This is a genomic window from Candidatus Laterigemmans baculatus (genome assembly GCF_010367455.1).
Classification (GTDB): Bacteria; Planctomycetota; Planctomycetia; order Pirellulales; family Pirellulaceae; genus Laterigemmans; species Laterigemmans baculatus.
The window spans coordinates 115,343-219,381 of sequence record NZ_WRPR01000077.1 but is presented as its reverse complement, the minus strand read 5'-3'; the positions used below and the strand labels follow the sequence as shown (position 1 = coordinate 219,381).

At 64.9% G+C, this 104,039-nt stretch carries 54 protein-coding genes (1 of these 54 cut by a window edge); 26 read left to right on the top strand and 28 right to left on the bottom strand.

Annotated features, from left to right (window positions below; genetic code table 11):
• Nucleotides 1-140: 140 nt before the first annotated feature.
• The 3 genes from GNK13_RS15785 to GNK13_RS15775 form a co-directional block, all read right to left on the bottom strand.
• The gene (locus GNK13_RS15785; protein ID WP_164103513.1) at nucleotides 141-3,845 is read right to left on the bottom strand and encodes an efflux RND transporter permease subunit; all 3,705 of its coding nucleotides are present in this window, start codon (nucleotides 3,843-3,845) and stop codon (nucleotides 141-143) included.
• A 41-nt stretch (nucleotides 3,846-3,886) separates the two neighbouring features.
• Nucleotides 3,887-4,615 carry a hypothetical protein gene (locus GNK13_RS15780; RefSeq protein WP_164103512.1) on the bottom strand — a complete coding sequence of 243 codons (729 nt, stop codon included), beginning with the start codon at nucleotides 4,613-4,615 and terminating at the stop codon, nucleotides 3,887-3,889.
• Between the two features lie 112 nt (nucleotides 4,616-4,727).
• Nucleotides 4,728-6,167 carry a RecQ family ATP-dependent DNA helicase gene (locus tag GNK13_RS15775; RefSeq protein ID WP_235935237.1) on the bottom strand — a complete coding sequence of 480 codons (1,440 nt, stop codon included), beginning with the start codon at nucleotides 6,165-6,167 and terminating at the stop codon, nucleotides 4,728-4,730.
• 305 nt (nucleotides 6,168-6,472) lie between these two features.
• On the opposite strand from GNK13_RS15775, the gene GNK13_RS15770 reads away from it, so the two are divergent.
• Nucleotides 6,473-7,222: a lecithin retinol acyltransferase family protein gene (locus GNK13_RS15770; RefSeq protein ID WP_164103511.1), complete on the top strand. Its 750-nt coding sequence runs from the start codon at nucleotides 6,473-6,475 to the stop codon at nucleotides 7,220-7,222.
• Nucleotides 7,223-7,440: 218 nt separating this feature from the next.
• On the opposite strand, the gene GNK13_RS15765 is transcribed toward GNK13_RS15770, so the two are convergent.
• The 5 genes from GNK13_RS15765 to GNK13_RS15745 form a co-directional block, all read right to left on the bottom strand.
• Nucleotides 7,441-7,731: a hypothetical protein gene (locus GNK13_RS15765; RefSeq protein ID WP_164103510.1), complete on the bottom strand. Its 291-nt coding sequence runs from the start codon at nucleotides 7,729-7,731 to the stop codon at nucleotides 7,441-7,443.
• Between the two features lie 6 nt (nucleotides 7,732-7,737).
• Nucleotides 7,738-9,603 carry an Hsp70 family protein gene (locus GNK13_RS15760; RefSeq protein ID WP_164103509.1) on the bottom strand — a complete coding sequence of 622 codons (1,866 nt, stop codon included), beginning with the start codon at nucleotides 9,601-9,603 and terminating at the stop codon, nucleotides 7,738-7,740.
• A 97-nt stretch (nucleotides 9,604-9,700) separates the two neighbouring features.
• The gene (gene grpE, locus GNK13_RS15755; RefSeq protein WP_164103508.1) at nucleotides 9,701-10,537 is read right to left on the bottom strand and encodes a nucleotide exchange factor GrpE; all 837 of its coding nucleotides are present in this window, start codon (nucleotides 10,535-10,537) and stop codon (nucleotides 9,701-9,703) included.
• Nucleotides 10,538-10,557: 20 nt separating this feature from the next.
• Entirely contained in the window at nucleotides 10,558-10,902 is a 345-nt protein-coding gene (locus GNK13_RS15750) for a J domain-containing protein (protein WP_164103507.1), read from the bottom strand.
• A 55-nt stretch (nucleotides 10,903-10,957) separates the two neighbouring features.
• Nucleotides 10,958-13,474, bottom strand: coding sequence for a tetratricopeptide repeat protein (locus GNK13_RS15745; protein WP_164103506.1), 2,517 nt, complete (start codon nucleotides 13,472-13,474; stop codon nucleotides 10,958-10,960).
• 182 nt (nucleotides 13,475-13,656) lie between these two features.
• On the opposite strand from GNK13_RS15745, the gene GNK13_RS15740 reads away from it, so the two are divergent.
• Nucleotides 13,657-14,667 (top strand): eCIS core domain-containing protein, encoded by a 1,011-nt coding sequence (locus GNK13_RS15740; protein ID WP_164103505.1) that lies wholly within the window; start codon nucleotides 13,657-13,659, stop codon nucleotides 14,665-14,667.
• 160 nt (nucleotides 14,668-14,827) lie between these two features.
• Here the strand turns inward: GNK13_RS15740 and GNK13_RS15735 are convergent, their stop codons facing one another.
• Complete coding sequence (locus tag GNK13_RS15735) at nucleotides 14,828-16,234, bottom strand: SHD1 domain-containing protein (protein ID WP_164103504.1); 1,407 nt, start codon at nucleotides 16,232-16,234, stop codon at nucleotides 14,828-14,830.
• Between the two features lie 156 nt (nucleotides 16,235-16,390).
• On the opposite strand from GNK13_RS15735, the gene GNK13_RS15730 reads away from it, so the two are divergent.
• Nucleotides 16,391-17,155, top strand: a complete 765-nt coding sequence (locus tag GNK13_RS15730; protein ID WP_164103503.1) for a CDP-alcohol phosphatidyltransferase family protein — start codon at nucleotides 16,391-16,393, stop codon at nucleotides 17,153-17,155.
• A 6-nt stretch (nucleotides 17,156-17,161) separates the two neighbouring features.
• Here GNK13_RS15730 and GNK13_RS15725 read toward each other — a convergent pair whose 3' ends face one another.
• The 3 genes from GNK13_RS15725 to GNK13_RS15715 are packed head-to-tail and all read right to left on the bottom strand — an operon-like array spanning nucleotide 17,162 to nucleotide 20,252.
• Complete coding sequence (locus GNK13_RS15725) at nucleotides 17,162-18,034, bottom strand: prolipoprotein diacylglyceryl transferase (RefSeq protein WP_235935236.1); 873 nt, start codon at nucleotides 18,032-18,034, stop codon at nucleotides 17,162-17,164.
• The gene (locus tag GNK13_RS15720; protein ID WP_235935230.1) at nucleotides 18,031-19,596 is read right to left on the bottom strand and encodes a radical SAM protein; all 1,566 of its coding nucleotides are present in this window, start codon (nucleotides 19,594-19,596) and stop codon (nucleotides 18,031-18,033) included. Before GNK13_RS15720 ends, GNK13_RS15725 begins: the two co-directional genes overlap by 4 nt.
• Complete coding sequence (locus GNK13_RS15715) at nucleotides 19,593-20,252, bottom strand: hypothetical protein (protein WP_203329091.1); 660 nt, start codon at nucleotides 20,250-20,252, stop codon at nucleotides 19,593-19,595. The genes GNK13_RS15720 and GNK13_RS15715 overlap by 4 nt, the downstream gene beginning before the upstream one ends.
• A 385-nt stretch (nucleotides 20,253-20,637) precedes the next feature.
• On the opposite strand from GNK13_RS15715, the gene GNK13_RS15710 reads away from it, so the two are divergent.
• Together GNK13_RS15710 and GNK13_RS15705 are read left to right on the top strand one after the other, a co-directional pair.
• Nucleotides 20,638-23,826, top strand: a complete 3,189-nt coding sequence (locus GNK13_RS15710; RefSeq protein WP_164103501.1) for a PSD1 and planctomycete cytochrome C domain-containing protein — start codon at nucleotides 20,638-20,640, stop codon at nucleotides 23,824-23,826.
• A 12-nt stretch (nucleotides 23,827-23,838) separates the two neighbouring features.
• Nucleotides 23,839-25,308: a DUF1501 domain-containing protein gene (locus GNK13_RS15705; protein WP_164103500.1), complete on the top strand. Its 1,470-nt coding sequence runs from the start codon at nucleotides 23,839-23,841 to the stop codon at nucleotides 25,306-25,308.
• Nucleotides 25,309-25,407: 99 nt separating this feature from the next.
• Here the strand turns inward: GNK13_RS15705 and GNK13_RS15700 are convergent, their stop codons facing one another.
• The gene (locus GNK13_RS15700) at nucleotides 25,408-26,406 is read right to left on the bottom strand and encodes a DUF1559 domain-containing protein (RefSeq protein WP_235935224.1); all 999 of its coding nucleotides are present in this window, start codon (nucleotides 26,404-26,406) and stop codon (nucleotides 25,408-25,410) included.
• 311 nt (nucleotides 26,407-26,717) lie between these two features.
• Between GNK13_RS15700 and GNK13_RS15695 the strand changes: the two genes are divergently transcribed.
• The 7 genes from GNK13_RS15695 (at nucleotide 26,718) to GNK13_RS15665 (ending at nucleotide 39,152) form a co-directional block, all read left to right on the top strand.
• Nucleotides 26,718-29,006 (top strand): PSD1 and planctomycete cytochrome C domain-containing protein, encoded by a 2,289-nt coding sequence (locus GNK13_RS15695; RefSeq protein WP_164103499.1) that lies wholly within the window; start codon nucleotides 26,718-26,720, stop codon nucleotides 29,004-29,006.
• 4 nt (nucleotides 29,007-29,010) lie between these two features.
• Nucleotides 29,011-30,462 (top strand): DUF1501 domain-containing protein, encoded by a 1,452-nt coding sequence (locus GNK13_RS15690; protein WP_164103498.1) that lies wholly within the window; start codon nucleotides 29,011-29,013, stop codon nucleotides 30,460-30,462.
• Nucleotides 30,463-30,715: 253 nt separating this feature from the next.
• Nucleotides 30,716-33,178, top strand: a complete 2,463-nt coding sequence (locus tag GNK13_RS15685) for a PSD1 and planctomycete cytochrome C domain-containing protein (RefSeq protein ID WP_164103497.1) — start codon at nucleotides 30,716-30,718, stop codon at nucleotides 33,176-33,178.
• 11 nt (nucleotides 33,179-33,189) lie between these two features.
• Complete coding sequence (locus tag GNK13_RS15680) at nucleotides 33,190-34,728, top strand: DUF1501 domain-containing protein (protein ID WP_164103496.1); 1,539 nt, start codon at nucleotides 33,190-33,192, stop codon at nucleotides 34,726-34,728.
• A 192-nt stretch (nucleotides 34,729-34,920) separates the two neighbouring features.
• On the top strand, nucleotides 34,921-36,180 hold the full coding sequence (locus GNK13_RS15675; protein WP_203329090.1) for a sialidase family protein: 1,260 nt from the start codon (nucleotides 34,921-34,923) through the stop codon (nucleotides 36,178-36,180).
• 60 nt (nucleotides 36,181-36,240) lie between these two features.
• A complete protein-coding gene (locus GNK13_RS15670) occupies nucleotides 36,241-37,935 on the top strand; it encodes a cation:proton antiporter domain-containing protein (RefSeq protein ID WP_164103495.1) in 1,695 nt (564 codons plus the stop codon).
• Between the two features lie 269 nt (nucleotides 37,936-38,204).
• Entirely contained in the window at nucleotides 38,205-39,152 is a 948-nt protein-coding gene (locus GNK13_RS15665; protein ID WP_164103494.1) for an ornithine cyclodeaminase family protein, read from the top strand.
• A gap of 120 nt (nucleotides 39,153-39,272) precedes the next feature.
• On the opposite strand, the gene GNK13_RS15660 is transcribed toward GNK13_RS15665, so the two are convergent.
• Both GNK13_RS15660 and GNK13_RS15655 read right to left on the bottom strand, forming a co-directional pair.
• A complete protein-coding gene (locus GNK13_RS15660; protein WP_164103493.1) occupies nucleotides 39,273-44,627 on the bottom strand; it encodes a DUF11 domain-containing protein in 5,355 nt (1,784 codons plus the stop codon).
• 136 nt (nucleotides 44,628-44,763) lie between these two features.
• A complete protein-coding gene (locus tag GNK13_RS15655) occupies nucleotides 44,764-46,059 on the bottom strand; it encodes a BBP7 family outer membrane beta-barrel protein (protein WP_164103492.1) in 1,296 nt (431 codons plus the stop codon).
• Nucleotides 46,060-46,433: 374 nt separating this feature from the next.
• Between GNK13_RS15655 and GNK13_RS15650 the strand changes: the two genes are divergently transcribed.
• Entirely contained in the window at nucleotides 46,434-49,562 is a 3,129-nt protein-coding gene (locus GNK13_RS15650) for a GAF domain-containing protein (protein WP_164103491.1), read from the top strand.
• 121 nt (nucleotides 49,563-49,683) lie between these two features.
• On the opposite strand, the gene GNK13_RS15645 is transcribed toward GNK13_RS15650, so the two are convergent.
• Complete coding sequence (locus GNK13_RS15645; protein ID WP_164103490.1) at nucleotides 49,684-51,045, bottom strand: trypsin-like peptidase domain-containing protein; 1,362 nt, start codon at nucleotides 51,043-51,045, stop codon at nucleotides 49,684-49,686.
• Nucleotides 51,046-51,416: 371 nt separating this feature from the next.
• Between GNK13_RS15645 and metG the strand changes: the two genes are divergently transcribed.
• The 5 genes from metG (at nucleotide 51,417) to GNK13_RS15620 (ending at nucleotide 60,112) form a co-directional block, all read left to right on the top strand.
• Nucleotides 51,417-53,477 carry a methionine--tRNA ligase gene (gene metG, locus GNK13_RS15640; protein ID WP_164103489.1) on the top strand — a complete coding sequence of 687 codons (2,061 nt, stop codon included), beginning with the start codon at nucleotides 51,417-51,419 and terminating at the stop codon, nucleotides 53,475-53,477.
• Nucleotides 53,478-53,479: 2 nt separating this feature from the next.
• On the top strand, nucleotides 53,480-54,358 hold the full coding sequence (locus tag GNK13_RS15635) for an alpha/beta hydrolase (RefSeq protein WP_164103488.1): 879 nt from the start codon (nucleotides 53,480-53,482) through the stop codon (nucleotides 54,356-54,358).
• 99 nt (nucleotides 54,359-54,457) lie between these two features.
• Nucleotides 54,458-56,830 carry a DUF1549 and DUF1553 domain-containing protein gene (locus tag GNK13_RS15630; RefSeq protein ID WP_164103487.1) on the top strand — a complete coding sequence of 791 codons (2,373 nt, stop codon included), beginning with the start codon at nucleotides 54,458-54,460 and terminating at the stop codon, nucleotides 56,828-56,830.
• A gap of 37 nt (nucleotides 56,831-56,867) precedes the next feature.
• Complete coding sequence (locus tag GNK13_RS15625) at nucleotides 56,868-58,211, top strand: DUF1501 domain-containing protein (protein WP_164103486.1); 1,344 nt, start codon at nucleotides 56,868-56,870, stop codon at nucleotides 58,209-58,211.
• A gap of 128 nt (nucleotides 58,212-58,339) precedes the next feature.
• Nucleotides 58,340-60,112 (top strand): hypothetical protein, encoded by a 1,773-nt coding sequence (locus GNK13_RS15620; protein WP_164103485.1) that lies wholly within the window; start codon nucleotides 58,340-58,342, stop codon nucleotides 60,110-60,112.
• A gap of 65 nt (nucleotides 60,113-60,177) precedes the next feature.
• Here GNK13_RS15620 and GNK13_RS15615 read toward each other — a convergent pair whose 3' ends face one another.
• The 4 genes from GNK13_RS15615 to GNK13_RS15600 all read right to left on the bottom strand — a co-directional run bounded on the left by GNK13_RS15615 (nucleotide 60,178) and on the right by GNK13_RS15600 (nucleotide 80,339).
• On the bottom strand, nucleotides 60,178-61,272 hold the full coding sequence (locus GNK13_RS15615; RefSeq protein WP_164103484.1) for an AI-2E family transporter: 1,095 nt from the start codon (nucleotides 61,270-61,272) through the stop codon (nucleotides 60,178-60,180).
• Nucleotides 61,273-61,581: 309 nt separating this feature from the next.
• Nucleotides 61,582-62,349, bottom strand: a complete 768-nt coding sequence (locus GNK13_RS15610; RefSeq protein ID WP_164103483.1) for an ankyrin repeat domain-containing protein — start codon at nucleotides 62,347-62,349, stop codon at nucleotides 61,582-61,584.
• Complete coding sequence (locus tag GNK13_RS15605; protein WP_164103482.1) at nucleotides 62,334-79,091, bottom strand: putative Ig domain-containing protein; 16,758 nt, start codon at nucleotides 79,089-79,091, stop codon at nucleotides 62,334-62,336. Before GNK13_RS15605 ends, GNK13_RS15610 begins: the two co-directional genes overlap by 16 nt.
• Nucleotides 79,092-79,160: 69 nt before the next feature.
• Complete coding sequence (locus GNK13_RS15600) at nucleotides 79,161-80,339, bottom strand: dockerin type I domain-containing protein (RefSeq protein WP_164103481.1); 1,179 nt, start codon at nucleotides 80,337-80,339, stop codon at nucleotides 79,161-79,163.
• A gap of 623 nt (nucleotides 80,340-80,962) precedes the next feature.
• On the opposite strand from GNK13_RS15600, the gene GNK13_RS15595 reads away from it, so the two are divergent.
• Complete coding sequence (locus tag GNK13_RS15595) at nucleotides 80,963-82,030, top strand: hypothetical protein (RefSeq protein ID WP_164103480.1); 1,068 nt, start codon at nucleotides 80,963-80,965, stop codon at nucleotides 82,028-82,030.
• Nucleotides 82,031-82,429: 399 nt separating this feature from the next.
• Nucleotides 82,430-83,689, top strand: a complete 1,260-nt coding sequence (locus GNK13_RS15590) for a hypothetical protein (RefSeq protein WP_164103479.1) — start codon at nucleotides 82,430-82,432, stop codon at nucleotides 83,687-83,689.
• Nucleotides 83,690-83,981: 292 nt separating this feature from the next.
• Here GNK13_RS15590 and recA read toward each other — a convergent pair whose 3' ends face one another.
• Nucleotides 83,982-85,043, bottom strand: coding sequence for a recombinase RecA (gene recA, locus GNK13_RS15585; protein WP_235935243.1), 1,062 nt, complete (start codon nucleotides 85,041-85,043; stop codon nucleotides 83,982-83,984).
• Between the two features lie 563 nt (nucleotides 85,044-85,606).
• Here recA and thrC point away from each other — a divergent pair.
• From thrC to GNK13_RS15570, 3 genes are read left to right on the top strand one after another with little or no spacing between them, the layout of a single operon-like run.
• Nucleotides 85,607-87,040 (top strand): threonine synthase, encoded by a 1,434-nt coding sequence (thrC, locus tag GNK13_RS15580; protein ID WP_164103477.1) that lies wholly within the window; start codon nucleotides 85,607-85,609, stop codon nucleotides 87,038-87,040.
• The gene (dapB, locus tag GNK13_RS15575; protein ID WP_164103476.1) at nucleotides 87,040-87,840 is read left to right on the top strand and encodes a 4-hydroxy-tetrahydrodipicolinate reductase; all 801 of its coding nucleotides are present in this window, start codon (nucleotides 87,040-87,042) and stop codon (nucleotides 87,838-87,840) included. Before thrC ends, dapB begins: the two co-directional genes overlap by 1 nt.
• 9 nt (nucleotides 87,841-87,849) lie before the next feature.
• Nucleotides 87,850-88,215, top strand: coding sequence for a hypothetical protein (locus GNK13_RS15570; protein WP_164103475.1), 366 nt, complete (start codon nucleotides 87,850-87,852; stop codon nucleotides 88,213-88,215).
• A gap of 271 nt (nucleotides 88,216-88,486) precedes the next feature.
• On the opposite strand, the gene GNK13_RS15565 is transcribed toward GNK13_RS15570, so the two are convergent.
• The 4 genes from GNK13_RS15565 to GNK13_RS15550 all read right to left on the bottom strand — a co-directional run bounded on the left by GNK13_RS15565 (nucleotide 88,487) and on the right by GNK13_RS15550 (nucleotide 94,912).
• Nucleotides 88,487-89,821 carry an MFS transporter gene (locus GNK13_RS15565; protein ID WP_164103474.1) on the bottom strand — a complete coding sequence of 445 codons (1,335 nt, stop codon included), beginning with the start codon at nucleotides 89,819-89,821 and terminating at the stop codon, nucleotides 88,487-88,489.
• A 343-nt stretch (nucleotides 89,822-90,164) separates the two neighbouring features.
• Nucleotides 90,165-91,523 (bottom strand): phosphomethylpyrimidine synthase ThiC, encoded by a 1,359-nt coding sequence (gene thiC, locus GNK13_RS15560; protein WP_164103473.1) that lies wholly within the window; start codon nucleotides 91,521-91,523, stop codon nucleotides 90,165-90,167.
• A gap of 107 nt (nucleotides 91,524-91,630) precedes the next feature.
• The gene (locus GNK13_RS15555) at nucleotides 91,631-93,064 is read right to left on the bottom strand and encodes a c-type cytochrome (protein ID WP_164103472.1); all 1,434 of its coding nucleotides are present in this window, start codon (nucleotides 93,062-93,064) and stop codon (nucleotides 91,631-91,633) included.
• A gap of 117 nt (nucleotides 93,065-93,181) precedes the next feature.
• Nucleotides 93,182-94,912 (bottom strand): hypothetical protein, encoded by a 1,731-nt coding sequence (locus tag GNK13_RS15550; protein ID WP_164103471.1) that lies wholly within the window; start codon nucleotides 94,910-94,912, stop codon nucleotides 93,182-93,184.
• Nucleotides 94,913-95,113: 201 nt separating this feature from the next.
• On the opposite strand from GNK13_RS15550, the gene hisD reads away from it, so the two are divergent.
• The 3 genes from hisD (at nucleotide 95,114) to hisB (ending at nucleotide 98,561) form a co-directional block, all read left to right on the top strand.
• Nucleotides 95,114-96,481, top strand: coding sequence for a histidinol dehydrogenase (gene hisD, locus GNK13_RS15545; protein WP_164103470.1), 1,368 nt, complete (start codon nucleotides 95,114-95,116; stop codon nucleotides 96,479-96,481).
• A 39-nt stretch (nucleotides 96,482-96,520) separates the two neighbouring features.
• Nucleotides 96,521-97,609 carry a histidinol-phosphate transaminase gene (gene hisC, locus GNK13_RS15540; protein WP_164103469.1) on the top strand — a complete coding sequence of 363 codons (1,089 nt, stop codon included), beginning with the start codon at nucleotides 96,521-96,523 and terminating at the stop codon, nucleotides 97,607-97,609.
• Nucleotides 97,610-97,973: 364 nt separating this feature from the next.
• Nucleotides 97,974-98,561: an imidazoleglycerol-phosphate dehydratase HisB gene (hisB, locus tag GNK13_RS15535; protein WP_164103468.1), complete on the top strand. Its 588-nt coding sequence runs from the start codon at nucleotides 97,974-97,976 to the stop codon at nucleotides 98,559-98,561.
• 15 nt (nucleotides 98,562-98,576) lie between these two features.
• Here hisB and GNK13_RS15530 read toward each other — a convergent pair whose 3' ends face one another.
• The 3 genes from GNK13_RS15530 to GNK13_RS15520 all read right to left on the bottom strand — a co-directional run.
• Entirely contained in the window at nucleotides 98,577-100,046 is a 1,470-nt protein-coding gene (locus GNK13_RS15530) for a hypothetical protein (RefSeq protein WP_164103467.1), read from the bottom strand.
• 146 nt (nucleotides 100,047-100,192) lie between these two features.
• Nucleotides 100,193-102,814, bottom strand: coding sequence for a VWA domain-containing protein (locus GNK13_RS15525; RefSeq protein WP_164103466.1), 2,622 nt, complete (start codon nucleotides 102,812-102,814; stop codon nucleotides 100,193-100,195).
• Nucleotides 102,815-102,829: 15 nt separating this feature from the next.
• Nucleotides 102,830-104,039, bottom strand: partial view of a vWA domain-containing protein gene (locus GNK13_RS15520; RefSeq protein ID WP_164103465.1) — the 3' portion only. 806 nt of this gene lie beyond the right edge of the window; the window shows 1,210 of its 2,016 coding nt (coding positions 807-2,016); the start codon falls outside the window, past its right edge — the gene reads right to left on this strand; its stop codon occupies nucleotides 102,830-102,832.

The window sequence follows — 104,039 nt, the reverse complement described above, 5'->3', positions numbered from 1 at the left end:
CCGCCCGCCTCTTCTCGTAAAATCCAACCGCATCAGCCGCCCCGAGCCTAAAATCCATCAGCGGATGAAATATCCGGGCTAGCGTCCGGTTTTCCCAGCGTTTTCGGAAACCGGGGGCTAGCGCCCGGCGGCTGATTTCGTTACCCAACCTCGGCCGGTTTTGGCGTCGGCGCCGGCTCGGGCAGCGGCTCGGCAGTTCGTGGGGCGGGGGTCGGTTTCGGAATCGCGCTGCGGCGGAACAGCCCCATCAGCTTCTCCTGCGCCGCCAGCGTGAGGCTGAGCAGCGTGGGAACGAGGAACAGCGTAAAGATCGTCGAGACCAGCAGCCCGCCGAGCAGGACGCTGCCCAGCCCTCGATACAATTCGCTCCCCGCTCCAGGGAACAGGACCAGCGGCAAGAGCCCAAACAGCGTCGTGACGGTGGTCATGAAGATCGGCCGAATGCGGCTGCGAGTGCTTTCCAAAATCGCTCGCTGGCGAGTCATCCCATCGTCGCGGATGTGCTGGATCGATTGGTGCACGATCAGAATTGGGTTGTTCACGACCGTCCCGATCAGGATCACGAAGCCGAGCATCGTCAGCACGTCGAGCTGCTGCACCTGGCCGCTGCCGATGCCCCACGAGTCGAGCGCCCCGAGGTACAGGTTCAGCGCCCGCAGCCCGAGCACTCCACCGACCGCTCCGAGCGGCACGCTGAGGATGATCACTAGCGGATAGAGCCATGATTCGAACAGCCCGGCCATCAGCAGGTACGTGATCAGCAGGGCCAGCACGAGATTGAAGCGGAGTGCCTCCCAGGCCTGGCGGAGCTTGTCGGCCGTGCCTCCCAGATCGATCCGGTAGGGACCATTCAGCTGCCCGCTGGCCTCCAGCGGCGCGATGATTCCTAGCTCGATCTTCCGCATCGCGTCTTGCAGAGCGATCGACTGCGGCGGCGTCACATCGACCGTGATCGCCCGCATTCCCTCGCGGTGATCGATCTGCTCGGGGCCCGCGGTCATCTCCACGGTCGCGACCGCACCGAGCGGAACGACCTCGGCCGAAGGCGTCGCGATGACCGCATCACGCAGCGCCTCGGCGCTCTCGGCATAGCGGTCTTCGCCGCGGATCATCAGGTCGATCTTATCGCCATCAAGGAAATAGTCGGCGGCGTACGCTCCGTCGACCATGGCATCGATCGTGTACCCCAGCTCGGTTGTGCTGAGGTCGTTCTGCCGCGTCCGGAACGATCGTGGGCGGACGTGGATCTCCGGAGAGGTCGCACCCAATTCGGGGTTCGCCCGCGTCTGAGTTCCCGGGATCAGCGGTTGCATCCCGGGCGTCTCCGGTTCGGCGTCGGCCAGCGTATCAAGCACTTGCTGGCCCATCGATTCGAGCTTTTCCAAATCGGGGCCGCTGATCTCCAGCTCGATCGTTCGCCCGCCCGAGCGGCCTTGCTCGAACAAACTCGTCTGCTGCGAGGTGATCGTCGTCCCCGGCAGATCGGCCCCAGCGTCGCGGATCAGCGGAAGCAACTCCACCGCTCGCTCCGGGTCGCGTGCCCGCACGCTGATGAACACTCGAAACGTGTCGACCACATAGAAGAAGTCGTCGATCGCCGGCGGGGCGTCTTCATCTTCGACCTCCCCGGCGGCTACGTCCCAGTAGGGGCGGAGATTCTCCTCGAGCTGTTGCCCGAGCCGCATCATCTCGTCGTAGTTGTAACCCTGCGGCGGGCGAATCGTCCCAATGATTTGGTTGCGGTTGCCCGTCGGCAGGTATTCCGCTTCCGGCCAGAGAAGATAGCTGAGCCCGATCGCCGCTCCGACCAGCGCCCCGACTAGCGCCAGCTGGCGAAGCACCCCCGCCTGCAACCAGCGATTCAGCCCGACCACCAGCGCCACCCAGCCGCGCCCAAAGCTCTGGATCCCGCGGACGATTCCTCCGGCGGGTCCGGCCGGCGGCGGTCCACTCTCGAAATCGCTCGTCACAGCCTCGCCATTGACAGCCTCACCATTGACAGCCTCGCCATTCCCCGCACCAAGGGCCTGCTCCCCGCGGCGATGGGCTGGGGGATTATGGGCTGCGGGATTATGGGCTGCGGGGGTGTGGAACAAGCGGATCGTGGCGGTGGGGATGACGGTCGTCGAGACGATCAGCGAGAGGACCAGGGCCGCGCTGATCGCCAGGGCGATGTCGCGGAACAGCTGTCCCGCCTCCTGCTCGACAAACACCACTGGCAAAAAGATCGCCACGCTGGTCAGTGAGGAGGCCAGCACCGCTCCCCAGACTTCGCGCGTCCCCCGCACCGCAGCGGTCAGCGGCGGCTCGCCGAGTTCGTGCTGGCGGCGATAGATGCTCTCCATCACGACGATCGCGTTGTCGACCAACATCCCCACGGCGAACGCGATTCCCGCCAAGCTGATCACATTCAGGCTGCGGCCGAAGAGGTTCATCATCAAGAACGTTCCGATGATGCTGGTCGGAATCACCAGCCCGGCAACCAACGTGGCGCGAGCGAACCAGACGCCGGCGACGACGACCAGCACTAGCGTGAGCACGAACATCCAGGGCGTGAGGTACGTCGCCGCGGCGGCCGAGCCGAGGATCAACGGAATCGCCAGCAGCGTCCGGCCGCTGAGGTGCAGGAACGCCATCAGGACGATCATCGTCAGCGCGCCGCCGATGAAAATGTTCGACTGCACGAGATCGAGCGACGCGTAGATGTACTCGGTCTCGTCGTAGATCTGCGTCAGGTACAGCCCCTGCTGGTCGAGCGGCCCGGCGTTCAGCTTCTCGGTGACCTCCCGCAGCCCTTCCATCACGTCGAGCACGTTCGCGCCGGTCTCCCGGATCACGCTCACGCCGATCGCCGACTCCCCAAACCGCCGCACCAGCCCGGCCGGATCTTTCAGTCCCAACCGGACTTCGGCCACGTCGCCAACGTACAGCGGAGCGCCGCCATCGCCCACGTCGAGCAGCGCTTGCTCGACCTGCTCGGGCGTCTCGAACTGCCCCAGCGTGCGGACGAACCATCGCCGCTTGCCCTCGTCAAAGTAGCCCGCTGGGAGGTTTTCATTGAGCCCGCGAATCGCGTCGCGGACATCGAAAATCGTCACGTCGCGAGCCGCTAACTTGTAGGGATCGACGATCACCTGCAGCTCGTCTTCCAGTCCTCCGTGGACGTCCGACCGAGCCACCCCTTCGACCCGTTCGAACGCCGCCTCGATGCTGTCCTCGACGAACCGCCGCAGGGCGATGATGTTCTGCTGTTTTGGGAGCAGCGACTCGTAGGTCGGATTCTGCTCGACCAGCTCCCGCAACCGCATCATCGCCAGCCCCGAGTTGTGGGCCGTGCGGACGCTCTCGAGCGGTTCGGCCAGCTCGGGATGTTCCGCTGCGAAGGCCGCAAACTCCTCCTCGCTCGGCGGCCGAGGTCCGAGCGTGAACCAGGCGATCGGCTCGTCGGCGAAGTTGGAGGTCGTGATGACCGGCTCGTCGACCGTCTCCGGATAATCGGGGACCTGCTGCAGCTGGCTGTTCACCTTCAGCAGGGCCTCGTTCATGTTCGTCCCAATCGCGAACTCGAGCGAGATTCGACCCTGCGGCCCATAGCTGCTCGAGGACATCTTCGTCAGCCCCTCGACGCTGCGAAGATATTCCTCCTGCTGCTCGATGATCTCCTGCTCGAACTCCTGAGGACTCGCCCCAGGCCACCGCGTGCGAATGCTGATCGTAGGCGTCTGCACCTCGGGGATCAGCTGGATCGGCATCCGGTCGAGCGAAATCAGCCCGAACAGGATCACCAACAGCACGCCCACGGCAACCTTGACTGGATTACGGACGAGAACCTCGAGCAGTTTCATCACGATCCCTCTGCGTAGTCCGGTGCCGCCGGCGCGAGCTTTCAGCGAGTGAGGCTGACGTTGCGGATCCGAGCGATCAGCTCGACGACCTGCCGAGCCCGCTCAAGGCTTCCAGCCTGTTCGATGAAACTTAGCCCGGCTTCAATCTCGGCCATCGCGATCTCGTCGGCCCGAGCCGAACGATCCGAGCCCGATCGAGCGGAGGCTGATGCGGACGCCGGTTCGCTCGGTTTCGCGCGGCGGTGGGTTCTCCGCCCCCCGCTGGCTCCCTGCCCCGCGCTGGCTCCCTGTCCCGCACCGGCTCCCTGCGGCGGAGTGGACGGACTGGCCGAGCCTTCGACCCGAGCCTTTGCCCTCTGCTGCTTCTCAGCTTTCTTCCGCAGCTGCGTGCGGACGTTGGAGACGTCGGCCGCCGTCACGCCGTGCTCGCCGAGCGCGTCGACGATGTCTCGGTTGCGAACCTCCGGATGCGCGTCCATGAACTCGCGGATCCGCTGCGATTTGCTCTTCTGCGGTGCCGCTGCGGCCGGCCGCACAACCTGCGACTGGGATCCTTCTGGCTGGGAAACTCTGGATTGCGCGACTTCCGGCTGCGAGCCCGCGGTTGGAGGCACATCGCCGTCCGGCGGCGAGTCGTGGCTCGCGGTTTCGCCTGGGGAAGATTCGTCATCGGCCGACGACGAGTCGATCGCCAGCGAAGGTTGCGAGGGCTCTTCGGAGCTCGATGTGGAATCGATTCGCGACCAGAAGTCGGTATCGGTGGTGCTCATAGCAGGTCGGGCGCGGAGGGAATCGCGGGTGGAACGGGGAAGGAGTGGAGGATTGGGCGGGACAGTACACTCCCCAGTGTAACTTCTCCACGGGACCGACCGGACCCCCCATTTATCGCCAGCCGAAATAGTGTTCGAGGAACGGCTTTCGCTCCTCGGCGTCGACCGCAGCGTACTGCACGAGCGCGTACAGTCGCTGCTGATCCCGCCGCAGTTTTTCCGCGAACCGCTCCGGGTCGGTCAGCTCCGGCGGCAGCGGACCGAGCACCTCAAAACATTCGGGCGGCCGCGGCCCGGCGACGACCCCGTGCCGATCGAGCAGAGCCAGCACCGTGTCGAGCCGGTGATCGTGACGGCTGACCCGCTGCAATCGCTCGTTGAGCCACTCCAGCCCCAGCCCGCGAACCTCTTCGCCGCGTTCGCTCAAAAAGTGGTAGACGCGGGCAAAGAACTCCGCGTCGGGATTTCGCCAGCCGATGAACTGCATCTGGATCATCAAGTCGTTTTGGTCGTACAGCAGCACGCAGCGACTCGGCTGGCCATCGCGGCCGGCGCGGCCCACCTCCTGGTAGTAAGCCTCGATCGAAGCGGGCGTTTCGGCGTGCACGACAAAGCGGATGTCGTCCTTGTCGACTCCCATCCCAAACGCTCCGGTCGCCAGCACCAGCGGGCACGAGCCCCCCATGAACGCGTCTTGGATTTCGCGGCGGCGATTGCGCGGCAGTCCGCCGTGGTAACCCACATGCTCGATCCCCCGCCGCCGCAACGCTTCGCTCAGTCGCTCAAGCGTCTTGATCAACGTCACGTACACGATCCCGCTTCCCTGCCGACGGACCGAGGCGACGATTTCAGCGATCTGCTCCAGCTTCTCGTCCTCGTCCCAGACCGGCACGACTTCCAGCTCGAGATTCGGGCGGTCGATCCCTTCGTGAAACACGCCCACCTCCTGCCCATCGAGCCCCAATTGATGGACGATGTCATCGCGGACTTCGCGGGTCGCAGTGGCCGTGAGGGCGATCGTCGTGGGGTTGCCGAGCCGCTCGCGGATCTCGGCCAGCCGCGAGTAGTCGGGCCGAAAATCATGCCCCCATTCGCTCACGCAGTGCGCCTCGTCGACTGCCAACAGCCGCACGCGTCGCTCCCCCAGGACGCTGCGAAAGGCGGCTTTGCGAAACCGCTCGGGCGTCACGTACAGCAGTCGATAGTGCCCGGCGGCAATCCGCCGATAACGCTGCTCCCGCTCCTCACGGCCCAGCGACGAATTGACGAACGTCGCATCGACGCCGCGGGCCACCAGCCCGTCGACCTGGTCCTTCATCAGCGCAATCAGCGGCGAGAGGACGACGGTCAGCTCGGGACGCGCCCCATCGGAAGGTGTCGCCGCATCGACCAAGGCGGGGATCTGGTAGCACAGCGACTTGCCCCCGCCAGTCGGCATCACCACCAGCGCATGGCGGCCCGACGCCACATGCTCGATGACCGCTTCTTGGCAGCCTCGGAAGGTGTCGTAGCCAAACACTTGGCGTAGAATGTCGCGGTGCTGCGGAGCCACAGGGCGTCTGGGGTAAGAGGCAGTTGAGTGGAGGCTTTTTGTCGGCGGACTGGAGGTTTCTATCGGAAACCGGCCGGTAGCGAAAACCGGCCCACCCGCTCAAAGCTAGTTGCGAGAAAATGCGGCCGTAAACGTTCTCTCAGACACCCTCCCCCCGGGAGGGTCGCGAGGAACGAGCGGGGAGGGTCTTCTCGGCTTGGCCCCACGAGACGGCACGATCGCAGGGCGCTGCCCCTCCCCGGGCCTGAGAGCCCGACCCTCCCCGAGAGGAGGGTGCTGTTGTTTTGAATCACAGGAATCCAGCTTTGAACGACCCCAACCATGTCTTCGTGTGGCGGACCTACCGAGGCGTTCCGTTTCAGCACCACGGGGTCGAGCTAGGTGACGGATCAGTAGTCCACTTCACCGATGGCCGCGGCGGGATCGCGCGGCCGGGTCGAGGGGCGGAACATTTTCGCGTCTGCCAGACTCCTTGGGAACAGTTCTCGCCCGAGGGGATGGCGATGGTCCATCGCGTCAGACATTCCGCTCCGCTGGCTCCGGAGAAGATCCGCCGCCGGGCGCTGCGGATGGTCGGCCGCAGCGGTTATGACTTGGTCAGTTACAACTGCGAGCACTTTGCCCTGTGGTGCGTGACCGGGCATTTTCACAGCCGCCAAGTGGGGATCGCGATGGAGCGGGTCGCGGCGGCCGCTGCCAAAGCAACGATGAGCGCAGCGGCGCGGGCGGGCCTCCGTTCGGCGCTGAAGCTGACCCAAGCGGCCGTCACGGTCCGCCGCGTGGCCCATCCGGCGATGCTCGTTCCCGACGCAGCCCAGTGGGCGACCGAAGCGGTCGGCCACCACGTCGGGCTGCGCGATCCGCAGAAGCGCCGCGCCGCCGGAAGGACCGTGGGAGCGACGACCGCGGCGCTCGTGGGTCTCCCCGGCGGCCCGCTCGGAGTGCTAGCCACGACGACCCTCTGGGCAATCGGCGAATCGGCCGCCCACCTCGCCGAACACGCCACCACCCGCAAACCCAAACGCACCCCCCGCACGCCAGCCGTTCCAGGCTGAGCAGACGTACGTCAGCCTTTCCAGGCTGACCAGACGACACCCTCCCCCCGGGAGGGTCGCGAGGAACGAGCGGGGAGGGCTGTGCGCGAACTAGGAGCGTGAGCGCGCCCTCAATTCGGCTCGCCCTCCCCGGGCCTAAGAGCCCGACCCTCCCGGGGGGAGGGTAATGGGGAAGAGCTGTGTTCTGACAGAGCCTACCTGAACCGCCCTCGTCGGCTTTACTCCCGCGGCGAGTCCTCTCCGGCGACTCGCCCCAGAGCGGCGGCGGACGGATCGAGCCACTCGAGCCGCGCCGCATGGTCTGCCGCGGTGAGCCGATCGCCGCGGCGGCTGGCCGCGAACAGCCCGATCGCCAGCGCCGCGACGCTCCGCCTTGTCTCGATCAAGGCATGCAGATCGGCACGGCAGCGTCGACAGGCATACCGCTCTTCCGCACCGGGAGTCGTTTGGCTTGCACCGCAGACGGGACATTCGAGACGTCCGCCCACCGAGGGATTCTCGCCGGACATGCTCGGTCAAGCCTCATCCAGATAGAACAGCAGATCGTCGAGTTGAGCGGCGAGGTTCTTAAACTCTTCCTCGTGCTCGGCGTCGGCGGCCTCGCGGAGTTTTGTGAGCAGCAAATCCATTTCCTGCACATCCGCCTCGCTCGCTTGCCCGCGGACCCGCTCCACCTTCGCGCGGAGCGTCCGTAACTCGCCGATCGCCGGCCGCTCATCCGGCTCGCCTCCCTCCTGCTGATTGACATCCGCTTGATTCGCAGCCTGCGCGAGCTCACTCGGCTCGCTCTGAGCCTGTCCCTCGGTGGCGGACACCCCGGCGGCAGCGAGGAGGCTTTCGCCGAGCAGATTGCCAAGCCGTTCTTGGGAGGCGCGATGCTGCGCGGCCGGGTCGGAATCGGCCGCCGTTTCGGTTCCCCGCTGCAGCCTCGCGGCCGCCTGCTGGCCGGTCACGCGATCGACCGCGCGGACTTCGACGATCCCGTTGAGGTTGACTGTAAAGCGAACTGAAATCGGGCTTCCTTCGGGGGCGTGGGGGCTCAGATCCTCGAGCATCAAAGAGCCGATGCGCTGATTCCGCTCCACCTCTCGCGATTCCCCCTGAAAGACTTCGACCTCGACCGCTTCCTGGCCGTCGTAGGCGGTTTGAAATGTCTCGGAACGGATGGCTGGCAGCGGCGTGCGGCGGGGGATGATGGGGGCGAAGATGGTGGTCGAGCGCATCGGATCATGGCTGTCGAGAACGCGGATGCCGAGCGTATGCGGGGTGATATCGACCAGCACCCGTCCGACCTGCTCGCCGGCGATCAATCCCCCCTGCACCGCCGCTCCGAGGGCGACGCACAAGTCGGGATCGATCTCGGCCGACGGCTGTTGCTCGAGCCGCGCAGCCAGCAGTTGGCTAACCGCTGGAATTCGCGTGCTCCCCCCGACGAGGATCACTCGATCGAGTTGACCGGCGTGCATTCGGGCGTCTTCGAGCGCGCGGTCGACGCACTGGATGGTCCGCTCGAGCGAGGGCTCGATAAGCTCTTCGAAGTCGCTGCGTTCGAGCTCGGTTTCCAGGTGGAGGTCGCGATCTCCGCTTTTCAGGAACTCCTCGCGGACCGCGGTGAAGGTTTCAAAGCTGAGTCGCTTTTTCGCCTCCTCCGCCGCTCGCAGCAACCGGGCGGCCGTCGCCACGTCGCCTCGCAAGTCGAGCGGCGCGGCTCCCCTGCCCGACTCGCTCCCTTCGAGGCGGTCGACCAACTCACTCCGCAGGAGCTGATCGAAGTCATCGCCGCCGAGATGCGTGTCACCATGGCTGGCCAGCACCTCCACGACTCCACCCTCGAGCGAAACGATGGACACATCAAACGTGCCGCCGCCGAGGTCGTAGACCAGAATCCGCTGCTGCTGCTCGCAGTTCGGTTCATACACCAGGGAAGCGGCGGTCGGCTCGTTGACGATCCGGACCACGTCGAGCCCCGCCAAGCGACCGGCCTGCCGCGTGGCCTCCCGCTGTGAATCGTTGAAAAACGCGGGAACCGTAATCACCGCTTTGGTTACCGGCCGCCCCAGATCGGCCTCTGCCCAGCGGGCCAGAGTCCGCAGGATGATGGCCGAGACCTCCGGAGGCGAGAGCCGCGATTCGCCCAAAGGGACTTCGATCTCGCGTCCCATCTGCCGCTTGATCGAGCGAATCGTCCGCTCCGGATAGAGCACCGCCTGATTGAGCGCTGCGGTGCCCACCAACAGCTCGCCCGCAGGGTCGATCCCCACGACGCTCGGCAAAATCCGCTCCCCGTTCTCGGGATTGGCGATCACTCGCGGCTTTCCATTCTCCAGCACCGCGACAACCGAGTTGGTGGTCCCCAGGTCGATGCCCAAGATCGGTTCCATCATCTTTTCTCGCTTTGGAAACCGGACGCAAGAAGCGTGGCGGTCAATTGAAACACTGTCCAACGAAAACGCAATCAAAAATCAAGCCGATCCCCAGCTATTCGCCAGCCGCCTGAGCGGCGACCTGAGCGGAGCGGAGCACGCGCTCGCCGCGGCGGTACCCGGGCCGCAGCACCTGGGCGACCGTGCCCGCGGCCACCGGCTGGTCGGTGACCACTTCCAAGACCTGCATGCAGTGCGGATCAACCGGTTCGCCCACTTGCCCGATCCGTTCAATTTGGTGTTCGCTGAGGTGGTTCTCCAACCGGCTGGCGAGCAACCGCACCCCTTGGGCCAGTCCGGCAAGCCGTCGATGCCGAGCCTCCCAGGTTTCAGCGAGCGAATCCCGAGCGGCCGCCAGCGATCTGCGGCTCCACCAGGAACTCCGCGGCGGCGGTGGCGGCGCAGCGGGCCAACTGACCGCCAGTGCCTCGATCGCTTCGTGGAATCGTCCCACCGCTTCGTCGACGTCGATCAGGCTCTCGATGAGTGAAGCGGCGAGCCGTTCGGCATCGAGCTGTTGCACGATCCGATCGGCAGTGGCGACCAACCGATCCGCATCCGCTCCCACTCGCTCGATCAACACGCGGCTGCTCTTGGTCTGCAGCTTCAGCTCGTGCCGCAGCGCCGTCAGGCTGGCCACGACCTCGAGCAGCCCGGCGAGCGGAGCCCCTGATTCACGCCGCGCCTCACCCGCTGCCGCATCAGAGGATAACTCCGCCGGCTCGAGGCTCCGCAGCTGTTCGCGGCCCGCTTCGGTCTCCCCGAGCGTGTCCACCCAGCCGCTGAAACGCTCGATCCACTGCTGGCGGGTTTGCTCCCAGGAGGGCTCGGCGGCGGGGGACGGTTCTGGGGAAAAGGCCTCGTCGGATCGGTTCGATTCGTCGCTTGCCATCGGCTAACTCAAAGTCCTCGCTAGGGCTCGCCTGCGGAGAGCAGCAGGTCGGTGGGGATCCGCCGCGGCTTTCGCGGTTGTTGGTTGACCAGTCCGAGAAAATCGACAGCCCGCTGGTCGAGCAAACGCTGCGACCACATCCGATGTGGATCGCTAGCCGCGTCGTAGGCCTGGCGAATTTCGGCAAACCGTTCGGGTTCGCGGTCGGGCGGAAATTGGCGGACCAGCTCCAGGTATCGGGTGCGGAGTTGTTCGGGAGTGCTCGTCGCGAGGACGCCGAGAACTTCGAACGGGTCGCGGTCAACAGGTTCGCTGGGTTCGCTGGGTTCGCTGGGTTCGCTGGCGAAAGGTTCACTGGGGTCCATCGACGGGTTCCTGCTCGAATCTCGGAAAAGGCGGACGTCTCTCCTGCGGGGCCACTCACCGCAGGCCCAAGACTTCGATCGCCTCGGGGCCCAACTGCTGAATCATCATTCTGATCATGATGCTCCGCACCGGTGGCGGCATTGCGTCCATGGAGGCCTTGATGATCCGCGTCCTTTCCTCCGGCGATTTCGCTTTCTGAATGTCGATCTCGAATTGATCAATGATCCGGGTGAAGTGCATCTGCAGCCCCGCCAGATCATCAAGCCCAACATCATCGAAGTCGTCTAAATCATCGTCCTCGTCGAATTCATCCGAGTCATTGTCAAAATTGAACGGGTCGTCCTCGATTCGCCGCCGGCACAAATCCAGAAGTTCCTCGGGCAACGCCACCTCGGGGTGGCGTTCACTCTCATCGATCGCCCGCTGCAGCGCGAACCGCTGATCGTATACCGACCCGAAGAACCCGGCGAGAAAGAGAATGCTCGGCTGATGCCGCATCGAGGTTCGAAATTTTTTGTAGATCGCTTCCGCCAACTTCCCGTCGTCGTCCAAAGAGTAATGGCAGACCACAAAATCGCGGACGTCTTGGGGAGTCCAGTCGGCGAGTCGAACCGTCAGGCAACGCCGCAGGTACTTGAGCACTTCGCGGCGGTGGGTGACCGCGCCGGAGTAGTTCTTCGGATGCACGAGGAGAGGGGTCATCAAGCGGGCAAGTTCGGCAGCACGGGCCGGGACTTTCTCCTTGACAGCCGTTTCGCGAAGCTGCCGGAAGTTCCGCTTCACCTCGGCGGGCAGTTTCATCCGCGTCGCATGGACTTCCATCAGCATCGCCAGGCTCGCCTCTCCAATCCCTTTGCCGCGGGCTCGGTCGAGGCATTGTTCGGCGGCGCCCGAATCCTTGCGTTTGTACTCCACGGCCGCGGCGAGCAGATCCAACACGTAGGCAGGCATCGACTCGGGCCGGAGCGTTTCCAGCTCACGGATCGTCGCGAAGGCTGCGGGGAAGTCGCCTTGCACGGCGAGGCTTCGCACGCGGTCCATCCGCATCTGCCAACCCGCTCGGCGAACCCAAGCGTCGCGAGGGGCCACACGTTCGAGTTTTTCCACCACTCGGGCGAACTCCTGAGTCTCGCCGGTCAGCTCCAGCACTCCGCCATACCGCCGCAGCGCCTCGGCCTGATCGGGATGCGCGTCGGCGTGCCGCCGCAGTACCGCGACCAACGCGGAGTCGGGGGCTTCGTCAGAAGAGTCGATGATTTTCTCGGCCAACTTCACCGGAGCCTCCCATTCCGGTGAGGCTTCGCTGGTCCGCTGCAGCAACCGCAGCGTGAATTCCCAGGCTAGTTCCACCAGCTTCGCACGCTCGCCGCGGCGCTTCGAACGACGCCGACTCGATGCCGAAGCCGCTTTATGGAAATCGAAGTAGAACTTGGCCAATTCGAGCGAAACGACGGAGCGAATTGCCGCCCGGTCCTGCGGGCTGAGCGACTCGTAGCTGTCGAGTTCCGCAAAGTACTCCTCGAGCTGCGTCGCCGCATCGCGGAGCTTTGCGGCAGTGTTCGACTGCGGATCTAACAGGATCGCCAGCGCCGCCGCCAATTTGTAATCCCGGTCCCATCGCGGCGGAGGAAGCTGACGCTTCATCTCCGCGACTGCGCGGGGATGGCGCGACTCGGCAATGCAACTCCAGGCCCGGTCGCAGAGCTGCTGCAGCCACTCCGCGGCATACTGGCCGCTCCGCACGAGCCTTCCCAATTCGCTGACGACCCGCAGCGAATCCTCATCCACCCAAGCTCGCCGCAGTCCCGCGACGGAATCGCGAGACGGTTCATCGACAGCCGATTGCAACCGCCGCAGGGCGGCTGCCGTCGGCGGCGGATCATCCCCCAAGGTGCGGGACTCGAGGGCCAGCAGCACGCCGGCGATCCGCCGCGGCGGACGCTCCGGCGGCAGCCGCTTCCAGACCTCCTCGGCCGCTTCAAAGCCGCCGTCGTAGTAATGCGTCAGCCCCCGGATCAACAACCGCCAAGGAGCCAATGGAGAACGAAAGCCAATCCCGTTGACTGCGGCGAGTCCCGCTTCGTGGTCCCCCGACTCGACAGCCCGCAAACCCCTGCCGACCGCGTCGACTTCCGCGGCCAATCCCTCCGAGAGGCGGTCCCGAAAACTGGCGTTGCGGATCGCCATGTCGACGACCGAGGCGAGCAACTGCGGATCGGCTTCCGGCGTCAACCGCTCGCCGAGCAACAGCGAGCGAAATCGACCGGCGCGGCTCGCCCACGATTCGCGCGACGGCAACTCTGAATCCGCCGACAACTCCTCCAAGCGGCCGACGAGACGGGCGGCCAGTTCCGCGTCCCCGCGCCCAGAAACCATCGCCTCGAGGCGCATCGCAATTGCCTGGGCGAGCAACTCGCGATGCTCGGGCGTGGGCCGACTCGCCACCAATTGCTCGGCAAGCACCAAGGCTTCAGCAGCAAGCCTTCGCCCCAGCGACTCGCGGACCGCATGAGCGGTCGCGCCTTTCGCCGCCGGTTTGCCACGCCCCTTTCGCTTCTTCGATTTTGACAACGTTTCTCTCCCCCACCTGCGGCTGGCGTCACCGGGACGGCCTCCGCGTCAATCTCACCCCGCCCGATTCTAACCCTGCCTCGCAGGTTCGTAACCCGAGGGAAAGCGGACGCAGTGGTCAGCCCGGGACGGCTCGCGTACGTTAGGCAATGCTCCACTTCCTCCTCCTGCGGCGATCCACCATGACTTCTCTCCTGCGTTTGCTCGCCACGCGTGGCGGTGGAGCGATCCTCCTGACACTGGGGCTCTTCGCGACAGCCCACGGCGCGGAGCCCGATTCGCTGCGGGTAGCCCGTCTCGAGGTCGCCGAGATCGAGTTCGTGTTCGCGACGCCTGAGCAGGGACGGGCCATCCTCTCGCGACGCGACGCGTACCTCGAGCGGCTCAGCCCGTTCGACCGCCAATCGCGGCGTCAGAGCCGAGAACCGGTCGACGAGGCGGAGTACCTGGAGTTCGTCCGCGGCGAAGTCCGTCCCTGGGAACCGGCCGAGCAGGCGAGGGTTGCCGAGCTGCTCAAGTCCCTCGACACCCCGCTCGCGAACCTTTCGCTCCCGCCGCTCAACACCGTCCACCTAATCCACACCAGCGGGCGAGAAGAATCGGGAGCAGCCTACACCCGCGGGTCCGCGATCGTGCTCCCAGCCACCCGCCTGCAAAGGGCCGACCAGGACCAGTTGAAAACGCTCCTCGCCCACGAGCTGTTCCATGTGCTCTCGCGGCAGAACCCCGAGCTTCGCGACCAACTGTATGCGCTGATCGGGTTCGCTCCGAGCAATGAAATTGAGCTGCCCGAATCCTTGGCAGCGAAGCGGATCACGAACCCCGATGCGCCGGCGATTGCGCATGTGCTGCAGCTCAAACTCGCCGACGACTCGATCGTCTCGGTCGCTCCGGTCCTGTTCGCCAACGCCGACTACGATCCCGCTAGCCGGGCCTCGATGTTCGCCTACCTCACGTTTCAGCTGATGCAGGTGCAGCCGGACGCCGAGGGCCAGTTCCAAGCGGTGCTCGAATCCGGAGCGCCAGTCTTCCACAGCCCCAGCGAACCCGATTACCGACGCCAGATCGGCCGCAACACGGGCTACATCATCCATCCCGAAGAAGTGCTCGCCGACAATTTCGCCATGCTCGTGACCGGCAACACCGACGTCCCCGACCCCTGGCTCCTCGACGCCCTCCGCAAAGCCCTCTGACGTCAGTCTTTCCAGGTCAGACACCTGCTGATTCTGTCAGAAAACCTGGAGCCGACGGCGATAGCCGCGGGTTCTGCAGCAGAAGGCCCGAGGCCGCGAGTCGCGAAGCTAGCGTCTACGGCTTGAACCGTCCGAACTCATCGCGATTTCTGCCAGAGGTCTAATTCTGTCTTGAGAGGCGGAGGACCAGCTTCCGGTCCGCCTCGCTCAACTTTTGGATTGGCACTGAGATTTCCTCGCCATCGGACTTCCGGAGCTTGACGAATCCCTGTTCGAATCCGATATAAGTTGCCGTGACCTTGAACTTCCCGCTCACGTCGGACCACTCGCGCTCGCTCGGTTCACTCCGTTGCTGCGGGCCCTGCACTTCCGCGAGAACGGCTTCCGTGATGATGAGGTCGTCGCGGCTCATGTCGTAGGTAAAAGCGGGCCAATCGTCCCAGTTGCAGCGGACCGTGCCGTCCTCATGGACCGCCACCACGGTGACCACCTCCCATCGCCTCGCGTAGCAGGCCCCGAGTTTCATTCCAGGCTCGAGCGGTGTCTGAGCGTCGACCGCAGCCGCATCCTCCGGAAGCGGGATGGTGATCGGATAGCGTTTGATGTTCCTGGAATTCGAGTCGCGTAAGCCTGCTGCCGCAGCACTCATCCGCTCGCGGATCGCGGCAGCCCTCGATTCGGCCGGCGGCGACATCGATGATGCGTCGGGACTCCCGGCCGGGTTCGGTCCTTCCGTACCCACGATCAGATCGTCGCGGCTCCTGTCGTAGGTGAACGCTTCATTCGCTCCAGAGGGCTCACGTTCCCCGAACGGCTCATCGACCGCCTTCAGCCAACCCGGCTCACTCCGCCCCCTCGGCTCTGTTGGTGATGCCTGGGCTACGGCCCGCGCCGAGGCCACCTCGGTGCCAGCCATTCCAGGGGTCCGCCCATCACCTGAACGAAATGCGTGGTAGGCCCTGAGCAATTCGTCGTAGGCGGCCCGCTCTTTGGGTCCCATTTCGATGCGTTGCGCGGAGCCATCTCGGTAGTGGATCACAAGGTCTTCCGCAGGCCTCCGCTTCCGAACGATCGGTTTCTCCTCGCGTGTGATATCGGCTATCGTCTCAAACGGAACCTCTCGATCCTCGGTAGCGAACCAGATCACCGAATCGCGGAGCACCACGCGGTCCGGGTAGATGGTAATGTGAGCCATCCATGAACTCGGCACGCCCAGCAAGAGAATGAGTCCGCCCCCCATCATCAAACCGCAGCCTCCGAGCAGGGAGAGCACATTCTGCAGCTTCCACCGGGATCGGGGTGGCTGGTGATAGCCGCCATAAACATCTGCAACGGCCGACTCTCTCGCAAAGAGGCCGACGAGACAGAACGCGACTCCAAACCCGAATACAACACAGCCAACGGCAGCCAGGAGCAGCGTATTGAGCGGAGAATTGCTGTAAATCGTCGCGTCTCCCTGCGTCACCGTATTGACCATGCAACCGGTGAGGCTGGTCGCCCCGAGAGCCAGCAGTCCCAAGGCGACCCGGCGACGCGGGGATCGGCGCCCGGCGATAGAGGCTGACATCAAATTACTTCCCCCAAAAATAATCCTGAACTTCAAAGCCAGCAGCGATTTCCATCCACGCAGACGTCGCCCCCGATCGAGATGGGGGTTCGACGCGGCCAGCAGAGTAAAGTTCCCGAGCCTCCTTCCGCGGCCCCTGTCCCCGACGATCGATTGATGGCGGAATACGACCACCCTTTGGAGCCGACCGATCCGCCGACCACCGCGCAGCGGATCGCCGCCTATGCGGTGCATGCTTACACGGCCAGCGGGATCGTGTTCGTCTTTCTGGCCACCGCCGAGCTGTTCTCCGAGCCGCCCGACCCGCGGCGATGTTTTCTGTGGCTGCTAGCCGCGGTCGCGGTCGACGCCACCGATGGACCGCTCGCCCGGCGGTGCCACGTTCAAACGCGAGCCCCAAAAACATCGGGCCGCAAGATCGACGACATCGTCGATTACCTCAGCTTCACTTTCGTCCCGTTGCTGCTGGTCTGGCGAATGGACTGGCTGCCGCTCGCGACCAACGCGTCGTGGATCTGGGTCGCCCCGCCGCTCATCGCCAGCTTGTTCGGGTTCGCCAGCACCGAAGCCAAACATGAGGAGGAAGGTTTCTTTGGCGGCTTTCCCTCCTACTGGAATATCGTCGCCTTCTACGCCGGGCTGTGGTTCTACCGCGTCGGCCCCTGGCCGCTGGTGATCCTGCTCCTAATCCTAGCGCTGGCGACCGTGCTGCCGTTCCGGTTCATCTACCCGAACTTGGCTCCTCGACCCTGGCGAACGCCGCTGCTCGTCGGTGCCGCGATCTGGACGCTGCTGCTGATCGCAATGCTGCCGAGCTATCCTCACCCGCCGGCTTGGATGGTCTGGCTGTCGCTCCTCTACCCGCTGTTCTACACCGGCCTCTCGTTCTACTTGGACGTCCAGGTCCGCCGCAGACGCTAGGCTCTGTCAGGGAACCCGGCGATTTCTATCTTTTGAGCCGTAGGCGCTAGCCTCGGGCCTTCGCGAGCCCAGAGTATCCGCCGCAGCACCCGCGGCTAGCGCCGTCGGCTCACCCGCGGCTAGCGCCGTCGGCTCACCCGCGGCTAGCGCCGTCGGCTCAAATGCTTCCTCGCGGAGCCGGCCCGCCAACACCACGAACATCGCGGCGGCGATGCCGACGGCCGAAAGCTGATAAAAGGTCAGCCCCGCGTAGAGGATCGGCTCGGGGCGGAGGAACTCGCTGAAAAAGCGAAACACCGCGTAGCCGATGATGTACAGCGGCATCAGGTTTCCCGCCCACCACCGCGGGCGACTCGCCGCGGACTTGCCTAGCGCAGCCACGGCAAGGATCGCGGCGCCCAGGTGAAAGAAACTCTCATAGATCTGCGTCGGGTGCCGCAGCAGTTCGCCGCCGTCGGGCGCGGTCGCAAAGGGGAGCCCCCATGGCAGCTCGGTCGGTTTGCCAAAACAGCATCCAAACCCCAAGCACCCCAAGCGACCGATCGCGATCGCCACGGCGACCGGCACCACAAACGTGTCCCCGGTGCGAACCCGCACCTGCAACGACCACTTTGCGACTTCGACGCCCAGATACCCGCCGGCCAAAGCCCAGAGAATCGTCTTCCCGTCGGCCAACCAGGACACCAAGCCGAGTTCGGCATGCTCGATGACGAACGGGATCTTCGCGGCGACGGTCGCTCCCACCAGTCCTCCGGCGGCGATTCCCAAACGCTGCAGACGCGGGAGCGCGAGCGGCTGCTGGAACCGGCGGAGCAGCAGCGAAGCGGCGACCGCTGCGACCACCATCGCCGCCGTGTAGAGCCAACGTTCGCCGGTCACACCCCAAACTCCCGGGTGTCGCGAGAACCACTCGCATCGGTTGCCCGAGTAGCGCTGGCTTCGCCGGCCAACTCGGGCAGCGGGAGATGCCCCGGACGGTACAGCGTGTTGTAGGCGCAGAACGGCACCACATGGCCGCTCGGCAAGACATGGTGCGTGCAGCACTTCATCAACTGCCGCGTGTCAAAGTTGTAAGCGTCCAGAAACGAGGTGATCGTAATCCGCAGCAGATTGCTCGCCCCAGCCTCGCCTGCGAGGACTTTGGCAAAGAACCGCTGCAGCACGGGATCGACCGAGTTCCAGTCGGGAGTGGACACGGGAGCGGACGGAGCGTTGCCGAGCGAGACCAGCGGCGTCGCCGGCGGACCGCAGCCGCAGTCGCTGCCACAGTGGCTCGCGCGGGACAAAAAGATCTCGATCAGCTGCCGCGATTTCTCCCGCGTGAAACTGATTCCGCCAGCGAGCAAGTCGAGATTGTCGATCGCTGCGGCGTACCGCGTCAGCGGGACCAGCCGATCCGCCTCACGCGCCGCGAGCAAAATCTGGTGACAGTTGGGATGGGCGCAAGGCAGCGGCGAAAAGTCCTCGGCCGCAAGCATCCCGCGCGAGGCCGCGGCGAGTCCTTTGATGCAGTCGGGGAAGGTGATCCGGTCTTCGAGATCTTCCGCCGCCAGGTGACGACCGCTGTAGGTGGCCGGCTGCAGGGAGAGGCCCGTGACGTTCGGCCGAGCGAGCGCGGTCTCGAGCAGCTCGCGGTAAAAGCCCTCGGGCAGCGGAGCGACCAACGTCGCCACTAGCGTGACGTGCAGACCGGCCGCTTGCAGGTTGTCAAGGGAGCGCTGCTTGAGTTCGGCCAACTCCGCCCCACGCAGCCGCTCCAGATAGCCGGCGTCGCTCCCGTCGTACTGCAGATAGATCTCGACTCGCTGGCGGCGTTCCGCCAGAAACTCAACCAGCTCGGGATCGCGGGCCAGCCGAATGCCGTTGGTGTTGATCATCACGTAATCGATCGGCCGTGCCAGCGCCTCGTCGACGATCCGGCGAAACTCGGGATGCAGCGTCGGCTCGCCGCCGGACAACTGACAGACCTCCGCTCGTCCTTCGACGGCGACCAACCGATCGAGGCTGGCCAACACCGCCTCGAATGAATGGTGCTGCTGGCCCGGTCCGCTCCCCGCAAAGCACATCGGGCAACTCAGATTGCAGCCATCGGTCAACTCGACCAACCCGATGCAGGTGTGCTGCTCATGGTCGGGGCACAGCCCACAATCGTACGGACAGCCCCGGCGGGTGGACGTCGATCGCTCACGCGGCATGACGCTCGGCGTGTGCCCCTCGGGGCGATCCCACCAGCCGACGTCGCTGCAGACGAAATCGTCGCGCTGGCCATGCGTCGGACACCGCTTCCGCAAATAGACGCGGCGGCCCCGGACGATGATTTTTGCCGGGACCACCTCCATGCACTCCGGGCAGAGCGAATCGGTCAGCCCGATCATCGTGTGCTCGGCCCGCGGACGGCGATCCGGATGAGCGGCATTGGGATAGCGGGGCACTGCGTTCATGGCGTGCGATCCCGCGGGGTGGCGAAGGGATCGCCCGGCCCGATTTGCTCGCTGGCCGGCGGGGGTGACGAGGCCGCCAGCTCGGCAAACCACTGCTTTCGGTAGCGATGCTTCAGGTACAGCCGCAACAAGCCGGTGAAAATCAACGTGCAGCCGAACACGACGGCGAAGAACACCACCGTCGCTCCAATCGTTCCCCGAGCCTCGACTTGCTCCAACACGATCGCCACGGGAATGGCCACGACGAGGCAGACGGGAATGAAGGCGACGTACGCAACGACACCGAAGGCGGCGGAGATCAGCAGATAAATCGGCCACTCCACGTCGACGCTGGAGTGCAAGAAGCGGACGAGGACCGCGATCAGGGCGAGCCCGAGGACGGGGAGAAGCAAGCCGCCGATGGCCGCGCTTTCAGACTCGATGGCCAGCGCCACCCCGACCCCACAGATCAGCCCGAGAACCAGTGTCATCAATCCCCAGCCGCCGCTCCAGGGTGCCACCGGAGCTCGCAACTCTGAACCGGCGATCGTGCCCCGCGCCGTCTCCTCGATCCATTTTCCCTCGAGCGGCACGGCGTAAGGATTCTCCTCCCCACGGCCGGCAGGTCGATCGGGTTGCGGCTCGGGCGGTTGATCGGAGGGGTCCATGGAGTTCACCGAAGCTTCGCCATGACAGAAGGATGTGGTTGAGGGGGGCAGAGATCTTCTCCTTGTTATACCGGCGTTCTACCGGCAAACAGCGAGCCTGCAGCGAATTCGGTTCGGGAGGCGTGGGACGCGTGTAGAATCGGAAAGACCGCGTCGGTCCCGGCGTGCTCCAGTTCCCCGGATCCCACGGATCTTCGTTTTCGAACTTCCCGTTCCATCCGCGTTCTCCATGCTATCCGCGGTCCTCCCCCCTTTTTCGTGCATTTCCCTGTCCTTCCGTGGCCTTCCGTGTCCTTCCGTGGCCCCCATTCGTCTAATTCGCGTCATTCGTGGTTGTTTCCCCGGCCGTGCGTTTCGTGTTGCGTGCCACCCGCGCCTCCCGGTTGATTGAAGAATGTTTGGTCTCCGCCCTGCTCTGCCGGTCGCTGCCCCTCTGCCGGTCGCTGCCCCTCGGCTCGTCATCGCGCTGCTTGCTTCGCTGCTCGTGCGGAGCGCCGTCGCCGCCGAGCCCACGCCTTCAGCGTCCGATGCCTCGACCCCACCCGCATTCAACACCGACGTCCGTCCGCTGCTGGCGGCCAAGTGTTTTGCCTGCCACGGACCGGACGAGGAGAGTCGCGCCTCGGGGCTGCGGCTCGACACCTTTGCCGGGGCCAGCGAAGACCTCGGCGGCTACCGCGCTCTGGAGGCGGGCGATGCCGAGGCGAGTGAGCTGATCGCCCGCGTCAGCAGCGACGATCCCGACATGCGGATGCCGCCGGCCGAGGCAGGCGAACCGCTTACGGCCGCAGAGATCGAGACGCTGCGACGCTGGATCGACGCGGGCGGAAACTACGACGTCCACTGGTCGTTCACCCCGCCGGTGCGTGCGGAGGTTCCCCAGGTGTCGGACTCGCAGCAGCCCGCCCCCTGGCCCGCTAATGCGATCGACGCGTTCGTCCTCGACCGCCTCGATACCGAAGGACTCGTTGCCGAAGGGCTCGCCCCAGCGGCCGAAGCCGATCGGCTGACGCTGGTCCGCCGCCTCTACCTCGACTTGATCGGCCTCCCCCCGACCCCCGAAGAAGTCGATGCGTTCCTCCGCGACACGCGTCCCGACGCCTACTCGCGATTGGTCGACCGGCTGCTCAGCTCGCACCACTACGGCGAGCGCTGGGCTCGCGTGTGGCTCGACGTCGCCCGCTACGCCGACACCAACGGCTACGAAAAGGATCGCCCGCGTTCGATCTGGCCTTATCGCGATTGGGTGATTCGGGCGATGAACGAGGACATGCCGTTCGACGAGTTCAGCATCGCTCAGCTGGCCGGCGACATGCTGCCGGGCGCTGACACCGACGACCGGATCGCCACCGGATTCCATCGCAACACGATGCTCAACGAAGAAGGAGGCATCGACCCGCTCGAGTTCCGGTTCTACGCGATGGTCGATCGCGTCGCGACGACGGGGCTGGTGTGGATGGGGCTGACGACCGGCTGCGCCCAGTGCCACAGCCATAAATACGATCCGCTCAGCCACACCGATTACTACCGCTTGATGGCGCTGCTGAACAATGCGGACGAGCCCGACCTGGTCGTCCCCGAGCCGAGGATTCAAGCCCGGCGCGAGGCGATGCTGGAGGAAATCGCGGAGCTCGAAGCAGCCCTGGCCGAGCAGTTCCCGGTGGCGGAGGGGACCCCGGCAGCGGACAAGACTCTCGAGGCGGACAAGACTCTCGCAGCGGCACTCGACGCCTGGATTGCCGACCAGCAATCGCGGGCCGAGCCCTGGAGCGTGCTTCGCCCGGAACGGATGGAGACGAATCTGCCGCGTTTGGAGCTCCGCCCCGACGGCTCGATTTTCTCCAGCGGCGACATCACCAAGCGAGATCTGTTCGAGCTGACGATTCCGCTCGACTCGATTCGCTCGCCCAGCGGCGAAGTTTTGCGAGGCCCGATCACCGCCCTGCGGCTGGAAGTTTTGCCCGATGATTCGCTCCCGGCGGGCGGCCCGGGGCGCGGCTATTACGAAGGGCGGCGGGGCGACTTCTTCTTGAGCGAAATCACCGCCCGCGTCGGCGACACGCCGCTCGAGTTCGCCGCCGCCTCGCACAGCTACGGCAAGATCTCGGTGGGCAGCGGCAGCGCCGACGCGGCAAACGTGATCGATGGCAATGGCTCGACCGGCTGGTCGACGGCCGAGCGCGAGGGGGAGCCGCATCAGTTGGTGCTGCGGCTGAGCGAACCGCTGGCGATCGAGCAAGCCGAGCTGCATCTGACGATGCTGTTTGAGCGGCACTTTGCCGCCAGCCTGGGCCGCTTTCGCTGGTCCGCCACCGATGCTGCGGGCGAGGTCACCGCGAGCGACTTGCCGACCGAATTGGAAGCCGCTCTCGCCGCCGATCCAGACCAGTGGACCGCCGAAGTCCGCGACCAACTGCAACGGCACTTCCTGCGGACCACTCCCGAGCTGGCTGAGGCTCGCAAGCCGATCGAGCGGCTGCGCGAGCAGCTGCCCGAGCTGCCGACGACGCTCGTCCTCAGCGAACGCCCGGCCGACAACCCGCGGCCGACGCACCTTCACCATCGGGGCGAATACCTCAGTCCCCGCGAAAGAGTCCAGCCAGGCGTGCCGGAAATTTTTCCGCCGCTGGCCGAAGGGGAACCGGCCAACCGCCTCGGGCTGGCCCGGTGGCTCGTCAGCGACCGCAATCCGCTCGTGGCTCGCGTCACGGTGAACCGTTCGTGGCAAGCGATCTTCGGCCAGGGGCTGGTTCCTGGCAGCGGCGATTTCGGCACCCAGACGCCCCCACCGACGCACCGCGAGCTGCTCGATTTCCTGGCTGTCGAGCTGATCGAATCGGACTGGTCGCTCAAACACCTGCACCGCTTGATCGTGACCAGCCGCACCTATCGTCAGCAGTCCGCGGCGGAGGAGGAACTGTGGCGCCGCGATCCGGAGAATCGTCTGCTCGCGCGCGGACCGCGACACCGTCTCGACGCGGAGATGATCCGCGATGCGGCGCTCGTCGCCAGCGGACGGTTCAGTCGCGAGTTGGGGGGCCCGAGCGTCTATCCGCCGCAGCCACCGAGCGTCACGGCGCTGGCGTACGGCAACACCCCGTGGCCCGTCTCACCAGGAGGTGATCGCTACCGGCGTTCGCTCTACACGTTCGCCAAACGGACCGCGCCGTTCGCCGCCTATGCGACGTTCGACGCGCCCACCGGCGAGAACTGTACGGTTGTCCGCGACCGCAGCAACACGCCGCTGCAAGCACTGACCCAGCTGAACGACGCAATGTTCCTGGAGCTCTCGCAAGGCCTGGCCGAGCAAGCGGTCGCCGCGGCCGACGCCCCGGATCAACGACTCGAGTGGATCTTCCGCCGCTGCCTCTCGCGGTCCCCCACCGACGCCGAGGGCGAGGCGATTCTTGCTTTTCGCGAAGAACAATTGAAGCGTCTTCAAGAGGAACAACTCGATCCGCGAGCCGTCGCTGGACTGCCGGCCGCTGAACCAGCAACCGAGCCGGCGGCAGCCGAGCTCGCTTCGTGGGCCATGGTGGCTCGCGCGATTATGAACCTCGACGAAATGATTACCAACGAGTAGGCGGACGCAGCGATGAGGCACGAGATAGCACCGCAAGCCCGACGGCACTTCTTCCGCGACTGCGGAGTGGGAATCGGCAAGATGGCGCTGGCGACGTTGCTCGGCGGCGCCGCGGCCCGCTCAGCCCGCTCGGCTCGAGCCTCCGAAGCACCGCCGGCGACCGGTGCTCCTTTGGCGACCGATTCCCCGCCGGGAGTTCATTTTCCGCCCCGCGCCCGACGGGTGATCTATCTGTTCATGGCCGGCGCGCCGAGCCAACTCGATCTGTTCGACTACAAACCAAGGCTGGTGGAATTCGAGGGCCAGTCGATCCCGCCCTCCGTCATCGAAGGCCAGCGGTATGCGTTCATCCAGCCCGATGCCGCGGTCCTCGCTCCACGGTTCAAGTTTGCCCGCCACGGCCAAAGCGGTGTGGAGCTGTCCGAGATGCTGCCGCACACCGCGGGGATCGTCGACGATTTGGCATTCATCCGCACCGTCCACACCGACCAGTTCAACCACGCGCCGGCGCAAATTTTCGTGAACACCGGGAACGCGATCCCCGGGCACCCGAGCATGGGAGCGTGGCTGAGCTACGGCCTCGGCAGCGAAGCGGATGACCTGCCCGCCTTCGTCGTGCTCGAGAGCGGCGGCAGCCTCAGCGGTGGCGCGGCGATGTGGAGCGACGGGTTCCTCTCCGGCAAACACCAAGGCGTTCCCTTCCGCAGTTCGGGCGACCCGATCCTGCACGTCGCCAATCCCCCCGGCTACGACACCCGCGCTCAGCGTGATTCGCTCGACCTGATCGGCCAACTCAATCGCCAGCGGTTTGCCGAAGTCCACGATCCGGAAATCGAAACCCGGATCAGCGCTTACGAGATGGCGTTTCGGATGCAGATGCGAGCGCCGGAGCTGATGGACTTCTCCCAGGAGACCCCGAGCACGCTCGAGGCGTACGGTGCGGAGCCGGCGCGGGGCAAAGCGAGCTTTGCGAACAACTGCTTGCTGGCGCGGCGGTTGGCCGAGCGGGGCGTCCGCTTCATCCAGCTCTACCACAGCGGCTGGGACCACCACTCGAACGTCGAAGGGGGGCTGCGAAAGCAGTGCGCCGAGACCGATCAAGCGTGCGCGGCGCTGATCCGCGACCTCAAACAGCGGGGCATGCTCGACGACACGCTCGTCGTCTGGGGAGGTGAATTCGGGCGGACGCCGATGGTCGAAGCGAGCGCCGCCCTCGGTCGCAGCATGGGTCGCGACCACCACCCGCAAGCGTTCACCGTCTGGATGGCTGGAGGTGGAATTCGCCCCGGAGTCTCCGTCGGACAGACCGACGAGTTCGGCTTCCATCCGGTCGAGTCGCCCGTCCACGTCCATGACCTGCAAGCGACGATCCTGCACTGCCTGGGGATCGATCACCGCCGCCTGAGCTTCAACCACCAGGGGCTGAACGTGCGGCTGACCGGCGTCGAAGAACACCACCCCGTCGAGCCAGTCCTGGCGTAGCGTTACGCCAGGCCCCGTCGGAAAACCAAGACATCACCCTCCCAGGGCTGGGCTCTCAGGTGCGGGAAGGCGAGGAAGAGCCGTGAGAATCGGTTGGGATTACGGCAGCTCAAAAACTTCGCGGCCAGCACGGGTCGAGAGCGCCTGCCAGACGCTCCGCTCGAGCGTCTCGGCGACGAACCGCGTCGAGCCGTCCATCAACGTGACGCTGACGCCGCCCGGGTGATAGCTCCGCGCGGTCACGACCGCGTAAGTCTTAGACGTCGTCGACTTCCCTTCCTGCATGTTGTTCCAGTCGACGTCGTACGTCACGCCGCCACTCGCGTAGGGAACGATCGTGTTGGGCGTGAAAGTCGTGGTGAAGCCGGTCTGGTGCACGCGACCGTCGACCCACTCGGTGTGCCCTGAGTTGCTCTTGAAGTCCCCGCCGAGGCTGGCGACAGCGGCCGGATCGGTCGGCATCGTCGGCGCGTCGAGCGCAGCGTTGCGGAAGTAGGGGTTGTAGGCTTTGACTTCGGCGAAGGCCAAAGTCTGGCTCAAGCCGTCGGTGCAGTCGCGGAAGCGAAGCTGCTTTCCCGAACCAAACGCGCCCTCGCCCGTGGTCCGCGTGGCCGGATCGTAGACGAACCAGCGGCCCGCGTTGTAGGCGTAATTCAGCGGATAGTGGTACGGCGCTCCGTCCTTGAGCCGCAACGTGTCCTGAGTCTCCGAGGGGCAGAGATAGGTCGGCACGCGGAACGACTGCAGCGGCAGCGTCCCTTCGGCGGTCACGATCACCGCTTGGCTGTAATCGTTCTCGAAGTCGATCTCATTGGCCAAGTTGACCTGCTCGAGGAAGGGGAGCAAAAACGCCTGGGCCGACCAGCCGTCGGTCGCGACCGGCGGCTTCTGCCAGCCGTACGGCAATTTTTTGTAAGTGCTCTCGAAGTTGTGGGTCGCCAAGCCGATCTGCTTGAGATTGTTCTGGCAACTCATCCGGCGGGCCGCCTCCCGGGCCGCTTGGACCGCCGGCAGCAGCAGCCCCACCAGAACGCCAATGATCGCGATCACGACCAGCAACTCGACCAAGGTAAACCCACGTCGCTCCAGGTGTCGCACCACGTTTCGACTCGCCTAGCGAAGTTAAATGAGACTCAGTTTCAACAGCAGGCGGTGTAGTCTAACCGCCGCTCGGTGGGAGTCAATCCAATTTCGGGGCTTCCCTCCGGCTTGGGTGGCGGGTCCCCGTCGGAGCCGAGGTGCCCGATGGGCCCGATGGGCCCGATGGGCCCGATGGGCCCGATGGGCCCGCAAAACTGGACCAGCCGCTGGGAGAAGGACTATAGTTGCCCGATGAGGCCCTGCCCGGCTCCGCTGCCCTGCCCGCCCGCCTTTGCCCCACCCCGGCTCTGTTTGCTGAGACCCGCTTGATGTTGCTGCGACTCGATTCGTCCCTGGCAGCCATCGCTTTGACGCTGGCCTCGCTCGCAGTCTCCGCTGGCTCGCCGACCCACGCAGAGGAACCGGCGGCCGATCCTCAGGCAGCCGCCGCTGCAGCAGAGTTTTTTGAGCGCGAAGTCCGTCCGGTGCTGATGGTCAGCTGCCTCGAATGCCACGGCCCCGAGACGCAGGAAGCCGACGTGCGAGTCGACGCGCTGCAGCATCTGCTGAGCGGCAATGAAAACGGCCCGCTCGTCGTCCCCGGCGACGTGGCCGCCAGCCGGCTGCTCGCGGCGATCCGCTACGACGGGGACATCCAGATGCCTCCCGACGCCCAGCTCCCCGAGAAAGCCATCGAGGCTCTCTCGCGGTGGGTCGAAATGGGCGCTCCCTGGCCCGAATCCTCCGCACCGCTCTCCAAAGAAGCGACCGCCGAAGCGCACTGGGCTTACCAGGCGATCGGCGACCCGCAGGTCCCCGACGTTAACGACCGGACCTGGGCGGCGACCCCCATCGACTGCTTCGTGCTCTCGCAGCTGGAAGCCGAAGGGCTCGAGCCGAGTCGCCCGGCCGACCGGGCGACGCTGATCCGCCGCCTGTCGCTCGATCTCGTCGGGCTCCCCCCCGAACCCGAAGCGGTCGCGGCGTTCGTCAATGATCCCTCCCCCGCAGCGGTCGAGCGGTTGGTCGATCGCTTGCTCGAATCGCCTCGGTTCGGCGAACGTTGGGGCCGCTACTGGCTCGACTTGGCCCGCTACGCCGACACCAAAGGCTACGTCTTCACCGACGACCGCAGCTACAAGTACGCCTACCTGTTCCGCGACTGGGTCGTCGACGCACTCAATCGCGACCTGCCCTACGATCGCTTCCTGATGTACCAGCTGGCCGCCGATCAAATGCCGCCAGCGGAGTCGGCCGAGCCGGCGGGGATCGGCCGGGAGGGGCTAGCGGCGATGGGTTTCCTGACCGTCGGCCGCCGGTTTTTGAACAACCCTCACGACATCATCGACGATCGCATCGATGTGGTGACCCGCGGGATGATGGGAGTGACGGTCGCCTGTGCCCGTTGCCACGATCACAAATACGACCCGATTCCCACGGCCGATTACTATTCGCTCTACGGCGTCTTCGCAGCTTCGGAGGAAGTTTCGTTGCCGCTGGAGGATCCGAGCGAGGCGTACCTGCAGGAATTGCAGAAGCGTGAAGCGGCGCTGGCGGAGTTCAATCAGAGCGAGCAGAAGGACGATCCCAACAAGCGTCGCGAGTTCAGGCAGGCGATCGCCGACTGGAAGAACTCCGACAAAGCCCCGCTGCAGGCGATGGTGCTGCAGGACAAACCGGCTCCGCAAGGCAACCCGCAGATCTTCGTGCGGGGAAATCCGGGCAACCGAGGCGAAGCGGTTCCGCGGCAGTTCTTGCGGCTGCTCGAAGGGGAGGATCGCCAGCCGTTCACCGAGGGGAGCGGCCGCTTGGAGCTGGCGCGGAGAATCGTCGACCCGGCCAACCCGCTCACCCCACGCGTGTGGGTCAATCGCGTCTGGGAACATCTGATCGGCCAAGGGTTCGTCGATACCTCGAGCGACTTCGGTGTCCGCAGCGATCGGCCCTCCCATCCCGAGCTGCTCGACTTCTTGGCAAAGCGGCTCGTGGAGGAGGGCTGGTCGACCAAACGCCTGATCCGCCAGATCGTCCTCTCTTCGGCCTATCAGCAATCGAGCGAACATCGCGAGGCGCCAGCCGCGATCGATCCCGAGAACCGACTCCTCTGGCGGATGAACCGTCGGCGGCTCGACTTCGAGGGAATGCGAGATAGCCTGCTCGTCGTCTCGGCGAGCCTCGATCACACGATTCGTGGGCCTTCGGTGGACATCACCACAAGCCCCTTCCCGACGCGACGGACCGTCTACAGTTACATCGACCGCCAAAATTTGCCGGGCTTGTTTCGGACTTTCGACTTCGCCTCGCCCGACGCCCACACGCCCCGCCGCTATCACACCACGGTGCCCCAGCAGGCGCTGTATCTGATGAACCATCCGTTTGCGATCGAGCAGGCTCAGCAGCTCATCGCTCGGGCCGATCGGCAAGCACCACCCGACGCCGCGGGTCGCATCGGCTGGCTCTATCAAACCCTCTACGCCCGCCCGGCGAGCGACGAGGAGGTCGCCATCGGCCGCCTGTTCCTGGAACACTCACCCACCTCCGCAGCCGACAAGCTGGACCCCTGGGCTCGCTACGCCCAGGTGCTGCTGATGTCCAACGAATTTCTTTTTATCGATTGAGCCCATGTCGATTTATTCACACCGCCCCCAGGCGATGATCTCGCGGCGGGAGCTGCTCCGCCGAACCGGCCTGGGGCTCGGCGCGGTTGCCGCCACCGAGCTCCTCGGCAACACCGGAGCGGCACTCTCGGCAGCCCCAGCCCCAGCCGCCGCCCCGCTGATGCCACTGGCTCCTCGCCAGCCGCATTTTCCGGGTAAAGCCAAACACGTCATCCATATTTTTCTCAATGGTGGCTGCTCCCACATCGACACGTTTGACCCCAAGCCGGCGCTCGAGAAGTACGCCGGCCGCGAGATCCCCAACACGCTCAAGACCGAACGCAAAACCGGAGCCGCTCTCCCCTCCCCTTATAAGTTCCAAAAGTATGGCCAGAGCGGGATCGAAGTCAGCGAGATCTTTGCCAACGTCGGAGAAGTGATCGACGAGTTCACGGTGCTCCGCTCGCTGCACGCCGACGTTCCCAACCATGAACCGTCGCTGATGCTCATGAACTGCGGCGATGCACGACTCGTTCGCCCCAGCCTCGGGTCGTGGGTCACCTATGGGCTCGGGACCGAGAATCAAAATCTCCCTGCCTTCATCGCCATGTGCCCCGGCGGATACCCAATCCAGGAATCTCAAAACTGGCAATCGGGATTTTTGCCAGGAGTCTATCAAGGAACGTATATCGATTCGCAACACACCGATATCGAAAAACTGGTCGCAAACGTTCGAAATCATCACGTCAGCCAGTCGGAGCAGCGTCGCCAATTGGACCTGCTCCAACAGCTCAACCAACGCCATCTCGAGCAGCGCGTCGTCGATCCGCAACTCGAAGCTCGGGTCCATTCTTTTGAACTCGCCTATCGGATGCAGCAGGAAGCCGCCGAGGCGTTCGACGTCAGCGGCGAGCCTAAGCATGTGTTGGAAGCGTACGGCGAAGGGCATCAAGCTCGACAAATCCTCATCGCGCGGCGGTTGGTCGAACGGGGCGTGCGGTTCGTCCAACTCTGGCACGGCAACGGACAACCATGGGACAACCACGACGATCTGGAAGTCAATCACCGCCGACTGGCCGGACAGATCGACAAAGCCATCGCCGCTCTGATTCGCGATCTTAAAAGCAGTGGTCTGCTGGAAGAAACGTTGGTGATGATCGCGGGCGAATTCGGCCGCACCCCAACGGTCGAGCTAGCCGCCGCCAATAACGCTGGCAAAGTCAACGGCCGCGACCACAATCACTATGGCTTTACGATGCTCCTGGCCGGCGGCGGAGTGAAGCAGGGCTTCGTGCATGGAGCGACCGACGAATTTGGATTCCAAGCAGTCGAAAACAAAGTCCATATCCACGACCTGCACGCCACGATTCTGCACTTGCTCGGATTTGATCACGAACAATTCACCTATCGATACGCCGGCCGCGATTTCCGACTGACCGACGTCCACGGCAACATCGTCCGCGACATTATCGCGTGAGGAACGTCGCCTTTCGCTCCGCGAAAGTAGCGTTCGCATAGTCGCCTTTCGCTCCGCGAAAGTTGCGGGCGTATAGTCGCCTTTCGCTCCGCGAAAGTAGCGGGCGTATAGTCGCCTTTCGCTCCGCGAAAGTAGCGTCAGGGCGCTACTTTCGCGGAGCGAAAGGCGACTATGGCGGAGCGAAAGGCGACTATGGCGGAGCGAAAGGCGACTATGCTTAAGACGGGGGCAGAACGCGAGGAGACTCAAGCGAATGCATTTCCTGGCTCTCGCAAACCGCATCCTCCGCTGGGGAACCACGCTCGCCGCGCTGCTCCTCCCCGTCCCGCGTCTTCACGCGCAAGCCGCGGAGGCCCCCGCCAGCGACGCGGCTTTCTTTCGCGACTCCGTCGCTCCGATTCTCCAGCAGCATTGCCTGAGCTGCCACAACGAGGCCGAGCGGCGTGGCGGTCTATCGCTCTCGACCGCGACAGATCTCCGCGCCGGTGGTGACAGTGGGATGGTCGTCACCGCGGGAGATCCCGAGGCCAGTTACTTGCTGGATCTGATCACGCCGATCGATGATGAAGCGGAAATGCCACAGGCCGCCCCGCCGCTTGCGGCGGAGGATGTCGCCACGATTCGCCGCTGGATCGCCGCCGGGGCGGCGTGGCCGGAAGACCACCGTCTGCGGCCACCGGCGTGGTGGTCGCTCACACCGCTTGAGTCCCCGACTCTACCCGAGATTACTGGCCCACCCGAAATTACTGGCCCGCCCTCGCTTTCGGAATCGACATCGGCTGCCGCCAATCCGATCGATCGCTTCATCGCCGCGGCGCTCGACGAACGAGGCTTGGCCCGCGCCCCCGAGGCGGACCGCCGGACGCTGATCCGCCGACTCTCGTTCGATTTGCTCGGGCTGCCGCCATCGGACCAAGAGATCGAGGCATTCGTCGCCGACTCGCATCCGCTCGCCTACGAGCGGCTGGTCGACCGGATGCTGGCCTCGCCCCATTACGGTGAGCGTTGGGCGCGGCACTGGTTGGACGTGGTGCACTATGGCGAGACTCACGGGTACGACAAAGACAAACCGCGGAACCATGCTTGGCCCTATCGCGATTATGTGATTCGCGCGCTGAACGAGGACAAACCCTACGCGCGTTTTATTGAGGAGCAGATCGCAGGCGACCTGCTCTATCCCCACACTCGCGACGGCATCGAAGCTCTCGGATTCATCGCCGCCGGGCCGTGGGATTTCATCGGTCACGTGGAAGTCCCCGAGACGAAGATCGATGGCAAGATTGCGCGGCATCTCGACAGGGACGACATGGTGCAGAATACGGTGGAGACCTTTTTGAGCCTGACCGTCGGCTGCGCGCAGTGCCACGACCACCGCTTCGATCCGATCCCGCAGGCCGATTACTACGCGTTGCAAGCGATGTTCTCGGCGCTCGACCGCGTCGACCGGCCCTACGATGTCGATCCTCAAATCGCCCGCCGCCGCCACGTACTGACCGAGCGCCAGCAGGAACTCGATCGAGAGCACGAGCAGCTGACCAGCCAGATCGCCGCGGCGATGTGCGATGCGGAGCGGCGGGAGGTGCGGGAGCAGATCGAGCGGCTTCCCGCTCCAGCTCTCGTTTATGCCGGCGGGATCCATCACGGCAGCGGCTCGTTCCGCGGAACCGGCCCCGAGGGTGGCCAGCCGCGACCAATCTTTTTCCTCGCCCGCGGCGATGTCACCAGCCCGCAGCAGGAGGTCGCGCCGGGAGTACTGTCATGTCTTGGCGACCATCTCGCCCCGCCCCAACTGGCTCCTGCGGCGAACGATGGCGAACGACGGGCAGCGCTCGCCGCGTGGCTCTCCGATCGCCGCAATCCGCTCACCTGGCGTTCGATCGCCAATCGGCTCTGGCTGTACCACTTTGGCCGAGGTTTGGTGGAAACGCCCAACGACTTTGGCCGGATGGGAGAGCCACCGACGCATCCCGAGTTGCTCGATTGGCTGGCCTGCCAGATCCGCGACGCGGGCGAGATGCGGGAGGCGGGCAGCCACATCGATTCGGGCAGCTCGCTCAAGCGGGTCCAGCGGATGATCGTGACCAGCGCGACCTATCGCCAGCGATCCGCGGTGGTGCCGTCGGCGGTGGCGCTCGAAGCGGATCCGGACAACCGGTTCTACTGGCGGATGAATCGTCGTCGACTGGAAGCCGAAGCGGTCCGCGACGCGATGCTGGTCGCGGCCGGCCGACTCGATCGACGGATGGGAGGCCCGAGCTATCGGGACTTCGTGATCGAGAAACCCGAGCACTCGCCCCACTACCAGTACCACTTACACGATCCGGACGATCCTCGGGCGCAGCGGCGTTCGGTCTACCGCTTCCTCGTCCGCTCGCAGACCCAGCCGCTGATGACCGCGCTCGACTGCGCCGACCCGTCGATGCAAGTCGCTCGGCGGAACCAAGCCAACACGCCGCTGCAAGCTTTGGCGATGCTGAACAATCAACTTCCGCTGGCCGTCAGCCGGCACTTTGCCGAGAGCGTCACGCGAGCGACCGGGGGAGAGGGTTCGAGCGGCGAGATCGAAGCGGCGGTCGCCCTCGCCTTCCGCCGGGCGATCGGCCGCGATGCAACCGCCGACGAGCAAGCCGCGCTGGTCGCCTACGCCCGCCGCCACGGCTTGGCCGCGACCTGCCGCGTGATCCTGAATCTGAACGAATTCCTCTTCGTTGACTGAGCAGTTCCGCCATGTCCCCTGCACCTTTCTCCCACCAGCGCTTGCCCGGGCAGCCTGCCTCGCGGCCGACGCTCTCGCGCCGCGAACTGCTCTGGCAATCCGGGGGTGGGCTCGGCGGGATCGCGCTGGCCAGCCTGTTGGCCGAAGAGCAGGCCCGGGGTGGCCAAGCGGCTGCGGAGCCATCGCCCGGAGCAGGTGCAGCGGTGGCTCGCCTCCATCACCCGCCGCGAGCCAAACGGGTCATCCAGCTGTTCATGGCGGGAGCGGCCAGCCATCTCGATCTGTTCGATTACAAGCCCGAGTTGATTCGGCTGCACGGCCAGGAGTCGGACTTCGGCGAACCGGTCGAGGCGTTTCAGAACGGGCTCGGACCCTGGCTGCGTCCGATCTGGAAATTCAAGCCGTATGGCGAGTGCGGCAAGCCGCTCAGCGAAGTCGTCGCTCCGCTCGGCGAAGTGGTCGACGAGATCGCTTTCGTCCACAACATGACGGGCAAGACGGGCGTCCACAGCCAAGCGACGCTGCTGCAGACCACGGGCTTCGATCGGCCGGGCTTTCCCTCAGCCGGGGCTTGGACCAGCTACGGGCTCGGCAGCCTCAACGAGAACCTGCCCGCCTTCGTCGTCCTCCCCGACCACCGCGGCTTGGCCAGCAACGGGACTAAGAATTGGGATGCTGCTTTCCTTCCCTCGCAGCATCAAGGGGTGACGGTTTATCCCGATCGCGAAGCCCCGATCGCCGATCTGTTTCCTGCCGCGGAAGGCGATTTTGTGACTGCCGCGAGCGACGCCGACGCCCAATCGCTGCTCGCCCAATTGAATGGCCGGCACGCGGCGGCGCGAGCCGACGATGGCCGCTTGGAAGCGAGGATCCGCAGCTACGAGTTGGCCGCCCGAATGCAGCTGGCCGCTCCCGACGCACTCGATCTGAGCGGCGAGCCGCAGCACATCCTCAAGCTCTACGGGCTCGACGCGGTTCCCTCGCAGTATCCCGACCAAATCAATCCGCTCGAAGAGACGGTCGCGTTTTCGCAAAAGTGTTTGGTCGCTCGCCGGCTGCTCGAGCGAGGCGTTCGCTTCGTGCAGATCTGGTCGGGCAACGACAACGGCTTTCCCCGGCGCAACTGGGATTCGCACGAAGACGTCGAGCGTGATCACGGTCCGCTGGCGATCGGAATGGCTCGCGGAGCAGCGGCGCTGATCCAGGACCTGCGGCAGCGGGGGATGCTCGACGACACGTTGATTCTGTGGACGACCGAGTTTGGCCGCATGCCGTCGTCCCAAGGGGGCCGCGGGCGAGACCATAACCCCTACGCCTTTACCAACTGGCTGGCCGGCGGCGGGATCCGCGGTGGCACGACCTATGGGCCGTCGGACGCGTGGGGCTACAAGCCGCTCGACCGCAACCGGCCGACTCGCGTGTACGACATCCACGCCACGGTGCTGCATCTGCTCGGGATCGATCACGAGCGGCTGACCGTCCGCCGCGGCGGGATCGACCGCCGGCTGACCGACGTCCACGGCCACGTTCTCAGCGAGTTGATCGGTTGAGCTCGGTCTTGAGCCGCAGGACTAGTGCGGAAACTGCATCAGCCGCCGGGCGCTAGCCCCCGGTTCTCGAATACACCGCAAGAACCGGACGCTAGCGCGTGGCGGCTGATGAACGATCCAGGCACGCCGCGGGTTCCGCCGCGTCGGGCTACACTGGGGGGCCAACTCAATTCGACTTCTGGAGATCTAGTGATGACAGCGCGGCAATCCATTCCTTTCTGGCTCGCCAGCACTCTGCTGGCCATCGCAGTGCCACTGAGCAGCCGCGCAGCCGCCGAGTCCCCTGCTCCGCTGATCGATTCGATCACTAAAGTGACGCTGGAGCGGAACCGCGATGGCCAGGGCACGACGTGGTTCCATCCGCGAGCCTGTCTGATTCCGAGCGAGGGTGAAAATCCGCTGGTCCTGATGACGCTGCAAGACATCGGCGGCTCGGACTACTTTGGGCCGGTCCACTGGCGCGAGTCGCGCGACCTGGGCAAAACGTGGAGCTCGCCCGAGGCGATTCCCGCTCTCGGTCGAGTGCCGGTTGAAGGGCATCCGGGCCTGCAGGCAGGGGTCTGCGACGTGGTCCCCGAGTACCATCCGCAGACCGGCACGGTGCTGGCGATGGGGCATGTGGTCTTCTATCGCGGCCCGCGTTTCGCCAGGGGAGATCAGCTCGCCCGCTATCCTGTCTACTCGGTCCGCCGCAAGGATGGCTCGTGGTCGCCGCGAAAGATTCTCGAGTGGGACGACCCCCGCGGCTCGGCGATCTACTCGAACGGTTGCGGCCAGCGGGTCGTGATGCCGGACGGGGACATCCTGATGTCCTTCACTTTCGGATCGGGGGCCGAGCCGCGGATGGTCGCCGGCGTCCGCTGCTCGTTTGACGGCGAGACGCTGAAGGTCGAGGAGGTGGGGCCGCCGCTGGAGAACCCGGCGGGGCGGGGTCTGCTGGAGCCTTCGGTAACCCGGTTCCAGGACCGCTTCTATCTGACGATCCGCGCCGAAGACGACCGGGGCTACGTGGCGGTCAGCGACGATGGACTCGACTATCAGCGGAAAACGGCCTGGACCTGGGACGATGGCGAGCCGATAGAGATGTCGACGACTCAGCAGCACTGGCTGACTCACTCCGATGGCCTGTTCTTGGTCTACACCCGCAAAGACAGCACGAATACGAACGTGATGCGGTGGCGAAGCCCGCTGTGGGTGGCCCAAGTCGACCCCCAGCGGCTGTGCCTGATTCGCAGCAGCGAGCAAGTCGTCCTGCCGCTGGTCGGCGACGGGATCAACGCACCGGACGACGTGGCCCTGATGGGGAACTTTCACGTGAACCCCGTGACTCCTGAGGAATCGTGGGTCACCGTCGGCGAATGGATGCCCCGCCGCGACGCGCGTGGAGACATGTTGATGGCCCGCATCCGCTGGACTCGCCCCAATGCCCTGGCACTGCCCAAACAGGACTGAGCGGCGACTCCACTGGCGAGAGCGGCTCCACCGGGGAGAGGATGGCGAACGGGCGGTGCGATGAACGGCCTCTCCCACCACGACATTGCGACGTTCCTACTCGGTGTGGGCGTCTTGCTGGGGATCGCCCGCTTGCTCGGCGAGCTCGCCCTGCGGCTGCACCAGCCTGCCGTGTTGGGCGAGCTGCTAGCCGGGATCCTGCTCGGGCCAACCCTGCTCGGCGCCGTCGCTCCGGAGTGGACCGCCGCGCTGTTCCCTCCCGAAGGCCCGGTCGCCTCTTCCTTGAGCGCGCTGACGACGCTCGCGATCACGCTGTTCTTATTGGTCGCCGGGATGGAGGTCGATCTGTCGACCGTCTGGCGACAGGGACGCTCGGCCCTCTGGATCGGGGTCGCCGGGATGGCGTTGCCCTTTGCCGCCGGCTTTTTTCCAGCCTACTTCGCTCCGGGGGTGCTCGGCGCGGATCGCGGGGCGAGCCCGCTGATCTTCGCCCTCTTCTTTGCCACCGCGCTGTCGATCTCCGCGCTCCCGGTGATCGCCAAGACGCTGATGGATCTGAATCTGTACCGCACCGACTTTGGGATGGTCGTGATGGCGGCGGCGATCTTCAACGACCTGGTCGGCTGGATCATCTTCGCAATGATCCTCAGCATGATCGGTCACGAGGCATCCCCGCTGCCGATCGGCTCCATGGTCGGGATGACCGTGCTGTTCGTGCTGCTGATGCTGACCGCCGGCCGCTATCTGATCGATCGCGTGCTGCCGTGGATCCAGGCCCATACGAGTTGGCCCGGGGGAATCCTCGGCTTTGCGCTGACCTTGGCCCTGTTGAGCGCGGCGCTCGCCGAGTGGATCGGAATCCACGCGATTTTTGGGGCTTTCATTTTCGGCGTGGCGCTCGGCGACTCGCGGCATTTGCGGGAACGGACTCGAACCGTGATCGACCAGTTCGTGTCGTTCATTTTCGCGCCGCTGTTCTTCGCCAGCATCGGGCTGCACGTCAACTTCCTGGCCGCGTTCGATCTGATGATGGTCCTCAGCGTGCTGCTGATCGCGACCTTCGGCAAAGTCGTCGGCTGCACCGCCGGAGCTTGGCTTGTCGGCTTCCCCCGCCGCGAAGGGCTCGCCGTCGGGTTTGCCATGAATTCTCGCGGAGCGATGGAGATCATCCTCGGCTTGCTCGCCCTGCAAGCCGGAGTGATCCGCGAGCGGATGTTCGTGGCTCTGGTGGTCATGGCACTGGTGACTTCGATGACCAGCGGGATCGCCATCCAGACGTTGCTGGGGCACAAGAAAGCGAAACGCTTCAGCCAGTTCCTGCAAGCACGGAACTTCATCAGCAAGCTCACCGGCAAGACGCGGCGGGAAGTGATTCACGAACTGGTGGTGAGCGTCTGCGAGGGGCAGCCGCTCGATCCGGTCGAGCTGGAACAAACCGTCTGGGTTCGCGAGCGTTTTGGAGCGACTGGCTTTCGCAATGGAATCGCCATCCCTCAGGGACGCATCGAAGGGCTCACGCAAGCGATCGTGGCCGTCGGGATCTCTAAACGCGGGATCGACTTCGACTCGCCCGACGGGCTGCCCGCCCACATCATCTTGCTCCTCCTGACACCCGATGACGATCGCCAGATCCACTTCCAATTGCTCTCCGACATGGCCGACCTGTTCAGCGATCCACGGACGGTCGAGAAAGCGGTCGAGTCGGAAAACTACACCCAGTTCCTGGCCTGCCTCAAAAGCGAGCGGGCGAGCTGAACTGGACATTGTAGAACAATCGTTTAACGGCAAGCCGCAGGCGACTGTGTTTTCGATGTCCGGATTTGGCCGGGACGACAACCACGAATGACACGAATCAAACGAATCGATGCGTGGAGGGGGGAAGGACCGCAGATCACACGGAGCACGCGGATGAAAAGGCGAAGCCGAAAGTTAAAAATTCGTGCTATTCGTGTTATCCGTGGTTCAACTCCCCATCTTTCCTTCGTGCTCTTCGCGTCCTTTTTCCACACCAAAAGGTATTCTCAATGACGCGCTGGATTTCCGAGGCGGAGGTCGCTTCGCTGGTGGGCGTTGCGGACGCGGTGGCCGTGGTGGAAGAGCTGTTGCGAGCCACTGCCGAAGGGCTGGCCGAGTGTCGGCCGCGGCAGCGGGTTCGCGTGCCGGGAGCGATGCTGCACGGGCTGATCGGGGGCTGCGCGTATTTGAATCGCGTCGGCTGGAAGCAGTATCTCACCACGCGGCAGGGAGCCCAGTTTCTCGTCGGCTTGTACGACACCGAGGATCCCCAGCTGCTGGCGCTCATCGAAGCCGACCGGCTGGGTCAGCTCCGCACCGGAGCGATCACTGGTCTGGCCGTCCGACAGCTCTACGGCCAGCCGATCTCGCGGCTCGCGCTGTTCGGCTGCGGCTGGCAGGCGGAAAGTCAGCTCGAGGCGATCTGCCACGCCAACCGCGTCGCGGAAGCGTCGGTCTACTGCCGAAACCCCGAACGGCGGCAGCGATTCGCGGCGGCCATGCAACCGCGGATCGGCTGCAAGATCGAAGCCGCTCCCGACGCTCGCTCGGCTGCCACTGGCGCCGACGTGGTCGTCTGCATCACCACCTCCTCCGAGCCGGTCGTCGAGAACGCGTGGCTCGAGGAGTGCCGGCTGCTGGTCGCCGCTGGCTCGAACGCCGAAAACCGGATCGAGTTTCCGCCATCGCTGGTCGCTCGGGCCAGCCAGGTCGTGTGCGACGACATCCCCTCGTGCCGCATCGAAGCGGGTGAACTGATTGCCGCCGAGCGGGAGGGGATCTTTCGCTTCGAGCAAGCCGTTCGGCTCGCCGATTACTTCGCTCCTCAACAAATCGCTGCGGCCGAAGGGCTGCGGATCTTCAAATCGGTCGGGATCGCCTCGGCCGACGTGGCGATGGCCGATCGGATCTATCACCGAGCGACCGAGAATTCCGATTCATCAACCGCCGGGGGCTAGCCCGGATGATTCATCAGCCGCCGGGCGCTAGCCCCCGGTTTCCGTCGCGCAGCCGAACGGCGCGAGCGTGTGAACCGGACGCTAGCGCGTGGCGGCTGATGTTGCGCGAGCCCACCTCAGCTACCGCGCCAGGAACAACCGCTTGCTGAGTAGCCGCGGTCCTTGCAGCACGGCGGCTGTTTGGTCGTCTTCGCTCTCGACGCCGTTGCCGGGCGTGCTGTCGATATCGAACTGGTCGAGCTCGATCAGCTCCAGCGGAATCGACCGCGGTCCGGCCGTGTCGACGCGGACCGTCAGCACGAGTTGGGCCTGCTCCTCGGCTGCGAGCGACTCGATCCGCCACCGCTCGGTCGCCGGATCAAAAGTGCCCCGCGTCGGCTCGGCGGAGAGGAGCGTCAGCCCCTCGGGCAGCTGAGTTTGCAGCAGCAAGTCGGTCGCCGTTTGCGGACCCATGTTGCTGGTCGTGAAGGTGATCGTCACCACTTCCCCTTCCAGCGGAGCCGCATTGTCAACTTCCGCGGCGACCGAAATATCGACCAGCGGAGGTGTTACGGTCACCGAAGCAAAATCGTCCTCGTCGACGTCACCGTTGTCGGGCGTGCTGTCGGGATCGAACTGGGTCGAGGCGACGACTTCCGCGCGATTGACCACGACGCCGGGCGCCGTGGCGGTCGTCGTGATCAGCAGCGTCTCGCTGCTGTCGGGAGCCACATCCTCCAGCGTCCACAGCCCAGTCACCGGGTCGTAGGTCCCGCTGCTCGGTGTGGCCGAGACAAACGTCAACCCTGCGGGCAACAGATCGCGAACCGAGACGGCCGAAGCGGCGTCGGGTCCCGCATTGCTCAAGGTGAGCGTGAACCGCACCATTTCATTGCGATTCGGTGCGGTGTCGTCGGTCGTCTTCGTCAGCGACAGGTCGGCGACCTGGGTCGTGAACGTGGCGGTGGCGATGTCGTCCTCGCCCGGCTCGGCGTTGCCCGGAGTGCTGTCGACATCCGGTTGGTCGCTGGCGGTCACTTCCGCCGTGTTCGTCGCTCCCAACGTGCGGCCGACCGTCACTTCGATCCGCAGCGTCGGGGTCACTCCCGGAGCGACCTCGCCGACCGTCCAGATACCCGTCTGCGGATCATACGTCCCTTGGCTGGGCGTCGCACTCACGAACGTCACACCCTCGGGCAAATCGTCGGTGACCGCCACGCCGGTCGCGGTCGAGGGGCCTTCGTTGCTGAGCGACAGCGTATAGGCGACGGTATCGCCCACGTTCGGCGTCAGGTTGTCGAGCGTCTTGGCCAACGCCAAATCGACCAGCTCGGGCGAAAGCGTCACCGCAGCGTAATCGTCTTCGTCGGGATCGTTGTTCCCGGCAGTGCTGTCGGGGTCGGGAAGGCTGCTGGACTGAATTTCCGCAACGTTCGTGATCTCCCCCGGTGCATCGGCCGTGGCTCGCAGCACGAGTTCCGCCGAAGCACCGCTGGCGAGCGTGGGGATCGTCCATTCGCCCGTCGCGGCGTCGTAGGTTCCCATGCCCTCGACCACTTCGACCAGCGTGAGCCCTGCGGGGAGCTGATCGCGAACGACGATCGCGCTGGCCGCGTCCGGTCCCGCGTTGGCAACGCGGAGCGTGAATGTGACCTGGTCACCCACGTTGGGAGTCGCGTCGCTAACGGTCTTCGTCAGCGACAGGTCCGCACTCGGCGGAGTCACCGTCACGGTCGCCTGATCGTCCTCGGCCGGCGCGTTGTTGCCCGGAGTCGAATCGGGATCGAACTGATCGACCGCCGTCACTTCCGCCGTGTTGCTCTGGGTGCTGAGCTCCTCGACCACCGCCAGAACCGTCAACGTCGCAGTCCCCGCAGCGGCCAAACTCTCCACGCTCCACACGCCGCTCTCCGCGTCGTAGCTGCCGCTGCTGGGCGTCGCCGAGACCAGCCGCAGCCCTTCGCTCAGCCGGTCGGCGACAGCGATCCCCGTGGCCGCATCGGGACCGGTGTTGCTCAGCGTGACGGTGAACGTGACCGTCTCGCCGACGCTCGGCGTGGCCTGGTCGACCGTCTTGGTCAGCGACAGGTCGGCCACTTGCGGCGTGAAAGCGACCGTGGCTTGGTCGTCCTCGTCGGGGTCGTTGTTGCCGGGAGTCGAGTCGGGATCGGCGGGGCGAGCCGCGGTGATCTCCGCCGTGTTGCTCGCCGTCCCCGAAGCGGTCACGCGGCCCCGCAGGACCAGCGTCGCTTGTGCGCCATTGGCCAAGGAGCCGACGGTCCAAATGCCGCTGGCCGCATCGAAAGTGCCTTGGCTCGGCGTGTTCTCGAGCAGCGCGACGTTGGCCGGGAACGTATCGCGAACGGTGATCCCGCTGGCCGCGTCGGGGCCGGCGTTTTGGACCGTGACGGTAAAGGTGACTTCCTCGCCCACGTTCGGACTGGCGTCGCTGATCGTCTTGGTCAGCGACAGATCGGCAATCGAGGGAACCACGACCACGCTGGCCTGATCGTCCTCGGCGGGGTCAGCGTTGCCGGGCGTCGAGTCGGGATCGAATTGATCGACCGCGGTGACTTCGGCCGAGTTGCTTTGGTCGCCAGCGGTTTCGACGACCGCCACGATCGAGAGCGTTGCGGTCGCCGCGTCAGCCAAACTGGCGATGCTCCACAGCCCGGTCTCGGAGTTGTAGCTGCCGCTGCTGGTCGTCGCCGAGACGAACCGCAAACCTTCCGAAAGAGTTTCAGTGACCACGATTCCGGTCGCTGCGTCGGGTCCCTCGTTGGTCAGCGTGACTTCGAAGGTGACGGTATCGCCAACGCTCGGTGCGGCCTCATCGACCGTCTTGGTGAGCGCGAGGTCGGCGACCTGGGGAGTGAAGCTGGCCGAAGCCTGATCGTCTTCGTCGGGGTCGTTGTTGCCAGGGGTCGAGTCGGGGTCGGCAGGACTCGCCGCAGTGATCTCGGCCGTGTTGGTTCCGGTGCCGCTGGCGGTGACGCGGGCCCTGAGCACCAATGTCGCTTGCCCGTCGGGAGCGAGCGTCCCCACGGTCCACACTCCCGTGGCGGCATCGAAGTCGCCTTGGCTGGGGTTGGCCGGATCGGGGAACGCGCTGACGAGCGTCACGTTGGCCGGCAGCGAATCGGTGACGACGACTCCAGTGGCCTCGTTCGGGCCGGCATTCGTGACCGTCACCGTGAACGTCACTTCGTCGCCCACGTTGGGGCTCGCGTCGCTAACCGTTTTCGTCAGCGACAGGTCCGCGCTCGGCGGAGTCAGCGTGGCGCTCGCCTGATCGTCCTCGGCCGGCACGTTGTTGCCCGGAGTCGAATCGGGATCGAACTGATCGACCGCCGTCACTTCCGCCGTATTGCTCTGGGTGCTGAGCTCCTCGACCACCGCCCGAACCGTCAGCGTCGCGGTCCCCGCAGCGGCCAAATTGTCGACGCTCCACACGCCGCTCTCGGCGTCGTAGCTGCCGCTGCTGGGCGTCGCCGAGACCAGCCGCAGCCCTTCGCTCAGCCGGTCGGCGACAGCGATCCCCGTGGCCGCATCGGGACCGGTGTTGCTCAGCGTGACGGTGAACGTGACCGTCTCGCCGACGCTCGGCGTGGCCTGGTCGACCGTCTTGGTCAGCGACAGGTCGGCCACTTGCGGCGTGAAAGCGACCGTGGCTTGGTCGTCCTCGTCGGGGTCGTTGTTGCCGGGAGTCGAGTCGGGATCGGCGGGGCGAGCCGCGGTGATCTCCGCCGTGTTGCTCGCCGTCCCCGAAGCGGTCACGCGGCCCCGCAGGACCAGCGTCGCTTGCGCGCCATTGGCCAAGGAGCCCACGGTCCAAATGCCGCTGGCCGCATCGAAAGTGCCTTGGCTCGGCGTGTTCTCGAGCAGCGCGACGTTGGCCGGGAACGTATCGCGAACGGTGACCCCGCTCGCCGCATCGGGGCCGGCGTTCTGGACCGTGACGGTGAAGGTGACTTCCTCGCCCACGTTCGGACTGGCGTCGCTGATCGTCTTGGTCAGCGACAGATCGGCGATCGATGGAACCACGACCACGCTGGCTTGATCATCCTCTTCAGCGTTCTCGTTGCCCGGAGTCGAGTCGGGATCGAACGCATCGGAGGCGATGATCTCGGCCGTGTTGGTCTTGGGGCCTCCTTCGACCACCGTCGCGACCAGCGTCAACGTGGCGGTCGCGGCGTTGCTCAGATCGCCCAACTCCCACTCGCCGCTCGTCGAGTCGTAGTCGCCCTGCGAAGGAGTGGCGGTGACGAGCGTCAATCCCGCCGGCAGCAGATCGCGGACGACCACCGCGCGCGCCGTGTCGGGTCCCGAGTTGAGCACGCTGACGGTGAAGGTAACGTTCTCACCCACCGAAGGCCGCTCGTCGTCGGCCGTCTTGGTGAGGCTCAGGTCGGCCGCTTCGAAGTTGGCAAAGTTCGCCGTGAAGACCGTCGGCCCGGCGGTCCCGACCAGCTCGACCGTTCCATTGACGTTGCTCCGGCCGGTAATCTCCAGCTCGATCGCACCGACGCTCGTCAGGTCGACACCGCCGCCACTAGCGACGAACTCAGCGAACGGGAGGAACTCGAGCGTCTCGGGGAGTCCACCGGTGGCGGGAATCGGAACTTCAAACTCGCTGAACCGCGTGGCCGTACCGGCGGTGCCGTCGTCCGAGTAGAGCCGCACGACCGCCGTGCCTCCGGCCAAGTCGGCCCCGATCTGCAGCAACAATCCGGTAGAGACCCCGTCGCTGGTCAGGTCGACCCCGTCGAGCCCTGTGTCGTCGATCGTCGCCGCGTCGCCATCGATTCCGTCCCAGATCACGCGGCGAATGCCGTCGCCGAACTGCAGGGAGTCGAACGAGAGCAGATCGGGGAGCAGCGGATCGTTGACGCTCAGCTGGATCGCCCCGTTGGCGCTGGTTTTGTTGACGAACAGATCGCGTTCGCCACCGATCGCGTCGGGTGCCAGCACGGAGGAGGTGACCGGCACGCCGTCGTTCGTCTCGTCGCGGACCTGTTGCGTGGTCGTATCGAAGCTGTCGATCGAGATCAGGACTTCGCCCTGCACCGCTTCGGCGTCGATTTGGATCAGCGGCGAGACGCTCCGCTGCAGCGATCGCCCGTCGGCGGTTTGGGCCGGTTGCAGAACGAAGTAGTCGCCCGCTTCGAGCCGGTCGAACTCGTACAGCCCGGCGGCATCGGTGACCGCCGTGTCGACCTGCGCGTCTCCGGCAGAGGGGTCGAAGACGCCGTCCCCGTTGTCGCGGTAGAGCCGCAGCTCGGCGGCGGCGATCTCTTCGCCCGGGGTGTAGCCGTTACCCGTGGCATCGTCAAAGACGCGGCCGCTGATCGAGGCCAGGTCGGTGGCGACCGCCAGCAACCGCCGCGGTTCGAGCGACTCCAGCCGTGGTCGAAAACGAGCTCCGCTCCGAGAGAGTTGATCCTGCCACAACCAGCGAGCAAGCGACTCGCGCACGCGGAGAGGACTGCGTTTCATCGAAGGCGCTACCTTCCAAGGGGATGATCTCGTTCGTACTGCCAGCCCTGTGTGTGTCACATCAGGCGTGGCCGAACAAGTACCCTAGGCAAGATGGCCGCTTGAGGGAATTCGCAGCGGTTGTTCCGGTTCTGCGTTAGAAGCGGAACTCTCCCCCCAGATTGAGCCCGTGGGCCCAGTAGTCGGTTTCGTCAAACAGCGGTTCTGGCCGTAGCGCCCCCGAGAAGGGAACGACTTCGGGCGGAATCAAATTCGGGTTTACATCCCGGTCGATCTGCTCGCCGGCGCGGACGACATTTGGGAAGTAGAGGATCGAGTAGCCCACCGTGGCGTGCAGCCGTTCGGTGATCCGCAGTCCGAGCGTGACCCCAACCTCGGGGATCATCGTCAGCTCCGATCGCTCGCGGCTGCCAATGTTCGTCCGCTGAGCCAGCAGGTTGCCTTCGTAAGTTTCCGGCACGCCCCCTTCGGTGATCACCGTGGTCCCCTGGACGCGGACGTTTTGGGTGTTGTTCCCGATCGCCACGCGGAGCATCGATTCGAGCCACAGCCGGTTCATGTTCGCTTGATGGAGCACGCCCAGCTGGACCCCGTGAAATTCGTTGCTGGTGGAGAACGACTCCGACGAGGCGATCGTGCCGACCGGCGGCCCGAGCGACTCGAGATCCTCGACGATCGACAGTTGATCGCTGAGCTCCAAGTAGCGGTAACCGACGATCCAGTCGACGCGGTTGGGCGGGTAGAGCGTCGGATAGGCAGCGGTGGATGCCGAATTCAACGCAACCCGGGCGTTGATCAAGATCGACTGCAGATCCGATTCGCTGGTCACTCCGATATCGCCAGCGACGAGCCCCGGAAACGCGACGAGCTGAGCCGTCTCGCGGTCGTTGTTCGTGTCGAAGAACGGCCGGGCGAGGATGACCGACCCGTCGCTGCTGGCGGCGAAGTTGTCCTCCTGGGTGAACAGCTCAAAGTACTCTCCCTCAATCCCCAGCGATTGGTGAGGCGTCATCCAAAACCCGGTCCGAAACCGCATCCCATTGGCGGCGTCGTCATTCAGCTCGCCGCCGCCGAACAGCACGCTCGTATCGGGGAAGCCCAACACGCCCGCTTCGTTCTGCGGCGTCCCGGCGGGGCTGGAGGTGACCAGCGGCGGGGCCTCCATTCCCTTGGTCCACCACCGCAAGTACTCGCCGCGAAACCAGAACCGTTCGGCCAGCGGAAGCGGGGCGGCGATCGGCGCCAGCGGCGGCGGCACCGGAGCCCCCCAAACCGGAAAATTCGGTCGAGCGTAGGGATCGCACGTTCCCGGCGGCGGCATCATCATCGGCCCGCCCGCGGGATACGGAGCCAACTGCTGGGCGACTGCCGGTGACACGCTGAACCCAGCCGACACCGCCGTGATCAGGAGGAAGACCAAGCGAGGATTCAAGGCATCTGCTCCGGGTTCAACGTCGTTCAAAAAAATGGGGAGGGCCGCGAAAAAACGCTCAAGTTCTCCGGCGGTGCGGCCGAAGGCTCCGCAATTTCTTTCCTTCGCGTCAAGCCGACTTTCGCGTCAAGCCGGAATTCACGCCAAGCAAAAATGCAGCACAACGCATCCCGCCGCTGAAATCGCCGCGGTCTGCTTCACGCGGCCGGCGAAATCCTTGATAATGCGAGCCATGGCCCCGGGCGCCGCACCGGCGAGCGCCACACCGGCGAGCGGGCACAACACCGGCGAGCGGGCACAACACCGGCGAGCGGGCACAACACCGGCGAGACCGCTCAACGATTCAAAGCGCGATGGCGGAGACCGCTCCGGTCATGGGTAGGGCGTCTTTCGAAGCGAAGGTGGATGTTTCGGTGCACCAGGAGAGCCACAACGCACAAGCAGACGATCTCTCCGCGGCTTCCCTGAGCGAACGCATCCACATCAAGAATCTTCGCCGTGTTCGCCAGACGGTCACCAACGTGTTGGCCGAGGTGCCGACGATCGACGAAGCGGTGACCGCGGTCCTGCACGCGGTCTGTGATGGGTTGCACTGGGATATTGGGTTCTTCTGGGTCGTCGACCGCGAAACAAACGCGCTGCGGTGCCAGCAGAGTTGGCATCGCGAGGGGCTGCCGCTGGTCGAATTCGAAGCCCGCAGCCGCGAGCAGACGTTCGCCTACGATCGCGGCTTGCCGGGCCGCGTGTGGGCCAGCGGCGGCTCGACCTGGGTGCGGGAAGTCCGTCACGAAGCCGACTTCCCCCGCGCCCAGTGGGCCACCCACGAAGGGCTGCACAGCGCCTTCGCCGTCCCGATCATCGTCAGCCAGCGATGCCTGGGAGTGTTTGAGTTCTTCAACCAGCAGATCCGCAAACCGGATGAAGACCTGCTGGAGATGATGGCCACGGTGGCTGGGCAGGTCGGCCAGTACCTGGAGCGAAAGCGAGCCGAAGCCGGACTCCGCGAACAGACGCTGGTGGCCGAAACGCTCAACCGCGTCGGCCACCTGCTGGCCGCCGAACTCGATCTGGAGAGCATCGTCCAGATCGTGATCGAAGAGGGGCTGCACGTCACCGGGAGCGAAGCGGGGGTCTTTTTCTACGAGGTGGAGAACGAGCGCGAGGAGCCTTCGTTCGAGGCGGCCCGAGCCGGGACCGCCGCCGAACCGCTGACTCGGTTCCTCCAGGATCCCCGCAACGCCGAGCTGATCCACAGCACGCTGCAGAGCTCCTCGGTCGTGCGGCTCGAGGACGCCACCGCCGCGCCCCATCCGCTGGTTCGCAGCTACCTGGCGGTCCCGGTCATCTCCCGCCGCGGGGGTGCCGTCGGCAGCCTGTTCCTCTGCCACAGCCGCCCGGGGATGTTCGCCGAGCGGCACGAGCGGATCCTGGCGGGCATCGCGACGCAAGCCGCCACGGCGATCGACAATGCGCGGCTGTACAAGCGGACGCAGGAATCGGAGCAGCGGTTTCGGCAGTTGGCCGAACAGATCGACGACGTGTTCTGGATGCTCGACCCCCACGCTCCGCGGATGCTGTACATCAGCCCGGCGTACGAGTCGATCTCCGGGCGCAGCCGCGAGCGGTTGTACGCCGATCCGCGATTCTTCCTCGAGGCGGTGCACCCGGACGACCAGGCCCGATTCCTGGCAAACCAACAGCGGTACATCCGCGGCGAACAGTCATCGCTCGAGTATCGCCTGGTCCGCCCCGATGGCACGATCCGCTGGATGTGGGATCGCGCGTTCCCGATCGAGGACGAGTCGGGCAAGATCTACCGCGTCGCGGGCATCACCGAAGACGCGACGCAGCGGAAGCAGAGCGAGGACGCGATCCGGTTCCTCGCCGATGCCAGCACCAGCTTGGCGGCGATCGTCGATTACGAAAGCACCCTGCAGCGGGTCGCCGGGCTGGCGGTCCCCGCCTTTGCCGACTGGTGCGCGGTCGACCTGATTGATGCCGACGGCGCCCTCCGCCGCTTGGCGGTGGTCCATGCCGATCCGGCCAAAGTCCGCTTGGCGAGCGAACTCACCCGCCGTTTCCCGCTCGACCCCGAAGCGCCCCGCGGCGGGTACTCGGTGCTCCGCAGCGGCCAAAGCGAATGGATTGCCGACTTGGCCGCTCCGGAATGGATCGAGGCGGCTCGGCACGACCCCCATCTGCGGTTGCTCCGCCGCCTCGGACTCGGCTCGGTGATGTGCGTGCCGCTGCAGATCCGCAACACGACGACCGGCGTGCTGTCGTTCGCCTACGCCGAATCGAAGCGGCACTACGAACCGCACGACCTGGCGCTGGCCGAGGAGCTTGGTCGCCGCGCGGCGGTCGCGATCGAGAACGCGCGGCTCTACGCGGCGCTCCGCGAAGCCGACCGCCGCAAGGACGAGTTCCTCGCCATGCTCGCCCACGAGCTTCGCAATCCGCTGGCGCCGATTCGCAGCGGTCTCGACATCCTCGCGATGCAAGAACTCCCGCAGTCGGAAACCGTGCATCTGATGCAGGAGCAAGTCGGGCACCTGGTACGGCTGGTCGATGACCTGCTCGACGTGTCGCGAATCATCCGTGGACGCATCGAGCTGCGGCGCGAGCCGGTCGAGCTCGCGACGATCATCAAACGTTCGGTCGACGCCCTCGGACCGACTCTAGCCAGCCGCCAGCAGGAACTCGTTGTGCGGCTCCACGACGAACCGCTGTGGCTCGACGCCGATCCGGTCCGCCTGGTCCAAGTCGTCGAGAACCTCCTCAACAACGCCTCGAAATACATGGACCGCGGCGGCCAGATTCTGCTGACCACCACCCACCGCGACGGGCGGGCACTGGTCGAGGTGCAGGACGAGGGGATCGGAATCGAACCCGATCTGCTCCCCAACATTTTCGACTTGTTCACCCAGTCGGCGCGGTCCCTCGATCGCGCGCAAGGCGGGCTCGGGATCGGACTGACCCTGGTCCGCAACCTGGTCGAGATGCACCAAGGCAAAGTCAGCGTCGCCAGCGAGGGCCCCGGACGCGGGAGCCGCTTTGAGGTCTCGCTGCCCACGATCGAGGCGAAACAGATTCCTCAAGAGACCACCGAAGCTCCGCTGCAGTCGCAGGGGCGACGGATCTTGGTCGTCGACGACAACGTGGGGGCTGCGAAAATGCTCGCAGCACTCCTGAAGCGACTCGGGCCGCACGAGATCGCCATGGCGCACGATGGGCCTTCGACGCTCACCGTGGCCGAACAGTTTGATCCCGAGCTGATCCTGCTCGACATCGGGCTACCCAAGATGGATGGCCTGACCGTCGCCTGGAACCTCCGCCAGCAGCCCCAGTTCGAGCACACGCTGCTGGCCGCTCTGACCGGCTACGGCCAAGAGGAGGATCGTCGCCGGTCGAAGGAGGCAGGCTTCGACGAACATCTGGTTAAACCGGTCAGCATCCAAACCCTGCGAAAGCTGCTCAGCCACCCGAAGCTCGCCAAGACGTGAGGTCCAGTACCTAGTACTCGCATAATCAGCCGCCACGCGCTAGCGTCCGGTTCCTACCGCGTCTGCAGGAACCGGGGGCTAGCGCCCGGCGGCTGATGACGATCAGTAAAACCTGCTGCCCCTACTGCCCGCTGGGGAGCATTTGCAGCAGTCCCGGCGGCGGGGTGTCGAACGTCACAACCTGAGCGTTGCGGTCGGGGTTCTTGCGGTCGCGGACGATCACGATGACTTCGCGATCATCGCCCCCGCCGAGCCGCTGATCGGCGGTGGCCGACACCGGCTGGATGACCGCCTGATTGGGAGCTGCCTGCTGGGGAGCCGCTGCGATGGCCGCGGCCGCATTGCCGTCGCCACCAGGGCTGTGCGGACCGCCCCGGAACAAATGCTCCAGCCGCACGCGGGAGAGCTGCCAGTAGACTTCGCCCGGACCGGCGTAGATGCCGATGTCGTCGTCGTAGTCGGCCGCGTTGCAGACGCCGATCAAGCGGCCGCGGTCATCGAACAGTCCACCACCGCTCCGCCCGTCGATCGGAGCCCCCGAGATTTCGACGTTCGAGAGTTTGAGGTGCTGGTTGTATTTGTTGATCCCGGTGATCCGTGTGTCACGGCGGCTCGGGTCGGCCCCGCGGTCACATCCGAAGCTGAATACCGACTGGCCGCTGCGAGGCTGCTCGCTCTCGAGCAGCACCGGCACCGGTTGGATCGGCTGATTGAACTCGATCGCCACCAGCGCGATGTCTCGATCGTCGGCGTTGTAGTCGACGAGCTGGCCGGGAACGGTGTGCACTTGGCCTTGGTGGTAGACGTCGACCTCAATCCGTCCGGCCCCTTTCGATTCGCGGAACAAATGCCCGCAGGTCAGGACCAACATTTCGCCCCCGTGGGCGTCGATGATCGTTCCGGTGCCGACGCCGTAGCCGACGTCTTCAAAGACCCGCAGCCGCACGGTCGCCGCTTCCGCTCGAGCCACCGCCGCGGCGAGCGAGTCGCTCGGAGTCGCTTGAGGGTTGCCAGTGGCCTGAGGGGCGGCGTTGGCAGCGGGCACGTTGGCAGCGGGCACATTGGCAGCCGGCTGCAGGCGGGTCTGCGGAACGCTGGGGGGCAGGTTGGCGGCTTGGCGGGAGAGTTGGGCGCCGGTGGGCGTCATCCGCGTCTGGGCGCTGGCGGCCAGGGTCCGGCGGAGGACCTCGGTCGGCTGCATTCCGACCAAGCGACCACTTTCCTTGCCGCCGGAGATTACGACGAAGGTCGGCAGCTGACGAATGCCGTAGCGAACCGCCATCTCCGATTCGAGGTCGACATCGACATGCCGGACCGGCACGCCCTCGGCCTTGAGCTCGGCCACGACCGGCTTCATCTGTTCGCAGAAGCTGCACTGCTTGGAGGAGAACTCGACCAGCACGGCGTCGTTGGTGGTGACTCCGACTTCGGCTTCACCGAGCCCCGCGACGGCTAACAAGAGGACACCAAAGGAATGCAGCATGTCGTCCCTCCCTGGACTGCGGGTGCCCCCTTGCACAAGAGGCATTTCACATCCGTGTGAAGCCTCTTGGCATTGCGAGCTTCCATGCCCGCGGGGCGAGGCGGGATAGTGCCGAGGATCGGCAAGCCGGGCAAGGTCAACGCCGCGGCAATTTCCCGGGAAAACCGGGACGAAATTGATAGCATTCGATGCTAAAGCGTTGCCCACGGGGAGCTTTTTGCACCGCCTTGCCGAGGCGGATTTTTTCGATTTTCCTTCAAGATCCGGCTCGCTGCGGACGACGAATGTTGGTCTGCTGCTGAGCACCCTGCTGACCCGGCCGCTCACTTTCCTACAATGTCGCCGACCGCTTTCCTCCGATCCTGAATCCGATGACCGCTCGCCGCATCCTTGTCACCAGCGCCCTGCCCTACGCCAACGGGCCGATCCACATCGGCCACTTGGTCGAGTACATCCAGACCGACATCTGGGTCCGGTTTCAAAAGCTGATCGGCAACCGCTGCGTCTACGTCTGTGCCGACGACACGCATGGCACGGCGATCATGATCCGAGCCCGCAACGAGGGGCGCAGCGAGGAAGAGCTGATCGCCGCGATGCAGGCCGCTCACGAGCGCGATTTCGCTGGCTTTGACATCGAGTTCGACAACTACGGCAGCACCAACGCGGCGGAGAACCGCGAGCTGTGCGGTCAATTCTGGCAAGCCCTCCGCGGCGCAGGGCTGATCGTCGAGCGCGACGTCGAGCAGCTCTTCGACCCGGTCGCCCAGACCTTTTTGGCCGATCGCTTCGTCCGCGGCACCTGCCCGAAATGCAAATCTCCCAACCAGCCCGGCGACAACTGCTCCGCCTGCGGCCAGACCTACAGCCCGAGCGAGCTGATCGACCCGCAGAGCACGCTCAGCGGCGCGACGCCCGAGCTGCGTTCGGCCAAACACTTGTTCGTCCAGCTCCAACAGCTGCACGATTTTTTGAGCGAGTGGGTCGAGAACAGCGGAGCCCTGCAGAGCGAGACGGCCAACTACCTCAAAGGGCACTTCCTCTCGGACGAGCTGCGGGACTGGGACATCAGCCGGCCGGCTCCCTACTTTGGTTTCGAGATTCCCGACTCGCCGGGCAATTACTGGTACGTGTGGTTCGACGCCCCGATCGGCTACATCGCCAGCACGGCCCAGTGGTGCGCCGCCCACGGTGAACAGCTGGCCGATTGGTGGCAGAGCGACGCGACTGAAATCCATCACTTCATCGGCAAGGACATCACCTACTTTCACACCCTGTTCTGGCCGGGGATGCTCAAAACCGCCGGCTACAGCCTGCCGACCAAAGTCCGGATCCACGGATTCTTGAACGTCGGCGGCCAGAAGATGAGCAAGTCGATTGGCACGCTGATTACGGCTGAAAAGTATCTCGAGCATCTCGACCCGTCGTACCTGCGTTACTTCTACGCCACCAAGTTGACGCCTCGCGTCGAGGACCTCGACCTGGGAATCGACGAGTTCGCCGACAAGGTCAACTCGGACTTGGTCGGCAAGGTCGTCAACCTGGCCAGCCGCACCGCCAAGTTCGCGCACGCCCTGGGGCTGTCGGAAACCTATCCCGACGATGGCGGATTGTTCGCTAACGCGGCAGCCGCGGGTGAGCGGATCGCCGCGGCCTATGAGGCGTGCGATTATTCGCGGGCGATGCGGCTGATCATGGAGCTGGCCGACGCGGCAAATCCGTTTATCGAACACGCCCAACCGTGGGTCCTGAAAAAAGACCCCGCCCGGGAGGCGGAACTTCGCGACGTCTGTACGATCGGGCTCAACCTGTTCCGCCAGCTCTGCGTCTATCTCAGCCCGGTCCTGCCGCGGTTGGCCGAGCGGTGCGGCGAGTTGCTCGGCGATCCGATCACCCGCTGGGCGCAGAGCCAACAGCCGCTGACGGGCCGGAGCGTACAGAAATTCACCCACATGCTGACCCGAGTCAAACCCGAGGACCTGCAGAAGATGATTGACGAGAACCGCGACCAAGCGGCCGCATCGCAAGCCGACACGCCCGACGCTGGGACTGCCGAGGACCGCTGGAACGACAGCGGGCAACCACTCGCCGACGAACCGCTCGCCGAAGAGATCACGATCGACGATTTTGCCAAAGTCGATTTGCGGATCGCCCGCGTCGTGGCCGCCGAACAGGTGCCGGAAGCGCGAAAGCTGCTCAAGCTGACGCTCAGCCTCGGCGGCGAAGAGCGTCGCCAAGTGTTCGCGGGAATCAAGGCGGCGTACGAGCCCGACCAGCTCGTCGGCCGGCTGGTCGTGATGGTCGCCAACCTCAAGCCGCGGCAGATGAAGTTCGGGCTCAGCGAGGGGATGGTCGCAGCGGCCGGCCCCGGCGGGCCCGACGTGTTCGTGATCACCGTCGACGAAGGGGCCCAGCCCGGCCAGCGCGTGCACTGACGATGCGTCTGCAGCACTGGCTAGCCAACCGCTTGATCCTGCGACCCTCGCGGCATGCGATCGAAGCGAGCGGGCTGCAGGCCTGCGCCATTCCGCTCGCCGCCACGGGCGTGGTTCCCGCCGGGACGCTCGAGTGCTTTGCCGCGCGGCAGTGCCCCGGCAGCGAGCTCCCACGCGGCGACTCACGGGCCGAGGGCTCGCGGGCATTTCCCGTGGAGTCGAGCGAGCCGCCGGAGCTGCTGATCCTCAAACTGCCGGGCACGGCGGGTCGGGCGGAGCGTTCGACGCTGTTTCCCGCTTCGCTGCTCGGCCACCGGACGGCGGAAGTCTGGACGTGCAATCCGCCGGGCTACGGACGGTCGACCGGCCGCGCGTCGCTGGCGGCCGTGGCTGCCGCTGCGGTCCACTTTTTCGATTGGGTCGCGGCCCGCCGTCGCGACCAGCGAACGGTCGTCTGGCTGTGCGGCAACAGCCTCGGCTCGGCGACCGCGCTGCACGTGGCGGCCAGCCGCCGCGTCGACGGACTGGTGCTCCGCAATCCCCCACCGCTGGTCGACTTGGTCCGCCTCCGCGGCGGCTGGTGGAACCTGGTCGGCGGCGGCAACTGGGTCGCCTCGGGGATCCCGCACGAGATGGATGCCGTGGCGACGGCGACGGGCGTCTTTGCGCCGATCGTGTTCATCGAGTCGGGCGCCGACACGCTCGTCCCCCCGAGTCTCCAGCAGCACATTCGCGATGCCCACCCCGGGCCGCAGCGAACGGTCCAGCTGGCTGGGGCCGAGCACGATACGCCGCTCAGCGAAGCCGACCGTCCGGCGATTCGCGAGGCGGTCGGCTGGTTGTGGGAGCAGCAGGGGGAGGGAAATTCGGGAGCAAAATAGTTGCTTTTGCTTGGTTCAGCCCTTTATCATGGCGATAACCCGCCGTATGTCCCCTTGGTGGTTGACATCGGTCCCGCCTCCCCAACGTCCTGCCAAGCCATGCCCCGCCCCGCCCCACCCTCCTGGGTTTTGTCGCCCGTTTGGGTCTTCTCGTGCTTGCTGGCCGTCTGCTCGATCGGCGTCTGCTCGCTGGGGGGCCTCGAACAACGGCACGCGTCGGCCGCGGAAACGCAGCCCGCCGCTACCGGGGAAACCGCTACCGGGGAAGCCGCAGCCACTTCGGAAGCCGCAGCCACTTCGGAAGCCGCAGCCCCTTCGGAATCGCCAGCCGCTTCGGAAGCCGCAGCGGATCCCGAGTCCCTGGTCAGTTTCGAGCTGGACGTGCAGCCGATCCTGACCGCCCACGGCTGCAACCAGGGTGCCTGTCACGGCAAGCAGCGGGGCCAGAACGGCTTTCAGCTTTCGCTGTGGGGTTTCGATTCCGACTTCGACTACGACGCGCTGGTCCACAACGCGCGGGGGCGCCGCGTCTTTCCCGCCGTCCCCGAGATGAGTCTGCTGCTGCTCAAGGGAACCGGCCAAGTCCCTCACGGCGGCGGTGTCAAACTCGATCCGGCCGATGAGGGCTACGAAGTCCTGCGCCGCTGGATTGCCCAGGGACTCCCGCGGCGGCTGCCGAACGAGCCGGTGATGGAGCGGATCGAAATCTCGGCGACTGAACATTTCATGAAGGTCAAGGAAGAGTTTCCGCTGAAGCTGACCGCGTACTACAGCGACGGCAGCAGCCGCGACGTGACGGCCCAGACGACCTACCAGTCGAGCGAGTCGGCGATCATCGACGTCACCGACGCGGGCGTGGTCAAAGCGGGGCCGCTACCCGGCGAAGCCACGATCATGGCTCGCTACATGAATCACATCGCGACTTGCCACGTCGCAATCCCGCTGCCGGAGCCGGTCGCCCCCGAGACGTTCGCCAAGCTGCCGCGGCGGAACTTCATCGACGAGATGGTTTGGGAGAAACTGCAGTCGCTCGGCATCATCCCCTCGGAACCGTGCGACGACGCGACCTACCTGCGGCGAGTTTACCTGGACGTTATCGGCCGGCTGCCGACTCCGGAGGAAGTCCGCACGTTCCTCGCCGACACCGATCCGGAAAAGCGAGCCCGCGTGGTCGATCACCTGCTCGAACGCCCCGAGTACGCCGAACACTGGTCGGTCAAATGGGCCGACTTGCTCCGCCCCAACCCGTACCGCGTGGGCATCAAAGCGGTCTTCAACTACGACCATTGGATCCGCGACAACTTTCGCAAAAACAAGCCCTACGACGAGTTCGTCCGCGACCTGCTGACGGCTCAGGGCAGTAGCTTTGACATGGGCGCGACGGTCCTCTACCGAGATCGCCGCGACCCCGAAGAGATCACGACGCTGGTCAGCCAGCTGTTCCTCGGCGTGCGGCTCGAGTGTGCCAAGTGCCACCACCACCCGTTCGAGAAGTGGGGGCAGGACGACTTCTACAGCTTCGCCGCCTACTTCGCACGGATCGGTCGCAAGGGAACCGGACTCTCGCCGCCGATCTCCGGGAGCGAGGAAATCATCCACGTCTCCAATCGCGGCGAAGTCAAACACCCGCTGACCGATGAAGTCCTTCCTCCGCGACCGCTGTTCGGCGAACCGCCGGTGATCGAAGAGGGCGAAGACCCGCGGGCCGCGCTCGCCGAGTGGATCACCTCCCGCGACAATCCCTACTTCGCCCAAGTGATCGTCAACCGCGTCTGGGCCGACCTGATGGGCCGCGGCATCGTCGAACCGGTCGACGATCTACGGGCCACGAATCCTCCCACCAACGAACCGCTGCTCGAGGCGCTGGCCGAGAGTTTTCAAGAGGCTGACTTCGATCTCAAGCAGCTGATTCGCTTGATCACCAGTTCGCATGTCTACGGCTTGAGCTCGCTGCCGACGCCCCAGAACGTGGGCGATCGCCAAAACTACTCGCGGCATTATCGCTCGCGGTTGCGGGCCGAAGTGCTCTCTGGGGCGGTCGACGACATCACCGGCGTCCGCGACCAGTTCTCGGCGATGCCCGCCGAGTCGCGGTCGAACGAGCTCTGGACGACGCGCGTCGATTCGGTCTTCTTGGACACCTTCGGACGCCCCAACCCGAACCAAGATCCCCCCTGCGAACGGAGCCCCGATGCGACCGTCACGCAGGTCCTGCACTTGATGAATTCACCCGCCCTGCACGCCAAGATCACGAGCGACGCAGGGAACGCGGCCCGCTTGGCGGCGAGCGAACTCTCGCCGGACGAAATCGTCAACGAGCTGTATTTGCTCGTGTATTCCCGTTATCCAGACGAGGAAGAACGGAAGCTCGGCGTCTCACTGTTCGCCGGCGAAGACGCTTCGCGGCGGCGAGCGACCGAAGACTTGATGTGGGCGCTGCTGAACACTCCCGAATTTAGCTTCCAGAACTAAACCCGCGGTTTATGGCTCCTTGAATAAAGGGAATCCTATGTCTCTGCATCGCAACTGTGCCGGCGTCACCCGACGCGACTGCCTTAAACTGGGTTTGGAGGGAATCGTTGCCGGTGGCTTGGTCGGTGCCCTGCGGTCGCAAGCGCTGGCCGCCAGCAACGTCGAACCCGGCAGCGGCAGGCGTCCGGCTCAGGCCAAGGCTTGCATCCTGATCTGGATGGACGGCGGGCCCTCGCACTACGAAACGTTCGACCCGAAACCCGACGCTCCGGTCGAGATCCGCGGCCAGTACCACCCGATCGCGACCAAGCTCCCCGGCGTGCACTACTCGCAGCGGATGGAGCGGCTCGCGGGGATTGCCGATCGCACGACCGTGATCCGCTCGATCTGCCACAACCAGGGCAATCACGGAGCGGGAAACCACTACATGATGACCGGTTCGCCGCCGCGGATTCCGGTCGGCTGCGGCGCGTTCGTCAGCTTCCATCCCAGCATGGGTTCGGTCGCCTCGCGGGAATGCAGCTCGCCTCCCGGTCTGCCCCCCTACTTTTCCCTGCCCTCGATGACGCGGTCCGGTGGCCCCAGCTTCCTCGGCGCCGAACACGCTCCGTTCGTCGTCGGTGGCGATCCGAACCGCGCCGACTTCCAGATCCGCGACGTGGCGATCCCGCGGGGGCTGGCCAATGACCGTTTCCTGCAGCGGCGTGAACTCCGCCAGCTGGTCGACCGGATGCAGCGGATCGAAGAGGAGGCGGCCGCCGATCCGGTCCGGGCCGGCGATGAGTTCTACCAGCAAGGCTACCAGCTGGTGACCTCGACCGACGCCCAGCGAGCCTTCGACATCCACCAGGAATCGGACGCGGTCCGCGAGCGGTACGGCCGCAACGGGTTCGGCCAACGGGCGCTGCTCGCACGGCGACTGGTCGAAGCGGGCGTGCCCTTCATCACGATCAACGATGGCGGCTGGGACCACCACACGAATCTGTTCAGCGCCTACGACAAGCGGATGCCCGCTTGGGACAACACGCTCGCGACGCTGATCGAAGACCTCGACGAACGGGGGCTGCTCGATTCGACGCTCGTGATCGCGCTCGGCGAATTCGGTCGCACGCCGCAGATCAACAAGGACGGCGGCCGCGATCACTGGTCCAACGCGATGAGCGTCCTGTTCGCCGGCGGTGGCACGCCCCGCGGACAGGTGATCGGAGCGACCGACCCGCGTGGCTATGCGGCGGTCGAACGGGTCCTGTCGCCCGAGAACTTCGTCTCGACCGTCTATGCCAAACTCGGGATGGATCTCACCAAGCATTACTACACCCAAGAAGGTCGCCCGACGCTCCTGGTCAGCGATCCCTCCCCGATTCCCGAACTGATGGGCTGACCGACGTGCTCGTTTTCCGTGATCGTGCCTGCCGCGGTGCCCTTGATGGTCCTTGTTCGTCCGATCAGCCGCCACGCGCTAGCGTCCGGTTCTTCCGCCGCAGTGCCCTCTACGGTGCTGCGTGGCTGTTGCTCACTTCGAGTGCCTCGGCGGCGGCACCCACGCTGAACTATTTCTTCCCGGCCGGTGGACCGCGAGGCGAAGCGTTTGAAATCACCGCTGGCGGCGATCCCGGCAGCTGGCCCGTCGAAGTCTGGTGCGATACGCCCGGATTGAAAGTGACGCCGCTCGAAGAGAAAGGAAAGTTCCGCGTCGAGCCCGCAGCCGAAGCCCTGCCGGGCGTCTACTGGCTGCGGCTGACTAACGCCGAAGGAGCCTCCGATCTGCGACCGCTGATCCTCGATCAGTTGCCCGAGATCGTCGAAGCCGAACCGAACGACGGGCCGCCCCAAGAGGCTGCCGCCAAGAAAGCGGACGAAGCTGCCAAAGCGGACGAAGCTGCCAAAGCAGACGAAGCTGCCAAAGCAGACGAAGCCGACAAAGACGAGGTCCAGCGGCTCGCATGGGGCCAAGCGGTCGAGCTTCCGGTGACGGTCAACGGTCGTTTCAATCGCTCCGGTGACGTCGACGCTTTCTCGTTCACCCTCGAGGCAGGCCAGTCGGTCGTGGCTCGGCTCCAGGCGCAAACGATCCTCGGCTCGCCGGTCGATGCCATCCTGCAGATCGCCGAACTGGTCCAGCAGCCCACCTCGTCGGTCTCGCCGCTGCCGCCGCGAACCGAAGCCTACGTGCTCGAGCAAAACCACGACGCCCATGGACTCGATCCCCAACTCGAGTTCCGTGCCGAGCGGGCCGGCACCTACGTCGTCCGTGCGTTTGGATTCCCCGCCGATCCCAACAGCACCATCGGATTCGCGGGGGGCGACCCCTATATCTATCGCCTCACGCTCAGCCCCCAAGGCATCGTCGACCACGCCCTGCCGCTGACCGTCGAGAGCTCGACCGCCGCCGAGACCGAGATCCGGCTGTTCGGCAGCGGGCTGCCGCCGGAGGGCATCGCTGCCACTCCCCAGCCAACTGCCGATGGGGCGACCGATTGGCGGGCGTTCGCGCCCGACCTGCCTGGCACGGCCGAACTGACCACAGTCGAGCGGACTACGGTCGAGCGGACCGTGCTCGTGCCGAGCCTGCCCGCCGCCAACCCCCAATTCACCGACGCCGTCGAAGTCGCTCTGCCAATCGTCGCTTCGGGCCGACTGGCCGCAGCAGGCGAAGTCGGTGCGGTCCGGTTTACCGCCTCGAAAGGAGAGCGACTGCGAATCACGCTCGAGTCGCGTGAGCTCGCCTTCCCGCTCGACCCGGTCGTCGTCGTCCGCGATGCCGAACGCAAGATTTTGGAAAGGAAAGATGCCGGACGCCAACGCGGCGACGTGAGTTTCGAATTCGACCCGCCGGCCGACGGCCAGTACGCGGTCGAAGTCCAAGATTTGCACGATCGCGGCGGCCAGCGGTTCGTCTACCGGTTGACGGTCGAACCGGCGGCGGCCGACTTCGCCCTGACGCTCAAGGACAACCGCTTCGTGCTCAAGCCTGGCGGCAGCGTCACGATCCCCGTCGCCGTCGAGCGCCGCTCCGGAATGGCCGACTCGATCACCGTCCGCTGCCACGGATTGCCCCCAGGCGTCGAGGCCAAACCGGTCGTCTCCGAAGGCAAAGGAGCCACGGAGAAGGAAGTCAGCCTGGTCCTCGAGGCGACCGAGGACGCTCAGCCGACTGGCGGAACCGTCCGCATCGTCGGCCTGGTCGAAGGAACTCCCGAGCTGGAACGGTCAGCAACTTTTGCGCTCACGCCCCCCTTCGCCGGCAAGCATTCGGCAGTCTGGCTGACCCTCGCCAAGTAGTCGCCTTTCGCTCCGCGAAAGCAGCGCAGCACCTTCCGCAACTTTCGCGGAGCGAAAGGCGACCATCACTTGTCGCTGACCATTTCGACGTCGTCGTGCAGCACGTCCTGGACGTACAGATCCTGGACCAGGACGAGCACGGCTGCGGCCAGTGGCGTCGCCAGCGCGATTCCCAGCAACCCGGCCAGCACTCCCATCAAGACCTGCACGGCGATCACCAGCGCCGGCGGCAGCGAAACTTGATGCTGCTGGACCATCGGAGTCAGCAAATAGCTCTCGACGAACTGCAATCCGGTGTACAGCAGGATCACGTACACGCCCATCATCGGGCCCTGGGAGAGCGCCAGCAGGAGCGGAGGGATCACCGACAGGACGGGACCGATGTTGGGGATGAACGTCAGCAATCCAGCGATCACGCCCATCGTCACTGCAAGCGGAATCCCCAGCAGCCACAGCCCGATCGCGGTGGCGACGCCGATCACCGTCATCTCGAACAGCCGCCCCAGGATCCAACGCCAGAGCGTGATCCGCACTCGACTCAGAACCTGGGCAATGTGGGTCCGCCGCGGCGGCGGAAAGAGCTTGATGATCCCTTGCCGATACACCTCGGGATCGGCGGCCGTGTACAGACCTACGAAAAAGATGACCACGATATTGACCAGCACGCCGAAAGTGGACTGGACCATCGTGCCCATCGCCGGCACCCACCGCGAGCGGCCTGCTTCGAGCTCTTCAAACGTCGGCAGATACTTCAGCAGCTGTTCTCCCGACGGGGCTGCCGCAACCCGCTCACGCAACTGCGTCAGCGCATCGCCAAGCTGCGTGCCGAGGGCGCTGACGCGGTCCACGATCTGCGGAACCAGATAGACCATCAGCCCTAAAAAGCTGCCGAACACGACCAGCGTCACGAGCGTCAAACACCAGCCGTAGCGGAGTGGCAGCCAGCGGCACAGCGTCTCGCTGAGGCTGTACAAAAAGACGCCCAAGAGAACGCCGGCAAAAATCACCAAAAACACGTCCGGGGCGTGCCAGATCGTGGCGAGCACCAGGATCGCCAGCACGACCAGCCCGACGACCGTCAGCGCGCGGGCGACAAAGGAACGTGATGGCTTCTCGGCCGATTCGAAGTCACGGGCTGAGTGCTCCGGTGGGGAACTCATACGCGGTGCCGCCCAAGCTCAAGGAAGTGAAACCAAGGAAAGACTGCAGCAGTGGCGCACAGCATACCGCGTACCGCAGATCGGCCAGCACGGCGCAACCGCCCCGCAGGGGCTTCGACAGACCAGCCCAGGGCGTCGCTGCGCGTCTTCGCGGGCCGCCAATCATGGGTTGCCCTTACAGGGCGTTACGTCTGAATTGCATCCCAAACCCAGGGCGGCGCTCAGCGGCTTCGCCGCGAACGCTCTGCCCTGGCCTGATCGGTTTCCGCCCTTCGGGCTGCGGCAAACGCGCGATCGTTCAACTCGCAGCTACGCGTCTTCGAACTCCACTCCCCGGGTCTCCAACCACTCCCGCACCGCATCCAGACCCTTGCGATCCTCCTCCAACCGAAACCACCGATCCCGGTTCTCGACCTTGGTGCGAATATTGTCGAGAAATGTTATTCCCGCACACTGAGCTCGTTCATAGTCGGCGCCTTGCTCGAGCAAGTAGAGAACAACGTCAAACCGAACCTGTGCCGCTGCAGTCGCCAGAGGGTGGCAAAGCGGCTCATCAGGTCTGTTTATATCAGCTCCATACTCAACTAGCAGTCTCACATTCTCTAGTGTTCCGTTACTTATCGCTGCCTTGAGTGGACCTCCTTCAAGCGGCCGCCCCCGTCCGTAATTAATAAGATTAGGATCTGCCCCTCGCTCCAAGGCCTTCTTAAGCCACCACGCATCCTCCTTCATCGCAGCCCAATGAGTGACAACCCGCTTGCCACTCATGACAACATTCGGATTGGCTCCGTAACTTAACAACGCCTCATAACTATCTTTGTGGTCGCCTTCCAAGGCCACCCAAAGAGGCGTACTTCCGTCACCATTCAGTACATCCAAATCACCTCCAGAAGATGCATATACCGCGATCGCTGTCGGGTCGTCCATATCGACGGCGTCCCACACATCAACACCCCCTGCGACATGACCATGACAACCAGCTAGAAGAACGGCAAAACAAAACAGAAGAGCCCAAGCTCCAGCCCAAACATACGAGCTGGATTTGCGATATCGACACACCATCAAATCATCTTCCACATACCAATGAACACTTCACTCATGAAGTGTCGGACAACCATACTCCAACTACGCCCTTCTAACCAAAGATTGCGACCCACCGAATCCGGCGCAGCCGATCCGACGTGGCCGACCACACTGACGCCGAACCATGGCGACGGCGCCCACCCAGGCGAGGCATTCTGCAATGTAGAAAGAATCTCACCTCGCACACGATAGGCCTCGATCAAAAGATCTGCTCCCGCAAGACTCTCTCCGAAGCGAGCGACAAAATGTGGATTAACGCCTGCAGCGTTGAAAGTAGTCGCTGGCCGATTGGACACAATCGCTGCCGCAGACGCTAGGCCACCCCCAAGCGAGTGTCCGACAAAACGATCAATGCGACCGAATCTCCCCTCAAGCCCTTCAATCTCTGCAATTGCTTGTTGATACTGAGGTGCGTCACCCAACACTCCCTGCTGCAAGTTGTTAATCCAATCGGGCGTGGTAAGTGTTCCAGCATAAGAAAGGACGAGTTCATCACCACGTTGAAAAAGCCTTGCGTGGAACCCAGTATCAAAATTTGGTATGGCTCTCAGATCCCGCCACCCACGCCTTTGCACTGCAGTCAAGTCAGCAGTTTCATAACCCGCCTCCGCCAATAGTGCGTAATCATAATCCGCGATCACCTTCTGTCGTGGTATCGGTACGACAGGTTGCATTGCCGACTCGATCTCGAGTACAGCTCGTGCCAAAGCAATATTCCATACCAAGCTCCGTAGCGCACGCCCTACCGTTGAAACAACACTCGCAGCCTTCCCTGCTCGCATCTCCGACGACGTGGTATTTGCCGACAGGGTGCTCGAAAGGGTGAACATCCCCGTCGGGTCTGTGCCTTGGATGGGGTCGCTGTGGGCGTAGGCGTATTTGTGGTAGCTCTGCGGCTCTTGCTGATTGCCGGCAAAGGGATCAAGTCGGCTGAAGCGGCCTTGCGCGGGATGGTAATAACGCGCCCGCAAATACTGCTGCCCCGTTCCCGCTTCAAAACGCTCGCCGCTGTAGAGCAGGCTGGTGATCGGCCGCTCGGGGCCGCCTTGGAGGGTTCCGTAGGCGTCGTAGAAGTAGATCTGCGGCTGCGAGTCCGAAACCACGATCGTGGCGGTGGCGTCCAGTAACGCTCGAACGCTTGCGTGGGCGTCGTGCACAAAGGTATGCGTGCTCACCCGATCGCCTTCACCTCCAAACTCGGCGACCGTCTGCGTCAGCTCGTCTTCGCCGTACGTGTAGTCGACGACGCGGACCATGTCGCCCGTCGCCACATCCGACACCACCTCTCGCACCACTTGCTGGTAGCCCGTGAAGTTGGCGTGGTCGACCAGATAAACGGTCTCCAGCCGACTCTCGGGCTCCCCGTCACCGTTCGCGTCCCGTTCGGCCAGAGAACCGACCCGAATCCCCGTGTGGTCGTAGCGGTACGTCGACCGGCTCGCGCTACCTAACGCTCCGGCTTCGAAATCGCTGACCGTCGCCGCATGCAGGCGGCCCTGCAAATCGTACTCGTAGCGATGCGTCTGCTGGATGACCCCATTGCCATCGCTGAGCGAGCGGGTGATCTCCTGCGTGTGCGAATAGCCATACAGAGTAGCCGCCTGCAGTTCGCCGTCGGCACCCCGAGTCGCTTCGTGCACCAGCCGGTCGTTGGCGTCGTACTGGTAGTCGAAAGTCCGGTCCAGACGGCCGTCAGCCCCTTGGACCCGATGTTTCGCCAGCCGATTGCCAACCAAATCCATCACATACGTATCATGGTAATCGAGCTCATCATCCCAGTGATCAAAGACTTCGTCCGTCAGCCGCCCGAGCGCATCGTAGTCGTAGGAGTAGCTGGCGGTGAAAGGTTCGAGTTGTCCATCGCCATCACTGTCGCGCCACCAGGTCTCGACGCGACTGGCCCGACGTCCGTCCGCTCGCAGCACATAATCGAAGCGAGCCACCTCTTGGTTGTCCGATAGATCACGAAGGTCTTCGCCGGAGCCATCGGTGCGGTAGTGGACAAGACGCTCCAACTGATTCATCGCGTTGTAGCCGTAATCTTTGAAGAGCCCATTCGCCGCAAGCTCTGCATCGAGTCGGCCTTCGGCGTCGTAAAAATATCGATGCTCGGCCTCCGCCGGTTCACCATCCGCTGCCGAACCTCTCTCGGTCACAACCACCAGCCGTCCCAGCACATCGTAGCCATACTCCATGCTGCGAATCGGGTCGGACGGATCGCCAATGATCGTCGCCGTCTTCTGGCCTAACGAATTGTAAGTGTAGTGGAGCGTTCCCTCCGGAGTGCTCTGGCGGATGAGGCGGCCCGAACTGTCGTAGTGCTTTTGCTCGGTGCGAGTGGCGCTGCGACCGTCGCGACGATCGATCTGATCGACACGCACCTCGCGTCCCTCAGCATCATAATGGAAGGCCCAGACTTCGTCCGGCGCATCGGGCTGGTCAACAAAAGAACTCCACTGATCAAAAAAACGCTTCTCCGCGATGCGACCGGTGGGAAACACTCCACGGAGTTCGGCCAAAGTGCCCCCGGGCTGTGGCGTGTCGTCATAGATGAACTGCGTGACAACACCTTCAAATGAGACCTGATATGCACGCCGCCCTCGCGCATCGTACCCAAACCGCTCGCTCCACTCGCCTTCAGGCACCGCGGCATCATCCTCCGTACCAGCGATGCCATCCGCGCCGTGGCCGAGGGGCAGCGTCCGCGACAATTGCAGGCCCGTCGCTCCGTAAGTGAACCGAGTTTCGCGGCCCAGCGGATCACGGATCAGCGTCTGGTTTCCCTCAGCGTCGTACTCATACTGATAGGTCGCCGCCGCGAGTGAGCCACCGAGCGGATCGTACGTCTCGGGAAGCGTGACGCGGAGCAGTCGGCCCTGCGAGTCGTAGCTGAAGCGACGCGTGAGTCCCTGCCGATCGACTTCCGCAACGAGCCGGCCCTGTGCGTCGTACTCTTTCTTCTCGCTCGTCCCATCGGCAAATACGGTCTGCGTGAGCCGTCCGAGGTGGTCGTAATGAAAAGCGGTCTCCCGTGCGTCTTGATAGTCGACCTCCAGGAGCACACCGCCGGCATCTTCAATCTGGATCACGCCGCTGCGCTGAAGCGATTGCTTTCCGTGGACGTCGAACTCCACTTCACTCCGCAGCCGAACCAGTTTGCCCGGATAACGTTCTCCGAGTCCGACTGACTCCGCCGCCAACGGATGGCCGATCGAGGCAATTTGGCGACCGCGAGAGTCGTGTAGAAAGTCGGTGATCTCGCCCGCCGCTGAAATGCTTCGCACCATTCGGCCGGACGCATCAAAAATTGATTGCGACTGGGTGACCAACTCACCAGGATCCGCTAGCACGGCTTCACCATCGATGATCGCGACTCGAGAGTCCGCCACGCGCTGCGTCCCCGTCACTCGCCCCATCGAGTCGTAGAGGGAATGAGTCGTATAGACGGGCCCCGATACTCCTTCGCCCGGCCGCGTGTTGCCGGACAATTCAAACCGATCGGTCTTAAACCGCACGCGGCCGAAAGCGTCGTAAGCAGTTCGTGTCACCATCCATACGACTTCCCCCTGCTCCGTCACTGCCTGCGAGCGACTTTCGATCGTTTGGCCGAATCGGTCATACAGCGTTTGGCTCTCGCGTCCCACATGATCGACACTTTTCCATACCCTTCCGGCGTCGTCATAAGAGAGTGTCGACGTCGATAAAGTCATACCGGCTGAGCGGAGCGATGCGGTGGGCGTCGCCGACCCGCGACCGGCAATCGCGATCTCCAGCCCCCGCAGCCGTTCGGTCTGCGCCACACGACCGTCAGAGCCATAGATCGTGTGCGTCCCGAAGATCTCTGTAGCCGGAGTGCCTTCAGGCGCATTTTCCGCCACATACAACTCGCGTCCCTGGTCGTCGTAGATCGTTCGTGAAACGAGCCACACGAAACTCCCATCGACGGTAGGCGACTGGGTGCGAGTCTCAATGGCCAGGCCGCGGGCATCGTACAGCTTTTCTGTGAGGTAGCCGTTTTGGTCGACTGTCTGAGCCGGACGGTTCAGCGGGTCAAAGTGGGTCCGAGTCGTCCCGGTCGGCGTCTCGATTTCCCGAATTTGGTCGTTGGCTGCGACGACCACGGATGTCGTCACGGTCTCCGTATGGCTCGCGTCGCTCGGGTTCGTCCAGACGAATTCGGTCCGCGTGCGATTGCCGTTCTCGTCGTACACCATCGACCGAGTCCGCTGGTCGGCGTCGGTCAGAGAGAGCAGGTCGCCGAATTGGTCATAGACCAGCCGCATCGTCTGAGCATCAACGGTCCCGGGAATGCTGCCGATGGAATTATCGGCGGGTCCGTCCACTGCCGCGGGACCACCGACCCGGATCTCACTGACCTGTCCAAACTCGTTATAGGTCAGATGGGTCAACTCGCCGGTCGGGGACCGAACGGAAACCAACTGCTGATCACCGTCAAAAACGAAAGAAGTTGCTCGTCCTAGCGGATCGATGATCGCGGTGGGAGTACCATCGGCTGCATATTGGTAACGAGTCACGTTTCCACGGCTGTCCGTCTCACTCGTCACCTGTCCCCAACGATTGAACGTTCGCGAAACCGTCAGATCGTCACTCTCGCCAGCTTCAGCGTCGAGTCCCCCGATGACTTGCGTTTCCGTTGCGGGTATACCGAATTGCGGATGTTCGAAAGTCCGCACGACGCGACCTCCCCCTCGCAGCTCCTCTTCGACCGCGTTGCCATGCTTATCAAAGCGCACAACGCTCCGCACGCCTTCCGCATCGGAAGTGGTTTGACTCCGATTTTCCGTGTCGTAGGCAAAATGAAGTGAGACATCGCTGGCGTCGGCAAGAGATGCCAAGCGACTGCCCATCACTGCAGGCTGCGTGCTTCCGTCGGCCTGCCCGCTATCGTCTTGGTACTGAGCTTTAACCGCTACGTTTCCAAGTGGGTCAGCAATCGTATCGAGATAGTGAGATGGGCTATCGTGATAGGTCATCCGCGAAGTGTTTCCCATGCGGTCGGTGAAGGCGACCAAATCGCCTGCCGCGTCATAGGTGTACTGGAGCGAATGGCCGCGGGGGTCCGTGATGCGAACAATGCGACCTTGCATGTCCCGTTCGAAGCTGACGCTGCGACCTCGATTGCTAAAGATTCCCCTCGAAGTGAACGTCAAACGGTTGCCGCGTGCATCCGCTACGCTTTCCGTTCTGCCGGTTGCGGCATCGATCGTATAAGTTTGCTGATCAGCCAACGATTCTAACTGATAGATTCCGCCAAATTCGGAATCTGCTGGATGGTAGGTGGTGCCAAAGCCGCTGACGTATTCGCTGCCTAACTTCTTGAGGCTGCCGGAGGGTGCGGTCAGGTTGTAAGAGTTCCCGAGATCGGGTTCAAAGCTGGCTTTCCAGCTGAGCACCAAGCCGAACAGCGTCTGGTCGGGGACGGCTCGGAACGTGAAACCTTCTTCGTTTCCAGCAGGCGTTCGGACTCGCACTCGCGTCCCGTCGACGAACGCTCGATAGCGACCGCTGCCCAAGCCGCCGAGCGTGCTTTCGTCCACCGACACGGTCGCTTGGTCGACTTCCAAGCTCCAGCCGTGGCCAAAATCTCCCGACCGATTCGCGTCCAACGTGTCGTAGCGACGGACGACGGTGATCGGAATCCCAGCAACGGGGATCGTTAAATCGGCAAGTGCGAGCTGGAAGTTGCCGAGCTTGAGTTGTCCCTCGACCGCTACCACTTGGTCGACGGCGGCCGTATTGAACCCTGCGTCCTCGGCGACCACGCGGAGCACATACTGTCCGCGTGCCAGCCTCGTCGGGTCGAAGCGGCCGAGGGTGAGGTCGCCCAGACCGGCTAATGTTTCGCCAACCGCCGCCGTCCGGGAGCCGATCTGCTCGAACGGAGCCGAGCCATCGAGGGGGGCGACGAGTAGACGTACCGCCGTGACATCCGATTCCGCGTCGGCCACCGCAACCCGCACATCGACCGGAGCGGTGATTGGTTGTCCCGCCGCCGGAGAGAGGAATGCGGGGCGTGGGGCCGCATTGTTGGGATCGCGAACGAGCAACTCGAACGACTCGACCGCAGTATTTCCCGCCGCATCGCTCGCCTCGCCGCGGATCGTGTACCTCCCGGCGGTGGCGAAGCGGTAGCGGGCAGTGCCATCCGCACCGAGTGCAAGCGGCGTCTGCTCCGCAAAGATCCGCCGCTCCGCCACCGCGACATCATCGTTAGCGACGAACCGCAGCACGACCTCAGCATCGACGTCCACGCTTCTCCGCTCCACCAGCCAAGCAACCTGCGGCTGCGTCACGTCGGCCAGCACCGAGAGCGTCCAGCTCTGCATGACGGCCGCAGCGTTGGTGGGATCGAGGCGACCGTCGCTGACCATGACCTCGACCGGATGATCGCCGATCGCCTCGGAAGAGGTCTGCCAGGAAATGCGGCCGGTCGCTGCGTCGAGGCTCAAACCCTCGGGACCCGTAACGAGCGAGTACGTCAATCGGTCGCGGTCGGGATCCGTGGCCACCGTGTCGTAGCGGTAGAGCTGGCCGGCGGTTGTCGAAGTCGTCGGCGTGCTGATAAACCGTGGCGGACGGTTGGGGGCGAGCACCGGCAGATAGAATCGGTAGGAGGCGGTCAAGCCGCCGGGATCCGTGGCCGTCAGCTCCACCGGCGCGACGGTTCCGACAGCCGCAACCGGAGGAGTCCAGCGGAGCGTGCCGTCGGCCGAGACCTCCATCCCCGCCCGGCCTTCGCTGAGGTGGTAGAGGATTGCGTCCCCGTCCGGATCGATCGCGGGGAAGCGCCGCGAGTAAAGCGATCCGGCATCCGCCACACCGGGCTCGGTCAACTCAAACCGCGGCGGCACATTCCCTCCGCTCAAATCGACGCGAACGGCGAACTCCATCGTGCTCCCCTCGCCATGCGTGTCGATGGCCATGACTTCGAAGCGATAGACGCCATCGGTGGTGGGAGTCCAAGTCAGGCGGCCCGTCTCTGCGTCCAGGAATCCGCCATGCGAGTGGCTCCCGTCGACAAATTCAAAGCGGACCGCGTCGCCGTCAGCATCGGTCGCCGTGAAGCGGGTCTCGTACGGATTGCCGCGGCGGTGGTGGACCGGCGGATCGCCACCGATCGCTGGGGGATGATTGCTGCCGTGAACCTCGAGGGTGTACGCATAGGTATCGAAGCCGCCCACCGTATCGCTCGCTCGCACGATGATCCGATGCGATCCCACGTCAGCCAGCCTCGGCTGCCAATGGACGCGTCCATGCGGATCGATCTGCATCCCCAGCGGAGCCGCATCGAGCGACCACAGAATCGTGTCACCGTCGGCGTCGGACGCGGCGAGTTCGGCTCGGTAGCCTCGCTCCGCGACAGCGACCAGCGAAGGATTCCCCGTCACCCGCGGAACTTGGTTTTCGACCGAGTGGCCGACGTCGATCCACCAAGTCGCGATAGCGGACTCGCCTCGTGAATCGCGAACGTGGACCGTGACCGCATGCGGCGAGTCGGTGGTGACTTGAGCGGGCTCGGGAGTCCACTGCAATAAACCCTGGCTGCCGATCGAGAGCCCCGACGGTCCGCTGACCAACTCGAACTCGAAAGAATCGTGCTCCAGATCGACCGCCGGAACCTGCCACACGTAGGGCCAGCCGATGCGCAATTCGCCGCGCGGCGAACCCAAGATTTGCGGAGCCGTGTTGTGGGCCGGATCAAAGACCGTCAGCTCGACTGGCTGGGTGTCGCGGCCGCCGTGATCGTCGACGACGCGAATCTCAAACCGAACCTGTGCAAGCCCGCTGGCTGCAGTCTCAGGATTCCCCACCTCAGGATCCCCCGCCTCAGGATTCCATCTCAGCAGACCCGACAGCAGATCGAGCTGCATGCCGTCGGGGGCTCCTACCAACTCGTAGCGGAGTTGATCGCTCGGGTCCGGATCCACCGCGACCGCTTGATAGGTGAAGGTTTCTCCCAGCACGGCTCGGGTGGGTGCGGCACTGGTGAACCGAGGAGGCGAGTTGGCAAACACGTCGAGCGAGAAGGCATGCAGCGCCACACCTCCGAACTCGTCGGTGACCCGCACGACCACTTCCTCAGTCCCCGCGGGTCTATTCTCGGAAACCGTCCGGGCGTCTGGAATCCAGGAGAGCTCACCGGAGCGGGCATCGACGACCATCCCCGCCGGGGCGAGCGAGAGCTCGTACCGCAGCAGATCGTCATCGGGATCGAAGGCCTGCACCGCGTACCGATAGCGCTCGCCGATCCTCGCCGTCGAAGCCGCCGTGCTAGTAACGACGGGGTTCGCGTTGTCGTGCGGCTGAGGCGGAACGACGCGGATCGTGAAGCTCTGCGTGCGGCTCTCCCCTGCCCCACCAACGTGACCCTTGACGGTCCGACCATCGACGGCTCGACCATCGACGGCGCGAACCGTGATCCGATGTTCGCCGACCTGTGCCAGCGTCGGCCGCCACCGCAGTTCGCCGCTCGCCGGGTCGAGCGTGAGGCCTGCCGGAGGAAGCGCGGCAGTCTCCGCGTCGGGCAGTAGCTGAAAGGTGAGCGGATCGTCGTCGGCGTCGTTGGCGGCGAGCCGCAGCGCCAGCGGCCGACCAGCCGACTGCTCTCGGTCGGCGACCGGCTCGAGCGTCGGAGGCGAATTCTGAGCGTCGACCGTGCTGACCGTGACGGTCCACCGCTGCACATCGACGCCTCCCGAGGGATCGCTCGCCGAGACCGCAAAGTCGTACTCACCGGCCGCCGAAGGCGACCACAGCAGCGTGCCGCTGGCCGCATCGAATTGGGCCGCATCGAATTGGGCCGCATCGAAGTCGGCCGCCGCGGCACTCCCTCCCGGTCCAGCGAGCATTGCATAGTCGATTGGATCCTGATCGGGATCGACCGCATGCACTTGATAGCGGTAGCCCGCGGCCAGCGCGACCGGCACGCTGCCGAACAGAACGCCGGGACGTTCCGGGTCGATGAACTCGAGCTCAAAATTCCAAGCGTCGCCGTCGCCGGAGAAAGTGACGGGGAAGGTGACGGTCCGGCCTTGGTAGCTCGCTTGGCCGATCTCGACCGGAGCATGGGCGCTATTGGGGACCAGTGTGAGGCGGACGTCGCGGCCCACGGTCTCGGCCAGGGTGGAGACAAAAGCCCGCGTGAACGACTCCCGCTGAAGCGGCCCCTCGGCACTCGAATCACGAAGCGCCGCGATGTTCCAGCTCGTTCCTTCGACCGCCGCAGCCAGCTCGACGTAATCCTGTTCGGTCGTCCCGTGCCCGTCGTAGGCGTCGAACGATTCTTGAAGCGAGCTCTCAAAACCTCCGAGGCCATCGGCGTAGAACAATGCGACAGCCTCTCCGTTCGCGTCGTCGTCTCGGCTCGCGACGCCCAACGCCTCGCCATCACCGGTGCCACTTCGAAAGCGGATATCGGTGATCGTATGCAGCCCGACTCGGTGTTCCTCGAGGCTCGCTTCGATCTCGCTTCGAGACAGTTCGTGCTCGAGCGTCTGCCGCGGCTCGTCGGTCAGGAGAATCAATTGCCGCGAAGCGAGAGGGCGAAACTCGAGTTGGTCGAGCGCGTAATCGATCCCCCAGTAGCCATCCTCCTGAGCTCCGGTGACGCGAAGAGCGAGTGCCCGCGCGGCTGCAGTCTCGGCGTCGGCAAAGGCACCCGCGTCGGGCTCGAGTGACAACGTCTGGCCGGCGGCTGCGGTGAACGCAAACACGCTCACGCCTCCTCCGGGATCGACCTCGCCTGCGAGTGGTTCGTCGAACACTAGCGGTGCTCCACCGCGGGCGAGTTGGAAGACGTACTCCGAGGCGGGTGCGGTCCGTTCGACTTCGATGGCATACCGTCCGGACTGCAGCGCGCTGAGCAGCTCCGAACGGGGCAGTGGCGGGGCGGGCGTTTCCGGTTCGTCGGGCGAAGGTCCGCCTCCGACGTGCCCTCCATCGCCGGCCTGGTCCTCAGCGACGACTGCCGTGGCCGAGTCCCAGAGGCGTCCGCCGCTCGGCGCGATGATTCGCATCCGAGCGGCGTTCGGTCCCGGCTCGACGAGCGTGGCGACAAACGTCTCGCCAGCCTCGAGGTCGAGGACGTAGCGGACGATGTGCGACGCGCCGAACTGACCTCGGATCGGTGTGTCCCACTCGGCCGCCAGCCCCACCGGCGGAGCGACCGCTGCGGAACCGACCGAAACGGCGATCGAGTACTCCACCGGTTGAACGTTTTCCGCGTGGCCCTGGATCAGAAGTTTGTAAGTACCCGATGTCGCAATCGGCAGCTCTGAGATTCCGCCGTGGAGACTCGAGCCTCGGCCCCGGAGAATCGGCAGGCCGACCGGATCGAGCAGCTGCCACGTGGTCGCGCCGCCGGTATGGGTGGGAAAGTCGACCGAGAGGAGATCGCCCGCAGAGAGCGGAATCTCGTAGAGCTCGGCCGCCGTGGGCTCATTAAGCGTCGCGGTGACCGTCTGGCCGGCGGAGATCGGCGTAAGCGGTCCACTCAGATCGCGAACGGCGAAAGCGTAAGGAATCGGCTCGCTCGTCGGGTGCGATTCGCTTGGCGAGACGACCAGGGTGTACGTGCCGTCGACCGGCAACACGAGCGGGTCGAGGTCGAGCGGCAGCGATTCGAAGAAGCCTGTGTCCGACCTCGCGACAGGCTCATTTCCTCCCACGACGAATCCATCGGGGCCGAGCAGGCGAATCGAAAACTCGTCGCGGAGCTCGGGAAAGCCGGTGTCCGAGAGCTCGGCCGGAGCATACCAGGCGTCGACGAATAGGGGCTGCCCGGCCAACGCATCGAACCGGTAGACCGCGAGCGCATCGGAATCGCTCAACACTCCCGAGGTCGCCGCTCCGACGGTCAGCGGCACGGCGCCGGCGAGCGAGTCGCCTTCGGAACCGTCGTTAGTCAGAGGCCCGAGCGTGGGCGTGAAGCGATAGCCCTGCGGCTCTTGCCGATCGGTCCCGCCGGGAGTGCTGGGGCTGGCCATCACGGCGTACTGGGTGATGGAGAGCCGGTACGTCCCGTCGCTTGGAAACACGAACTCCGGCAACGGCTCTCCCGGTTGCACGCGGAACGCGTCGAGCACGCCACCGCTCGGACCGTAAACCGAGATCACGTAGTCGTTCTCACCCGTCACGATCCGTGGCTCGGGAGCCGCCGCTCCATAACCGATGATTGCATAGCGGTTATCGACCACGCCTGCGTCAACGAGCGACGTTTCGAGCCGCGTGATCACGTCGGCGATCCAAGTCTGCTCTTCCATCGAGCTGCTCTCGTCGACGACCAAGACGATGTCAGCCGAGCGCGGATGGGCATCGGCCGGCAAGGTCAGCGAAACGGGTGTGGTGTAGCTGCCCCCGCGAGGCAGCAACCGCTCGACCGCCGCCGGGCTGACGTCGCCAATCGCTGGCCCCACTTCGAGGGCTGGCCCCCCGCCGAGAGCTGGCAGACGAAACGAAGTCTCCGGAGCGGTGACGATCAGCGGCGGTGCATTGTCCGGATCGGGATGCACGTAGATGCGATAACTCTGCGTCGCTCGCCCACCATGCGGATCGGTCACTTCCAGACGGACCGGAAGCCACTGGCCGACTTGTTCCGCCGAGGGAGTCCAGCGGGCTCGTCCCCTCGGAGCATCTTCTGGGGAGGCGTCGACCGCGAGCCCCGCGGGACCATCGACCACCGCGAACGCGAGCGGATCGAAGTCGGGATCGCTGGCCTCCGTCAGGTACGAGTACTCGCGGCCGACGTAGGCATCGAGCACCGGCATCGTCGTGAAGCGGGGCGAACGATTGGGGGCGTCGGCGGTGCGAACTTCGATCTCGAACGCTTGCGAGTCCTCGGCGGCTAGCGGATCGATCGCCCGGAGCTCGACTCGGTGGCGGCCCACCTCCCCTGCCCCAGGCGTCCAAACCACCTGACCCGTGGCCGCGTCGAGAGTCATCCCAGCAGGACCGGCGACCAGCTCGTACCGAAGTGGGTCCTGGTCCGGATCGGTTGCCGCGGCCGTGTAAACGTACTCGTTCCCGAGTCGCAACGAAGTCGGCGGTGTCGAGACGAATGTGGGTGCCGCGTTGAGGCCCCCGAGTACATGCAGCTGATAGCCGAAGCGTTCGAAGGTGGGGTTGGCGAAGCGAAGCTGCAGCTCGATCGACTCGCCACTGAGCAGCTCCCCGCCACTGAGCAACTCTCCGCCACTGAGCAACCCTGAAGCATCGTAGTACGGAGCTCCGGCGAGCGCCGCAGGCGAACCCTGAGGCAGCAGGCTCGCATCGAGTGGCAACTGGCCGCTGAATTCGCTCAGCTCCGCTTCGGGCAAATCGATTCCGGTGACTGCGACCCACAGGGGTCCCCGCACCGGATAGACGCCGGTGTTCGTCAGCGTCAAACCGGCGGCCAACGAATGGGTGTCGATGTCGAAGGCGGTGTAGTTGTAGCTGGGGGTCACGCTCTCGCTGACATCCGCCAAGCTCCGCCAGCGAGAAGCGTCGTGCCACTCTCCGAACCATGCGTCAGCAGCGGGAGCATCACTGACGAGTCGAGGAAACTGGTCGCCGGTGATCAATGACGCTTCGCCGGTGGGCGAAACGTCGAGCTGTTCGACGCCGGGCACGATTGCCACGCGGGTGCCATCGTCGCGGTCGTTGTTGACCAGCCGCTGGACCAACCGCACTTCGCTGCCGGCGGGCAGATGGGAGACGTCGACCGTGATCGTGACCGAGGCACCGTCGCGGGAGACGAGCGTCCCGCCGCCGATCAGGACCGCTTCGTTCTCGGTCTGATTGAAAAAGGCATCGCGGTCGGCGGCCACGATCGCGGCCACCGGACGCCCCCGTGGATCGACCAGCGCCGCCTCGAAGGCATCGTTGATCGAGTCGCGATCGGAACTGTCAAACTCGAGCGAGTCATAGCGGAACCGCAGGGCTTGCGTCCCGGGCTCGATCACAATCGCCTGTTCGTACGCCGTGACGAAACGATCCTCTTCGACCAGCTCGATGTGGTTCGGCAGGACTTCGATCGAGACCGGCTGCTCGTCGAACCGCTCGGGGGTCCCATCATCGGTCGCGCGAAGCAAAAAATCGTAGACTCGCGAAACTGCGTCGCCGCTGGGCGTCCACGAAAATGCACCGCTCGCCGGATCGAACGCGGCGCCCGGCGGCACGTCCCCGTGGAGCGAGTACCGCAATCCGTTGGCTGGCCGATCGGGATCGAGCGCCACGGCGAAGAGCGCGATGGTGGTCCCGGGCCGGACCGCATGGTCACCAAGCGGCTCGAGGACTGGCGGCCGATTGACTTCGCGAACGTGGACGACGAAGGACCGGGAAGCGGAGAGTGGCCGCAGCGCATCGTCGGTGACCGTGACGGTGACCGGAAACTCGCCAGGCCCGTCGTCTTCGCGCGGCGTCCAGCTCAGCTCGCCCGCATCGCTGATCGTCATCCCAGCCGCGCGCGAAGCGGTGTCCAATCGGTAGACGAGGCGGTCGGCCGGCAGGTCCGCGTCGGTGGCGGGAATGGGAAAGTGGAGCGTCGTGAGTTCATCGACGAACAGGTCTGGGATCGGCTCGACGACCGGCGGCTGATTCTGTTCGCGAACCGTGACCGCAAACGTTCCGGTGTCCGAGAGCCCAGGATTGCCGGAGTCTGACACGGTGACGCTGAAGTAAACCATCGCCGGACCGGTCGCTTCGTCGGTCTGCCACCGCACCGTGCCGCTCAGCGGATCGATCGTTGCCCCGGTGGGAATCGCCGCGCCGTCGGTGAACTGAAACCGCAGCTGGTTCTGAGGCAAGTCGGGATCGACGGCGGCCACCACGGCTTGCAGCAATCCACCTTCGTCCATCGAGACGTCCGCCGGCATCACGATCCGCGGCGGTGCATTGACTTCGCGAACTTCGATCGGGATGTCGATGCGATCCCGCATCTCGGGTCGATCGGGATCGACCGCGATGACCTGCACCACATGCGTCGCCGGGCCTTGCGATTCGTCCGGCGTCCAGCGAAGGAGCCCGGTCCCGCTGTCGATCTGCAGGCCCTCCGGAGCATGGGGGCCGAGCGAATACCGAACGCCGCGATCAGGTCCTCCGGGAGTGGCCGAGAGTTGCAGCCGCAGTTCGCTCAGCTCGTCGATGGTCTGGGGAACGACTTCGGCCAACACTGGCGGCTCGAAGGGAACCTCCACGACGACTGTGAACGCGGTGCTGGCGATCGCCACGGGCTGGCCGTCGTCATGGGCGAACACCGTCACTGAAAAGATTCCGCGTTCTTCGGGAGTCCAGTCGATCTCGCCCGTCACGGGGTCGATCGTGGCTCCACGGGCCAGGCTCGCTGCATCAAGACTGTAGCGGAGCGCGTTCGCCGGCAGATCGGCGTCACTCGCCAATCCGCGAGCACGAACCGGCTGGCCGAGTTCGAGATGGAGATCGGGCAGCGGGCTGAGCTGAGGCGGCTGGTTGACTTCGCTGACCGTGATGGTGAACTGCGTCGTCGCTGCGGCGCTCGGTATGTTGTTCGGTATGTTGTTCGGTGCGTCGCGGACCGTGACCGTCACCGGAAAAACGCCCGGCCCCTGAGCTTCGGTCGGTGTCCACTGCAGCACTCCGCTGTCGTCGATCGTCATTCCCGCGGCGAGCGACGCGGAGTCGAGCGAGTAGCGAAGCGGCCCGCCATCGAGATCCTCGGCGGGAATCGAGACGATCAGCGGTTGCTGTTCGGTGATCTGCTGGTTGGCGACCGGCGGGATGTGGGGCGGCTGATTCGTCTCGCGGACGGAAAGCGTGAAGGTCGCGAGCGTGCTGAGCCGCGGGGAGCCGTTGTCGCTGACGCGGACCGTGATCGGAAACTCGCCAGGACCATCCGCTTCGCCTGTCCGCCACTCAAGCCGGCCAGTCAGCGGATCGATCTGGAGTGCCGGCGAGGGTGGATCGACTAGCGCGTAGGAGAGCGTGTTTTCGGGCAGGTCGGGATCGCTGGCCAAAACGAGGTGCAGGAAGGTGTCGCCTTCATCGATGCCCCTGTCAGGGATCGCTTCGACGAGCGGCGGGCGATTCACTTCGCGGACTGCGATCCGCACCGTTTGGCGATCGGCCACCTGCGGAGCGTCGGCATCGCGAGCGATTACGGTGGCGGAGAATTCTCCGGGCCCATCCGCTTCGCTCGGCGTCCACAGCAGGGTGCCAGTCCGCGGATCGATGACCATCCCGACCGGGTGGCCCGGTTCCAGATCGAACCGCACGACTTGATCGGCACGGCCGGGAATCGCTTCGAGCGGAATCCGCAGCTGGGTCTGCTCGGAGATCGTCTGGGGCGGGAGCGCCACCAGCGTCGGCCGCGCGGCCAGGGCCGTGTGGCGGATCCAAACGCCTTGGCGGTCGACGCCGCCGGTCCCGCTCCAAGCGATGCGGGCTGGACCGCTGCCGATCGCCACCGCCGAGAAAACTTGGTGGCCGGAGTTCCTGCCGGCGGTTTGGTTCACGACAAAGTCGGTCGCTTCCCCGCCACTCCCCGGCTCCCCACTCCCCTCCTCCGCTGCGAAGACTTTCGCATACACCTCCCAGCCGCTGCCATCGGCAACTCCGCTGGTCCAGCTGATCACATACCGCCCATCGGGAGCCATGGCGAGATCGGGGTCGCGCTGCACTCCTCCGACTTGAGCGTTGACCAGCCGGTCGTGGTCATCCCGCGGCGCTCCATCAGCGGCGAACCGGCGGCTGTAGATGTTCCACAGCTCTTCGCCCGCGGTGTAGCCCGACCAAGCAATCACGAACGCTCCCGAATCGTCCATCCCCACGCGGCTGTGGAGTTCGGCTGCGGCGGTCGCAGCCGAGGCGGTGAACTCCTGCGTGAATAGCTCCGCGGGAAGGGACGCGTCGGGATCAGCCGCGTCGGTCTCCGAAGCGCCGGGAGCGGGGTAGAGTCGATACTGGACCCCTTGAACTTCGGCTGCTCCGCCGCGGCTAGTCCACGTGACCACCGAGCGGCCATCGGCAGTGGCCGCGATGGCCGGTCGATCCTGGCGACCGGCGGTAGTGACGTTGACGCGTGCTTGGTCGCTCAGCGGATTGCCGAGGGCGTCGAAGGTGCGGCGGAAAACGCCATCGGGATCGTCGCTCCCTCCGGTCCCACTCCAGACGAAGAACGTCGCTCCGTCGTCGGCCACAGCAACGTCCACTTCCCCTTGTCCGCCCGCTGCGATTTGGTTGATACGAACTTCGTCGGTCAGCGGGGAATCATCGGCAGCAAACCAGCGGGCAAAGATCCCTTGCTGGTCGCCCGGTCCGCGTCCGTCCCATGCGATCACGTACCGCCCATCGGCGTAGACGGCGACGCTCGGCCTTCGCTGGGCTTCGCGGACCGTGAGGTTCACGCGGCGGTCGGTGCTCGCTTCCGATCCCCCTGCCGATGACCCCCCTGCCGATGCCCCCCCTGCCGATGACTCGGACGAAGCGATGCGGCGGACGAAAACTCCGTCGTCGTCGGTCAGGCCGCGGCCGCTGAAGACGATCAGGGTGTCACCGCTCGGCGTAACCTCGAGGGCCGTCGACTGCGACTCGCTGGTTTGCAGTCGCGGAACCAGCGTGTTCACGAGACTGGCAAAGGTCTCGCCGCCATCGAGCAGGATCCGCGTTTCGAGCTGCTCGACGAGCGTACGCCGCTCCCGCCGCCGCTGGCGGGAGCGAGTCCGACGTTGGCGACGGAGGAGTCGGGCGAGGGCATGGCGCATGATCCGAACTCACCGGTGCGAGAAAGCGGGAGAGTGAAATCAAAATGCGAGAAATCAAGATGCGAGAAATCAAGATGCGGGCGACCGGTTCAGATGGTTGACCACCAGCAACACGTCGAGCGGCGAGAGCCGGCCGTCGCCATTGGTGTCGTAGTACGCCTCGGGGCGGCCCGCAGGGACTTCGGCCAACGCGGGAGGAGTCGGGAGGTTGAGAAGGTTGATCATCAGCAGTGCGTCGAGCGGCTGGATGACTCCGTTGCGATTGACGTCCAGGTGCTCGGTCGGATGGGTCCACAGCGAACGCTGGCGGAAGTTGACTTGCGGCTCGGCACCGGCCGGAAAGTCGACTTGCACGTTCTGGTCATCGAGCCCGACCAGCTGCTCGGCAGGTTTCTCCACCGCCCCGCCTGAGATCCGCAGCCGATGGATGCCGCCCCCGGCGGGAAGCCGATAGGCACCACTGGCGTCGGTGGTCGTCACCAAGGGACCGCTCGAGACGGTGACTCCTCCCAGCCCTTCGCCAGCATCGAACGACGCGTCGCCGTCGGCATCGGCAAAGACCACACCGGTCAGGAAGAGCCCTGCCTCGTGCGGCCGTGCGATCTCGACCGCCCAGTAGTTCTCCAGCGACGAGCCGCGAGCGACGCAGAAGCCCACCCCGATCTCCGAGGCACCGAGCAAGGCCTCCTCGCTCTGCGGAGTAGAGACTCCGAGCAGATGATTGCGACGCGACCGCGCCGGGTCGGTCAAATCGTCGAGCCACTCCTTCAGCACCGCCTCGGCATCGAGCAAGGATCGGCCCGCCGCAATCAACTCGACCGCGTTGCCGTCGTCACCGAGCGAAGCGGGCAGTTCGTAGCCGGCCTGACGAAGGCGCTCATGCGGCTCGCTACCGGTCAGCGGATTGCGGTGAGAGAGAAAATCTCCTTCGGCCATCGCCGCGGCATGCGACTCGGCGGCCGCTGTCAGCAGCGGATTCAAAGCCAGCGGCGGCCGGCTGGGAATCGCTTCCCACTCGGCAGGCCGAGCGGCTCGAGTCGCATAAGCCGGCGGATCGAAGCGGACCCGGTTCAGCTCGTAGACAAACGCCGTGGCCAGCTCCGACGGCTCGAGCTCTGACGACTCGAGCTCAGGGCCCAGCGAGGCCCCGGCCGCGTCACAGGGGAGCCGAGCCGCCAGCGGTTCGAGGCCGAGCCGCCGCGACCGCCGCCGCGCTGAGAGAGCGAAGTCGACACATGACCTGCGCATCGTCCTGATCGCCGGTAAAACGAGGAGCTGTCACTCAAGATGCCCCAAAAGGGTAAGATCTAACCCCCCAGCAATCAACCCACATGGAGCATTGTTTCCAACCATTTAGGGAGTGGTCGTTGTGGTAGCGGGAAACGCTGATTGGACATCCTCCCGGGGGGGTCGGCTTGGGATGGTGAAAAGCCCGGAGGAAAAGGTCGCCCGAAGTAGAAACGGCACGTCAAAACATCACCCTCCCGCTTGCGGGAGGGTCGGGCTCTTAGGCCCGGGGAGGGCAATGGGTTTCGGCACGAACTCTCGATCGAGCCGTTAGAAAAGAAGCCAATGCGTTGAGGAAAAGGGTCACACGCACTCATCACGCGAGCGTCTACCGGCCCCTCCCCGCTCGTCCCTCGCGACCCTCCCGGGGGGAGGGTGAAATGTATGCCGCCCCCCAACCCCAAATCCAAAAACCCACGGCCGCTTACCCAACCCCACCAATCCGAACGACCGGAGCATTGGTTGCGGATCGAACGAATCCTTCTTCCCCTACATCTGGAGCAACCGCCACTACCGCCCCGATAGAGTGGGTGAGTCCGCGACTCGGAAGCGGACAAGGCGACAGGCAGTAAGGAGCGAGATCGATGAGACCGCAGCCGGCAATGGCGACTTCCTCGTTTCCGACGGCCATGCTCAGGGGGATCTGCGGTCGCTGGCTCGCCACTCTCGGGGCATTTGCCGGGAGCTTGGCTGCCTTCGGTGGCGGCGGAGTGCCCGCACCGGCTCACGCGGCGGAGCCTCGGGGCGACGTAACGGTGACGGCGATTCACTGCGAGCCGGTGCCACAGTGGTCCGCCGGTTACGACTTCGTCTTCGCCCAGGCTCGCTTCAGCGATCACGTCGGCCTGGTGGAACAGGAGGAGGATCTGCTCGGCAACAGCCAGAGCGATGCATTGCGGTTCGAGCACGATTTGGAACTTTCGCCGCGCGTTTGGATCGCTTACCAGACCGACGCCGACATCGGGCTTCGCGCCGCCTGGTGGCAGCTCGATTCTCGGGCAGGTTCGCTCGCGGCACAGCCCGCGGCCAGCGGGTTCGGCGAGGTCAGTCACCCCGATCTGGCCGACGTCGATCTCTCGAGTGTGGTCCCGGACGAGCGACTGACCGCCGGCTCGGCGCTCGAGCTATATGCGATCGATCTGGAAGTCACAAAAGCCGCTCGGTTGGCGGAGTGGAGTTTTCTGTTCGCCGCTGGACTGCGGCATGCGGCCATCGACCAGCAGCACCAGTGGACGCTGTTCAACGCGGCCGGCGACTTGGCGGGCGACGCGTCGCTCACCCAGCGGCTCTCGGGACTCGGCCCGACGATCAGCCTCTCCAGCACGCGAACCGCCTTTGGACGACTGCGGCTGACGGCCGGGCTGCGCGCGTCACTGCTGCTGGCCGAATCACAAACCGGGCTCGCGGCGGTCGAAGACGCGGACCTGGCCACTCCGTTTACGACGCGCGTCAGCGATGAAGGAGACGACCTGCTGCCGATCCTGGAGACGAGCGTGCGAGCCGACTGGATAGGCCTGGAAACCGCCTACGGCCGCTGGCTGCTCGGCGGAGGAGTCGAAGCCCAGTGGTGGAGCGGAGTCGGAACGGCCAGCGATCCGGCCGCCGATCTAGCCATCCTCGGACTGACCTTTGGCACCGGCTGGGAGTGGTAGTACGTTAGGCTTTCCAGCCTGACCAGCTCGATTCCCGTGCTGCACGGCGACAGCCGTAGTCCCGGAGGGACGACAGAGAATAGCCAGGGGCGTCAGCCCCTGGTATTCGTTCCACCCACACCTCGCAGCCCCAGCGGGGCGACATAGCCACGAGGCGGATTACTCTGTCGCCCCGCTGGGGCTTTGGATGGGGGGGCGCGCCCGGGTCCAGGGGCTGACGCCCCTGGCTATTCTCTGTCGCCGCTACGCGGCTAGTGCGCGCAGGTCAGGCTGGAAAGCCTGACGTACGGGAAAGCCTGACGCATGAGGACCCTCATTTGCGGGGGGATTGCGGATCAGTCATGCTGACGGGACTCGTCTGTCTCTGGCTGATCCCTCTCTTCTCCTGCGAGACCTCCAATGAAGACGTCGCTTCCGATCACTGCGCTGTTGCTTGCCTCGCTCGCTTGCACTAGCGACAGCCACGCTCAGAACCCGCCCCGGTCCAACTTCGGCCCCGATCCTTTTGATCGCACGGAGCAAAACACGGAACCTCGCTCCGGCTTCCGTATGTCCGAAGGAGATCCCTTCGGCCGCACAGACGAAAACAGGAAACCTCGCACCGAGCCGCGTGATTCGGCTGGCCAATCGACCCGAGCTCTCGAAGCCAAGCTCCAGCAGGCGCCGGAGATTCAAATCGGGACCGTGCCGCTGAGCAAGTTCGTGGCGGAACTGAGCCAAGCGATCGAAGCTCCGGTCTTCCTGCAGTCGCACTCCGAGTGGACCGAGGTCAATGACGAGACGTCGATCACAATGGAGACTTCGGGGCTGCCGTTGGCGGCGGAGCTGCAAAAGGCACTGCGGCCGCACGCGCTGCAAGCGATCGCTCACGACGGCACCCTGCTGATCGTCCCCGACACGCAAGAGCTGGCGCGGCGCGGGATCGGGACCAGCCGCTATGTGACGCTCGACGACAGCTACATGCAGGAGCTCACCGAGAAACTCTCCCAGAGCTACTCGCAGTCGTTCAACGAAATTCCGCTGCAGGATGCGGTGCGGATCCTCTCGACCGAGACGGGGATCAAGTTTCTGATCGACGACCGCGGGCTTGAGGACCTGGGGCTGACCCGCGACGTTCCGGTCAAGATCGATCTTTCGGACATCTCGGTCCACAGCTTTTTGCAGCTGATGCTGCGGGACGCCGATCTGACGTTGATGCCGCGGGATGGCTACGTGCTGGTGACGACCATCGAAGAAGCCGAAGCCCCGGAAAATCAGATCGTCCGCGTCTATTGGCTCGACGGCACAGGCCTCTCGCCCGAGACAGCCACTGAAGCGATCGAAAGCGTGGTCGAGCCCGACACCTGGGAAATGCTCGGCGGCCCTTCCTCGATGGTCGAGCTGAATGCGAAAGACCACGGCCGTCCCGGCCTAGTCATCTCGACTCGGTATGGCGTGCATCGCGCCATCGAACAGCTGTTGCAATCGATCCGCCGCGGCGTCGTCGATCCACGGACGAACTACACCGAGCAAGAACGCCTGCAGAAAGGCCTGGACTGGAGAGGATCCATGAGTGGGATGGGCATGGGCATGAGCGGCATGGGAGGCCCGCCGGTCATCGGTGGCCCGGCAGCGGCACCGCAACAGGCGCCACCCGCCGGCGGACAAGGGAGCAACTAACCCAAGGCTTGAGCCTCTCCAGCCCAACGGGCGGACACAGACCAGCCCAGGGCAAAGCGAAGCGGCGAAGCCGCGGAGCGACGCCCTGGGTTACGGCCGGCATCCAAATCAGATGTCCCAGCGCGCGAAAAGCCCCAGCGGGGCGACACAGCAATCCGGTTCGCTCCTGTGTCGCCCCGCTGGGGCTGTTAATTAATCGGGGTACCGAAACCCAGGGCGTCGCTATGCGGCTTCGCCGCGGCGCTGTGCCCTGGGCTGATTTGTTTCTGCCCCTTCAGGGAATCTCGGAGCCTCAGCTGTTCTCTTCGGCGGCGACCGGTTCCTCTTCCTCGGCTCCGACCTCGTGGGCCCCTTCGGGTCCGGCGTATCCGCCGGCGGCCAGAACCTTCTGCTTGATCAGGTCGGCCACGTCGGGGTTTTCGATCAGGAAGTTGCGGGCCTTTTCCTTGCCCTGGCCGAGGTACGTATCGCCGTACTTGAACCACGATCCGCTGCGGTCGACGACTTTGTGGGTCGTGCCCAGGTCGAGCAAGTCGCCTTCGTAGCTGATCCCGTTGCTGTGCATCATATCGAACTCGGCGATCCGGAACGGCGGAGCCACCTTGTTCTTGACGATTTTGGCCCGCACCCGCTGGCCGACCTGCTCTTCGCCATCCTTGAGCGCGCCGATCCGGCGGACGTCGATTCGGCACGAGCAGTAGAACTTGAGGGCGCGACCGCCGGGGGTCGTTTCGGGGCTGCCGAACATCACGCCGATCTTTTCACGGATCTGGTTGATGAAGATCACCGCGCATTTGCTCTTGGCGATCGCTCCGGTCAGCTTCCGCATCGCTTGGCTCATCAAGCGAGCCTGCAGACCGACGTGGCTGTCACCGATCTCGCCTTCGAGTTCCGCTCGCGGCACCAGGGCGGCGACCGAGTCGACCACGATCACGTCGACCGCGTTGCTCTTGACCAGCATCTCGCAGATCTGCATCGCCTCTTCACCGCTTCCCGGCTGGCTGACCAGCAAGGTGTCCAGCTCGACCCCGAGCTTTTTCGCCCAGCTTGGATCGAAGGCGTGTTCGGCGTCGATGATCGCCGCAATCCCGCCTTCCTTCTGCGCTTCGGCCGCGACGTGCAGAGCGAGCGTCGTTTTACCGCTCGACTCCGGCCCAAAGACTTCGATGATGCGGCCGCGGGGAATCCCGTACCCGCCGAGCGCCATGTCGAGGCTGAGGCTGCCGGTGGCAATCCCCTGGACAGCTAGTTGCTGCGAACCGCCGAGCGGCATGATCGCGCCGTCGCCGAACGCCTTTTCGATCTGCTGCAGCGTCGTCTTCAGCCCTGGCTCGCGAGCCAGCACGGCTTTCATGGCGACATCGGTTTGAGAGTCTCGTTTGACCGCGTTGCCGGTCTGCCCCTGAGCTTTGGCTTTTTTGGCCATATTTCTGTCGTCCCTAGCTAGACCCATTGCTTGCACTGAACACCCGGATAGTAACCGAGTTCCGCCGTCCCCTTCAACTGAAATCCCGACAACTTTTCCAGAATCTTCAGCAGGTCTTCGGTGGGTTCAACTCCCGGTACACTTCATACTTCGCAGTCAACCGGACACGTTCGGTCACAGGGCGACAAAGAAATTGAAAAAAAGTTGCGAAAGCGTGCGGCAGGTCCGTTTCATCCCATCAGCCGCCGGGCGCTAGCCCCCGGTTCCTCCGAACGCTGTCAAAACCGGACGCTAGCGCGTGGCGGCTGATAAAGCGACCTCGAAGGCGGCGAGAACGGTCGGGCGGCTCGTGAAAATTTTACGCAATCGGTTTAGAATACGCCCAGTTCGTGTCGAGCGATTCTGCGCTCGCACCGATCTATCTCTATTAGGTAAGCCGAACGCAGCAGTCCGGCTGTTCGTCCCGTAGCGGGAGCCCTCCGAGGAACGTCATGCTCCGATCGGCAGAAAGCCACAACGCCCGTGCCACCGGCACCGATCTGGCCTTCCAGCGATGCATCAATCCGTCTTGCGGTGCGACCTACGAGGCGCGCAGCGTGCGGACCAGTTGTGACCGCTGTGGCGACCTGCTGGACGTCGACTACGACTGGGATCGTGCCGGGCTCCCGAGCCGGATGAACGAGTTCGAAGCGATGTGGTCGCGGCGGCACGATCCGGTGCGGTTCAGCGGTGTGTGGCGGTTCCACGAACTGCTCCCCTTCGTGCCGACCGACCAAGTGATCACCGTCGGCGAAGGGCAGACGCTGCTGCAGCAAACCGACGCGGTCGGCAAGTACGTGGGGATGGACGCCGGGCGACTGCACCTGCAGTACGAAGGGATGAATCCCTCGGGCAGCTTTAAAGACAACGGGATGTGCGCCGCGTTCACTCACGCCCACATGATGGGCGCCAAGCGAGCCGCCTGCGCTTCGACCGGCAACACCAGCGCCTCGCTGGCCCTCTACTGCAGCGCGACGCAGTTGATGAAGGCGGTGATCTTCATCGGCAGCGGCAAGATTTCGTACGGCAAGCTGAGCCAGGCGCTCGACTACGGCGCCCTGACGATCCAAATCGCGGGCGACTTCGACGACGCAATGCTTCGCGTCAAGCAGATCACGCAAGAGCTGGGGATCTATCTGGTCAACAGCGTCAATCCGTTTCGGCTCGAAGGCCAGAAGACGATCATGTACCGGGTCCTCGAGGCGCTCCGCTGGGAAGTCCCCGACTGGATCGTCGTCCCCGGCGGAAACCTCGGCAACAGCAGCGCTTTTGGCAAAGCGTTCATGGAGCTCAAACAGCACGGGCTGATCGACCGCGTCCCGCGGTTGGCGGTGATCAACGCTAGCGGGGCCGACACGCTGCACGAGTTGGTCGAGCGTCGCGGCGTTCGCTGGAACAGCGGCAACGTCGACATGGACCCGATCCGGGCTTACAACGACCACATGGACCGCGAGGCGTTGCGAGCCGACACGATCGCCAGCGCCATCGAGATCAACCGTCCGGTGAACCTGAAAAAATGCCTGCGGGCACTCGACTTCATGGACGGCGTGGTGCGGCAAGTCAGCGACCAAGAGATCCTCGACGCCAAATCGCGCGTCGGGGCGGGTGGGTTTGGCTGCGAACCGGCCTCGGCAGCGAGCGTCGCCGGTGCCAAACTGCTCCGCCGCGAGGGCGTAATCGCTCCGAGCGACCGCGTCGTCTGCATCCTCACCGGCCACGAGCTGAAGGACCCGACGGCGACGGTGGCTTACCACACGACTGACCAGGAAGTGTTCAACTCGGTCCTCGGCAGCCGCGGCGTCACCACGGCCAACTTTGCCAACCGAGCGGTGCCGGTGCCGAACGAATTGGACGACATCATCAAAGCTATCCGACTGTATTCGTAATGACGCAATTGCTCGCCGTCCACGGTGCCGCTGGACGCATGGGACGCCGCGTGGTGGCGCTGGCCACCACCGACCCTCGCTTCGATCTCGTTGCCGCAGTGGAACACCCGGCCCACTCCTCGCTCGGCCAAGATGTCGGCTCGCTCGCCGGAGTCGATCCGACGGGCGTGCCCCTCTCGAGCGAGTGGCCCGAAGGGCTCGACGTGGCGATCGACTTCTCGCTCCCCGACGCGGTCGATGGCGTCACGGCCGAATGCTTGCGGCTGGAGTGCGGCTTGGTGGTCGCGACGACCGGGCTCGAAGCGGAACAGAAAAGCCGGCTCGAGCAGGCCTCCCGGCACATCCCGATCGTCTGGGCGCCGAGCATGAGCATGGCGGTCAACCTGACGATGCGGCTGGCCGAACAAGCCACCGCCGCCTTGCAAGACGTCAATGGCGGAATCGACGTCGAGATTATCGAACGCCATCACCGCTTCAAGGAAGACGCCCCGAGCGGCACGGCACTTAAGTTCGGTGAGCTGATCGCCGCCCAGATGAAGCAGCCGGCCCAGCACGTCCACGGCCGCGAAGGCAAAACGGGCCAGCGAGGGCGGAACGAGATCGGGTACCACGCGGTCCGCGTCGGCGACAATCCGGGCGAACACACGATCGTCTTTGGAATGCTCGGCGAAACGCTCGAGCTTCGCGTCGCCGCTTCGAATCGCGACAGCTACGCCGCCGGAGCGCTGGCCGCAGCCGCTTGGCTAGCTGGCAAGCCGCCCGGGCTGTACTCGATGTTCGACGTGCTCGGAATGAGCTGAGCTGCTCCGATGGCGCGCTGCGAAGAAGGCTACCGTTGCGACGTCTGCGGCGGCGACGTCGAACACCTGCGGGAGAGCGAGCTGTATCTGCGGTACGTGATCGGCGAAGTCGACCCCGAAGTGCTGCACACGACTCCCGAGCGGCATCTGCGGTGCAATCCGGTGCTCGCCCAGTTCATCGATCACCCAGCCTTCGAACCGGTCCACGTCGAAGGTCCCTTCAGCCTCAACCATCTCGATCCGGACTATGTCGCTCAGCGTCGCCGAGACGTGACGGCTGGCTTTGTGCGGCTACTGGAACTCGAGTCGACCGGAGGCGACCGCGACGTCACCAGCTACCCGCTCCCCGACGCCCGCCGCAAATACGAAGGGTGAATCAGAGTCGCCATAGTCGCCTTTCGCTCCGCGAAAGTAGCGTACCTCCGCAACTTTCGCGGACCCTATCAGCCGCCGGGCGCTAGCCCCCGGTTCCCGAAAGCGCCGTGAGAACCGGACGCTAGCGCGTGGCGGCTGATGAAGCGCGAAAGTAGCGTGTCTGAGCAACTTTCGCGGACCCTATCAGCCGCCGGGCGCTAGCCCCCGGTTCCTGCGAGCGCCGTGAGAACCGGACGCTAGCGCGTGGCGGCTGATGAAGCGCGAAAGGCGACTATGGCGCCGGTTCGTCGGAGTCGAGGCGGAAAAAGATGGCCACCGGGAGGAACAGCAGGGCCATCACGGCGAACAGCATGCTGCGGGGCCAATCGGCCGCAGCGATCACGCGGTCCAGAATCTGGTAGAGAATTCCGGCCATCACGATCGCGAGAAAGTTGGCCTGATTCATGACCGCGATCATCCGCCCCTTGAGCTCCGCCGGCGGCCGATCCTGCAAAAAGACTTGGATCGGAATCGCGAAAAACGCCGCTGCCGCACCGAGCAGAATCAGCACCGGAATCGATCCGCCGAAGCCGAGCAGGTGGCCGCGGCCGGGGATTGAGATCGCCAGCAGCACGCACCACAGTACGGTGCCCCACATCCCGATTTGAATCACCCGGTTGTCAGCACTCTGGCGGCTCATCCATCCGGCCAACACCGCTCCTCCAGCAATCCCCACGCTGATCAGCGAGACCAGCAGGCTCGTCTTCGTATCGCTCAACAGCAACTGGACTTTGCCGAGCGAATTGACCGACTGCAGCGTCAAACCGGCGATCAACCAGAAGATACAGGACGCCACGAGCGCTTTGACCAGCGGGCGGTCGCGGCGGAGCAGCTCCCGCATCGGCCGCGGTACCGTTAAGTACTCGGCCCGCAGTTGCAGCTCCGGTTCGGCGACCGGAACGCGGCGGACGAGCAGACTGGAGAAGGTTCCAAGAATCGCGATCCCGACGCAGACGAGCGAGGCGATCCAGAGGGAGGCGGCCGCCTCGAGCCGTGGTAGATCGGGATCGACCACCGAGTCCTTGAGCGGACCGGCCACGGCGGTGCCGATGATGATCGCGATGAAGGTCGTCATCAGCACGATCCCGTTGGCCCGCGGCAACGCACTTCGCGGCAACATCTCGGGAAGAATCCCGTACTTGCCCGGCCCAAAAAACGTGCTCTGCAGCCCCATCAAAAACAGCACCAGCCACAGTCCGGCAAAGCCCAGCACCGGCGCGTAATAGAACGCCGCCACACCCATCCCCATGATGACGATCTCGGCCACTTTGCAGAGCACGATGATCCGCCGCTTGCTGTAGCGATCGGCGAGATAGCCGGCAAAGCCCCCGAAGATGACGAAGGGGATCCCAAACGTGACGGTGGCGATTCCCTGCAGATCGACCCCCTTGGCCGCTTCGGGCTCAGCAGCCGCGGCCCCAGCCACGGCGACCGGAATCGCCAGCAGGAGCATCAGCTGCTTGTACAGGTTGTCGTTGAAGGCTCCCAGGAACTGGGTGATCACAAACCCGACGAACGACCGCTCGCGGAGCCGATCGTTCGGGTCGGCGGCGGGCGTTTTGTCCATCGAGCGGAATCTGCCAGGAGTCGAAACAGGGAGGGAAACTCTTCTTCATCAGCCGCCGGGCGCCGTTGGATCGTCTGCACATCACCCTCCCCCCGGGAGGGCCGCTAGGAACGAGCGGGGAGGGCCTCCGGCACCTTGAGATCCTCCGTTCGACTCCATTCGACCAGCCCTCCCCGGGCCCGAGAGCCCGACCCTCCCGGGGGGAGGGTGATTTCTTGAAAGGGCTCAGCCTCAGGCGATTTTGCGCATCCTACTACCGGCTACCGGCTACCGGCTACCGGCTACCGGCTACCGGCTACCGGCTACCGGCTACCGGCTACCGGCTACCGGCTACCGGCTACCTTTACCCGGCCGTCGAGGCTTCGTCGCTGGCTTTGCCGCCGATCTCGACCAGCTTGTTCTCCGACGCCATCTTGCGGATGTCTTCGGTGATCTTCATCGAGCAGTACTTGGGGCCGCACATGCTGCAGAAGTGGGCGCTTTTGAACGTGTCCTGCGGAAGCGTCTCGTCGTGGTAGGCCTGGGCCGTTTCGGGGTCGAGCGAGAGCCGGAACTGCTCCTTCCAGTCGAACGCGAAGCGGGCTCGTGAGAGCGCGTCGTCGCGATCCTGGGCTCCCTTGCGACCGCGGGCCACGTCGGCCGCGTGGGCCGAAATCTTATACGCGATCACGCCTTGCTTGACGTCCTCGCGGTTGGGCAACCCGAGGTGTTCTTTGGGAGTCACGTAGCAGAGCATCGCCGCTCCGTGCCAGCCGGCCATCGCCGCCCCGATCGCGCTGGTGATGTGGTCGTATCCCGGAGCGATGTCGGTGACGAGCGGGCCGAGGACGTAGAAGGGGGCGCCGTTGCAGAGCTCGATCTGCTTCTTGATGTTCATCTCGATCTGGTGCATCGGGATGTGCCCCGGTCCTTCGACCATCACTTGGGTGCCGTTCTCTTGGCCCCGCCGCGTCAGTTCGCCGAGGACTTCCAGCTCAGCGAACTGGGCCGCGTCGGAGGCATCGGCGATCGAACCGGGCCGCATCCCGTCGCCGAGCGACCAGGTGACGTCGTACTGCCGCATGATGTCGCAGAGGTCGTCGAACGCGTCGTAGAGCGGGTTCTGCTTTTGGTGCGCCATCATCCACTTGGCGATCAGCGAGCCGCCTCGGCTGACGATCCCGGTGACGCGGTTGACGCTCAGGTGCAAGTGCTCGAGCTTCACGCCGCAGTGGACGGTCATGTAGTCGACCCCCTGCTTCGCCTGGTGCTCGATCATGTCCAAGAAGTGCTGAGCCCGCATGTCTTCGATGTTTCCGCCCAGCTCTTCGAGCATCTGGTAGATCGGCACGGTGCCGATCGGGACGGGGGACTTTTCGATGATCTTGCGGCGGATGTTGTCGATGTCCTTGCCGGTCGACAAATCCATCACGGTGTCGGCGCCGAAGTGGACGGCCGTGTGCAGTTTGTCCAGCTCCTCTTCGACGTTGCTGGTCACCGCACTGTTGCCGATGTTGGCGTTGATCTTGCATTTGGCGGCGATCCCGATCGCCATCGGCTCGAGCGCCCCGGCGGCGTGGACCTTATTGGCGGGGATCACCATCCGCCCGGCAGCCACTTCTTCGCGGATCGTTTCAACGGGCAGCTCTTCGCGTTTGGCGACGAACTCCATCTCCGGAGTGACTTGACCGGCGCGGGCCGCGAGCAGTTGAGTGGTGGTCATGGCTAAAGCAAACTCCGAAGCGAAGTCGCTGGCCCCGCAAGCGAGGCAGCGAAAGTGGCAGATGGTTTGTTTTTGTTGTACCGCAAGCCACCGAAAGTCAACAGTAGCTACAGGGTCTTGAGATACTCGAGTACCGCCCGCCGCTCGGCTTCACTCAGGGCGCTCGGGAAATCGTGCCCGGCAGCACTCTTGCCCAGTTGGCGGGTGTCAAAGTACTGGCGGCGGACGGCGATGTCGGGTTCATCGAGCGGCACGCGGTCGACCTCCTCGATCTGGAACCCGATCCGCTCGGAGTCAATCTCCACGGCTGACCGCCGCCACACGACCGGCCGCTCTTCGGGATGCAACACATGCCACAGCGTGGGAACGCTGCCGTTGTGAAAATAGGGGGGGCTGGCCCAGACGCCGTCGAGCGGCGGCGCGAGATAGCCATCGGGTTCGACGACCGTCTGTTGCTGTTCCGGTTCGCCCGCGTGGGCAAACCAGCTCCGCCCGTATTTCGCTCGCCCAGCCGCCGGCAGCGCTGCAAGCCGCACCGGATCGGTTCCCAGCTCTTCGATCGCCACGACGCGGTTCGGGTACGCCGATTCCGCACCGTACGTTCCGTGGCACTCGGCACAGGAAGCCTCAAAGACCACCCGTCCCTGCTCGGCGAGCCGCTCGTCAATCGGGCCTTCGTAAACCGGAGGACGAAGCGACATCAGGTAGGCGTAGACATCGCGAAAGTCGGCTTCCCACTCCCGAAACTTCTCCGGACCATTCTCGCGGACCAGCATGAATTGCATCAGCCCGCGATGGCCCCGCTCGGCAAACCCATCGATGTAAATGTTCGGACGCTTATAAAAATGCCACCACGGCGGCGCGTCCATGTCGTGGTGAGTGAACTGCGGAGGCCCCACGTCGCTGAGCACGTTCAGCGCTTCGTCGCGGTAATGCATCACCGCCACCCCGAACATCACCGCGTTGGTCCGGCCCACGGTCGTCCCCAGCGGCATCAGCAGCGAACCGAGGTCCATCCGGGTCAGCGGCTCGCCGATGCGAAGCTTCGTGCGGCGAATCTCTTCGGTCAGCGTCTGCAGAGCGAAGCCGTTGTTGGGCGCTCCCGGATAGGGCGTTCCATACACGCTCCCGCCATGGCACGAGAAGCAGTTCATCGTCCACTGCCCCTCGGCGTCGACCACGTACTGCAGCGGTCGCTCGTCCCCCGTGGGCTCAGTCAAAGGCCGTTCGGTCAACCCGTAGCGCTCAAACGCCACCCGTCGCCGCTCCTCGGGCGTCATCGCCGCAGCCTCGGAGCGCAGCGGTTCCGGCCACGACTGCCAGATCGCCGCGAACGCTTCCTCGGTGAAATCGATCGGCAGGTAGGGCTTCTCGGTCAGGAACCGATAGCCGCGGCTGGCAGCCCCAGCATCACGAACAACCTCATCCTCCACAGCCCCCGCATCTCCAGCAGGTTCCCCACCACCGATGGTTCCCGCAGCGAATCCGCCGAGAACCGTCAGCCCGACCAAGAGTGCGACGGATGTCCAACGGCTGAACACGGCAGTGACTCCTCCTGAAACCGCATGAGGAAGTTCGAGACCGCTGCGCCACGACGACGAGGGGCCCTCGAAGCATCCTACCGGCTGGCGGCGGAGCCGGACAACGCAAAAGCCCCTTCAGAGGCGCTCGGCGACCCCGACGCGGACCACCGTCACGCCGCCAAACGCCTGCGAGTCGATCGTCTGGAAGCGGATTCCACTCGGCTCGCTGCCGATAGGACTCGCCGGCAGGATCATGCGGGCGTGCGGTTCGATGCGGCGAAGCAGAACCCACCCTCCACGCGCCGCCCCGCGGCGGGTGAACTCGGCTGCGATCGCGCCACGAATCACCTCGGGTTGGCGGCCGAGTGGGATCGCTCCCTCCACTCGATACGGACCCGTGACCGGATACCGCAGATACTCGATCATTTCCGGACTCGGCTCGGGACGCCTTTCCATGCCAGTCGCCTGAGCCGGCGATGGATCGAGCGCAGGTAAAGAATCGAGCGCTGCCGACTCGAGCAGTTCCGCTGCGACGAACACCGGCTCGCCAGGCTCGCGATGCTGATTCACGTAGGCGACCGCACCCCGCCAATCCTCGCCGCGACGGACCCAGGTGAAATCAGCATCGCTCAGCTCCGCCAGCGTCCCCTGCTCGAACATCAAGCCGCCTACGGCAACCAGCATCATCAGCAGCGAACCCCAGAGGAATCGCATCCGCCGCCGCTGCGTGAGCCGGCTCGCACTCGCCCCCCAGTAACCACCCGCAGCCCAACACAGCAGCGGCAGCACCCCGATCAGGAATCGCCGGTGCCAAACCGGAGCGATCCCCAAGCAGCTGACCGCCCACCCGAGAGCCGTCGCGAGCAATGCCGCCGCCAGCACCGGCGCCAGCAACGCAGTGGGGGATCGCTTCCAATCGGCCTCGCCTTGCTCCGGGGGGACACTTTGACGAGGCTCGCGGCTGAGAAAGTTCACCGCCCGCCAAAAGCCGAACGGGACCAGCACCAGCCACGTCCAGGGCCAGATCGTCCACAGCTCCTGAAAGAATCGCGGACGTCCGAACGCATTCCACTGCGCCCGATCGGACCAGACGCGAAAAATGACTTCGGCGTTGATCCACAGCACCGACGCCATCGCGACCACGACCGCTACAAACACTCCCGGTGAATAGGGCCGCGATTTAACCAGGCTTCTCCAGCTTCGTTGCCCGCGTTCTCTGAGTTGCCCGCGTTCTCTGAGTTGCCCGCGGTCTCTGAGCGGCCAAGCAAACAGCGTCGTGGCGAGAACGGCCAACGGGATCGCCGCCGTGGCGTGCCCCAGAAAGCCCGCGAAGCAGGCGAGCAGCAAACCGCCCCGCCCCCACCAAACTTTCCCTGCGCCAGTGCGCAATAGCTCCGCACGTCGCAGTTCGGCGGCAGCCCAAGTCGCCACGGCCACGGCCAGGATCGTGCCGGCATAGGGCCGCGTCTCGGTCCCGAAAAAAATCGCGTTGCGGTCGACCGCTAGAAGCACTCCGGCAATGGCTCCGCCGAGCAGCCCTCCACCATTGCGGGCAACTCCGAGGACGAGCACCGCCGAGGCGAGAGCTGTCGCCAGCATCGACGGCAGGCGGAGGATCAGCTCCGAGTCGCCGAGCCAATTCCGCCAGCCCCACAAGGCGTAAAAGTACCACGGCGTCTGATTGCCCCACGCCGCTCGCGTCTTCACCTCCTCCCACTCGCCCCACACCGCCCAGGCCGAGTGCAGTTCGTCGACCCACAGGCTCTCGCTGGCCGCTGGGATGCGGAGCAGAATCGCGACGAGCGCCGCCAGCAGTGCGACAGCCAAGGACGTGGTCGTCCCCCAATCGCGGCGCGAGTCGGTCATCGGTGGGGGACAGTGGATCGAAGGGGTGAAAGCCAAGGCAGGAAGAGCGAGCCGCTTTGCTCCACGGTAGCAGCAAAGCGGCAGTGTCCAAAGAGTGCCCGGCACCTATGATGGGTGCTTCGAGCGAGACAACTGCCGCCCGCGCACCTCTGCCCTTCGCCGCACCTCTCCCCCCTCCATACCACTGCCTGCACGACTGCGATGACCGCGACCGACCAGCTGAACATCCGACGCGTGGACGCCCGTGGCGATTCGGCCACGGGAATCCTCGACGAGCTCCGCACCCGGCTCAGCCCCCAAGGGGACGTGGTCAGCCCGCGTGGCCGTGCGCTGACCGAGGAGGTGTTTGGCGAGCCGCTGACGCCGGTTCAGGTCGTTGCTCGGATCTGCCGGGATGTGGCCGAGGAAGGGACCGCTGCCCTGCTCCGCTACGGTGCGGCACTCGACAAAGCCGACTTCACCGCCGCCGACCTCCGCGTGCCGGCCGAAGCGCTCGCCCAGGCCCATGCGGCGGCCGACCCGCAGCTGCTCGACGCGGTCCGCCGGATTCGCGACAACGTCCGCCAGTTTCAGTCGGCGATCCTCCACCGCGACGTGACCACCGAACCGCAGCCCGGCGTCCGGCTCCAGCAGCGGTACGTGCCCCTGCGGCGGATCGGCGTCTGCGTTCCCGGTGGCGCGGCGGCTTATCCATCGACCGTGCTGATGACGGTCATCCCGGCCCAGGTGGCTGGAGTCGACGAGATCGCCGTCGTCGCCCCACCGACGCCGTTCGGAGCCTACAACACCGACATGCTGGCGACGTGCCACGAGTTGGGAGTCACCGAAGTCTATCGGATGGGCGGGGCGCAAGCGGTCGCCGCGATGGCCTACGGATGCGATGCGGTTCCGGCGGTCGACAAGATCGTCGGCCCCGGCAATTTGTTCGTCGCTTTGGCGAAGAAGCAGGTCTACGGGCACGTTGACATCGATTCGATCGCCGGCCCGAGCGAAGTAATCGTGATTGCCGACGAGACGGCGCGGGCCGACTTCATCGCCGCCGATCTGCTGGCCCAGGCCGAGCACTCGCCGGGTTCGTCGATCCTGATCTCCTGGAGCGAGTCGCTGCTCGATGCGGTCTACGAGGAACTCGGTCGCCAGGTCGCCGGCCTCGAGCGTGGAGAACTGACGGTCGATTCGCTCGAAGCTTTCGGAGCCCTGATCCACGTCCGCGACGAAGCCCAAGCCTGTGAGCTGACCGACCAGTTCGCTCCGGAGCACCTGCACATTCAAACCGCCGATCCGCGGCGGGTGATCGCGAACATCCGGAACAGCGGCGCCGCCTTCCTCGGCCACTACACCCCGGTCGCTCTGGGCGATTACGCAGCTGGTCCGAGCCATGTCCTCCCCACCGGCGGCACCGCCCGCTGGGCCGCGGGACTCTCGTCCAATGACTTTCTCCGCAGCGGCAGCGTGATCGAGTTCAATCAGGCGGCGCTCAGCCAGATCGCGCCCGACGTCACGACGATCGCCGAAAAGGAAGGCCTCACCGGCCACGCCCAAAGCGTCCGCATCCGGACGTCCGACTGACTCAGTACTCAGACTCCAGCCCCTCCCCGTTCACCTCGCATGACCCAGCCCAGCCCTAGCCCCACCTCTCCCTTTCGCCAGGCTCTTGCGCGGATGCAGCCCTACCTCCCGGGCGAGCAACCGCAGGGGGGCAAGTTCGTGAAATTGAACACGAACGAAAATGCCTACCCTCCCCCGCAGGCGGTCATCGATGCGATCACCGCGGCGGCCCACAGCGGTCTGCAGCGGTATCCCGAACCGACCGCGCTCGCGTTCCGCCGACGAGCCGCCGAAGTGCTTGCTCTACCCGGTCCCGACTGGGTGTTGGCGGGCAATGGCAGCGACGAGATCCTCACGATCCTGGTCCGCGGTTTTGTCGGCGAAGGCCAGCGGCTGCGGCTGCCCTATCCGAGCTACATCCTGTACCGCACCTTGGCCGACATCCAAGGGGCGGCGTGGGAGCAGATTCCGTTTGAAAGTGGATGGAAGCTGCCGGCCGCGTTCAGCGAAGGAGACGAATCGCTGAAGCTGGCCTTCCTCCCGAATCCGAACAGCCCCAGCGGGACGGTCGTTCCGCCCGACGAGGTGCTGCGGATCGCCGAGTCGCTCCCCTGCCCTTTGGTCGTCGACGAAGCGTATGCCGACTTCGCTGACACGAACTGCCTGAGCCTGCTGCAGCAGAGCGACAAAATCATCATCACCCGCACGCTCAGCAAGGCCTACTCGCTGGCTGGGCTGCGTTTTGGATTCGCCCTGGCCCAGCCGCAGCTGATTGCCGAACTGGGAAAGATCAAAGACAGTTACAACTGCGATGCGCTCTCGATCGCCGCAGCCACGGCGGCGATCGGAGCGACGGAGTGGCAAGCCGAAAATCGCCGCCAGATTCTCGCCACCCGCGAGCGTCTGGCGGCGCGGCTCGCCGAGCTCGGCTTCGACGTCACGCCGTCGCAAGCCAACTTCGTGTGGTGCCAGCACCCGCGGTTTTCCCATAAACAGTTGCACGAATTCCTGAAACGCAATCAGGTCTTGGTGCGGTACATGGACTTCCCCGGCTGGGGAGATGGGCTGCGAATCAGCGTCGGCACCGAAGCCCAAATCGATGCCTGCCTGACGGTTCTGCAGCGGGCCCTCGCCGAGGCAGGCGGTTAGAAGGGACTGAGGCGTGAAATGGGTGAGAGCAGGAATCTTCCAGTCCCCTCTCCCCCGAACGGATCGCGGGAGAAACTCAACGTGAACACGCCACTTTGCCGCGATCCGTTCGGGGGAGAGGGTTAGGGTGAGGGGGCCTCTCATGCGGCCCACACCACCCAAATCTCCGCATTACAAACACGCCGAGAGCCGAAACATCCACAGCGGCCGGTTGCCGGCCGCGTTCCCCCTCACCCCGACCCTCTCCCCCAAAGTGAATCGCGAAATCGTTTGGGACGAGAGCCGGGCGGATGCCGCGATTCCCTTCGGGGGAGAGGGGGCCAGAAAACACAGCCTCACTACCCCCCACCCCCCAACGACTCCCGTGAAACGCACCGCTGAAATTGTTCGCAAGACGGGTGAGACCGACATCCGTTTGGCTTTGAATCTCGATGGCTCCGGAGCGGGCCAGCGGTCGACGGGGATCGGGTTTCTCGACCACATGCTCGACCTGTTCGCTCGGCATGCGCTCGTCGATCTCGAGGTCGCGGCCCAGGGGGATCTGCATGTCGACGACCACCACACGGCCGAGGACGTGGGGATCTGTCTCGGCCAAGCGGTCGATGAGGCAGTTGGCAACCGCGCCGGAATTCGCCGCTACGGGCACTTCACGCTGCCGATGGACGAAGTCTTGGTGACCTCGGCGATCGATGTCGGCGGGCGATACGCTTTCGAGTACCACGCCCCGATCGCCGCTCCCAAGATTGGGACCTTTGACAGCGAGCTGGTCGAGCACTTTTGGCAATCGTTCGCGGCCAACGCCCGCTGCAATCTGCACGTCGTGCTGCACCACGGCCGCAACTCGCATCACATCGCCGAAGGCATCTTCAAAGCCACCGCCCGAGCCCTGCGGATGGCCGTCGAAAGCGACCCCCGCAGCGACGCCATCCCCAGCACCAAAGGCGTGCTGTAGGCAAGCGGACGCGAACTACTCCTCGCTCACCTCCTCGCCGCTGGGGCGAATGCTTTCGAAGTAGGTTTGCACGGTTTGCCGATAGCCCAGCGGCAGCGGTTCGCTGTCGAGCACTTCTTCAGCTTGCCGGCGGTACTCGGCATATCGCTCGCGGTAGCCGCGGCGGGCTTGCTGGCTCGCTTCCGGGGCGGTGGTGATCTCGCGGTCGCTCGGACCCTCGCCCGCCGTACCAGTCACCTCCAGTTGCTCGCGACCGCTGTCGAGCTGCGTGCGTTCGTCGCCGAGCGGATCGTTCGAGGCGCCGGTGCCCCAGTTGCTGGAGGGCGAATCGGATTTGGCGACATTGTTGCTGCCATTCTTGCCCCCTTGGCAGGCACCCTTGCAGAGACTCAGCCGATTCAGCTGCGAGCCGAGGCACTGGCCGATCTTCTTGCGGAGCGATTGCTTGCGGCAGAGCCCGGCCAGCTTGCAGGCACCGCCTTTACACTGCGACGCGTCGTTGTTCTTGATCCCTTCAGCCATTTCTCCAGTCGCTTCGCTCAGCTGACCCTGCCGTCCTTTTTCGAGTCCTTGGGCGAGTTTCGCGAGGCTCGCGGCGACGGCTCGGCGTTCCTTCTGGTTCAGCTGGGCCGAGTCGAATTGTTCGAGCTGGTCGGCCGCCGAATCGTAGTCTCCTTTTTGGAGCGCTTCGGCGATCGCCCGCATCGCTTCGGCTGGCTCCATCGCCGCGGCGATCTCCTGCAGCGCCGTGTCGACTTGCTGGAGATCGAACTTCCCCATCGCCGCTTGCAGCGCTTGCTGCATCTCGGAGAGCGTCGCCAGGGCCTGACGCTGATCGGTCTCAGGACGCCGCAGTTGCTCGACCAGCTCCTCCAGCTCGTCGGTCAACTCTTCCAGCTCCGGCTCCTGCTGCTGCTCGGCCAATTCCCGCAGCTCCTCGAGCATCGTCGCTTCGAGCTCGTCGGCTTGCTCGAGCACGACTGGCAGCGCCGCCACCGCGACCACCGGCTGTGGATTGCTGAGTGGAATCAGCAGCACGGCCACCAGCGCCCCGACGGCTCCGATCGCGACGGGCGTCCAGCGCGTGCCGATCTGCGGGACCGCGGCCCGAGCGTCGATGCTCTGGAGATGCTCGAGCGTCTCGCGGACCTGCAACCGGCGGAGCGAGTCGTCGCGGAGATCCGCGGCGAAGCGGAGCGCCGTGACCGCTCGGTCCTTAAGAGCGTAATGAGCATCGACGGCTGCCGCGGCGGCTCGCCAACTCGGACGGACCACCGCTCCCGCGGCGAGCGCCAGGAGAGCAGCGAGCGGTCCGGCAGCCACCGCCGGCCACCAGGAGTCGATGATGCCACTTCGCCACAACACCGCGGCGACGGTCCCCACGAGTGACCCCACAGCCAAGCCAGCCGTGGCCGCTCGCCATAACTGCATGCGGTGCATGCGACGGCGAACGGGACGCAATCGAGAGCGGACGTCTGGCAACATGGAAGGCGCTCCGGAGAATGGGAGGCGGAGGACCAGCGATCCTGCTGGACCCTACTCTGATGGCCCCTACTCTGATGGCCCCTACTCTGATGGCCCCTACTCGAATGGCCCCTACTCGAATGGCCCCTACTCGAATGGACCAGGACCTACCCTGATGGTACGGGGTCGGGTACCACCGGGGAAGACTTTTCTGTTCGCACTCGCGGCAGCCGAGCGAAATCGATTCGGCGGAGGGCGACGTCCAAGACGAACAGCAACAACGCGACGATCAGCAGCCACGGCCAGAGCGCGACCCGGCGGCGAGCCGAGCGTCCATCCGCGGCGGTCAGCTCCGCAGGCGTCGGCTCCAACCGCCCTCCGGAAATTTCGGCGATCTGCCGCAGCAAGTCGCGGTCGACGCTCTGCAGCCGCAACTCAGTGGGATACCCCACGACCAGCCCACGGTTTTGCCGCATCATTTCGCCCCCGCGGTCCTGGCTGATCTCCATCAGGTAAGCCCCTCGAGCGTCGGCGGGAAACTTCGCCTCGTAGCGTCCCGGTGCGGTCGGCTGCATCTCCATCCGCTCGGCGACTTGGCCTGGCCGGATCAGCGTCAGCGTCGTGGGTGCGTCGTTCACGAAATTGTCCACCGGATCGACCGAATCGAGAACGATGCGAGCTTGGTCCTCCTCGCGAACCACTTCGACAAAGGCTCCGGCGGCATCCGACTTCCGCATCGCGTGGCGAATCGTCTGGGCCCAGAACGTGCCAAACTCAGGCCACGAGAGCCACTCAGCGGACCAGCGGGGGCCGATGTCCGAAGTGAAGGCCACGGTCATCCCCAATCCATACCGCCACCACACCAGCAGCGGATCTCCCGCTTCGCTGGCCAAAATGAATTCGCTGGTCGGTTTGGGACGCGTCACGACGTAGCCGAGCAGCAACGGCGCGGCCTCCAACTCCAGTCCCCCGAGCACAGCCGTTGGGCGGACGAGTTGGGGCAGGAACGGCAGTTCATTGATCGCCGACTTGCTGGCCTCCACTGTCTCCTTGGCAAAAACCTGAGGGACCGACGCCGGGTCGTCGCAGTGGTAGTAGCGGCCGCGGCCGATCTCGGCCAACTGCTCGAGCAGCTGATCGTCGGCTTCCTGCCCCACCGCGACGGTGCTGATCGTCATCCGTGCCGCCGACATATCGGTCGCCAAACCTTCAAAATCCCCTGGGCTGCTGTGACCGTCGGTCAGCAGAATCACGTGCTTGAGCTTCGCGGACGCAGCGAGCAGCGCGTCGTGGGCGTCGGCCAGCGCCGGATAGATGCTCGTCCCGCCGCTAGCCTGAATCGAGCTGATCCGGTCGAGGATCGCTCCTTGCGACGAGCCGTTCTGCAGCGGGCTGACCCAGTTGCTCGAACCGTCAAAGGCGATCACCCCCACGGCGTCGCGAGGCCCCAGCAATTCGACGGCCGCTTTGGCAGCGTCTTTGGCCAGCTCGATTTTTTGGCCTCCCATCGATCCCGATTTATCGATCACCAGGACCATCGCCAGGCTCGGCTTTTCGCGTTCCTTCTCAAAATTGCTGCGGACCGGCAGGATCTCTTCGAGCGTCGTTTTGTAGTAGCCCCCCAGCCCGAAAGCCTGGTCGCCGCCGGTCATCACCAGCCCGCCGCCGAGGTCCTGCACGTAGCTGCGAATCAGCTCCATCTGGCGGACGCTCATCGCGGTGGCCGGGACGTTGCTCAGCACCAAGCAATCGAACTTTTGCAGCTCGGCCAAGTCGCGTGGCAATCCCTCGGGGTCTCGCACTTCGACCCGGATGTCTTGTTCCTCGAGCGCCCAGCGGAACGCGTCGGTCGCGTCCCCTGAGGAGTCGCAAACCAGCACCGAGGGGCGGCCGGCGGCAAAGACCAAACCGCTCGCCGCGTTGTTGTCGAGCAGCGTATCGCGGGAGGACTCGACGCGTGCGGTGTACTCGGTCTGCCGCGCGTCCTCGATCGTTTGCCGAATGCGAAAGCGATTTTCGCCTTCCTTGAGCGTCACGCTCTGTCCCGCCTCCCCGTCCTGGACGCGGATGTCGTCGCGGTACAAGTCGAGCGTCGCGGGCCCCGCCACGTTCGACCGCACCACAATCTCGACATGGAACGGTTCTCCCTCGCGGACCTGGGCCGGCAGCAACACCTCGCTGAGCTGAATCTCGGGCTCGTCGCGAACGGGCAACGAAATCGTGTGGACTGGAACCCCTGCGGCCGCCGCTGCCGCTACCGCATCTCCGCTGGTCGGATTTCCGTCGGAGAGAATCACCACATCCGGCACGTACTCCGGCTCGATCGCCGCGGCGGCCACACGGATGGCCGCGGCCAGATCGGTCCCACTCCGCTGCTCATCGCTCAGTGGCTGTTCCGCCCATCGATCGACCGCGTCTTCCGAATCGTCCACTGGCTCTGGAGCGGCAGCGAACCGCAGGAAGGCCAGTCGCTGGTTGCTCGCCGCCGCTCGCCGCAGTTGCTCGGCGAGCTCTTGAACTTTCTCCGCAGCCGATTCATCGACGCTCAAACTGTGATCGACAGCGACCACCGTCATTCGCTGCCGCGTTACCGTCCGGGCGGTCAATCCGGCCGCGGCCAAGACCAACAGCACGACCACCGCCGACCGGACCGCGAGCGACAACCGCCGCTGCCCACAGGAAAAGTCGCTGAGGCTGTAACGGTAGAACCACCACAGCACGCCGAGCAGCAGCAGTCCGACCAGCCACCCGGGTCGCCACAGCTCGAGCGAAAATTCCGATCCGAACATCGTCACTCCAAACCGTTAAGCAACCACGCGGCGTTGGTACAAAATCCATTCGCCGACCAAACCGATCACCGCCAGCGCCGCGAGATAAATCCACATCGAATAGCCCCCCACGCCCGCCAACGTGGCGGCCGGCGGCGGCGCGAAATCCGAAGCCTCCCGCAGATCGCTCTCGGCGGCACTCGTCAAATTCACCGCCAAGGCGACGACCCGCTCGCGATCGCCCCGCTCGCGATCGTCCCGCGGCTCGACCCTCCACACGCCGGTCTGCGGCAGTGGGCCGATCGACAAGCGGTCGGAGTCGGTCGAGAGCGGGAACGTCTCGCCGCGTGGGGAGCGAAGCAGCCACGCCGCCCCCTGGGCCGGAGCGCGGATCACGGTCGACTGGCCTGTGGCGAGTGCCGGCTGCAGCTCCCCCTTGGTTCCCAGAAACCACTCCACCGCGTTCTTCATCATCACCGGAAAGGCGATCCGGAGCGGCAAATCCCCCTGCTCCAGCTCCGCGTCCAAGACCAGCACCTCCCCCTCCGGCCGCGACAGCCGAGCGTACAGCGGTGCCTCGGTCGGCGACGCGAGCAACGGCTCGGCCTCGACCGAGAATTCCAGCCGGCGAGCCCCCGCGAGCGCCACGTTCTGCAGTCGCAAGTGGGCCAGCAGCGGTGTCTCCTCGGTCTGCCCAAACACCAGCGGCGAAGCGAGCTCGTCGCCAATCTGCCACAGCTCGTTCGACTTCTCGGGGTGGATCACCAGCACCGCTCCCGGCGGCAGCTCGTCGGGCACCGTGCGGTGCAGCACCAAAATTCCGCCAGCCGGGATCTCCGCCGGCACCTCGAGCGTGACCGTCAACGCCACTCCGGGAATCGCCGCCAACACGTTTTGTAGAAACAGGTTGCCTGGCGTGACGAGCACCACCGGAACCGGATCCCGCCGCGGCAGCACGGCCCGAGCCACGTCGTCGCTCGAAAGCGCATCCGCGGGTTCTGAGTCGGCGGGTTCTACATCACTGGTAGCGGCAGGAGCGACCAAGCGGGCGACCAGCTCTCCACCCTCGATCGAAGTGTGGTCGAGCGTCTGCCGCCAGACCTGCCCCGCGTCCAACTGCAGCGGCACGACATCGACCGGCGACTGCTCTAAATCGATCTCCAATCGTCGCTCGACGGCGGTGCGGCTGAAGTTGGAAACCTCGACCAAGATTTGGTAACTGAGCGCATCGGCAACGCTGCGGCGA

Coding starts and splice junctions, on each gene's coding strand:
- GNK13_RS15760 (WP_164103509.1), bottom strand. CDS start 9,603: ATGGAACCGATCTTGGGCATCGACCTGGGGACCACCAACTCGGTTGTC.
- GNK13_RS15605 (WP_164103482.1), bottom strand. CDS start 79,091: ATGCGCCATGCCCTCGCCCGACTCCTCCGTCGCCAACGTCGGACTCGC.
- GNK13_RS15665 (WP_164103494.1), top strand. CDS start 38,205: ATGACGCGCTGGATTTCCGAGGCGGAGGTCGCTTCGCTGGTGGGCGTT.
- hisC (WP_164103469.1), top strand. CDS start 96,521: ATGACCCAGCCCAGCCCTAGCCCCACCTCTCCCTTTCGCCAGGCTCTT.
- thiC (WP_164103473.1), bottom strand. CDS start 91,523: ATGACCACCACTCAACTGCTCGCGGCCCGCGCCGGTCAAGTCACTCCG.
- GNK13_RS15740 (WP_164103505.1), top strand. CDS start 13,657: ATGACTTCTCTCCTGCGTTTGCTCGCCACGCGTGGCGGTGGAGCGATC.
- GNK13_RS15690 (WP_164103498.1), top strand. CDS start 29,011: ATGTCGATTTATTCACACCGCCCCCAGGCGATGATCTCGCGGCGGGAG.
- GNK13_RS15565 (WP_164103474.1), bottom strand. CDS start 89,821: ATGGACAAAACGCCCGCCGCCGACCCGAACGATCGGCTCCGCGAGCGG.
- GNK13_RS15630 (WP_164103487.1), top strand. CDS start 54,458: ATGCCCCGCCCCGCCCCACCCTCCTGGGTTTTGTCGCCCGTTTGGGTC.
- GNK13_RS15595 (WP_164103480.1), top strand. CDS start 80,963: ATGAGACCGCAGCCGGCAATGGCGACTTCCTCGTTTCCGACGGCCATG.
- GNK13_RS15720 (WP_235935230.1), bottom strand. CDS start 19,596: ATGAACGCAGTGCCCCGCTATCCCAATGCCGCTCATCCGGATCGCCGT.
- GNK13_RS15705 (WP_164103500.1), top strand. CDS start 23,839: ATGAGGCACGAGATAGCACCGCAAGCCCGACGGCACTTCTTCCGCGAC.
- GNK13_RS15710 (WP_164103501.1), top strand. CDS start 20,638: ATGTTTGGTCTCCGCCCTGCTCTGCCGGTCGCTGCCCCTCTGCCGGTC.
- thrC (WP_164103477.1), top strand. CDS start 85,607: ATGCTCCGATCGGCAGAAAGCCACAACGCCCGTGCCACCGGCACCGAT.
- GNK13_RS15780 (WP_164103512.1), bottom strand. CDS start 4,615: ATGAGCACCACCGATACCGACTTCTGGTCGCGAATCGATTCCACATCG.
- GNK13_RS15635 (WP_164103488.1), top strand. CDS start 53,480: ATGCGTCTGCAGCACTGGCTAGCCAACCGCTTGATCCTGCGACCCTCG.
- GNK13_RS15735 (WP_164103504.1), bottom strand. CDS start 16,234: ATGTCAGCCTCTATCGCCGGGCGCCGATCCCCGCGTCGCCGGGTCGCC.
- metG (WP_164103489.1), top strand. CDS start 51,417: ATGACCGCTCGCCGCATCCTTGTCACCAGCGCCCTGCCCTACGCCAAC.
- GNK13_RS15645 (WP_164103490.1), bottom strand. CDS start 51,045: ATGCTGCATTCCTTTGGTGTCCTCTTGTTAGCCGTCGCGGGGCTCGGT.
- GNK13_RS15550 (WP_164103471.1), bottom strand. CDS start 94,912: ATGACCGACTCGCGCCGCGATTGGGGGACGACCACGTCCTTGGCTGTC.
- GNK13_RS15685 (WP_164103497.1), top strand. CDS start 30,716: ATGCATTTCCTGGCTCTCGCAAACCGCATCCTCCGCTGGGGAACCACG.
- GNK13_RS15525 (WP_164103466.1), bottom strand. CDS start 102,814: ATGTTCGGATCGGAATTTTCGCTCGAGCTGTGGCGACCCGGGTGGCTG.
- dapB (WP_164103476.1), top strand. CDS start 87,040: ATGACGCAATTGCTCGCCGTCCACGGTGCCGCTGGACGCATGGGACGC.
- GNK13_RS15675 (WP_203329090.1), top strand. CDS start 34,921: ATGACAGCGCGGCAATCCATTCCTTTCTGGCTCGCCAGCACTCTGCTG.
- GNK13_RS15750 (WP_164103507.1), bottom strand. CDS start 10,902: ATGGACCCCAGTGAACCTTTCGCCAGCGAACCCAGCGAACCCAGCGAA.
- recA (WP_235935243.1), bottom strand. CDS start 85,043: ATGAAAGCCGTGCTGGCTCGCGAGCCAGGGCTGAAGACGACGCTGCAG.
- GNK13_RS15600 (WP_164103481.1), bottom strand. CDS start 80,339: ATGCGCAGGTCATGTGTCGACTTCGCTCTCTCAGCGCGGCGGCGGTCG.
- GNK13_RS15765 (WP_164103510.1), bottom strand. CDS start 7,731: ATGTCCGGCGAGAATCCCTCGGTGGGCGGACGTCTCGAATGTCCCGTC.
- GNK13_RS15625 (WP_164103486.1), top strand. CDS start 56,868: ATGTCTCTGCATCGCAACTGTGCCGGCGTCACCCGACGCGACTGCCTT.
- GNK13_RS15570 (WP_164103475.1), top strand. CDS start 87,850: ATGGCGCGCTGCGAAGAAGGCTACCGTTGCGACGTCTGCGGCGGCGAC.
- GNK13_RS15730 (WP_164103503.1), top strand. CDS start 16,391: ATGGCGGAATACGACCACCCTTTGGAGCCGACCGATCCGCCGACCACC.
- GNK13_RS15785 (WP_164103513.1), bottom strand. CDS start 3,845: ATGAAACTGCTCGAGGTTCTCGTCCGTAATCCAGTCAAGGTTGCCGTG.
- grpE (WP_164103508.1), bottom strand. CDS start 10,537: ATGGCAAGCGACGAATCGAACCGATCCGACGAGGCCTTTTCCCCAGAA.
- GNK13_RS15670 (WP_164103495.1), top strand. CDS start 36,241: ATGAACGGCCTCTCCCACCACGACATTGCGACGTTCCTACTCGGTGTG.
- hisD (WP_164103470.1), top strand. CDS start 95,114: ATGACCGCGACCGACCAGCTGAACATCCGACGCGTGGACGCCCGTGGC.
- GNK13_RS15680 (WP_164103496.1), top strand. CDS start 33,190: ATGTCCCCTGCACCTTTCTCCCACCAGCGCTTGCCCGGGCAGCCTGCC.
- GNK13_RS15530 (WP_164103467.1), bottom strand. CDS start 100,046: ATGTTGCCAGACGTCCGCTCTCGATTGCGTCCCGTTCGCCGTCGCATG.
- GNK13_RS15695 (WP_164103499.1), top strand. CDS start 26,718: ATGTTGCTGCGACTCGATTCGTCCCTGGCAGCCATCGCTTTGACGCTG.
- GNK13_RS15615 (WP_164103484.1), bottom strand. CDS start 61,272: ATGAGTTCCCCACCGGAGCACTCAGCCCGTGACTTCGAATCGGCCGAG.
- GNK13_RS15650 (WP_164103491.1), top strand. CDS start 46,434: ATGGGTAGGGCGTCTTTCGAAGCGAAGGTGGATGTTTCGGTGCACCAG.
- GNK13_RS15660 (WP_164103493.1), bottom strand. CDS start 44,627: ATGAAACGCAGTCCTCTCCGCGTGCGCGAGTCGCTTGCTCGCTGGTTG.
- GNK13_RS15590 (WP_164103479.1), top strand. CDS start 82,430: ATGAAGACGTCGCTTCCGATCACTGCGCTGTTGCTTGCCTCGCTCGCT.